The organism is Micromonospora sp. WMMD975 (genome assembly GCF_029581215.1).
Taxonomy (GTDB): Bacteria; Actinomycetota; Actinomycetes; order Mycobacteriales; family Micromonosporaceae; genus Micromonospora.
On record NZ_CP120739.1, the window covers coordinates 5,842,881 to 5,954,520 of the forward strand.

Annotated in this window: 109 protein-coding genes, 2 tRNA genes, 1 pseudogene and 1 riboswitch (2 of these 113 only partly in view); of the genes and pseudogenes, 67 read left to right on the forward strand and 45 right to left on the reverse strand. The window is 72.4% G+C overall.

Annotated elements, in window-relative coordinates:
- From O7613_RS26040 to O7613_RS26050, 3 genes are all read left to right on the forward strand, one after another.
- Positions 1–1,103, forward strand: partial view of an FAD-dependent monooxygenase gene (locus tag O7613_RS26040; RefSeq protein WP_282290505.1) — the 3' portion only. It extends 40 nt beyond the left edge of the window; only the last 1,103 of its 1,143 coding nucleotides appear in the window; its start codon lies beyond the left edge, outside the window; its stop codon occupies positions 1,101–1,103.
- A gap of 147 nt (positions 1,104–1,250) precedes the next feature.
- On the forward strand, positions 1,251–1,865 hold the full coding sequence (locus O7613_RS26045) for a TetR/AcrR family transcriptional regulator (RefSeq protein WP_281585752.1): 615 nt from the start codon (positions 1,251–1,253) through the stop codon (positions 1,863–1,865).
- Positions 1,866–1,948: 83 nt separating this feature from the next.
- Complete coding sequence (locus O7613_RS26050) at positions 1,949–3,286, forward strand: biotin carboxylase N-terminal domain-containing protein (RefSeq protein ID WP_282294617.1); 1,338 nt, start codon at positions 1,949–1,951, stop codon at positions 3,284–3,286.
- Positions 3,287–3,308: 22 nt separating this feature from the next.
- On the opposite strand, the gene O7613_RS26055 is transcribed toward O7613_RS26050, so the two are convergent.
- Both O7613_RS26055 and O7613_RS26060 read right to left on the reverse strand, forming a co-directional pair.
- A complete protein-coding gene (locus tag O7613_RS26055) occupies positions 3,309–3,668 on the reverse strand; it encodes a ribbon-helix-helix domain-containing protein (protein WP_282290508.1) in 360 nt (119 codons plus the stop codon).
- Positions 3,665–3,946: a hypothetical protein gene (locus tag O7613_RS26060; protein ID WP_282290510.1), complete on the reverse strand. Its 282-nt coding sequence runs from the start codon at positions 3,944–3,946 to the stop codon at positions 3,665–3,667. Before O7613_RS26060 ends, O7613_RS26055 begins: the two co-directional genes overlap by 4 nt.
- A gap of 198 nt (positions 3,947–4,144) precedes the next feature.
- Here O7613_RS26060 and O7613_RS26065 point away from each other — a divergent pair, with 198 nt between their 5' ends.
- The 4 genes from O7613_RS26065 to O7613_RS26080 all read left to right on the forward strand — a co-directional run bounded on the left by O7613_RS26065 (position 4,145) and on the right by O7613_RS26080 (position 10,640).
- Entirely contained in the window at positions 4,145–5,065 is a 921-nt protein-coding gene (locus O7613_RS26065; protein ID WP_282290512.1) for a hydroxymethylglutaryl-CoA lyase, read from the forward strand.
- Between the two features lie 91 nt (positions 5,066–5,156).
- Positions 5,157–6,689 carry an acyl-CoA carboxylase subunit beta gene (locus tag O7613_RS26070; RefSeq protein ID WP_282290514.1) on the forward strand — a complete coding sequence of 511 codons (1,533 nt, stop codon included), beginning with the start codon at positions 5,157–5,159 and terminating at the stop codon, positions 6,687–6,689.
- Positions 6,690–6,807: 118 nt separating this feature from the next.
- Positions 6,808–7,962, forward strand: a complete 1,155-nt coding sequence (locus O7613_RS26075; RefSeq protein WP_281585746.1) for an acyl-CoA dehydrogenase family protein — start codon at positions 6,808–6,810, stop codon at positions 7,960–7,962.
- A gap of 101 nt (positions 7,963–8,063) precedes the next feature.
- On the forward strand, positions 8,064–10,640 hold the full coding sequence (locus O7613_RS26080; protein WP_282290516.1) for a helix-turn-helix domain-containing protein: 2,577 nt from the start codon (positions 8,064–8,066) through the stop codon (positions 10,638–10,640).
- A gap of 289 nt (positions 10,641–10,929) precedes the next feature.
- Here the strand turns inward: O7613_RS26080 and O7613_RS26085 are convergent, their stop codons facing one another.
- Positions 10,930–11,424: a MarR family transcriptional regulator gene (locus O7613_RS26085; protein WP_281585744.1), complete on the reverse strand. Its 495-nt coding sequence runs from the start codon at positions 11,422–11,424 to the stop codon at positions 10,930–10,932.
- A 101-nt stretch (positions 11,425–11,525) separates the two neighbouring features.
- Between O7613_RS26085 and O7613_RS26090 the strand changes: the two genes are divergently transcribed.
- The gene (locus O7613_RS26090; RefSeq protein WP_281585743.1) at positions 11,526–12,107 is read left to right on the forward strand and encodes a YceI family protein; all 582 of its coding nucleotides are present in this window, start codon (positions 11,526–11,528) and stop codon (positions 12,105–12,107) included.
- Positions 12,108–12,402: 295 nt separating this feature from the next.
- On the forward strand, positions 12,403–13,881 hold the full coding sequence (locus tag O7613_RS26095) for a glutamate-cysteine ligase family protein (RefSeq protein ID WP_281585742.1): 1,479 nt from the start codon (positions 12,403–12,405) through the stop codon (positions 13,879–13,881).
- A gap of 902 nt (positions 13,882–14,783) precedes the next feature.
- On the opposite strand, the pseudogene O7613_RS26100 reads toward O7613_RS26095, so the two are convergent.
- Positions 14,784–15,656 (reverse strand): annotated as a pseudogene (locus tag O7613_RS26100) (hypothetical protein); the annotation flags it as partial.
- Positions 15,657–15,768: 112 nt separating this feature from the next.
- Between O7613_RS26100 and O7613_RS26105 the strand changes: the two are divergent.
- A complete protein-coding gene (locus tag O7613_RS26105; RefSeq protein WP_282290517.1) occupies positions 15,769–16,449 on the forward strand; it encodes a PASTA domain-containing protein in 681 nt (226 codons plus the stop codon).
- Positions 16,450–16,581: 132 nt separating this feature from the next.
- A complete protein-coding gene (locus tag O7613_RS26110) occupies positions 16,582–17,547 on the forward strand; it encodes a PASTA domain-containing protein (RefSeq protein WP_282290518.1) in 966 nt (321 codons plus the stop codon).
- Between the two features lie 3 nt (positions 17,548–17,550).
- Here the strand turns inward: O7613_RS26110 and O7613_RS26115 are convergent, their stop codons facing one another.
- Positions 17,551–18,018 carry a hypothetical protein gene (locus O7613_RS26115; protein WP_281585739.1) on the reverse strand — a complete coding sequence of 156 codons (468 nt, stop codon included), beginning with the start codon at positions 18,016–18,018 and terminating at the stop codon, positions 17,551–17,553.
- Between the two features lie 98 nt (positions 18,019–18,116).
- Positions 18,117–18,404 (reverse strand): hypothetical protein, encoded by a 288-nt coding sequence (locus tag O7613_RS26120; RefSeq protein WP_281585738.1) that lies wholly within the window; start codon positions 18,402–18,404, stop codon positions 18,117–18,119.
- A gap of 490 nt (positions 18,405–18,894) precedes the next feature.
- On the opposite strand from O7613_RS26120, the gene O7613_RS26125 reads away from it, so the two are divergent.
- The 3 genes from O7613_RS26125 to O7613_RS26135 all read left to right on the forward strand — a co-directional run bounded on the left by O7613_RS26125 (position 18,895) and on the right by O7613_RS26135 (position 20,523).
- Positions 18,895–19,776 carry a helix-turn-helix transcriptional regulator gene (locus O7613_RS26125; RefSeq protein ID WP_281585737.1) on the forward strand — a complete coding sequence of 294 codons (882 nt, stop codon included), beginning with the start codon at positions 18,895–18,897 and terminating at the stop codon, positions 19,774–19,776.
- Entirely contained in the window at positions 19,746–19,967 is a 222-nt protein-coding gene (locus tag O7613_RS26130) for a DUF397 domain-containing protein (RefSeq protein ID WP_107158178.1), read from the forward strand. The genes O7613_RS26125 and O7613_RS26130 overlap by 31 nt, the downstream gene beginning before the upstream one ends.
- 151 nt (positions 19,968–20,118) lie before the next feature.
- On the forward strand, positions 20,119–20,523 hold the full coding sequence (locus O7613_RS26135) for a hypothetical protein (RefSeq protein ID WP_281585736.1): 405 nt from the start codon (positions 20,119–20,121) through the stop codon (positions 20,521–20,523).
- Here the strand turns inward: O7613_RS26135 and O7613_RS26140 are convergent.
- From O7613_RS26140 to O7613_RS26155, 4 genes are all read right to left on the reverse strand, one after another.
- Positions 20,491–21,102 carry a hypothetical protein gene (locus tag O7613_RS26140; RefSeq protein ID WP_281585735.1) on the reverse strand — a complete coding sequence of 204 codons (612 nt, stop codon included), beginning with the start codon at positions 21,100–21,102 and terminating at the stop codon, positions 20,491–20,493. The two genes, O7613_RS26135 and O7613_RS26140, sit on opposite strands and share 33 nt — an antisense overlap.
- An 80-nt stretch (positions 21,103–21,182) precedes the next feature.
- Entirely contained in the window at positions 21,183–21,989 is an 807-nt protein-coding gene (locus tag O7613_RS26145) for a WecB/TagA/CpsF family glycosyltransferase (protein ID WP_281585734.1), read from the reverse strand.
- On the reverse strand, positions 21,986–23,077 hold the full coding sequence (locus O7613_RS26150; RefSeq protein ID WP_282290519.1) for an NAD-dependent epimerase/dehydratase family protein: 1,092 nt from the start codon (positions 23,075–23,077) through the stop codon (positions 21,986–21,988). Before O7613_RS26150 ends, O7613_RS26145 begins: the two co-directional genes overlap by 4 nt.
- An 89-nt stretch (positions 23,078–23,166) precedes the next feature.
- Positions 23,167–23,252: transfer RNA gene (locus O7613_RS26155), tRNA-Leu, on the reverse strand.
- Between the two features lie 209 nt (positions 23,253–23,461).
- Here O7613_RS26155 and O7613_RS26160 point away from each other — a divergent pair.
- The 7 genes from O7613_RS26160 (at position 23,462) to pknB (ending at position 32,406) form a co-directional block, all read left to right on the forward strand.
- Positions 23,462–24,268, forward strand: coding sequence for a DUF3662 and FHA domain-containing protein (locus O7613_RS26160; protein WP_281590595.1), 807 nt, complete (start codon positions 23,462–23,464; stop codon positions 24,266–24,268).
- Between the two features lie 6 nt (positions 24,269–24,274).
- Entirely contained in the window at positions 24,275–24,763 is a 489-nt protein-coding gene (locus O7613_RS26165; RefSeq protein ID WP_281585732.1) for an FHA domain-containing protein, read from the forward strand.
- On the forward strand, positions 24,760–26,211 hold the full coding sequence (locus O7613_RS26170) for a PP2C family serine/threonine-protein phosphatase (protein WP_281585731.1): 1,452 nt from the start codon (positions 24,760–24,762) through the stop codon (positions 26,209–26,211). The genes O7613_RS26165 and O7613_RS26170 overlap by 4 nt, the downstream gene beginning before the upstream one ends.
- Positions 26,212–26,350: 139 nt before the next feature.
- Positions 26,351–27,730 (forward strand): FtsW/RodA/SpoVE family cell cycle protein, encoded by a 1,380-nt coding sequence (locus O7613_RS26175; protein ID WP_281590593.1) that lies wholly within the window; start codon positions 26,351–26,353, stop codon positions 27,728–27,730.
- Positions 27,727–29,232 carry a penicillin-binding transpeptidase domain-containing protein gene (locus O7613_RS26180; protein ID WP_281585730.1) on the forward strand — a complete coding sequence of 502 codons (1,506 nt, stop codon included), beginning with the start codon at positions 27,727–27,729 and terminating at the stop codon, positions 29,230–29,232. The genes O7613_RS26175 and O7613_RS26180 overlap by 4 nt, the downstream gene beginning before the upstream one ends.
- 1 nt (position 29,233) lies before the next feature.
- Positions 29,234–30,592, forward strand: a complete 1,359-nt coding sequence (locus O7613_RS26185; RefSeq protein WP_281585729.1) for a serine/threonine-protein kinase — start codon at positions 29,234–29,236, stop codon at positions 30,590–30,592.
- Positions 30,589–32,406 carry a Stk1 family PASTA domain-containing Ser/Thr kinase gene (pknB, locus tag O7613_RS26190; protein WP_282290520.1) on the forward strand — a complete coding sequence of 606 codons (1,818 nt, stop codon included), beginning with the start codon at positions 30,589–30,591 and terminating at the stop codon, positions 32,404–32,406. Before O7613_RS26185 ends, pknB begins: the two co-directional genes overlap by 4 nt.
- Positions 32,407–32,544: 138 nt before the next feature.
- On the opposite strand, the gene O7613_RS26195 is transcribed toward pknB, so the two are convergent.
- The 3 genes from O7613_RS26195 to O7613_RS26205 are packed head-to-tail and all read right to left on the reverse strand — an operon-like array spanning position 32,545 to position 35,159.
- Positions 32,545–32,826: a hypothetical protein gene (locus tag O7613_RS26195; RefSeq protein ID WP_281585727.1), complete on the reverse strand. Its 282-nt coding sequence runs from the start codon at positions 32,824–32,826 to the stop codon at positions 32,545–32,547.
- Between the two features lie 3 nt (positions 32,827–32,829).
- Positions 32,830–34,356 (reverse strand): class E sortase, encoded by a 1,527-nt coding sequence (locus O7613_RS26200; protein WP_282290521.1) that lies wholly within the window; start codon positions 34,354–34,356, stop codon positions 32,830–32,832.
- The gene (locus tag O7613_RS26205; RefSeq protein ID WP_281585725.1) at positions 34,353–35,159 is read right to left on the reverse strand and encodes a DUF881 domain-containing protein; all 807 of its coding nucleotides are present in this window, start codon (positions 35,157–35,159) and stop codon (positions 34,353–34,355) included. Before O7613_RS26205 ends, O7613_RS26200 begins: the two co-directional genes overlap by 4 nt.
- Before the next feature lie 230 nt (positions 35,160–35,389).
- On the opposite strand from O7613_RS26205, the gene O7613_RS26210 reads away from it, so the two are divergent.
- Together O7613_RS26210 and O7613_RS26215 are read left to right on the forward strand one after the other, a co-directional pair.
- Positions 35,390–35,653 carry a cell division protein CrgA gene (locus O7613_RS26210; protein WP_281585724.1) on the forward strand — a complete coding sequence of 88 codons (264 nt, stop codon included), beginning with the start codon at positions 35,390–35,392 and terminating at the stop codon, positions 35,651–35,653.
- A gap of 177 nt (positions 35,654–35,830) precedes the next feature.
- The gene (locus tag O7613_RS26215; protein WP_282290523.1) at positions 35,831–38,074 is read left to right on the forward strand and encodes a (Fe-S)-binding protein; all 2,244 of its coding nucleotides are present in this window, start codon (positions 35,831–35,833) and stop codon (positions 38,072–38,074) included.
- A gap of 66 nt (positions 38,075–38,140) precedes the next feature.
- Here the strand turns inward: O7613_RS26215 and O7613_RS26220 are convergent, their stop codons facing one another.
- On the reverse strand, positions 38,141–38,812 hold the full coding sequence (locus tag O7613_RS26220) for a GPP34 family phosphoprotein (protein WP_281585722.1): 672 nt from the start codon (positions 38,810–38,812) through the stop codon (positions 38,141–38,143).
- A gap of 82 nt (positions 38,813–38,894) precedes the next feature.
- Between O7613_RS26220 and O7613_RS26225 the strand changes: the two genes are divergently transcribed.
- From O7613_RS26225 to O7613_RS26235, 3 genes are all read left to right on the forward strand, one after another.
- Entirely contained in the window at positions 38,895–40,202 is a 1,308-nt protein-coding gene (locus tag O7613_RS26225) for a hemolysin family protein (protein ID WP_282294618.1), read from the forward strand.
- Positions 40,195–41,199, forward strand: coding sequence for a hemolysin family protein (locus O7613_RS26230; protein ID WP_281585721.1), 1,005 nt, complete (start codon positions 40,195–40,197; stop codon positions 41,197–41,199). Before O7613_RS26225 ends, O7613_RS26230 begins: the two co-directional genes overlap by 8 nt.
- A 164-nt stretch (positions 41,200–41,363) precedes the next feature.
- Positions 41,364–42,380, forward strand: a complete 1,017-nt coding sequence (locus tag O7613_RS26235; RefSeq protein ID WP_281585720.1) for a C40 family peptidase — start codon at positions 41,364–41,366, stop codon at positions 42,378–42,380.
- Positions 42,381–42,464: 84 nt separating this feature from the next.
- Here O7613_RS26235 and O7613_RS26240 read toward each other — a convergent pair whose 3' ends face one another.
- A complete protein-coding gene (locus O7613_RS26240; RefSeq protein WP_282290525.1) occupies positions 42,465–44,501 on the reverse strand; it encodes a peptidoglycan recognition family protein in 2,037 nt (678 codons plus the stop codon).
- A gap of 233 nt (positions 44,502–44,734) precedes the next feature.
- Positions 44,735–44,870, forward strand: a riboswitch (cyclic di-AMP (ydaO/yuaA leader).
- A gap of 13 nt (positions 44,871–44,883) precedes the next feature.
- Here O7613_RS26240 and O7613_RS26245 point away from each other — a divergent pair.
- Entirely contained in the window at positions 44,884–45,918 is a 1,035-nt protein-coding gene (locus O7613_RS26245; RefSeq protein ID WP_282290526.1) for an NlpC/P60 family protein, read from the forward strand.
- A 75-nt stretch (positions 45,919–45,993) separates the two neighbouring features.
- Here the strand turns inward: O7613_RS26245 and dcd are convergent, their stop codons facing one another.
- Positions 45,994–46,572: a dCTP deaminase gene (gene dcd / locus O7613_RS26250; protein WP_281585717.1), complete on the reverse strand. Its 579-nt coding sequence runs from the start codon at positions 46,570–46,572 to the stop codon at positions 45,994–45,996.
- Between the two features lie 78 nt (positions 46,573–46,650).
- Between dcd and O7613_RS26255 the strand changes: the two genes are divergently transcribed.
- A complete protein-coding gene (locus O7613_RS26255) occupies positions 46,651–47,241 on the forward strand; it encodes a pyridoxamine 5'-phosphate oxidase family protein (protein WP_281585716.1) in 591 nt (196 codons plus the stop codon).
- Positions 47,242–47,395: 154 nt separating this feature from the next.
- Here O7613_RS26255 and O7613_RS26260 read toward each other — a convergent pair whose 3' ends face one another.
- Positions 47,396–48,376: a zinc metalloprotease gene (locus tag O7613_RS26260; RefSeq protein ID WP_282290532.1), complete on the reverse strand. Its 981-nt coding sequence runs from the start codon at positions 48,374–48,376 to the stop codon at positions 47,396–47,398.
- A gap of 234 nt (positions 48,377–48,610) precedes the next feature.
- Between O7613_RS26260 and O7613_RS26265 the strand changes: the two genes are divergently transcribed.
- A tRNA-Gly gene (locus O7613_RS26265) sits at positions 48,611–48,684 on the forward strand.
- A 153-nt stretch (positions 48,685–48,837) separates the two neighbouring features.
- Here O7613_RS26265 and O7613_RS26270 read toward each other — a convergent pair.
- Positions 48,838–49,662 (reverse strand): hypothetical protein, encoded by an 825-nt coding sequence (locus O7613_RS26270; protein ID WP_281585714.1) that lies wholly within the window; start codon positions 49,660–49,662, stop codon positions 48,838–48,840.
- Positions 49,663–49,736: 74 nt separating this feature from the next.
- Between O7613_RS26270 and O7613_RS26275 the strand changes: the two genes are divergently transcribed.
- Positions 49,737–50,387, forward strand: a complete 651-nt coding sequence (locus tag O7613_RS26275) for a 2'-5' RNA ligase family protein (RefSeq protein WP_281585713.1) — start codon at positions 49,737–49,739, stop codon at positions 50,385–50,387.
- Here the strand turns inward: O7613_RS26275 and O7613_RS26280 are convergent.
- Positions 50,372–50,863: a GNAT family N-acetyltransferase gene (locus O7613_RS26280; protein ID WP_282290533.1), complete on the reverse strand. Its 492-nt coding sequence runs from the start codon at positions 50,861–50,863 to the stop codon at positions 50,372–50,374. The two genes, O7613_RS26275 and O7613_RS26280, sit on opposite strands and share 16 nt — an antisense overlap.
- A gap of 58 nt (positions 50,864–50,921) precedes the next feature.
- Between O7613_RS26280 and O7613_RS26285 the strand changes: the two genes are divergently transcribed.
- The 3 genes from O7613_RS26285 to O7613_RS26295 all read left to right on the forward strand — a co-directional run bounded on the left by O7613_RS26285 (position 50,922) and on the right by O7613_RS26295 (position 53,526).
- Positions 50,922–51,476 carry an NUDIX domain-containing protein gene (locus O7613_RS26285; protein WP_282290554.1) on the forward strand — a complete coding sequence of 185 codons (555 nt, stop codon included), beginning with the start codon at positions 50,922–50,924 and terminating at the stop codon, positions 51,474–51,476.
- A gap of 70 nt (positions 51,477–51,546) precedes the next feature.
- Positions 51,547–52,599, forward strand: a complete 1,053-nt coding sequence (locus tag O7613_RS26290) for a MerR family transcriptional regulator (protein WP_282290556.1) — start codon at positions 51,547–51,549, stop codon at positions 52,597–52,599.
- Between the two features lie 48 nt (positions 52,600–52,647).
- On the forward strand, positions 52,648–53,526 hold the full coding sequence (locus tag O7613_RS26295) for an LLM class flavin-dependent oxidoreductase (protein ID WP_282290559.1): 879 nt from the start codon (positions 52,648–52,650) through the stop codon (positions 53,524–53,526).
- 53 nt (positions 53,527–53,579) lie between these two features.
- On the opposite strand, the gene O7613_RS26300 is transcribed toward O7613_RS26295, so the two are convergent.
- Both O7613_RS26300 and O7613_RS26305 read right to left on the reverse strand, forming a co-directional pair.
- Entirely contained in the window at positions 53,580–53,993 is a 414-nt protein-coding gene (locus tag O7613_RS26300; protein WP_282290561.1) for an ASCH domain-containing protein, read from the reverse strand.
- Positions 53,994–54,040: 47 nt separating this feature from the next.
- Positions 54,041–54,598, reverse strand: a complete 558-nt coding sequence (locus O7613_RS26305) for a phosphoribosyltransferase (RefSeq protein WP_282290563.1) — start codon at positions 54,596–54,598, stop codon at positions 54,041–54,043.
- A gap of 161 nt (positions 54,599–54,759) precedes the next feature.
- Between O7613_RS26305 and O7613_RS26310 the strand changes: the two genes are divergently transcribed.
- From O7613_RS26310 to O7613_RS26325, 4 genes are all read left to right on the forward strand, one after another.
- Positions 54,760–55,401 (forward strand): septal ring lytic transglycosylase RlpA family protein, encoded by a 642-nt coding sequence (locus tag O7613_RS26310; protein ID WP_281585706.1) that lies wholly within the window; start codon positions 54,760–54,762, stop codon positions 55,399–55,401.
- Between the two features lie 68 nt (positions 55,402–55,469).
- Positions 55,470–56,597 carry a PP2C family protein-serine/threonine phosphatase gene (locus O7613_RS26315; protein WP_281585705.1) on the forward strand — a complete coding sequence of 376 codons (1,128 nt, stop codon included), beginning with the start codon at positions 55,470–55,472 and terminating at the stop codon, positions 56,595–56,597.
- A 116-nt stretch (positions 56,598–56,713) separates the two neighbouring features.
- A complete protein-coding gene (locus tag O7613_RS26320; RefSeq protein WP_281585704.1) occupies positions 56,714–58,570 on the forward strand; it encodes an acyl-CoA dehydrogenase in 1,857 nt (618 codons plus the stop codon).
- 159 nt (positions 58,571–58,729) lie between these two features.
- The gene (locus O7613_RS26325; protein WP_281585703.1) at positions 58,730–58,999 is read left to right on the forward strand and encodes a DUF6458 family protein; all 270 of its coding nucleotides are present in this window, start codon (positions 58,730–58,732) and stop codon (positions 58,997–58,999) included.
- Between the two features lie 104 nt (positions 59,000–59,103).
- Here O7613_RS26325 and O7613_RS26330 read toward each other — a convergent pair whose 3' ends face one another.
- The gene (locus O7613_RS26330; RefSeq protein WP_282290566.1) at positions 59,104–59,637 is read right to left on the reverse strand and encodes a histidine phosphatase family protein; all 534 of its coding nucleotides are present in this window, start codon (positions 59,635–59,637) and stop codon (positions 59,104–59,106) included.
- Between the two features lie 116 nt (positions 59,638–59,753).
- On the opposite strand from O7613_RS26330, the gene O7613_RS26335 reads away from it, so the two are divergent.
- Complete coding sequence (locus O7613_RS26335; protein ID WP_281585701.1) at positions 59,754–60,044, forward strand: DUF6458 family protein; 291 nt, start codon at positions 59,754–59,756, stop codon at positions 60,042–60,044.
- A 151-nt stretch (positions 60,045–60,195) separates the two neighbouring features.
- Here O7613_RS26335 and O7613_RS26340 read toward each other — a convergent pair whose 3' ends face one another.
- The gene (locus O7613_RS26340) at positions 60,196–60,873 is read right to left on the reverse strand and encodes a hemolysin III family protein (protein WP_281585700.1); all 678 of its coding nucleotides are present in this window, start codon (positions 60,871–60,873) and stop codon (positions 60,196–60,198) included.
- Positions 60,874–60,948: 75 nt separating this feature from the next.
- On the opposite strand from O7613_RS26340, the gene O7613_RS26345 reads away from it, so the two are divergent.
- Genes O7613_RS26345 through O7613_RS26355 form a run of 3 tightly spaced genes read left to right on the forward strand, consistent with a single transcriptional unit; the run spans position 60,949 to position 63,141 of the window.
- Positions 60,949–61,563 (forward strand): allophanate hydrolase subunit 1, encoded by a 615-nt coding sequence (locus O7613_RS26345; protein ID WP_282290569.1) that lies wholly within the window; start codon positions 60,949–60,951, stop codon positions 61,561–61,563.
- Positions 61,560–62,408, forward strand: coding sequence for a biotin-dependent carboxyltransferase family protein (locus tag O7613_RS26350; RefSeq protein WP_281585698.1), 849 nt, complete (start codon positions 61,560–61,562; stop codon positions 62,406–62,408). Before O7613_RS26345 ends, O7613_RS26350 begins: the two co-directional genes overlap by 4 nt.
- A complete protein-coding gene (locus O7613_RS26355; protein WP_282290570.1) occupies positions 62,392–63,141 on the forward strand; it encodes a 5-oxoprolinase subunit PxpA in 750 nt (249 codons plus the stop codon). Before O7613_RS26350 ends, O7613_RS26355 begins: the two co-directional genes overlap by 17 nt.
- A 61-nt stretch (positions 63,142–63,202) precedes the next feature.
- Here the strand turns inward: O7613_RS26355 and O7613_RS26360 are convergent, their stop codons facing one another.
- The 3 genes from O7613_RS26360 to O7613_RS26370 form a co-directional block, all read right to left on the reverse strand.
- Entirely contained in the window at positions 63,203–65,044 is a 1,842-nt protein-coding gene (locus O7613_RS26360) for an NHL domain-containing thioredoxin family protein (protein WP_282290571.1), read from the reverse strand.
- A gap of 198 nt (positions 65,045–65,242) precedes the next feature.
- A complete protein-coding gene (locus tag O7613_RS26365) occupies positions 65,243–65,536 on the reverse strand; it encodes a PIN domain-containing protein (protein ID WP_282290572.1) in 294 nt (97 codons plus the stop codon).
- Positions 65,533–65,730, reverse strand: coding sequence for a hypothetical protein (locus tag O7613_RS26370; protein WP_281585694.1), 198 nt, complete (start codon positions 65,728–65,730; stop codon positions 65,533–65,535). Before O7613_RS26370 ends, O7613_RS26365 begins: the two co-directional genes overlap by 4 nt.
- 35 nt (positions 65,731–65,765) lie before the next feature.
- On the opposite strand from O7613_RS26370, the gene O7613_RS26375 reads away from it, so the two are divergent.
- Positions 65,766–65,981, forward strand: a complete 216-nt coding sequence (locus O7613_RS26375; protein WP_282290573.1) for a DUF397 domain-containing protein — start codon at positions 65,766–65,768, stop codon at positions 65,979–65,981.
- A gap of 64 nt (positions 65,982–66,045) precedes the next feature.
- Here O7613_RS26375 and O7613_RS26380 read toward each other — a convergent pair whose 3' ends face one another.
- The 9 genes from O7613_RS26380 to O7613_RS26420 all read right to left on the reverse strand — a co-directional run bounded on the left by O7613_RS26380 (position 66,046) and on the right by O7613_RS26420 (position 79,596).
- Positions 66,046–69,162, reverse strand: a complete 3,117-nt coding sequence (locus O7613_RS26380; RefSeq protein ID WP_282290574.1) for a hypothetical protein — start codon at positions 69,160–69,162, stop codon at positions 66,046–66,048.
- 345 nt (positions 69,163–69,507) lie between these two features.
- Entirely contained in the window at positions 69,508–69,645 is a 138-nt protein-coding gene (locus tag O7613_RS26385) for a hypothetical protein (RefSeq protein WP_176730560.1), read from the reverse strand.
- A gap of 214 nt (positions 69,646–69,859) precedes the next feature.
- Positions 69,860–71,326 carry a dihydrolipoamide acetyltransferase family protein gene (locus O7613_RS26390; protein ID WP_281590591.1) on the reverse strand — a complete coding sequence of 489 codons (1,467 nt, stop codon included), beginning with the start codon at positions 71,324–71,326 and terminating at the stop codon, positions 69,860–69,862.
- Between the two features lie 5 nt (positions 71,327–71,331).
- On the reverse strand, positions 71,332–72,321 hold the full coding sequence (locus O7613_RS26395; protein ID WP_281585692.1) for an alpha-ketoacid dehydrogenase subunit beta: 990 nt from the start codon (positions 72,319–72,321) through the stop codon (positions 71,332–71,334).
- Positions 72,321–73,499 (reverse strand): pyruvate dehydrogenase (acetyl-transferring) E1 component subunit alpha, encoded by a 1,179-nt coding sequence (pdhA, locus tag O7613_RS26400; protein ID WP_281585691.1) that lies wholly within the window; start codon positions 73,497–73,499, stop codon positions 72,321–72,323. The genes O7613_RS26395 and pdhA overlap by 1 nt, the downstream gene beginning before the upstream one ends.
- A gap of 611 nt (positions 73,500–74,110) precedes the next feature.
- A complete protein-coding gene (locus tag O7613_RS26405) occupies positions 74,111–74,788 on the reverse strand; it encodes a hypothetical protein (RefSeq protein ID WP_282290576.1) in 678 nt (225 codons plus the stop codon).
- 11 nt (positions 74,789–74,799) lie between these two features.
- Complete coding sequence (locus O7613_RS26410; RefSeq protein WP_281585689.1) at positions 74,800–76,026, reverse strand: hypothetical protein; 1,227 nt, start codon at positions 76,024–76,026, stop codon at positions 74,800–74,802.
- 52 nt (positions 76,027–76,078) lie between these two features.
- The gene (locus O7613_RS26415) at positions 76,079–77,764 is read right to left on the reverse strand and encodes a GTPase (protein ID WP_281585688.1); all 1,686 of its coding nucleotides are present in this window, start codon (positions 77,762–77,764) and stop codon (positions 76,079–76,081) included.
- A complete protein-coding gene (locus O7613_RS26420; RefSeq protein WP_281585687.1) occupies positions 77,761–79,596 on the reverse strand; it encodes a GTPase domain-containing protein in 1,836 nt (611 codons plus the stop codon). Before O7613_RS26420 ends, O7613_RS26415 begins: the two co-directional genes overlap by 4 nt.
- Positions 79,597–79,807: 211 nt before the next feature.
- On the opposite strand from O7613_RS26420, the gene dnaK reads away from it, so the two are divergent.
- The 5 genes from dnaK to O7613_RS26445 all read left to right on the forward strand — a co-directional run bounded on the left by dnaK (position 79,808) and on the right by O7613_RS26445 (position 84,691).
- Positions 79,808–81,682 (forward strand): molecular chaperone DnaK, encoded by a 1,875-nt coding sequence (gene dnaK / locus O7613_RS26425; RefSeq protein WP_282290577.1) that lies wholly within the window; start codon positions 79,808–79,810, stop codon positions 81,680–81,682.
- A gap of 48 nt (positions 81,683–81,730) precedes the next feature.
- Positions 81,731–82,486, forward strand: a complete 756-nt coding sequence (grpE, locus tag O7613_RS26430) for a nucleotide exchange factor GrpE (RefSeq protein WP_281585685.1) — start codon at positions 81,731–81,733, stop codon at positions 82,484–82,486.
- 79 nt (positions 82,487–82,565) lie between these two features.
- Entirely contained in the window at positions 82,566–83,753 is a 1,188-nt protein-coding gene (dnaJ, locus tag O7613_RS26435) for a molecular chaperone DnaJ (protein WP_281585684.1), read from the forward strand.
- A 24-nt stretch (positions 83,754–83,777) separates the two neighbouring features.
- A complete protein-coding gene (locus tag O7613_RS26440) occupies positions 83,778–84,218 on the forward strand; it encodes a MerR family transcriptional regulator (protein ID WP_282290580.1) in 441 nt (146 codons plus the stop codon).
- 266 nt (positions 84,219–84,484) lie between these two features.
- Positions 84,485–84,691: a hypothetical protein gene (locus O7613_RS26445; RefSeq protein WP_281585682.1), complete on the forward strand. Its 207-nt coding sequence runs from the start codon at positions 84,485–84,487 to the stop codon at positions 84,689–84,691.
- 186 nt (positions 84,692–84,877) lie between these two features.
- On the opposite strand, the gene O7613_RS26450 is transcribed toward O7613_RS26445, so the two are convergent.
- The 4 genes from O7613_RS26450 to O7613_RS26465 all read right to left on the reverse strand — a co-directional run bounded on the left by O7613_RS26450 (position 84,878) and on the right by O7613_RS26465 (position 87,498).
- Positions 84,878–85,306 carry a hypothetical protein gene (locus O7613_RS26450; RefSeq protein ID WP_281585681.1) on the reverse strand — a complete coding sequence of 143 codons (429 nt, stop codon included), beginning with the start codon at positions 85,304–85,306 and terminating at the stop codon, positions 84,878–84,880.
- Between the two features lie 180 nt (positions 85,307–85,486).
- The gene (locus O7613_RS26455; protein WP_281585680.1) at positions 85,487–86,698 is read right to left on the reverse strand and encodes a cation:proton antiporter; all 1,212 of its coding nucleotides are present in this window, start codon (positions 86,696–86,698) and stop codon (positions 85,487–85,489) included.
- Between the two features lie 5 nt (positions 86,699–86,703).
- Positions 86,704–87,204 carry a cation:proton antiporter regulatory subunit gene (locus O7613_RS26460; RefSeq protein WP_091062123.1) on the reverse strand — a complete coding sequence of 167 codons (501 nt, stop codon included), beginning with the start codon at positions 87,202–87,204 and terminating at the stop codon, positions 86,704–86,706.
- A 75-nt stretch (positions 87,205–87,279) separates the two neighbouring features.
- The gene (locus O7613_RS26465; protein WP_282290584.1) at positions 87,280–87,498 is read right to left on the reverse strand and encodes a winged helix-turn-helix domain-containing protein; all 219 of its coding nucleotides are present in this window, start codon (positions 87,496–87,498) and stop codon (positions 87,280–87,282) included.
- Between the two features lie 229 nt (positions 87,499–87,727).
- On the opposite strand from O7613_RS26465, the gene O7613_RS26470 reads away from it, so the two are divergent.
- On the forward strand, positions 87,728–87,991 hold the full coding sequence (locus tag O7613_RS26470; protein ID WP_282290585.1) for a hypothetical protein: 264 nt from the start codon (positions 87,728–87,730) through the stop codon (positions 87,989–87,991).
- 63 nt (positions 87,992–88,054) lie between these two features.
- Here the strand turns inward: O7613_RS26470 and O7613_RS26475 are convergent, their stop codons facing one another.
- Positions 88,055–89,191 (reverse strand): epoxide hydrolase, encoded by a 1,137-nt coding sequence (locus tag O7613_RS26475; RefSeq protein ID WP_282290586.1) that lies wholly within the window; start codon positions 89,189–89,191, stop codon positions 88,055–88,057.
- A gap of 82 nt (positions 89,192–89,273) precedes the next feature.
- On the opposite strand from O7613_RS26475, the gene O7613_RS26480 reads away from it, so the two are divergent.
- The 14 genes from O7613_RS26480 to O7613_RS26545 all read left to right on the forward strand — a co-directional run bounded on the left by O7613_RS26480 (position 89,274) and on the right by O7613_RS26545 (position 101,240).
- A complete protein-coding gene (locus O7613_RS26480) occupies positions 89,274–89,915 on the forward strand; it encodes a helix-turn-helix domain-containing protein (RefSeq protein ID WP_282290588.1) in 642 nt (213 codons plus the stop codon).
- An 89-nt stretch (positions 89,916–90,004) separates the two neighbouring features.
- Positions 90,005–92,596, forward strand: a complete 2,592-nt coding sequence (gene clpB / locus O7613_RS26485; protein ID WP_281585678.1) for an ATP-dependent chaperone ClpB — start codon at positions 90,005–90,007, stop codon at positions 92,594–92,596.
- Between the two features lie 188 nt (positions 92,597–92,784).
- Positions 92,785–93,159: a hypothetical protein gene (locus O7613_RS26490; protein WP_281585677.1), complete on the forward strand. Its 375-nt coding sequence runs from the start codon at positions 92,785–92,787 to the stop codon at positions 93,157–93,159.
- Positions 93,160–93,241: 82 nt separating this feature from the next.
- Positions 93,242–93,874 carry a DUF4178 domain-containing protein gene (locus O7613_RS26495; protein ID WP_281585676.1) on the forward strand — a complete coding sequence of 211 codons (633 nt, stop codon included), beginning with the start codon at positions 93,242–93,244 and terminating at the stop codon, positions 93,872–93,874.
- 2 nt (positions 93,875–93,876) lie between these two features.
- Positions 93,877–94,371, forward strand: coding sequence for a DUF2617 family protein (locus O7613_RS26500; protein ID WP_281585675.1), 495 nt, complete (start codon positions 93,877–93,879; stop codon positions 94,369–94,371).
- The gene (locus O7613_RS26505; protein WP_281585674.1) at positions 94,368–94,793 is read left to right on the forward strand and encodes a DUF4247 domain-containing protein; all 426 of its coding nucleotides are present in this window, start codon (positions 94,368–94,370) and stop codon (positions 94,791–94,793) included. Before O7613_RS26500 ends, O7613_RS26505 begins: the two co-directional genes overlap by 4 nt.
- A 31-nt stretch (positions 94,794–94,824) precedes the next feature.
- Positions 94,825–95,247 carry a DUF350 domain-containing protein gene (locus O7613_RS26510; RefSeq protein ID WP_281585673.1) on the forward strand — a complete coding sequence of 141 codons (423 nt, stop codon included), beginning with the start codon at positions 94,825–94,827 and terminating at the stop codon, positions 95,245–95,247.
- Positions 95,247–96,023, forward strand: coding sequence for a hypothetical protein (locus O7613_RS26515; protein WP_282290592.1), 777 nt, complete (start codon positions 95,247–95,249; stop codon positions 96,021–96,023). The genes O7613_RS26510 and O7613_RS26515 overlap by 1 nt, the downstream gene beginning before the upstream one ends.
- The gene (locus O7613_RS26520; RefSeq protein WP_281585671.1) at positions 96,020–97,588 is read left to right on the forward strand and encodes a polyamine aminopropyltransferase; all 1,569 of its coding nucleotides are present in this window, start codon (positions 96,020–96,022) and stop codon (positions 97,586–97,588) included. The genes O7613_RS26515 and O7613_RS26520 overlap by 4 nt, the downstream gene beginning before the upstream one ends.
- A gap of 121 nt (positions 97,589–97,709) precedes the next feature.
- Positions 97,710–98,522, forward strand: a complete 813-nt coding sequence (locus tag O7613_RS26525) for a hypothetical protein (protein ID WP_281585670.1) — start codon at positions 97,710–97,712, stop codon at positions 98,520–98,522.
- Between the two features lie 72 nt (positions 98,523–98,594).
- Complete coding sequence (locus O7613_RS26530; protein ID WP_282290594.1) at positions 98,595–99,311, forward strand: hypothetical protein; 717 nt, start codon at positions 98,595–98,597, stop codon at positions 99,309–99,311.
- Positions 99,308–100,108 carry an SDR family oxidoreductase gene (locus O7613_RS26535; RefSeq protein WP_282290596.1) on the forward strand — a complete coding sequence of 267 codons (801 nt, stop codon included), beginning with the start codon at positions 99,308–99,310 and terminating at the stop codon, positions 100,106–100,108. The genes O7613_RS26530 and O7613_RS26535 overlap by 4 nt, the downstream gene beginning before the upstream one ends.
- A 157-nt stretch (positions 100,109–100,265) precedes the next feature.
- Entirely contained in the window at positions 100,266–100,805 is a 540-nt protein-coding gene (pyrE, locus tag O7613_RS26540) for an orotate phosphoribosyltransferase (protein WP_281585667.1), read from the forward strand.
- Positions 100,806–100,862: 57 nt separating this feature from the next.
- Positions 100,863–101,240, forward strand: coding sequence for a metalloregulator ArsR/SmtB family transcription factor (locus O7613_RS26545; protein ID WP_007073957.1), 378 nt, complete (start codon positions 100,863–100,865; stop codon positions 101,238–101,240).
- Between the two features lie 258 nt (positions 101,241–101,498).
- Here O7613_RS26545 and O7613_RS26550 read toward each other — a convergent pair whose 3' ends face one another.
- Together O7613_RS26550 and O7613_RS26555 are read right to left on the reverse strand one after the other, a co-directional pair.
- Positions 101,499–102,281: a DedA family protein gene (locus O7613_RS26550; RefSeq protein WP_281590590.1), complete on the reverse strand. Its 783-nt coding sequence runs from the start codon at positions 102,279–102,281 to the stop codon at positions 101,499–101,501.
- A gap of 85 nt (positions 102,282–102,366) precedes the next feature.
- Positions 102,367–102,579: a hypothetical protein gene (locus tag O7613_RS26555; RefSeq protein WP_281585666.1), complete on the reverse strand. Its 213-nt coding sequence runs from the start codon at positions 102,577–102,579 to the stop codon at positions 102,367–102,369.
- A gap of 139 nt (positions 102,580–102,718) precedes the next feature.
- On the opposite strand from O7613_RS26555, the gene O7613_RS26560 reads away from it, so the two are divergent.
- Together O7613_RS26560 and fbaA are read left to right on the forward strand one after the other, a co-directional pair.
- Positions 102,719–103,102 (forward strand): phage holin family protein, encoded by a 384-nt coding sequence (locus tag O7613_RS26560; protein ID WP_281585665.1) that lies wholly within the window; start codon positions 102,719–102,721, stop codon positions 103,100–103,102.
- 132 nt (positions 103,103–103,234) lie between these two features.
- Complete coding sequence (gene fbaA, locus O7613_RS26565) at positions 103,235–104,257, forward strand: class II fructose-bisphosphate aldolase (protein WP_281585664.1); 1,023 nt, start codon at positions 103,235–103,237, stop codon at positions 104,255–104,257.
- A gap of 98 nt (positions 104,258–104,355) precedes the next feature.
- Here the strand turns inward: fbaA and O7613_RS26570 are convergent, their stop codons facing one another.
- Entirely contained in the window at positions 104,356–105,564 is a 1,209-nt protein-coding gene (locus O7613_RS26570) for a hypothetical protein (protein ID WP_282290597.1), read from the reverse strand.
- 261 nt (positions 105,565–105,825) lie between these two features.
- Between O7613_RS26570 and O7613_RS26575 the strand changes: the two genes are divergently transcribed.
- On the forward strand, positions 105,826–106,254 hold the full coding sequence (locus O7613_RS26575) for a DUF3151 domain-containing protein (protein WP_281585662.1): 429 nt from the start codon (positions 105,826–105,828) through the stop codon (positions 106,252–106,254).
- Between the two features lie 48 nt (positions 106,255–106,302).
- Here the strand turns inward: O7613_RS26575 and O7613_RS26580 are convergent, their stop codons facing one another.
- Positions 106,303–108,534 (reverse strand): chromosome partitioning protein, encoded by a 2,232-nt coding sequence (locus O7613_RS26580; protein WP_282290598.1) that lies wholly within the window; start codon positions 108,532–108,534, stop codon positions 106,303–106,305.
- A gap of 74 nt (positions 108,535–108,608) precedes the next feature.
- Positions 108,609–109,607 (reverse strand): diacylglycerol kinase family protein, encoded by a 999-nt coding sequence (locus O7613_RS26585; protein ID WP_282290600.1) that lies wholly within the window; start codon positions 109,605–109,607, stop codon positions 108,609–108,611.
- Positions 109,608–109,729: 122 nt separating this feature from the next.
- On the opposite strand from O7613_RS26585, the gene O7613_RS26590 reads away from it, so the two are divergent.
- Positions 109,730–111,019 (forward strand): adenylosuccinate synthase, encoded by a 1,290-nt coding sequence (locus tag O7613_RS26590; RefSeq protein ID WP_282290602.1) that lies wholly within the window; start codon positions 109,730–109,732, stop codon positions 111,017–111,019.
- A 225-nt stretch (positions 111,020–111,244) separates the two neighbouring features.
- Positions 111,245–111,640 carry the 5' end (the start) of a type IV toxin-antitoxin system AbiEi family antitoxin domain-containing protein gene (locus tag O7613_RS26595; RefSeq protein ID WP_282290605.1) on the forward strand. It continues 528 nt past the right edge of the window, so the window shows 396 of its 924 coding nt (coding positions 1–396); it begins with the start codon at positions 111,245–111,247; the stop codon falls past the right edge of the window.

The window sequence follows — 111,640 nt, forward strand, 5'->3', positions numbered from 1 at the left end:
GGCCGACCGGCCTCGCCGTGGCCGCGACCCTGGCCGGGCATGGCGTGGCCACCACGGTGGTCGATCGGCTCGCCGAGCCGCCGGTCACCTCCCGCGCCGCGGTCGTGCACGCCGGCACGCTCGAAGTGCTGGACCGGATCGGGGTCGCCGACCCGCTTGCCGCCCGAGGGCTGCACTCGACCCGGTTCTGCGTCCGCGACCGGGACCGGCTGCTGGTCACCGTCCCGTTCGACAGGTTGCCGTCCCGCTACCCGTACGCGCTGCTCATCTCGCAGGCCGACACCGAGGCGGCGCTCACCGACCGGCTCACCGCGCTCGGCGGGCGGGTGCTGCGGCCGTACGAGCTGACCGGCCTCGACCTCGACGGCGGCGGCGCCACCGCCCGGTTCGCCGGTGGCGACGAGGTCCGGGCCCGCTGGGTGGTCGGCGCGGACGGGATGCACAGCCGGGTCCGCGAGCTGGCCGGCATCGGTTTCGGCGGCCCGGCCGACCCGGGCGAGTCGTTCCTGCTCGCCGACGTCCGGGTGGACAGCGCGCTTCCCCGCGACCAGGTCAGCCTCTTCCTGTCCCGGAGCGGCCCGCTGATCTGGGCGCCGCTGCCCGACGGCACGGTCCGGCTGGTCGCGACCGTGGCCGACGCGCCGCGAGAGCCGCAGGCGCGGCACTTCCAGGCGTTGCTCGACGAACGCGGCCCGGCCCGGCGGCCGGACCGGGTCACCGGGATGGCGTGGGGGTCGCGGTTCCGGATCCACCACCGGATCGCGAGCAGCTACCGGTCCGGCCCGGTGCTGCTCGCCGGCGACGCGGCGCACGTGCACAGCCCGGCCGGTGGGCAGGGGATGAACCTCGGGCTGCGGGACGCGGTCGCCCTCGGCGACGCGCTCGCCGCCGGCCCGCAGGCCCTCGACGGGTACGCGGCCGACCGCCGCCCACGGGCCGAGGAGGTGCTCGGGTTCGCCGCCGGCCTCACCCGGCTCGCCGCCGCCCCGCCGGCCCTTCGCCCCGTGCGTGACCTGCTGCTCCGGACGGTCTCCGTGTTGCCCCCGGCCCGGCAGCGGCTGGCGGTCCGACTGGCCGGCTTCGAGCCCGCGTCCCCGGCCTGACACCCGGCGATCATGAGGTTGGCGGTGAGGTGCGTCCGGTTTGTCGCCGCCAAGCTCATGATCGTGCGGCACTGACCGCCCGGCCGTGACGCAACCGGCGGGTAACCTTGGCTGCCTCGCCTGGATCGCGAGGTCTAGGCTGGCCCGGTGGCGGTGGAACAGCAGGCACGGGGTGCGGCGGGCGTGGCCCGGCGCCGGTCCCGGCGGGACGAGATCCTGGAGATCGCGGTCGGCCTCTTCGCGGCGCGGGGCTACCACGGCGTGTCGATGGACGACATCGGCGCTGCCGCCGGCGTCACCGGCCCGGCGCTCTACCATCACTTCGCCGGGAAAGAGGCGATGCTCGCCGCCGCGTTGATCCCGGTCAGCGAGGGGCTGCTCGCCGGTGGCAAGGAACGCGCCGCGGGCCACCCGGACGACCCGCGCGGCGTGCTCGAGTCGCTCATCGACTTCCATGTCGAGTTCGCGCTCGCCAACCCGGCGGTGATCGCGCTGCACCTGCACGAGCTGGACCGCCTCCCGGACGAGCCGCGTCGCCGCATCCGCCGGCTCCAGCGGATGTACGTCGAGGAGTGGGTCACCGTGCTGACCGCGCTGCACCCGGGGCTGCCGGACGGCGCCGCCCGGGTGCTCGCCCACGCCGCGTTCGGCCTGATGAACTCCACCCCGTTCCTCGGCGGCGAGGTGGACCGGCGGCGTCGGGCGGAGCTGCTGCGCGGCGCGGCCCTGGCGGCCCTCCTGGCACCCACCGACCCCACCTGACACGCCGCGTCCGCCTTAACGCATGTTAAGAAGGGGCCCCGGCTATACCTCAGGCGTTAAGAAGGGGCCCTTCCTTGCCGAACATGTTTGATGCGCTGCTCGTGGCCAACCGTGGGGAGATCGCCCGACGGGTGATCCGCACCGCTCGGCGGTTGGGGGTGCGGGCGATCGCGGTGCACTCGGAGGCCGACGCCGACCTGCCGTTCGTGACCGAGGCCGACGAGGCGGTCTGCGTCGGCCCGGCCAACCCCGCCCAGAGCTACCGCAACGTCGAGGCGATCCTCGCCGCCGCCCGGAGCACCGGCGCGCAGGCGATCCACCCCGGGTACGGCTTCCTGTCGGAGAACGCCGACTTCGCCCGTACCGTCGAGGAGTCCGGCCTGATCTGGGTCGGACCCGGCGCGGACGCGATAAGCGCGATGGGCGACAAGATCAACGCCCGGAACCTGATGGCGGCGGCCGGCGTCCCGGTCGCACCCGGCACCACCGAGCCGGCGGCCGACCTGGACGCGGCGGTCACGGCCGCCGCGGAGATCGGCTACCCGGTGATGGTCAAGGCCGCGGCGGGCGGCGGCGGCATGGGGATGGGCGTGGCCACCGACGAGACCGCGCTGCGCACCGAGTACGACAAGGTCCGCGCGTTCGCGGAGCGGATGTTCGGCGACGGCTCGGTGCTGATCGAGCGTTACTTCCCCCGGGTACGCCACGTCGAGGTGCAGATCCTCGGCCTGGCCGACGGCCGGGTGGTGGCGCTCGGCGAGCGGGAGTGCTCGGTGCAGCGGCGCAACCAGAAGCTGGTCGAGGAGTCCCCGTCTCCGGCGGTCTCCCCGGCGCTGCGGGAGCGGTTCCTGGCGGCGGCGGTCCGGGCCGGCGAGGCGGTCGGCTACCGCAACGCGGGCACCGTCGAGTGTCTCCTCGATCCGGCCACGCAGGAGTTCTTCTTCCTGGAGATGAACACCCGGTTGCAGGTCGAGCACCCGGTCACCGAGTACGTCTACGGCGTCGACCTGGTCGAGGAGCAGTTGCGGGTGGCCGCCGGCCTGGCGCCCACCTTCGACCCGGACGCGCTCACCCCGCGCGGGCACGCCATCGAGCTGCGGATCAACGCCGAGGACCCGAAGCGGTTCCTGCCCGGCCCGGGCGCGATCCGGACCTGGGTGGAACCGTCCGGCGAGGGCGTCCGGGTGGATTCCGGCTACGTCGAGGGCAACACCGTCACGCCGTTCTACGACAGCCTGCTGGCCAAGCTGATCGTCAGCGGTGCCACCCGGGAGGAGGCCGTCGAGCGGGCCCGGGCGGCGGTCGCCGGGTTCGAGATCGCCGGGCCGAAGAACAACCTGCCGTTCTTCGCCGAACTGCTGGAGAATCCGGAGTTCCGCTCCGGCGACTACGACACCGGCATCGTCGGCCGGATGCGCTGAGTCGGGAGGCCGGGCGGGCGGTCTATGCCGCCTCCGCTCGGCCCTCGGTGGTGCGGATGGTGACGATGCGACGGAGAACGTCGAGGGCGTGTTCGGCTTCGTCCTGACTGACGGGTGCGGTGCGGGCGGTGATGTATCTGGTCAGGGCGTCGCGGATGATGTCGGAGCGGCGGGCTTCGGTCTGGTCGGCGAGGCGGTCGAGTTGGTCCACGAGCGGAACGGGTAGCCGGATGCTGACCAGCATCATCGGTGCTGCCCCGGGTGCGGTTGGGGATGCTGGTGCTTCGGTCATTGACCTGATGATCGGTGCCAGGCTGTCGGTGGTCCGGAACCATGCGACGACCTCATCTTTGGTCATCCGGTCGAAGTCCGGCTCGGTCACAGGATTCGCCTCCTCCACTCGTCGAGGTCTGTGCCCTTAAAGGCGCGGGCCCCGATGATCTTGTACGTTTGGGTGGCGCCGATGCGGTCGCACAGCGCGGCGATGACTCGACCGCTGTCGGCCATGCCCATGACGATGAGTAGCAGGTCCCCGAGGGCGCGCTCGTAGCGCAGGCCCTGAGGGGCGTACAACGCTTGGGTCGTCTCGTCCACGCCGACGCCGTTGCTGCGCGCGTTGTCCAGGCCCGCGTCGGTCCACACGTACTCGCGCTCCGGCACCCCACGACCGTAACACGACGTAATACACGGACGTCGCGTGATTCAGCGCAGGCACGTATGCGGGCCTGGGCCTTGTTCACGGCCTCCTGCCTTGGCGGAGGGCGCTGGCGCTTCGGCGTTCGGTTCTGATTCTCTTGGGATGAGTCGGCGGCGCGGTCTGCCCCGATCACGCACAACGTCACAGTGAGGTGACCTCTTATGACGCAACTGCCGGACGCCGTCTCCATCCGTGAGGTCGGGCCGCGCGACGGGCTCCAGAACGAGGAGCCCATCGGAACCGACGCCAAGGTGCGGCTGCTCGACGCGCTGTCCCGGACCGGGGTACGGCGGATCGAGGCGGTCTCCTTCGTCCACCCGAAGGCGATCCCGCAGATGGCCGACGCGGACGAGGTGTGGCAGCGGGCGGAGCGGGTCGACGGGGTGCGCTACTCGGCGTTGGTGCCGAACACCCGGGGCGCGCGGCGGGCGCTCGACGCCGGCTTCACCGAGATCGAGGTGGTGGTGTCGGCGAGCGACACGCACAACCGGCGCAACGTCAACCGGTCGACCGAGGAGTCGCTCGACGACATCGCCGAGCTGATCGACCTGCTGCACGGCGCGGGCGCGACCGCCGAGGTGATCGTGGCGACCAGCTTCGGCTGCCCGTACGAGGGGGATGTGGCCCCGGAGCGGGTGGCCGGCATCGTGGACCGGGTGGTCCGGGACGGCGCGGACCGGGTGGCTTTCGGCGACACCACGGGCATGGGTACGCCCCGCCGGGTCCGCGAGCTGGTGACCGCGGTACGCGACCGCAACGCGCACGTCCCGGTGCTGCTGCACTTCCACAACACCCGGGGGACCGCCCTGGCCAACATGCTGACCGCGATGGAGTTGGGGATCACCGAGTTCGACGCCAGCGTGGGTGGCCTGGGCGGCTGCCCCTACGCGCCGGGGGCCAGCGGCAACCTGGCCACCGAGGAGGCGGTGCACATGCTGCACGACATGGGCGTGGACACCGGCATCGACCTGGACGCCCTGATCGAGGCGGCGGAGTTGGCCGAGCACCTGGTCGGCAAGAAGCTCCCGTCCGGCGTTCTCCGCGCCGGCCCCCGCACCCGCCTCACCCCCCGCCCCTCCTGACCTCCCGCCCCGCTCCCTCCGGGGTCGCCGGAGAGGGCGGGGGTGGGGTAGCCTAACGATCGTTCAGGTCGGTGGGTGGTGAGGAGTCGGCGTGACGCTCGACGGTGAGGCTCTGGAGCAGCTGCGCAAGCGCGCCCGTGCCGGCGGTGCGGACAAGTACCACGCGGCCAACGCCGCCAAGGGGAAGCTCTTCGCCCGCGAGCGCGTCGCCCACCTGGTCGACGAGGGCTCCTTCGTCGAGGACGGGCTCTACGCCAACGCGATGGCCGACGGACTCCCCGCCGACGGCGTGGTGACCGGCACCGCGACCATCGACGGCCGGCCGGTCTGCCTGATGGCGAACGACTCCACGGTCAAGGCCGGCAGTTGGGGCGCGCGCACCGTCGAGAAGATCATCCGGATCATCGAGCGGGCGTACACGACCAAGGTGCCGATGGTCTACCTGGTCGACTCCGCCGGCGCCCGGATCACCGACCAGGTCGACCTCTTCCCGGGCCGGCGCGGCGCCGGGAAGATCTTCTGGAACCAGGTCCGGGCCTCCGGATCGGTCCCGCAGGTCTGCGCGCTGTTCGGGCCGAGCGCGGCCGGCGGGGCGTACATTCCGGCGTTCTGCGACGTGGTGGCAATGGTGGACGGCAACGCCAGCATGTACCTCGGCTCCGACCGGATGGTCGAGATGGTCACCGGCGAGAAGACCACCCTGGAGGCGATGGGCGGGGCCCGGGTGCACTGCGCCGAGTCCGGCGTCGGGCACTTCCTCTGCAGGACCGAGGCCGACGCGCTCGACGTGGTGCGGACCTACCTTTCCTATCTGCCGGCCAACTGGACCCAGGCGCCGCCGGCCGCCGAGGCGAAGCCGGCGCCGGCGAAGGCCGACCTGGCGGCGCTGGTCCCGGCCAGCGAGCGGCAGGCGTTCGACATGCGGCGATACGTCAAGGGCCTGCTCGACGAGGGCAGCTTCTTCGAGATCCAGGCGCTCTGGGCCAAGGAGCTGACCATCGGCTTCGGCCGGCTCAACGGCGAGGTCGTCGGCGTGATCGGCAACAACTCGATGTTCAAGGGCGGGGTGCTCTTCGTCGACTCGGCCGACAAGGCGACCCGGTTCGTGCAGCTCTGCGACGCGTTCAACGTGCCGCTGCTGTTCCTGAGCGACGTGCCCGGGTTCATGGTCGGCAGCGCGGTGGAGAAGCAGGGCATCATCCGCCACGGCGCGAAGATGATCACGGCGATCTCCGAGGCGACCGTACCCAAGATCTGCGTGGTGGTCCGCAAGGCGTACGGCGCGGGTCTCTACGCGATGGCCGGCCCCGGCTTCGAGCCCGACGCCACCATCGCGCTGCCCACCGCGAAGATCGCGGTGATGGGCGCGGAGGCCGCGGTCAACGCGGTCTACGCCAACAAGATCGCCGCGATCTCGGACGAGGCCGAGCGGGCCGCGTTCGTCGCCGCGAAGCGCGCGGAGTACGAGCGCGACATCGACGTGGTCCGGCTCGCCAGCGAGCTGGTGATCGACGCGATCGTCGAGCCGCACGAGCTACGTGCCGAACTGGTCCGCCGATTCGCCGCCGCCCGCACCAAGGAGCGGCACTTCTCCCACCGCCGCCACGGCGTAACCCCCGTCTGACCGGTAAGGAAGGGGCCCCGCTTAACGCCTGGGGTATAGGAAGGGGCCCCTCCTAACACTTCAGCCGCAGCCGGCGTCACGAGCGCCCGGCGGCCCGTCCCCTACCAGGAGGATCGAGATGGACTACCGGCTCAGCGACGAGCAGGAGGCGCTGCGGGAGAGCGTCCGGGAGTTCGCCCGCGAGATGGTCGCCCCGGTGATCGGCGAGCACTACGAGCAGCACACCTTCCCGTACGAGATCATCCGGCAGATGGGCAAGATGGGGCTGTTCGGGCTGCCGTTCGGCGAGGAGCACGGCGGCATGGGCGGCGACTACTTCGCGCTCTGCCTGGCGCTGGAAGAGCTGGCCCGGGTCGACTCCAGCGTCGCCATCACGCTGGAGGCGGCGGTGTCGCTCGGCGCGATGCCGATCTACCGCTTCGGCACCGAGGAGCAGAAGGAGCGGTGGCTGCCGAAGCTGCTCAGCGGCGAGGCGCTGGCCGGCTTCGGGCTGACCGAGCCGGGCACCGGCTCGGACGCGGGCGGCACCCGGACCCGGGCGGTGCTCGACGAGGCCACGAACGAGTGGGTGATCAACGGTTCGAAGGCGTTCATCACCAACTCCGGCACCGACATCACCACGCTTGTCACGGTCACCGCGGTCACCGGCACCAAGCCGGACGGCAGCAAGGAGCTGTCGACGATCATCGTGCCGTCCGGCACGCCCGGCTTCACTGTCGCGCCCGGCTACTCGAAGGTCGGCTGGACCGCCTCGGACACCCACGAGCTGACCTTCGACGACTGCCGGGTGCCGGCGGAGAACCTGCTCGGCGCGCGCGGTCGAGGCTTCGCCCAGTTCCTGCGCATCCTGGACGAGGGGCGGATCGCCATCGCCGCGCTCGCCGTCGGCCTGGCCCAGGGCTGCGTCGACGAGTCGGTCAAATATGCCAAGGAGCGCCAGGCGTTCGGCCAGCCGATCGGCAACTACCAGGCGATCCAGTTCAAGATCGCGGACATGGAGCTGAAGGCGCACACCGCCCGGCTGGCCTACTACGACGCCGCCGCCCGGATGCTTGCCGGCGAGCCGTTCAAGCGGCAGGCCGCGATAGCCAAGCTACACGCCAGCACGGTCGCGGTGGACAACGCCCGGGAGGCGACGCAGATCCACGGCGGCTACGGCTTCATGAACGAATACCCGGTCGCCCGCTTCTGGCGCGACTCGAAGATCCTGGAGATCGGGGAGGGCACCAGCGAGGTGCAACGCATGATCATCGCGCGGGATCTCGGCATGTGACCGACCCTCGACTCGGCCGTCTGTCGGATATCGGCGTCGGACGGTCGGGTGGTTGACGCTGGACTGTGGAGCGTCAGATCCCATCCGTACTCTTCGTGCCCATGACTCCGGACCATGATCGTTCACGGAGCCCGGGTGGCCGGACACCGCTGTCCGACCTGTTGCGCGGGCACCGGCTCGCCGCCGGCCTGACCCAGGCCGAGTTGGCAAGCCGGGCCGGCGTGGGCGTGCGGACCGTCCGCGATCTGGAGCGGGGCCGGGCGACCCGGCCCCAACGCACCACCGTCGGCCTGCTCGCCGACGCGCTCGGCCTGACCGGCGCGACCCGGCGGGAGTTCGTCAGCACGGCCCGGCCCGCGCCAACCCCCGCGCCAACCCCTGCGCCGCCCTCCCCGTCGGCCTCCGCGCCGGTCGGGGCCACCCCCGATCCGGGTACGCCGATCGCGCTCCCCCAGCCCGTGCCGCTGCTCGGCCGGGAACACGACGTGACCGAGGTGTCCGCCCTGCTCGCCGCGCATCCGGTGGTGAGCCTGGTCGGGCTGGCCGGGGTCGGGAAGAGCGCGCTCGCGCTCACCGTCGCCCACGCCGTCGCGTACCGGCATCCGGCCGGTGTGGCCGGGGTGCTGGCCGGCGAGGGCTCGGACGCCGCCGACGTGCTCGCCGCCTCGACCGCGGTGTTCGGCGTGAGCCGCCTCGCCGACCTCGCCTGTCGGCTCGGCGACCGGCCGGCGCTGCTGCTCGTCGACGCCGTCGAACGGGCACCCGGGCCGGTGGCGGAGGCGCTGCGGTCCCTCACCACCACCGCGCCGACGCTGCGGGTGCTGGTGACCGGCCGTCGACCGCTCGGGCTGGCCGGCGAGCTGGTCCGGCCCGTCGCGCCGCTTGACGTACCGCCGGCCGGGGCCGAGCCGGCGGACCGGTCCGAGCTGGCCCGTTGGCCCGCCGCGGCGCTCTTCGCGACCCGGTTCACCCAGGCCCGGCACGCGCCACCGACCCCGGCGGAGCTGCCGGCTCTCGCCGCGCTGGTCCGCCGCCTCGGCGGCCTGCCCCTGGCCATCGAGCTGATGGCCGCGCGGGGCCGCATCCTCGACGTCCCCGAACTGCTTGACCGGTACGGCGACCGGGTCCTCGACCTGGCCGGCCTACGCCCCGGCTGGGAGCCCGCCGATCCGGCCGCCGGCACGGTGACGTTGCGTGAGGCGGTGGCGACCAGTTACCACCTGCTCGCCCCCGCCGAACGCCGGGCGCTGCGCCGGCTCTCCGCGTTCCGGAACCGCTGGTCGGTCGAGCTGGCCGAGGAGTTGCTCGCCGACGGCGGTGGACGGTGGGACGCGGCCCCGCTGCTGGACCGGCTGCGCGAGTTGGGGCTGCTCAGCGTTCGAGGCACGGGTCCGTTCCGGTTCCGGCTGCTTGATGCGGTCCGTGACTTCGCCGCCGAGCAGGCCGAGGTGGAGGGCGAGACGGAGGGCATCCGGCTGCGACACGCGTCGGTGGTTGCCGGCCTGGTCCGGCGTACCGCGCCCGGCCTTGTCGGCGCGGAGCTGCCCGGCACCGTGCACCTGCTCGACGAGGCGACCGGCGACATCGGCGCCGCACTGGCGTACGCCGCGCAGGAGGCGCCGGGGACCGCGCTGCTGTTGGCCGCGGCGCTGCCCCGGTGGTGGCGGCTGCGTGGGCGGGACGTCTCCGGTCGCCGTTGGCTGCGGCGACTGCTCGCCGATCCGCGTACCGCCGACGCGCGACCGGTGTTGCGGGCCTGGGCGTTGCTCGGCGCGGCCCGGCTGGCCGCCGAGCACGGGGCGGGGCCGGAGGAACTGCCGGCAGCCCGGGCGGCACTTGCGACCTTCGCCGAGGTCGGCGATGTGACCGGGGAGCTGTCCGCCCGGTCGGTGCTCTGCGCGGTGCTGCGCGGGCTCGGCGCGCACGACGAGGCCCGCGAGCAGGCCGAGGCGGCGCTGGCGCTGGCCACCCGGCACCAGCGGGTACGCGAGGTGGCGGTCGCCCAGCACCACCTGACCTGGCACGACGTGCGGGTGGGGGAGCTGGCCGGCGCCAGACGCCGGCTGGCCACCGTCGACCGTTTGGCAGCGCAGTCCGGTGACCAGCGACTCCGTCTGCTCGCTCGGGCCGACCTGGCGGAGCTGACCAGGTTGGAGGGCCGGTACGCCGAGGCAGCCGAGCAGGGGCGGCGGGCGGCGTCCGCGCTCGTGGAGTTGGGTGATCCGGGGCGGCTGCGCCGGACGATCGGTTCGGTCGGGCTGGCACTCGCGATCGAGGGGCGCGACGACGAGGCATTGGCGGTGGTGACCGAGGTGTGGCCGTCCGGCCCGGTGCCGGGCCCGCGCCGGCCGCCGGCCGCGGAGCGGTGGGACCCGCCCGGGTGGGGCCGGAACGCGCACGGGGAGGACGCGCTCCGCGCATTGATCGAGGGTCAGGTGGCGTTGCACCGGGGAGACCGGGAGCTGGCGGCGGAGTGGTTCGCGGCGGCGGCCGAGGCCGCCGCCGACGGTGCGGATCGGCGGGACCTGGTCGAGGCGTTGGTGGGGTTGGCGGCCAGCACCGACGATCCGACGGTCTTGGACCGGTTGGACCGCGCGCGGCAGGTGACAGGCGTCAGCCTGTTGCCCCGGGAGGAGGAACTGCTCGCGCCGTTGCGGGAACGCGCTCGGTGGGCGTGAGCGATGCCGGACGTTTGGGCGATGCCGGCCGTGGGGCGGTGCCTGGACGTAAGGCGGTGCCGCGCGTGGGCGGAGTCGGTGCGGTGCAGAGGCGCGGGGGTGGCGCGAGCGAAGTAGCCCCCTGGTGCTGCCCCTCGCTCCACGCTCGCGCCAGCACCCCCCGGTGCCCCCCGCGCCTGAAAGCCTATCCAGGCGCGTCAACCGGTTGATACGTCTATATCCGCTTCTGCCCCGGTTCTCGGGTGGTTCTGCCGGTCATTCTGCCGGTGACCGGCGGGTAACAGTGGGGTCAGCAGGCGTCGGTCCCGGCCGGTTCGGTGCTGCCGGCGGTGGCGCCCGGGTGGACCGCGTCCCGCACCCGACGCAACCCGTCCAGGAGCCCGGCGAGCTGAGCCGCTTCGAGTTGGCCGGTGAACCACTGCTCGATGATCTTCAGGTGGCCGGGAAGCGTCTCGTCCAGCCGCTCCAGACCCGAGGTGGTCACCACCGCGAAGGAGCTGCGCCGGTCGGAGGGGCAGGCCCGGCGGCAGATCAGACCGTCCCGCTCCATCCGGTCGACGACACGGGTGACCCCGCTTGTCGACAGCGAGGTCTGTGCCGCCAGATCGGTCATGCGTAGCTGGTTGTTGGGCGAGCGGGCGAGCCGGGTCAGCACCTCGAACTCGACCGGCGAGAGCCCGTGCTCCTCGAACTGGGCGGCAAACCGGGCGGAGAGCCCGGCATGCGCCTCGTAGAGCAGGCCGACGGCGGTGATCCGAGGGTCGTCGAACACGTTCTGGTCCACGTCGCCATCCTAACAGCACTTGACACGGGGAATATTGCTGTGGCTATAGTTGCTTAGTCAGCCGTTGGGCTACTAAACAATCTTCTCCGGAGGAACGCATCATGACCAGCAGCACCGAGGCGACTACCCGCGACTGGGAAGGGCTCACCATCCCGGCCCCCGGCACGTACCTCCTGGACGCCGCGCACAAGCGCGTCGGCTTCGTCGCGCGGCACATGATGGTCAGCAAGGTACGCGGTGAGTTCGCCGACGCCACCGCCACCATCACCGTGACCGACGACCCGCTCCAGTCCTCGGTCACGGCCAGCATCCAGGCCGCCAGCATCAACACCGCCCAGGCGGACCGCGACGCGCACCTGCGCAGCCCGGAGTTCCTCGACGCCGAGCAGTTCCCGACGTTGGAGTTCCGCAGCACCGGCGTGAAGTCGCGCGAGGGCAACGAGTTCGTGCTCACCGGCGAGCTGACCGTGAAGGGCGTGACCCGTCCGGTGGAGCTGGAGGTCGAGTTCGAGGGCGTCGGCCGCAGCCCGTTCGGGCAGGACATCTTCGGCTTCTCGGCGCACACCGAGATCGACCGGGAGGACTTCGGCCTGACCTGGAACGTCGCCCTGGAGACCGGTGGCGTCCTGGTCGGCCGCAAGGTCAAGATCGAGATCGAGGGCGAGGCCATCCGCCAGGGCTGAGCCCACATCAGGCCCACGGGCCCGCACCGTCACCCGACGGCGCGGGCCCGTCCCGCATCCCCGCCCCGCCGGCGTGGCCCTCGGGCGATCTGCAGTGGGGAACTGCGGGTGGGTGCGGATTGTCACGTGATGTTCGTGGGTCACCCCGCGCTGTGCCGGGTGGTGGCTGGGTACAGGAGCTCCACCTGTCCGACCCGGGCTCGCCGGGCCGGACGCACTTACGCACACCACGTGAATGGTTCACAATGCGTTGCGGAACGCCAACGGTTCCGTGGCACCGGCGCCGGGAGGACAAATGGGCAAGGACGTCGAGCAGGGCGCCTTCACCCGCGAGGATCGAGTCCGCTACCGGCAGAAGGTCCGGCGGTGCCTGGACGTCTTCGCGCTGATGCTCGACGACTTCGGCTTCGACGCCGCCCGGCCGATGACCGGCCTGGAGATCGAGCTGAACCTGGTCGACGCCGCCGCCGAACCTGCCATGCGCAACGACCAGATCCTGGCCGACATCGCCGACCCGCTCTTCCAAACCGAGCTGGGCCAGTTCAACCTGGAGCTGAACGCCTCGCCCCGGCTGATCGAAAGCACCGGCTTCACCGACTACGAGCGCGACCTCCACAGCAGCCTCAGCCGCGCCGACGAGCGGGCGGCCAAGTCCGACGCCGCCATCGTCATGGTGGGCATCCTGCCCACGCTCACCGAGCGCCACCTGGTCGCCGACAACCTCTCCACCGACGCCCGCTACCGGGTGCTCAACGACCAGATCGTCGGCGCCCGGGGCGAGGACATCGAGCTGGACATCAACGGCGTCGAGCGGCTGCGTACGCACACCGACTCGATCGCGCCGGAGGCCGCCTGCACCAGTCTCCAGTTCCATCTCCAGGTCGCGCCGGACAGCTTCGCCGACCACTGGAACGCCTCCCAGGCGATCGCCGGCGTGCAGGTCGCACTCGGTGCCAACTCCCCATTCCTCTACGGCCGGCAACTCTGGGCGGAAACCCGGATCGCCCTCTTCGAACAGGCCACCGACACCCGGCCCGACGAGCTGAAGGCCCAGGGCGTACGCCCGCGGGTCTGGTTCGGCGAGCGCTGGATCACGTCGATCTTCGACCTGTTCGAGGAGAACGTCCGCTACTTCCCGCCGCTGCTGCCGATCTGCGAGGAGGAGGACCCGGTCGAAGTGCTGCATGCCGGCGGCGTGCCTCAACTCGGCGAGCTCCGGCTGCACAACGGCACCGTCTACCGCTGGAACCGCCCGGTCTACGACATCATGAACGGCCTCCCCCACCTCCGGGTGGAGAACCGCGTCCTGCCCGCCGGCCCGACCGTGGTGGACATGCTCGCCAACGCCGCGCTCTACTTCGGCCTCGCCCGCGGCCTCGCCGAGGCCGACCGCCCGATCTGGAGCCAGCTCACCTTCAGCTCCGCCGAGGAGAACTTCCACGCCGCAGCCCGACGCGGCATCGACGCGGTGCTGCACTGGCCCGGCCTCGGCGACGTGCCGGTCACCACGCTCGTGCTCGACACGTTGCTGCCGGTGGCCGCGCAGGGGCTGGACCGGTTCGGCGTGGCGCCGGCCGAACGCGACCGCCTCCTCGGCGTGATCGAGGGACGCTGCCGTACCGGCCGCAACGGCGCGGTGTGGCAGACCGAGACGGTGTGGGCCGCCCAGCGACACCGGGGCATGGACCGGAAGGCCGCGCTGCACCACATGGTCCAGCGCTACGCCGAGTTCCAACGTGCCAACGACCCCGTCCACACCTGGCCGATCGAGTAAGGAGGGGCCCCCGCTTAACGCTTCTGGTAGAGGAGGGGCCCCTTCTTAACAACCATCGGCGCGGAGCGGCGGGATCAGCGGGCGCGGCGGCGGGCCTTCGGCTCGACGGGCGGGGACGACGTTCCGATTGAGCGGCCCTCGGTGTCCGACTTGTCGGTGTCGGACTCGTCGGTGTGCGGCTTCTCGTCGCGGCGGACGGCAGGATCGTCAATCGAGGCACCCTCGGGCTGCCGCTGTCGTGGCACCGCCCGGCCACGACGATCGGTGCCGGACCGTGCGTCGCTACCCGGCTCGTCGGCCACCCCGCCGGTGGGACCTACCGTTGCGTCCGGCGTGGCCGCTGCCGTCGACCGCGGCCGTGGGCCGGCCGTCGTTCCCGGACCGGGGCCGTTCGCAGTCCGCCGACCGGGCCCGACCGTCGTCCTCGGCTCCGAGCCGACTGTCGTCTCCGGTTCGGAGCGGGCCGTCGTCGTCTGCGGCCGGGAGCCGGCTGCGTCGTCGGGCTCGCGGCCAACGGGTGTCGTGGTCGCGTCCGTCGCCCCGGTCCGGTCGCCGAAATCGGTCGAAGCGGTCGGGTGAGGCTCGCCCGCGGGCTGGTCGCCGAGGACCGCCCCGGCTGCGGCGCGGCGACGGAAGAACCGGCCGGCCGGCTTCTTCCCGCTGCTGGCCGGCTCCGCCGCTGCGCGCCCCGGTTCCGCCACTGCGCCCGCCGGCGCCGCGTCGCGCCCCGGTTCCGCCACTGCGTCCACCGGCGCCGCGTCGCGCTCCGGTTCCGCCGCTGTGCCCGCCAGTTCCGCATCTGCGTTCGCCGCCGGCTCCGCCTTCCCGCGTTGGGACGGGACCGCGGCCGGCTCGCCGGTGAGTTCCCCGGACCCGCCGGTAACCGGTGCGCCGTCGGCTGCCCGACGGTCAGCTCGCTGGGCCAGCGCGGCCACCAGGACCGAGCCGCCCACCCCGGCGATCACCGCGTACGGGGCGATCAGGTGGGCCGATAACTGCTCGGCGGCGATGCCGGCCAACCGCGGCACGGCCAGCAGGTATGCCAGTGCGACAAGCAGCGGGCCGGCCGCACCGGAGGCGGCCGCGCCGATCCGCACCCGCGGCGATCGAGCCGCGCGTCGGGCGGCCAGCACCCCGATCACCAGGGCGGAGCCCAGCGAGAGCAGCGCCCCCGGCCAGTAGAAGTAGTCGCGGATCCAGAATCGCGCGCTGTCCGCACTGATCTGCCAGATGCCGAGTTGGGCGGTGGTCAGGCCACGGCCGGAGAGGACCCCGTCCACCACCGACACCACGGCGAGCAGCCAGAGCCAGCCGGTGGTGGCGATCAGGTTGGTGGCGGCGGCACGGGTGTGCAGCGCCCAGGTAGCCAGCAGCACCCCGAGCAGCAGCCCCGCAGCCGCGTACGCGGCTGCGACGGTCTGCGGCGCCGAGGTGTCCGGCACCCGGGCGGCCCGGGCCGGCACCGCCACCAGCAGCACGGTGACCAGTGCGCCTACACCGGCGGCGAGGGCGAGCCCGAGCCGGGGCAGTGTGCCCGATGGCTCGTCGCCGCCGCGCAGCCGCTGGGCGCAGACCGCGCCGGCGATGACCGAGGTAGCGGCGATCCAGGTGGCCCAGGCGAGGCTCGCCACCCAGGCCGACTCGATCCGTACCGCGCCGGTCGGCGCCCAGTTGATGATGCCGAGCCCGTAGCCGAAGCCGAGCTGCGCGGCGCCCGCGCCGGCAGCCACGCCGAGCGCGGCGGCGGTCGATCCTCCCCAGCCCCGTCTGGCCATGCCGGGCAGCGTAACGTCCCGAGGTCGGCCCGGCGAGTCGTGGGAGCACCGACCGGCCGTGGGTGGCTTGGCGGCACCGGCTACGGTGCCGGTGACTGAGGCGGGAGACGCGATGACGGACGAGCGGCAGCCGGTACGCGACGAGAACGGTCCGAACCGTACCCGGCTCTTCGTCGGCGGCGCCGTGGCGGTGGTCCTGCTGGCGGTCATCGGCGGAAGTGCCGGCTGGATCCTGGCCGGTGGGTCGGACCAGCCGTCCGCCTCGTCCGAGTCCTCGCCGCCGACGGCGGTTTCACCGCCCCGCCCGACCGAGAGTGTGCCCGCCGAGGACCGCCCCACCGCGGACGGCCCGACGGACAACCGGTCGGCCACCCCGACTGGTCTCACGGTGCCGGAGCTGGTGGGCGCGGACTTCGAACACGCCCGACAGGAGTTGCGCGACCGGCGGCTCGGCTGGCGGCTGGTGTTCGGAAGCGGCTCGGGCCGCGCGGTGGAACGCACGTCACCGTCGCCGGGTGCCCCGGTGAAGCGCGGTGTCACCGTCACCGTCTGGGTCGCCGGTCCGGCGCCAGCGGTCACGGTGCCCGACCTCGACGGCCGGGTCTGTTCCGAGGCCGCCGACGAGCTGGTGGAAGGAGGGCTCTATCCCCGCTACCGTACCGGTCGTCAGGGCTCGGTCTCGGCGCAGGATCCGGCCGCCGGGGGCACCGCCCGTTGGAACGACCAGGTCGCGTTGACCTGCGGCGACGCGCCTCCGGGTACGCCGACGGCCAGCCCGCAGCCGACGCCCTGACGGACCCGCAACCCACGCCTCGACGGATCGGTACGGCCAGCCGGCGCGCTGATCCCGGCAGGCGTGGTGGTGGAACGCTACGGTGGACGATCGAGGGCCGTGTGCCCCGTCCCGGTGGGGAGGGCGTGTGTCATGAGCGACGACCGTCAGCAGTCACCCGCCGGCGACATGGACGCGACCCGGGCGCTGCCTCCGGACCGGAGCGGCGACGCCACCCGCGGCACGCCGCCGGGCGAGGCCGCCGCCGGCGACGATCCGGACGCCACCCGCGCGATGCCGTCGGACCGCTCCGCGGCCGACGCCGATGCCACCCGGGCGGTGCCTCGGGACGCTGCCGGTCAGGATGCGGACGCGACCCGGGCGGTGCCTCGGGACGCGGCTGGTCAGGACGCGGACGCCACCCGGGCGATGCCCCGGAACGCGGCGGGGGATGGGGAGAACGCCACGCGCCCCCTGCCCGGTGGCGCGTCCCGGCCTCTCGACGCCACCGGGCGTCAGGAGGTGGTCGGCGGTGGGGCCTGGTCCGGCCGGGCCGGGGTGCCACCGCCGCGGCCGGCCGGCTACCCGGAGCCGGGTGCCGAGTGGTACGGCGACGAGCAGGCCGGGCGTCGCTGGTGGATGCCGATCCTGCTGGGCATCCTGGCCCTGATCCTGATCGGGTTGATCGCGGCCGGAGTCTGGCTGGCGTTGCGCGCCGCCGACCGCGACTCCGGTCCGGGCACGTCTCCGTCGGCGGTGCCGAGCACTTCCGCGTCGCCGAGTGCCACGCCGACAAGCGCGTCGCCGAGCAGTTCTCCGTCGAGCACACCGCCGACCACAACGGCGGCGGAGGTGCCGATGCCGCCGTTGGTGGGGCTTCCGGAGGGTGTCGCCCGGTCGGCGCTGGACCAGCTCGGAATCGACTACCGGGTGCGGCGCCGGCCGTCGGACCGGCCGGCCGGCACCGTGATCGAAACGGATCCGGAGGCCGGTTACTCCGTGGGCGAGGGTGAGCGGGTCACTCTCGTGGTGGCCGAGGCGGCGGCTCCCACGACCGGCACGCCGACGACCGGTGGGACCAGCCCGGGTTCCGCGCCGGCCACCTCCGCCACGCCCTGACGGTCACCACTGTCGGCGTCGGGTGCCGACCAGACCGAGCCCGGCCAGCGAGATGGCGAGCCCGAGCAGCCCGGAGTAGAACAGCGACCGGCCGGGGTCGGTCGACGTGAGGGGCCGGTCGGCAAGCGTGCCCTCACCGGCACCGGCACCCGCCTGGTCGGCGTCGGCCGGCACGTCGGCTCCACCCGCTGGTGCCGGCTCGTCCTCGCCCGCCCCGGCCTGCGCGGGCTCGTCCGCCGGATCGGTGAGCGACCGGAAGTCCGCCGACGGACTGGTGGCCGAGTGGGCGTCCTCGCCGGCTACGGTGATCGCCGGGGCCGGTACGGGGTCGGCGAGTGGATCAGTGGCGGAGAAGGCCGGGTGGCGGGCCGTGAGCGCGAGCGCGATCGCGAGGAACGCGAAGAGCCCGAGGGCGTAGCCGATGCGAAACCGGTGGTGCCGCCGCGCGGCGGGCATTTTGACCATGACCATCCCTGGTTCAGGGTCCATGGCGCGCGGGGTGGAACGTGCCGGGGTGGGCGTACTGATCCTATGGCCTCGGCACGCCCACCCGGCGGGGAACCGTGAGTTCAGCCCACCCGGACCGGAGTCCGGGTCACCGGACGTCGGGCGGTGCGGACGGTGTGCTGGCGGGGGGTCGGCGCGGCCTGGATCCGCCGCAACCCCTCCTGCTGTACGAAGATCGACCGCCTGTTGACCGCGTCCCCCGCCGCGTTCAACTCGTAGCCGTCGAGCCAGATCCAACCGTCGTAGGTCGGCCAGTCGAGCACCCGGATCATGCGGAACATGATCGGTCGGAAGAACTGGACACTCGCCGCGCGTGTCACATGCAGTACGTCACCGGAGCGGGGAAGCACATGGGCTCCTGGGAGGGTTCGGCCGGCGAGCGGGGCCGGCGAGGTTGAACGGGGGTCGGATGCGGTCCGGTGACGGGGGTTCTGCCTGGTGGACCGACGGTCGGTGGGTCGGTGCTGGTCGGGCCGTACCCGCGGTGGCGGACCGCCACCCGACCATCACCCGGCTGCTCCGGTTGCCGCTCCCGCCGCCGCAGTCCAGCTGGCGTGCAGCGGCGGGGTCTTCATTCCGGTGCAGGTCGCGCGCGGCACGGGACGATCCACCCGCCACGCCCCGAGATCAAGCGAAGACGGTGAGTAACCCGCGCCATACGGACAGAGTGCATCAGCCACGTGCGACATGCAAGTTGCACGTCGACTTTTGCCGATAAGTGAGCGGGACACGTGAACGGGACGCTTGATGCGTCCGGGATCCGGGCGGCACACTGGACGCCGGTTTCGCCCGTCGCGGCCGGTCGAGGACCGGCACCCCCCTGCCGTGCTAGGAGATCTCGTGAGCGAACGGCGCAGCCCGACCATCCGCCGGCGTCGACTCGGGGCCGAACTCCGTCGGCAGCGCGAGGCGGCCGGCATCACCATAGAGGCGGTCGCCGAGCAACTCGAGTGCTCGGCGTCCAAGGTCTCCCGGATCGAGACCGGGCACACCACCGCGACGCCACGCGACGTGCGGGACATGCTCCGCATCTACGGGGTGGTCGGCGCGGAGAGCGACGAGCTGGTGCAGATCGCCCGCGAGGCCCGGCAGAAGGGCTGGTGGCACCCGTACAGCACGGTGCTGGTCGGGGCGTATGTCGGCCTGGAGGCGGCGGCCAGCACGATCCGGGCCTACGAACAGCAGGTCGTGCCGGGTCTGCTGGAGACCGAGGAGTACGCCGGCGCGATGATCCGAGCCGCCCGGCCGGACTTCACCGCCGATCAGATCGACCAACGCGTGCGTGTCCGATTGGGTCGTCAGTCGTTGTTGACCCAGGACGATCCGGTCGATCTGTGGGTGGTGCTCGATGAAGCGGTGCTGAGCCGGCCGGTTGGCGGCGACGCGGTGATGCGTGGCCAACTCAAGCGGCTGGTGGAGGTGGCCGAACTGCCGAACGTGACGGTGCAGGTCCTGCCCTTCGAGGTGGGAGCGCACGCCGGCATGGACGGGACCTTCTCGATCCTCGGCTTCCCCGAACCCAGTGATCCCGATGTCGTGTACGCGGAGAACGCCACGGGTGGGCTCTTCCTGGAGAAGAGCGACGAACTGCAGAAGTACAGCTTCATCTTCGATCACATTCGAGCAGCGGCCATTCGACCGGAGGAGTCCGTCGCACACATCGCGAGACTGGCAGAGGAGCCGCTGTGGAAATGGCGACCAAGGAGTTCCCCGTGGACCTGACGCAGGCGACGTGGTTCAAAAGCTCGAAGAGCGGGCCGAACTGCGACAACTGCGTGGAGGTCGCTTACGTGACCGGGGCGGTCGGCGTCCGGGACTCGAAGGACAAGGCCGGTCCGGCCCTGGTCTTCGCCCCGGGTGACTGGCACGCCTTCGTCGCCCGCGCCAGGGGCGGGGCCTTCGGCCAAAGCTGATCCGTACCCCCGGAAGCATGGTCCCGTCCGGCAGCGTCGCCGGGCGGGACCGTTCCCGTCGGTGTGCCGGCCGCGCCGGTGACCCGTCGCCAGTTCCGTTCCGCCTCGTTGAACCGCACGGATCGGCAACCGAACGAGGCAGGCGAGACGGATGACGACGATCGGTTCAGAGAATCTCACCAATGGCCCGGGCAAGCCCGAGCGGTTCGGTGGCAAATATCGTGGGGCCCGGCGGGACACCGTCCTGACCGAGGTGGTCTCCGGTGACGGCGACGAGCTGGCCGGCCGGGACGCCGGCACGCCGGAGCAGGCCGCCCCGGCGCTCTCCCTGCCGTCGCTCGACCCGAACCCGCTCACCGAGCCGTCCTTTCCGCCAAGCGGCTGGCCGGTGGAGCAGCCGGAGTCCCTGGTGGACCATCCGCTGCTGCGTGGCCTGCTGCTGGAGCTGCCGCCCAGGGGCAGCGTGCCCCCGCCCGGCTGGCTCGACCGCTGGTTCGAGGCGACCCGGGCGATCCTGGAACTGCTATACGTGCAGGGCGCGAGCCGATCGCGCTGAGACCGCCGACACGGCGGTCAGCGGCTGCGTGGCCCGCTCGGCGAGCCGGTTGTGCCGCAGCGCGTGGCGTACCCCGATCGCGGACACGCCGAGCACCGCGACGGTGATCGCCGGGCCGGCCACGCCCGGCGCGGCGAACAGGTCGACACCGAGGGCCGGAAGCACGGCGACGAGCATCGCGAGCGCGGTCGCCTGGAGCGGAAGCGCGATCAGTGGGTGCGCGGCGGCGGCTCGCAGCGCGTGCGGGGCCGGGGTTTCCGGGGCGGCGGCGAAGGCGCCCGCGCCGGCCCGCAGGCGCCGGACCCGGCGTACCGTCCAGACCCCGACGACCGCCGCCGGCAGCGCCGCGACGGCGAGCCCGGCGGCGGCCCGGTCGATCGCGGTGCCACCGGCGCTCTGGAGGCCCGCGGCGAGGACCGCCGCGGTGAGCGCGAGGCCGGTCAGCACCAGGGCGGACAACCATCCGGTACGCCGCCGCAGCGCCCGGGCGCGGTCCAGCCCGGGCAGGCCCTCCGCGACCAGGCCGGCGGCCAGCCACACGGCGGCGACGGGGAGCAACACGACGAGACGGTCATCCATGGCCCCAGCCTTGCCCACTTCGACGCGCACCGAATCCGGGGCGGCACCCCGCTTACCCCCGAACGTCTCCCCGTAGGGGATCAGACGTCGAAGGTGGCGGGGCGTCCGGTGGCCGGCGCCGGCGGCGTGGCCTTCCACAGGCCGGTCTTCTGCGCGGCCAGCCGGGCCAGGTAGGCCGGGTTGAGGATGACGTAGCGGCGCCACAGCCGCTTCGGTTCCAGCCCGAGCCGCCAGAACCACTCCAGCCCGGCGCGCTGCATCCACGGCGGCGGGTTGCGCAGCAGCCCGGCGTGGTAGTCGAACGCCGCGCCGACCGCCATCAGCGGCATGTCCAGCAGCGGTCGCATGGCATACGCGAAGACCTCCTGCCGGGGGCAGCCCAGCCCGACCAGGACGAGGCGGGCGCCGCTGTTCTTGATCCGGTCGGCGATCTCGGTGTCCTCGCCGGGGTTGGCCGCCCGGAACTTGGACGGCTCGACCCCGGCGATCTTCAGCGCGGGGAAGGTACGTTCCAGCGCCGGGATCAGCCGGGCCAGGGTCTCCTCGGTGGAGCCGTAGAGATAGACAGGCAGCCCTTCGTCGGCGAACCGGGCGAGCACCCGGAGGGTCAGCTCCGGGCCGTAGACACGGTCGGTGAGGCCGGCGCCGTGCAGCAGGTTGAGCGCCCAGCGCACCGGCTGCCCGTCCGGGGTGACCACGTCGAACGAGTTGAGCCGGGCGTTGTGCGCCGGATCGAGCACCCCGGTCATCACGCCGTGCACGGCGAGCGCGGTCAGGGCCAGCGGGTGGCGCTCGCGTGCGGCCGAGACCACCGCCTCGGTGGCCCGGGTGTAGTCGGTGGCGTCGACGAGCACGCCGAGCACGTTGCGCTTGGTGTCGACGGTCATGCCTTCGGCACCCACTTGTCGACGTTCGCCTCGTAGATCTCACGGAGGATCATCGGCACGTCGTAGGTGATCTTCCAGGCGGGGTAGTGCTCCTCGAACCGGGCCATGCTGCTGACGTACCACTGGTGGTCGCCGGTGCGGGCCTGCTCGACGTAGTTGATCCGCGAGTCCCGGCCGGTGATCTCCTGGGCGACCCGGAACGCCTCGATGTGCGAGGTGTTGGAGTGCCGGCCGCCGCCGAGGTTGTAGACCTGGGCGGAGCGCGGCTCGCGGAAGAACGCCTCGAACGCGGTCAGGACGTCCCGGGAGTGGATCGCGTCCCGGACCATCTTTCCCTTGTAGCCGAAGAGGTTGTACGTCCGGCCCTCCATCACGCACCGCATCAGGTACGCCAGGAAGCCGTGCAGCTCCGCCGCGGAGTGCGCCGGGCCGGTCAGCGTGCCACCGCGGAAGCAGGCGGTCTTCATGTCGAAGTACCGGCCGTACTCCTGGACCATCACGTCGGAGGCGACCTTCGAGGCGCCGAAGATCGAGTGCAGCGACTCGTCGATCGACATGTCCTCGGTGATGCCGTCGTACCAGTGGTGGTCCTCCGGCAACTCGTAGCGGGTCTCCAGCTCGATCAGCGGAAGCGTGTTCGGCCGGTCACCGTAGACCTTGTTCGTGGAACAGTGGATGAACGGCGCGTCGATCGCGTGCCGCCGGGTGTTCTCCAGCACGTTGAGCGTGCCGCCGGCGTTCACGTCGAAATCGGTGTACGGCTCCTTGGCGGCCCAGTCGTGGCTGGGCTGAGCGGCGCTGTGGATCACCACGGCGATGTCCCGGCCGTACCTGGTGAAGACGCCTTCCAGACCGTCCCGGTCGCGGATGTCCACCGCGTGGTGGGTGTACGCGGGCCCCAGGTCGGCGGCGAGGCGGTCGAGGCTCCAGGCGGTCGAGCCGTCCTCGCCGAAGAAGTATCGCCGCATGTCGTTGTCGATGCCGACCACGTCGAGGCCGAGGCCGGCGAAGTGCCGGGCCGCCTCGGAGCCGATCAGACCGCCGGAACCGGTCACCAACGCGACACTCACACGCCACTCCTGGTCCATGGGAGGCAGGGAAACCACCGGAGCATAGCGTGACGTCCGCTGCGTCCCGATATGGTGCGAGGGCCCCGCAGCCTGCGGAGCCCTCGTGATGGTGGGGATGGGGGGAGTTGAACCCCCACGTCCTTTCGGACACACGGACCTGAACCGTGCGCGTCTGCCATTCCGCCACATCCCCGTGGCGCGACCCGGGACACCGTATCCCATCCCGAACCCGCCATCTGCGCCGGGTGCCGGGACATATTACGCTGTCCACTGGTCATGCCACGGGCGATCACCGTCCGTGGCGGACGAAACTGTAGCACGCTCGCGGGCCTGGTCACGAACGGGCCGTCGGCAGCCGGCCGAGCGGCGTGTGAGCTGCGGAGGCGGTGTCCGGATACCATCATTGCCTCGGGACCCGAGGAGGAGCCGGTGAGCGTGCTGCAACGCTTCGAGAAGCGTCTGGAAGGCCTGGTCGAGGGGGCCTTCGCCAAGGTCTTCAAAGGGGTGGTCCACCCCGTGGAGATCCTCAACGCCATGCAGCGGGAGGCCGAGGCGCACAAGGCGATCCTGGCCGGTGGGCGCACGTTGGTGCCCAACCGCTACGTGATCGATCTCTCGCCGTACGACCACAGTCGGTTGGCGCCGTACGCCGCCGCGCTGGCCCAGGAGTTGGCCCAGTCGCAGGCGGAGTTCATCGGCGAGCAGGCCTGGACGGTCTACGGCGACGTGATCGTCGAGGTCGAACGTGGTGAGGGACTGGACACCGGCATGTTCCGGGTGACCGCCGAGGTATACACCGGCGGTGACGTCGCCCCGGTCTCCGCGCCGGGCGGCTACGACTCCGGCGGCGGCTACGACGCCGGCCCGGCGTACCCCGCCTACGACCAGGGCGGCGGCTACGGCCCCCCGCCCGGCCAGGGCGGCGGGCGCAACGTCCGTCTGGTCTCCGGCGACGGTCGCACCTACCCGCTCCAGATGGGCTCGACCGTGATCGGCCGTGGCGACCAGGCCAACCTGCGCCTGCCCGACGTCGGCATCTCCCGGCGGCACGCCCGGCTGGACTTCGACGGCGGCCAGGTGGTGCTGACCGACCTGGGCTCGACGAACGGCACGATGGTCAACGGCCAGCGGGTGTCGGCGGTCGCGCTCAACCCCGGCGACATGATCCAGCTCGGCACCACGACGCTGACCTTCCGCGTGGACGGCTGATCCCCGTTGCCGGAGCTCGTCATCACCGTTGCCCGGTTCGGATTCCTCATCCTGCTGTGGATCTTCGTCTTCACTGTGGTCGGCGTGATCCGCCGGGACCTCTTCGCGGGGGCCCGGTCGGGTCGGCTGGTGGCCGCGCCACGCGGGGTCGGCGCGTCGACCGGCCAGCCCGCCGGCAAGCCGGCCAAGGCGAAGCGGGGTCGCGCTGCCCACCAGATGGTGGTCACCGCCGGTCAGCTGGCCGGCACCCGGATCACCCTCGGGGAGGCCCAGATCACGATCGGACGGGCGGAGGACTCGACCCTGGTGATCACCGACGACTACGCGTCGGCGCGACACGCCCGGCTCGTACCCCGCGACGGGCAGTGGTACGTCGAGGACCTCGGATCGACTAACGGCACGTACCTCGATCGCGCTAAGGTCACCGGACCAACCCCCGTCCCCCTCGGCGTGCCGATCCGGATCGGCCGCACTTCCCTCGAATTACGGCCATGACTCTGACCCTGCGCTACGCGGCCCACAGCGACCGCGGTCTGATCCGAGACGGCAACCAGGATTCCGTCTACGCCGGACCGCGGCTGCTCGCCGTTGCCGACGGCATGGGCGGCATGGCCGCCGGTGACGTCGCCAGCAACATCGTCATCGGTGCCATGGCGCCCCTCGACGAGGACGTCCCGGGTGACGCCCTCGTCGACGCGCTCCGATCCGCCGTGGGCACCGCCAACCAGCAGCTCCGCGACACCGTGGACGCCAACCCGCAGCTGGAGGGGATGGGCACCACGCTCACCGCGACCCTCTTCTCCGGCAGCAAGCTCGGCATGGTCCACATCGGTGACTCGCGGGCCTATCTCCTGCGCAACGGCGAGTTCGCGCAGATCACCAAGGACGACACGTACGTCCAGATGCTCGTCGACGAGGGCCGGATCAGCGCCGAGGAGGCGAGCAGCCACCCCCAGCGCTCGTTGCTCACCCGCGCGCTCGACGGCCGCGACATCGACCCGGAATACAGCGTCCGCCAGGTGCTGCCCGGCGACCGCTACCTGATCTGCTCCGACGGCCTCTCCGGCGTGGTGAGCGCGGACACCATCGGCGACACCATGCGGGAATACCCCGACCCGCAGCAGTGCGTGGAGCGTCTGGTGCAGCTCGCGCTCCGTGGCGGCGGCCCGGACAACATCACCGTGATCATCGCCGACGCGACCGACCAGGACATCGTCGAGGCGTCCCCGATCGTCGGCGGCGCCGCCGCCCGGGACCGAGGCATGGCGACGTCGGCCGACGACTCCACCCCGGCGGCCCGTGCCTCGGCGTTGTCCGCCCCGCGCACGCCCGCCCCCGAGGAGCCGGCCGACAACCGCGACGACGAGCCCGAGCAGCGTCGGCGGAAGCCGCTGCGGACGGTGGCGATGGCGCTCGCGCTGGCGGTGATCGTCGGCGGTGCCGTCTTCGGCGGCTGGACCTACACCCAGCGGCAGTACTACGTCGGCGCCACCGACGACGGCCAGCTCGCGGTCTTCCGCGGGGTGCCCGGCCAGGTCGCCGGGCTCGACCTGTCGGACGTGCACGCGCGCAGCGCGTCCCGGCTCGACGACCTGACGCTTGCCGCCCAGGAGCGGGTGAAGCAGGGCATCCAGGCCAAGAGCGAGCCGGACGCCGAGCGTCGGTTGGCGGAGCTGACGAGCGACGACCCGGCCAACCCGAACCTGAAGCCGCTCTGCCCGCCCGACCCGACGCCCGGCTCGACCCCGGTGGCGACGCCGACCCCGGCGCTGAGCCCCAGCGCCGTTCCGCCGACCCCGGCACCAGGCGGGCCGACCCCGACACCCGGCTCGCCCACCCCGGTGGCCGGTACGCCGACGCCGACGCTGACCATCACGCCCGACGCCGTAGCCTCCGACACCGTTCCGCCGGCCGATCCCGCCGGTTGCCGGTCGCCGGAGTGAGCGCCGGCTCGATCCCGAGGACTCATCCGTGACCGCAGCCGCCGCACCGGCAGCCTCGCCCGCCTCGACGGGCGAGCAGTCCGGCGTACGCCTGGCCCGGTCCCGGCGTAACGCCGAGTTGTCCCTGCTCCTGCTCGCCATGGTGCTGGTGGCGGCGTACGCGGCGATGGTCGAGGCGAAGGCGCTCGACACGGTCACCCCGGACTTCTGGATCCCAGCCGCCGCGCTGGGGCTGGTGTTCCTCGGCCTGCACGTGGTGATCCGCTGGCTGGCGCCGTTCGCCGATCCGGCGTTGCTGCCGGCGGTGGCCCTGCTCAACGGCATCGGGGTGGGCTTCCTGCGGCGTTACGACCTGGCCGAGGCCGCGCCGGCGGAGCGGGAGGACCTGGCCATCTTCGCCGGCACCGGTGGCCGTCAGCTCGCCTGGACGCTCGCCGCGGTGGTGCTCGCCGCCGCGCTGCTGGCGATCCTGCGGGACCACCGCACGCTGTCGCGGTACGCGTACACCCTGGGACTTGCCGGCATCGTGCTGGTGATGATCCCGGCGGTGCTACCCGGTCGATTCTCCGAGATCAACGGCGCCAAGCTGTGGATCAAGGTGGGCGGGTTCTCGATTCAGCCGGGTGAGTTCGCCAAGCTGGCCCTGCTCACGTTCTTCGCGTACTACCTGGTGCGAAAGCGCGAGGTGCTCTCGCTGGCGAGCCGGCGGGTGCTCGGCATCGACTTCCCGCGTGGGCGCGACCTCGGCCCGGTCCTGGTGGTCTGGTTGGTCAGCCTCATGGTGCTGGTCTTCGAGAAGGACCTGGGCACCTCGCTGCTCTACTTCGGCATGTTCGTGGTGACCCTCTACATCGCCACCGAGCGGGTGAGTTGGCTGCTCATCGGTCTGATCCTGTTCTTCGGCGGCGCCTACCTGGCCTACGTGCTGGGCAGCACCGTGGGGGGCCCGTTCGCCAACTTCTACGACCGGGCGCAGATCTGGCTCGACCCGTTCGCCGAGCCGTACGACCGCGGTTACCAGTTGGTCCAGGGCCTGCTCACGCTCGGCACCGGCGGCCTGTTCGGGGCCGGGCCGGGCGGTGGCCAGCCGAACCTGCTGCCCGAGGTGCAGACCGACTTCATCTTCGCCGGCATCGGTGAGGAGATCGGCCTGTTCGGTCTCTCCGCGCTGCTCGTGGTCTATCTCCTGATCGTCGAGCGGGGCCTGCGCGCCGCGCTTGCGGTGCGGGACTCGTTCGGCAAGCTGCTCGCCGGCGGCCTGGCGTTCACGCTCGGCCTCCAGGTCTTCGTCATCGTCGGCGGGATCAGCAAGCTCATCCCGCTGACCGGGCAGACCACCCCGTTCCTCTCCGCCGGTGGCTCCTCGCTGATGGCGAACTGGCTGCTGATCGCGGTGCTGCTGCGGGTCTCCGACGGTGCCCGCCGACCGGTGACCGGGGGCGGTGGCCCGGCGGCCCGGCCCACCGGTGGCCCGCCCGAGCAACTGCACGGTGCCCCGACGGAGGTGATCCGGCCGTGAACGCGCCCCTGCGCCGCGTCGGTGTGGTCGTGATGATCCTGTTCGGGTTGCTCTTCGCGAACCTGAACTGGATCCAGGCCTACAAGGCCGACGAATACCGCACCAGCGACTACAACGGCCGGGTCCAGGTCGCCGAGTACGACCGCAAGCGCGGCAACATCGAGGTCGGCGGCACCGCGTACGCGCTGAGCAAGGAGACCGGCGGGGAGCTGAAATACCTGCGCACCTATCCCAAGGGGGAGATGTACGCGCACGTGCTCGGCTGGAAGCCGGTCAACGGCAGCGCGAGCGGCATCGAGCGGTTGGAGAACGACTTCCTCGCCGGCACCAGCGACGCGCTCATCGCCAACCGGATCAAGGACATGTTCACCGGTGACGAGACCGGTGGCGGCAACGTGCTGCTGACCCTCTCCAAGGGGGCCCAGGAGACGGCGTTCAAGCAGCTCAACAACAACGAGGTGGGGGCGAAGAAGGGCGCGGCGATCGCGATCGACCCGCGTACCGGCGCGGTGCAGGCGCTGGTGTCGATGCCGAGCTTCGACCCGAACCCGCTGGCGAGCCACTCCAGCACGGAGGCCGACCGGGCCTACAACGCGCTGGAGAAGGACAAGGACCGGCCGCTCGCCAACCGGGCGCTGTCCGAGGTGCTGCCGCCCGGCTCCACCTTCAAGATCGTCATGGCCGCGGCGGCGCTGGAGAACGGCATCGGCCAGCAGACCCAGATCCCAGCCGGTTCGAGCTACACCGCGCCGGGCGCCGGGGTGCCGATCAAGAACGCGGCCCCGTCGATCTGCCCGGAGTCGCAGGTGACCCTGCGGGAGGCGGTGACCGAGTCCTGCAACACCGGTTTCGCCCAGCTCGGCGTGCGCCTCGGCGCGGACAAGGTCAAGGAGAAGGCCCAGCAGTTCGGCTTCGAGCAGGAGGACCTCACGGTCGGCCAGCTCGGCGAGGGCGGCCTGCCGGTGGCGGCCAGCCGCACCGGCGACATGCAGAACCCGGACGGCAGCACCGACCCGGCCGCGCTGGCGCAGTCGTCGATCGGCCAGAACAACGTGCGGATGACGCCGTTGCAGGGCGCGCTGATCGCCGCCACGGTCGCCAACGGCGGCAGCCAGATGCGTCCGTACCTGGTGAAGCAGTTGCTCGGGCCGGACCGCACCACGGTCTACGACGCCGCCAAGCCGCGCGAGCTGCGCCGCCCGGTCAGCGGCCAGGTCTCCGCCGACCTGCGCGACATGATGCAGAACGTGGTGAAGGAGGGCACCGGCCGCCGGGCCGCCATCGACGGCTTCGTGGTCGGCGGCAAGACCGGCACCGCCCAGTCCGGCCCGGAGACGCCGGACCACGGTTGGTTCATCGGGTTCGCGCTGGACAAGGACGGTACGCCGCTCTCCGCGGTCTGCGTGGAGCTGGAGCAGGCCGGCAGCGGCGGCAGCTCCGAGGCGGCCCGGATCGCCGGCCGGATCATGGCGGCGGCCATCGCGGATTCCGGGAGGCGCTGACGTGCTCGGCCCGGGGGTGCAGCTCGGCAACCGCTACCGGCTCGACGAGCGGATCGCCAGCGGTGGCATGGGCGACGTCTGGCGCGGCACCGACCAGGTGCTGGGCCGGACGGTCGCGGTCAAGAGCCTGCTCCCCGCGCTGCTCGACGAGCCGGGCTTCGCCGAGCGGTTCCGCGGCGAGGCGCGGACCATGGCCACCATCAACCACCCAGGCGTGGTGGACGTCTACGACTTCGGCAGCGACCAGCAGATCGCGTTCCTGGTGATGGAATACGTGGAGGGCGACGCGCTCTCCGCCACGCTCGGCCGGGTCGGCCGGCTCACCCCGGCGCGCACCATGGCGTTGCTGGCCCAGGCCGCCGACGCGCTGCACGCGGCGCACGAGAAGGGCATCGTGCACCGCGATGTGAAGCCGGGCAATCTGCTGGTCCGGCCGAACGGCACGCTCGTGCTCACCGACTTCGGCATCGCCCGCTCGGAGCTGGTCGGCCAGCTCACCGCCGCCGGCTCGGTGCTCGGCACCGCCTCCTACATCTCGCCCGAGCAGGCCACCGGCGCGGTCGCCACGCCCGCGTCCGACGTCTACGCGCTGGGCGTGGTCGCCTACCAGTGCCTGGCGGGCCGCCGCCCCTTCGAGGGGGACAATCCGCTCGAGATCGCGATGAAGCACGTGCGGGACACTCCCCGGCCGCTGCCCGCCGACATCCCGCCGCAGGTGCGGGCCATCGTCGAGCGGGCCATGGCGAAGGAGCCGGGGGCCCGCTGGCCCAGCGCCGCCGCGTTGGCGAGCGTCGCCCGGCAGGCCAAGCTCGCGCTCTCCCAGCAGGCACGCGGCGGGCGCCCGATCTCCGGCGTACCGGCCTCGCCGGCCGCGCCGCCCGCTCGGGCGCAGGTGCCGACCGCCGCGCCCCGCCCGCAGCCCCGGCCGCCGGTGGCGCCGGCCCGGCCACCGGTGGCGCCGCGCCCGACCATGGTCGCGCATCCGCTTCCGCAGCCCCGCCCACCGGTGGGGCCGCGCGGCGCGGCGCCCGTCCCGCAGCAGCCTCGCCCTCCGCACAATCCCCTGGCGTACGCTCGCCCGTCCGCGCCGCCGCCACCAGCGCCCCGCCGCTCCCGCTCCGGGCTGTGGACGACGGCGATACTGGTGGCGGTGCTGGTCATCCTCTGTTCGGGCGTGATTTCGTTCTGGTACCGGAAATACGTGGCCGGCGCTCCCGGTCCGGCGAGTGTGAGCGTGACCTCCGGCGCGGTGCGCGCGTACGGGGACGACTATCCGGTCCGCACGTCGTACCGTCGTGAGGTACGCCTCCAGCCGGCCGGCGGCGGTACGACGACGAGCGAAGGACGAGAGACGCGATGACAGCGCAGGCCCGCCTGCTCGGTGGCAGGTACCAGGTCGGCGAGCTGCTGGGCTACGGCGGCATGGCCGAGGTGCACCGTGGCCGCGATCTGCGGCTCGGGCGGGACGTCGCGATCAAGATGCTTCGTGCCGACCTGGCCCGCGACGCCACGTTCCAGATGCGGTTCCGCCGGGAGGCGCAGAACGCCGCCTCGCTCAACCACCCGGCCATCGTCGCCGTCTACGACACCGGCGAGGAGACCGCGCCGACCGGCGAGACGCTGCCGTTCATCGTGATGGAGTTCGTCAACGGGCGGACCCTGAAGGAGGTCCTCGGCGTCGAGGGGCGGCTCCAGCCGCGCCGGGCGCTGGAGATCTGCGCCGACATGTGCGCCGCGCTGGAGTTCAGCCACCGGCACGGGATCATCCACCGGGACATCAAGCCCGGCAACGTGATGCTCACCCAGACCGGCCAGGTCAAGGTGATGGACTTCGGCATCGCCCGGGCGCTCGCCAGCGGTGCCACCACCATGACGCAGACAAGCGCGGTCATCGGCACCGCGCAATATCTTTCCCCCGAGCAGGCGCGCGGCGAGTCGGTGGACGCCCGTTCCGACGTCTACGCGGCCGGGTGCGTGCTGTTCGAGCTGCTCTGCGGGCACCCGCCGTTCGTCGGCGACAGCCCGGTCAGCGTCGCCTACCAGCATGTGCGGGAGCAGCCGCCGACGCCGAGCACGATCAACCCGGACGTGAATCCGGCGGTCGACGCCATCGTGCTGAAGGCGCTGTCGAAGAACCCGCTCAACCGCTACCAGAGCGCCGGCGAAATGCGGGCGGATCTGCTCCGCGCCGCCGCCGGCCGCCCGGTGCTCGCCACTCCGGTGATGCCGGCCGAGGAGACCATGCCGATGGGGGCCGCGGCGGGCGGCTACCAGGCGGCGCAGCAGACCCAGATGATGGGCCCGCAGACCCGCCAGCAGGCGCCGGCCCGGGTGGGTGACCCGCGCAAGCGCAAGAGTTCCTCCTGGGTCATCGCCACGTTCGCCGCGCTCGGCGTGCTCGCGGTGATCGCGCTGGGTACGGCGCTCTGGCTGAACCAGGCCGGCAACGACAAGGTGTCCGTGCCGCAGCTCGTGGACCGCACGCAGGCCGACGCGCAGGCCGAGCTCACGAAGGCCGGGCTGCGGTTCGCCGCCGGCACTCCGGTGCAGAACACCGAGTGCAAGGAGGGCACCGTGGTCGGGCAGAGCCCCGGGCCGGGCCTCCGGGTGGAGAAGAACAGCGCCGTCACGATCCAGATGTGCACCGGCCCGGGCGAGGTCACCATCCCGGAGGGGCTGAAGGGCGGCACCTTCACCAGCGTGGAGGCCCAGCTGAAGAGCCTCGGGCTCACCGTCGACCGCAAGGACGTGAGCGACGCGGCGCCGAAGGACCAGGTCATCGACGTGACGCCCAAGGAGGGCAGCACGGTGGCCCCGGGGAGCAAGGTGACCCTCGAGGTCTCCAAGGGCAACATCAACGAGGTGCCGAACGTCCGCGGCTACACGGAGGACCAGGCGAAGCAGCGGCTGGAGGACGCCGGCTACGACGTGAAGGTCCGGGACGGCGACGAGGTCGAGCCGGCGAAGGCCGGCAAGGTGAGCCGTCAGTCGCCGTCCGCGGGGACCAAACTGGCCAAGGGCTCGACCGTGACCATCGAGGTCGACGTGCCGCTTGAGGAGGAGTCCGAGAGCCCGTCGCCGAGCGCGACCCCCAGCGCGTCGCCGAGCACGCCCGGCGCCGGTGGTGGCGGCGGTTTCCCGTTCCCGTCCGTCCCGCCCACCCGCGACCGCTGATCCCGGCCGACACGACGTGGCGGTGCCCCACCCGGGGCGCCGCCACGTGGCGTACCGGAGGGCTTCAGGCGGTGGCGAACGCGGCCAGGCGTCGCGCGTCGACCTCGGGCGGCCACCACCGGGGCCCAGGTCACGGGGTCACCTGCCCGGAGTGGAGGGTGGGGCGTTGTTCGTCTCGATGTCGTAGGGGAGTTCCTCGTCCTCGTCCGGCTGCGCGGTCGGGTCGGTCAGCTCTCCGCTGCCGCCGCCGGGGACGCCGGAATCCTGGGTGACCTGCACGTCGTCGAAGGGCAGCAGCGGCTCGGCCCACGGGAAGACCACGAGCCAGAGTAGGGCGACGGTGGCGACGGCGAGCAGCATCGACCCGATCAGCTTGCCGGGCAGCCCGAACGGCAGCTTCCGCCAGATCCACGAGTACACGGGTCAGCCCTCCAGCTCGGCCGGTCGGCCCGCCGACTTGGCCTGGGCGTGGTCGAAACGGGCGTGGATGATCAGCCGCTGGTAGTTGTCGAACTTGGGGTTGCAGGTGGTGAGCGTGAGCAGCTTCTCGGTCGCCTTGCTGCCCGGTTTGCCCGGCACCGGGGCGACCACCTCGACCTGGGACGGCTTGACGATGCGCTGCTGGTAGACCTGGTAGACGAGCCACTCGGTCTTGGTCTCGACCACGATGGCGTCGTCCGGCTTCAGCTCGTCCAGCCGCCAGAACGTGGACCGGATGCGGTGGCCGGCGACGGAGAAGTTGCCCACCTCGCCGGGCATGGCGCTGTCCGGGTAGTGGCCGGGGGCGTAGCGGATGTCGTCCGGGCTGACCCCTTCGACCACCACCCAGTGCTTGTCGAGCTTCGGGATGTAGAGGCCGGCGACCGGCTTCCCCTCGGCCGGCGGCTTCGGCTTCGTGCTCGGGCCGGTGGTCGGGCCGACCGTCGGGTCGGCCGCCCACTCCTGGGCGAGCTGGCCGTTCAGGTCGTTCTGGTGGGCGTCGACGATGACCGACTTGCCCCAGATCTCGTATCCGGCGAAGAGCAGCACCACCAGCCCGAACGTGATCAGCAGCTCGCCCGCGCCGCGGACGACCGTGCGCAGGCGGGAGGCGGCGGTGGGGCGGGTCAGCTCGGAGTAGACGCTGCGATATCCCTCGCCGGTCTGCTCCGGCCGGAGTTGCACCACCCGCTCGCCGCGCCGTGGTCGCGGTGGCTCGGCCGGCGGCTCGCCACCGCCGTCGCCGGTGGCCGGTGCCGGGGGCACCGCGCCCATCAGCCCGGTGGCGTCCAGCAGCGGATCGGCCGGCCGGCGGGGGACGGTGGGCAGCACCGCGGTCGCGCCGGGGTCGGCCGGTGCGGGCACGTCCGGGCCGCGTCCGACCGGACCACCAGCCCGGGGTACGCCGGAGTGCCGCTCGGGTCCGCCGGGGTGCCGCTCGGATGCGGCGGAGTGCCGCTCGGGTCCGCCGAGGTGCCGCTCGGATGCGGCGGAGGCCCGTTCGGATCGCCCGGTCAGCGGCGGGATGAAGTCGGTGGGCCCGTCACCCGGCGCGGCCGGTCGCACGCCGGCCCCGGGCCACCCGGACGGCATGTCGGAACGGTCCGGGCCGGTGCGGCGGTCGTAGGGGCCGTCGACGGGCGGGCGGGAGTGCGTCCCCCGATCCGGTGGCGCGAACCGCCGGTCGGGGGTGGGGGCCGTGGGACCGGCGTACCGCCGGGGGTCGACCTGGGGCGTCTCCGGCGGGCGGGACTGGTTGCCCGGCCAGGCGGGCGGCGGGGGTGCGGTCGGGCGAGCGGTGGCGCCGCGCCGCGCCGGGGCGGAGTGGGACGGGCCGGCGTCGGGCCAGGGCAGGTCCAGCGGTGGCGGTGGCGTCGGGCGGTCGATCTTCGGGAGGAACGCGGTCCTGTCCTCCTGCGGTTGTCGGCCGTGACCGCGAGCGTCACGCTCGTGGGGATCGTCGCCGGTCACCGGGGCACCGTCGCCGACTGGAGCGCGGTGGAGTCCTCGAACGCGGGCACGGTGACGTCGGAGACGTGCTCGGTGTAGCCGAGCTGGTAGTGATCGGCTACTTCTTTGAACACCCGGACTCCTTCAGAGGCGGCGAGCGCCCGCTGGAACCCGGCGGGATCACCGATGGCCACGATCTTGAAAGGAGGGGAGTAAACCCGGCCGTGCAGCAGCAGGGTGTTACCGACGCAGCGTACCGCGCTGGTGCTCAGCACGCGGACGTTCATGATTGACATGGCCTCCGCGCCGCCGGCCCAGAGCGCGTTCACGACCGCCTGCACGTCGCCCTGGTGCACGACCAGGTCGTCGTTGCTGGCGCCCTTGGGCAGCGGCTGGCCGGGGCCCCAGTCGGCGTCGTTCAGCTCGATCGTGATCCCGGTGCCGGTGAGCGCGGTGAACCCGGCGGCCTGCCGGCTCGCGGCGGCCCGTTCGCGCTGCGTCTTCACCGGCCCGTCGGTGCCGGCGAGCGACTCGGTGCGTGCCTCGACCTCGTCGCGCAGCCGGGCGGCCTTGGCCTCGCTGGCCGCCACCTGCTCGCGCCGGTCCTCGATGAGCTGGGTGAGCTGGGGTCGCCGGTCCTCCCGAAGCGGGGTGCCGCCGGCGGTGGTCGCGCTCGTGGTGAAGAGCAGCCCGGCCGCGGCGGCGATCAGGGGTACGCCGATCGACCATCCCGGGCGTCGCTGGCGCGCCCGGCGGGGCAGCAGGCCGGCGACCGCGCGGCGGAGGGCCTTCTGCCAGGAGGCGGCGCCGGACGTGTACTCCACCGGGCGTTCCCTTTCCCGTCGTCTCGTTCCGGCCCGCGTCGATGCGAACCGACCTGCTCGACCCGAAAAGTCCGCTCTTTTCGGTAACTCCCCGCACCGGCCCGGCCCCATTCGTGGCTTGGACGGCCCGTCCGGACTACGCTAGCTGTCGAACATTATTGGCCATGGACCGTCGCCCCCGCGCCCGGTTGTCAGGCCGGACGAGGTCGTACCCCCCTCTGGAGAGCGTCGTGCCCAAGTCTCAGGTCCGCAAGAAGAAGGTGTACACCCCGCCGACGGACGTGCGTCCGACGGCGACGGCGTCGACGCGCAAGCCTAGCCCGATCTGGCTGCCGGTCACCGCCGTCGCGCTGATCGTGGTCGGCATCGGCTGGCTGGTCGTCTACTACCTTTCCGAGCAGGCGTACCCGGTCGCCTCCTGGGGCTACTGGAACCTCGCGGTGGGCTTCGGCGCGATGGTCTCCTCGCTGATCCTGCTCTCTCGCTGGCGCTGAGCGGCGCCTCTCCGTCCCGGCTCACGTCACGTCACGCCGCCCCTGCCCGGCACCCGGGCGTCGATCCGCCTAAGGTGGCGGCAGGGCGGCGTGGCCGATGCGAGAAGACTCACGTTACTGTCGAGTAACCTTCCGCGTAGGCTGCACTGACAAGCAGCAGACCGGGAGGCCAACTCGATGGGCAGCGTCCAGATCGTCACCACGATCCTCGCGGCCGCCATCACCGCCGTTGCGGTGTGGCTTGCGGTACGCGCGGTCATGAAGATGACGGCCGTCATCCGGCTCGGGCAGCCCGCGCCCGAACGGTTCGCCGACAAGGGCGCCCGCACGACGAAGATGCTCGTGGAGACCGCCGGCCACACCCGCATGCTGAAGTGGAGCGTGGTCGGGGCCGCCCACTGGTTCGTGATGGTCGGCTTCATCGTGCTGTCGCTGCTGGTGCTCGAGGCGTACTTCGAGGTGGTCTCGCCCGGTGGCGGGCTGCCGGTGATCGGGCACTGGACCGTGTTCGGCCTGGCGACCGAGTGGATCGGCATCCTGGGTCTGGTCGGCATCGTGGTGCTGATGGCCATACGGCTGCGCAACCGGCCGACCCGTCCCGGCGGCCTGTCCCGGTTCACCGGGTCGACCATGTGGCAGGGCTACTTCGTCGAGTGGGTCGTGCTGCTGGTCCTGATCTTCGGGTTCGTCATCCGGGGCTTCAAGGTCGCCACCGATCACTTCGAGTACCCGCTGTGGGCCACCCCGCTGAGCCACGCGGTCGGCGCCGCGCTCCCCGAGTGGTCGGCCGGCGTCAGCGTGGCCGCCCTCATCAAGATCGTGATCTCGATGACGTGGCTCATCGTGATCTCGCTGAACGTCACCATGGGCGTGGCCTGGCACCGCTTCCTGGCCTTCCCCAACATCTTCTTCAAGCGCGACCCGGCGAAGCCCGCCGGATCCGGCCTGGGCCCGCTGCGCCCGATGACGAGCGAGGGCAAGCCGCTCGACTTCGAGGAGGCCGACCCCGAGTCCGACCAGTTCGGCGTCGCCCAGGTCGAGCAGTTCACCTGGAAGGGCCTGCTCGACTTCAGCACCTGCACCGAGTGCGGCAGGTGCCAGTCGCAGTGCCCGGCCTGGAACACCGGTAAGCCGCTGTCCCCGAAGCTGCTGGTGCTCAGCCTGCGCGACCACGCGTACGCCAAGGCGCCCTACCTGCTGGCCGGCGGCGGCAAGGACGTGACCGGCGAGGAGAAGGGCACCGCGGAGCAGCTGGCCGGCGTCGACGTGCTGGCCATGGCCGAGGCCGACCGGCCGCTGATCGGCACCGCCGAGTCCGGCGGCGTCATCGACCCGGACGTGCTCTGGTCCTGCACCACCTGCGGTGCCTGCGTCGAGCAGTGCCCGGTGGACATCGAGCACGTCGACCACATCGTCGACATGCGCCGCTACCAGGTGCTGATCGAGTCGAGCTTCCCGTCCGAGGCCGGCGTCATGCTGCGCAACCTGGAGAACAAGGGCAACCCGTGGGGCGCGCCGCAGAACACCCGCGAGGACTGGACCAAGGGGCTCGGGTTCGAGGTGCCCCGGGTCGGCGAGGTCGACGACTTCGAGTACCTGTTCTGGGTCGGCTGCGCCGGCGCGTTCGAGGACCGGGCCAAGAAGACCACCCGCGCGGTCGCCACGCTGCTGAACGAGGCCGGCGTCAGCTTCGCCATCCTCGGCGAGGGCGAGACCTGCTCCGGTGACCCGGCCCGCCGGATCGGCAACGAGTTCGTCTTCCAGATGCTCGCCCAGCAGAACGTCGAGACGCTCAACGAGGCGTTCGAGGGCCGGGAGAAGAGCAAGCGGAAGATCGTGGCGACCTGCCCGCACTGCTTCAACACCCTGGGCAACGAGTACGGCCAGCTCGGCGGCGAGTTCGAGGTGGTGCACCACACCCAGTTGCTGGCCCACCTGGTCAGCGCCGGCAAGCTCACCCCGGTGCAGCCGGTCGACGGCGGCGTGACCTACCACGACCCCTGCTACCTGGGCCGGCACAACCGGATCTTCGCCGCCCCCCGTGAGGTGCTCGGCAGTGCCATCGGAGATGGCCGGGGTGGCGCAGCGTCCGATTCCGGTGCGGGCCGCGACAGCGGCCTCGTCGAGATGCCGCGCAACAGCGAGCGCTCCTTCTGCTGTGGCGCCGGCGGCGCCCGGATGTGGATGGAGGAGAAGATCGGCAAGCGGATCAACGTGGACCGGGTCGAGGAGGCCATGTCCACCGGGGCGAAGACCATCGCGGTCGGCTGCCCGTTCTGCTCGACGATGCTCAACGACGGGGTGAACGGCAAGGGCGCCGGCGAGGACGTCGAGGTGGTCGACGTGGCGAGCGTGCTGCTGCGCTCGGTCAGGCCCGAGTCGCCGTCCGGTGAGAAGGAGGCCGCGCCGGCGGCCGGTTGAGGCGTACCCCGGCGGGAAGCCGGGCCACGACGGCGGCGGCACCCGCGCGGTGCCGCCGTCGTCGTCTCAGCTTCCGGCGGAGATCGCCGCGGTGCTGGCGACGGTGGTGGCGACGATCACCGCGGCCTGCATCTCGTCGATCGCCTTCTTCACCGCGGCGGAGGCCCAGTCACCGGCGGCGATCTCGTTCAGCCGGGCCTTGACCCGCTCCTTCGGCAGCTCGCGGAAGAGCTTGCGGTCCAGGCCGACGGCCCGGGCCAGGGTGAGCAGCGCGGCGGTCCGGGCGTCCACCGGACCGTTGCCGACGAGCGCGGCCACCATCCGCTCCCGGGCCGCGGTCTCCGCTGCCGGCTCCGCGCCGGTCGGCGAGGGATAGCGGGTACGCGGGAAGACCAGCAGCACCCGGTCGGACTCCCGGCGCAGCACCCCGGCGCCGACCAGCCCGTCGAGCACCCGGTCCGGCAGGCCCTTGGACAGCTTGCCGATCCAGTCCTTGGGCTTGCGCGGCCGACCGGCTCCCACGGTGGCCAGTGCCTCGTCCAGCAGCGGCACACCGGTCGGGGTCGGGTCGGTCACCACCAGCCGTTTGTCGGCCACCTCCACCCGGCGGGCGAGTGCCAGCTCCAACAGCAGCGCCCCGGCGAGGCCGTAGTCGAGGTGCGGCCGGCCGAGTCGGTTGGCGCCCCCGTCGTCGTAGGCGAGCAGGACCAGTTCGTCGGTGAGCAGCAGACCGTCCATGCCCGCCACGCTACGGGTGACCCGCCACCGGCGCCCGCGTGCCACAATCACGCCCATCGACGGCCTGCTGGTTCTGACGCTGTTGCCCCTGGTCGGCCTCGTGCTGCTGACCGCCGGCAACGCCTTCTTCGTCGCGGCCGAGTTCGCCCTGGTCACCGTCGATCGCGCGGAGATCGACAGGCGGGCCGGCGAGGGGGACGCCCGGGCCGCCACGGTCCGCCGGGCGCTGCGGGACCTGTCCTTCCAGCTCTCCGGCGCCCAGCTCGGCATCACCATCACCGCGCTGCTCACCGGATATCTCGCCGAGCCGGCCCTGGCCCGGCTCGTGACGCCGCTGCTGCACCCGTTCGGCGGGGCGGACCGCTTCGCCGGGCTGCTTGCCCTGGCCCTGGCCACGCTCCTCTCGATGCTCTTCGGTGAGCTGGTGCCGAAGAATCTCGCGCTGGCCCGCCCGATGCCGGCCGCGCTTGTCACCGCCGCGCCGATGCGCGCCTTCTCCCGCGCCTGCGGGTGGCTGATCCGGCTGCTCAACGACTCGGCCAACCGGCTGGTCCGCCGGCTCGGCGTGGAGCCGCAGGAGGAGTTGGCGAGCGCCCGCTCCCCGGAGGAGCTGGGGTTGCTGGCGGCCATCTCGGCCCGGGCCGGCGCGCTGCCGCCGGACACCGCGATGCTGCTGCGCCGTACGATCCGCTTCGGCGACAAGCGGGCCGCCGAGGCGATGACCCCGCGGGTGGACGTGGTCGCGCTGCGCGCCACCGCCTCGGTGGCCGAGCTGCTGGAGGCGTCCCGGCGCACCGGCCGGACCCGGTTCCCGGTGTACGAGGAGACGCTCGACCTGGTCACCGGCGTCGCCGGGGTGCCCGACGCGCTCGGTGTGCCGCTGGCCCGCCGGGCCGGCACCACGGTTGCCGCGGTCGCCCGGGAACCGGTGTACGTGCCGGAGAGCCTGGACCTGGACGGGGTGCTCGCCGCCCTGAAGGACGCCGGCGCGGACCTGGCGATCGTGGTCGACGAGTACGGCGGCACCGACGGCGTGGTGACCGTGGAGGACCTGGTGGAGGAGCTGGTCGGGGAGATCGCCGACGAGTTCGACCCGGCCGCGGTGGACGACCTCGGGCCGGCGGAGCTGACCGTGCCCGGCGGGGAGCGGACGGTCCTGGTCGACGGCGTGCTGCGCGCCGACGAACTGGTTGAGCAGACCGGCTTCCGGCTGCCCGAGGGGCCGTACGAGACGCTCGGCGGCTTCCTGATGGCCCGGCTCGGGCGCATTCCGGTGCCCGGCGAGACGGTCGACGAGGCCGGTTACGAGTTCACCGTGGTGGAGGTCGACAGGCACCGGATCGAGCAGGTCCGCGTGCTGCGCCCGGAGGAGTCCGACGACGGTGCCTGAGCTGCTGGTGGCCCTGGTGTTGCTGCTCGGCAACGCCTTCTTCGTGGGCAGCGAGTTCGCGTTGATCGCCTCCCGCCGTACCGTGATCGAACCGCTCGCGGCGTCGTCGAAGCGGGCCCGGTGGGCGCTCGCCGCGATGAACCAGATCCCGCTGATGATCGCCGGCGCGCAGCTCGGCATCACGGTCTGCTCGCTCGGCCTGGGCGCGATCGCCGAGCCGGCGCTCGCCCACCTGCTGGAGCTGCCGTTCACCGCGCTGGGCCTGCCGGCCTCGGCGGTGCACCCGGTGGCCTTCGTGATCGCGTTGGCCGTGGTGGTGTTCCTGCACACGGTGGTCGGCGAGATGGTGCCGAAGAACATCACGCTCGCCGGTCCGGAGCCGTCGGCGCTCTGGCTCGGCCCGGCCATGCTCGCCTTCTGCCTCGCGACCAAGCCGCTGCTGGTGGCGATGAAGTGGGCGGCCCGGCAGGTGCTGCGCCTGTGGCGGGTGGAGGCGACGGACGCGGTCAAGACCGTGTTCACCGCCGAGGAGTTGGCCGGGCTGGTCTCCCAGGCGCGCACCGAGGGGCTGCTGGACGCCGAGGAGCACGCCCGGATCACCGGCGCGCTGGCCCTGCACAGCCGTACCGCGGCCGACGCCCTGCAACCCTGGTCGACGGTGACCACGGTGGCCGAGGACGTCTCACCGGCCTCGCTGGAGGTGCTGGCGACCCGCACCGGCCGGTCCCGCTTCCCGGTGGTGCAGCGGACCACCCGTCGGGTGCTGGGTTTCGTGCACGTGAAGGACGTGCTCGGGTACGCCGGGGCGAGCCGCCGGGCGCCGGTGCCGGCCGAGGTCTACCGGCCGCTGGCCGTGGTGCCGCCGGACCGTACGCTTGCCGATCTGCTGCTGGCGATGCGCCGCGAGCGCCGGCACATGGTGCTGGTCAGCGACGGCCGGCGGCCCCTGGGTGTGGTCACGCTCGACGATGTATTGACGGCGATCGTCGGCAAGTGAGTGAATACCCTTGGTGCGCAACCGATTGCGGAAACATGATTGAACAACGGGCCGCCTTGATTCCACCCCCGTGCCTTCCCTAATGTGATGCACCGACCGCTGTGGGTCGTCTGCCTCGATCTTCCCTCTCGCGAGGCGCCCGCCGGTCGGTTGCAAAGGAGTCCGTGCCGGTGGCAACCATGCCCCCTCATCGTCACGTCCCGAGCGCTCCATCCGGCCCGCCGGCCGGGTCGCACCGGGTGGTACGCCGTCTCCTCACCCTGGTCGCGGCCGTCGCGGTCGGCGCCGGGATGGTGGCGGCCCCGGCGTACGCGGCGCCCTCGGTGGACGAGATCGACGCGCAGATCGACAAGCAGTGGGAGAAGCTCGAACCCACCATCGAGGACTACAACAAGGTCCGCTCCCAGCTCAAGGTCAACAAGAAGAAGTCCGCGGACCTGCAGAAGAAGATGGTGCCGCTGGAGCTGGCCTCGACGCTGGCGATGAACAAGGTCGGCGACATCGCCGCCCGCTACTACATGCGCGGCCCCTCGCAGGAGATGGGCGCGCTGCTGGTGAGCACCAAGCCGGGCACCCTGGCCGAGCAGCTCGTCATGCTCGACCGGGTCGCCGACGACCAGCGGAGGCAGATCGCCAGCGTGCTCGCGGCCCGCGACAAGTACAACGCGCAGAAGCAGAAGCTCGACCGGCTGATCGCGACCGAGCAGCAGCAGGAGGCCAAGCTGGCCTCGCAGAAGAAGCAGATCGACGCCGAGATCAAGCGGCTCACCGGGATGCTGCCGGTGACCTCGATCCGCCCGGCCGGCTGCCCGAAGATCGACGGCGTGGTGAGCAGCGCCGCGCGTACCGCCATCAAGACGGCGTGCGCCCAGGTCGGCGACCCGTACGTGTGGGGCGCCACCGGCCCGAACTCGTTCGACTGCTCCGGCCTGACGCAGTACGCCTACAAGGCGGCGGGCATCTCGCTCACCCACTTTACCGGCGCCCAGTGGAACGAGGGCCGCAAGGTTTCCCGCTCCGAGGCGAGGCCGGGTGACCTGGTCTTCTTCGGCGCCGACCTGCACCACGTCGGGCTCTATCTCGGCAACGGGGTGATGGTGCACGCGCCCCGGACCGGCAAACCGGTGCAGGTGTCGAGCATCAGCACCCAACCGCTCGCCGGCTTCGTCCGGGTCGGCTGAGCCGCACCCGAGGCATCGAGAAGGCCCCCGGTCCACTGGACCGGGGGCCTTCCTCGCGTCGGGATCTTTTCGCGCCGGGTTCCCCTACCGGGGCGCGCCGACCGGCGACGGCAGGATCAGCACGTCGTCGAGGTTCACGAACATGATCCGGTGGCCGAACTGGACCTGCACGTACCGGTTCTTGCCCCGGACCACGGTGCGGTCGCCGGGGGCCGAGCCGTCGAACGAGACCGCCCGGTAGTACTCGCCCGGCAGCACGCCGCCGACGGCGTACCGCTGGCCGGCCGCGAACGTGTACTGGAGCGGGGAGATGGCCTGGTACGGGATGGTGTCCGGGTAGGCGGCCTGCTCCGGGTAGGCGCGGCCGTACACCGGGACGGTGGCACGGCCGGGCCGTGGCGTCACCACGAAGCCGGTGGACCACTTGGCCGTGGGCGCCTTGGTGGGGTTGTGGAACCACGCCTTCTGGCCGAGATACCAGATTGCCGTCCAGTCACCCTGCCGGCCGGCCACCGCGTACGTCTGTCCGGCCGAGGCGCGGGCGCCGTGGTCGGAGATGTACATCGTGTCCGGTGTGCCGTCCGGGCGCAGCCCGAGGTCGTTGACGAGCGGGGCGTCCGCGCTCGGCGCGGTCCGCAGGAGCACCGCCGAGGAGCCGTGCGACGGGCAGGGCTCGGCCGGCGGGGTGGGCGTCGGGACGCCAGGCGGCTGCTGGTTGCAGCCGACGAACGCCGGCCGGTTGGTGGTGACGTCCGGGTCGATGGTGACCAGGCCGGTACGCGCGGTGCCGAGGGTCCGGAATGGTGCCTTCATCAGGTCGAAGTAGTGCGACCAGTCCCAGTAGGGGCCCGGGTCCCAGTGCATGCCGCCGACCGCCGCGGCGGTGATGCCGGGCACGTTGTCGTGACCGATGATGTGCTGCCGGTCCAGCGGGATGCCGAACTTCTGCGCCAGGTAGCGGACCAGCTTGGCCGAGCTGCGGTACATCGCCTCGGTGTACCAGGCGCCGTTTCCGGCGAAGCCCTCGTGCTCCAGGCCGATGGACTTGGCGTTGACGTACCAGTTGCCGGCGTGCCAGCCGACGTCCTTGGCCTTGATGTGCTGGGCGACGTAGCCGTCCGCCGAGCGCAGCGTGTAGTGCCAGCCGAGGTAGTCGGCGCGCTTCACCAGGTCGACGCTGGGGTCGAAGTAGCCCTCGGTGTCGTGGATGACGATGTATTCGATCTTCTGCTGCTTCGGCCGGTTGCCCAGGTCGTGGTTGCCGTAGTCGCCCGGGTCCGCGCTGAGCTGCTCGTACGGTGCGGGGATCCACTCGCAGGCCAGCCGCACCGGGCACTCCAGCCCGTCCGGCCGCTGCGCGTGGCGCAGCCCGAGCCGGCTGAGCACCCCGCGGTCCGGCCGGGCGGCGGTGGCGGCCATGGTGACCCGCTGCCCGTCGTCGGTGGTCCGGGTCGCGCCCTGGCCGAGCTGGTCGTAGACCTCGTCGGCGAAGGCCGCCGCCGCGTCCGAGGTGTCCGCGCCGGAGTAGCGGGCCACCGCGCCGTACCAGGCCGCCGCGTCGGTGCCGGCACCGACCGGCCCACCCAGTGCCTTCTGGTACGCGGCGAGCAGCGCCGCGCCACCACGGATGTTCGCGGCCGGATCGGTGCGCAGCTTCTGCGCGTCGAGGCCGGTGAGCGTCGCGGCGGCGTCGAGCGTCTGGAGCGAGGCGGTGGGCAGCGGCTTCTCCCGGGCCGGTGCGGCGGTCGTGGCCGGGTCGAGGGTGAGCGGGCGGGAGTCGTCGCCGCGCGGGTCCTCGTCCTCGCCGACGTGCGCGCTGCGGGGCAAGGCGAGGACGTGCGCGGCGTCGGTGAGGTGCATCGGGCCGTAGCCGCCGCTGGTGCTGGGCTGCCCCGGGTGGGCGTCCCAGCGGGACTCCAGGTAGGAGACGCCGAGCAGCACGTTCTGCGGCACGCCGTATTCGGCCGCCGCGGCGGCGTACTGCTTCTGCCTGTCGTCGTTGCTGGATAGGGTGTTCGGTGGCGCGGCGGTCACCGGGCCGGTGGTCGCCAGCGCGGTGGCTGTCGCCACGGCGGCGGCGAGCAGCATCCGTCCGGCCGACGGCGGGGGCGAGAGGTGCATCGAACCTCCTGGACAGGGATGGGGGTCACTGCGTCCCCACCCTCACTCCGCGCACCCGTGACGGTCAATACCTTTCCGCCGGATAATCTGATGTGAAAAAAAGCTTCACTCATGTCCGGGGTTGCCCATTCCGTACGGAGTGTCACGGCCGTTCGGGTTGCGGATCGATAACGGGGATCCCTACTCTGGCCAATTGTCGGCCCGTACGTTCACCGTCCAACCCGGCCGGTGACGGTCCGACACCGCCGAGTCGCCTCCGGGCGAATCGGGGACCCAGGTACCTGGGGTGAATCCGCAGCCACTGCGGTAGGGCGTCCCCCTTCCCGCCCGAACCCGTCAGCTAACCCGGTAGGCGGTCAGGAAGAAGGAGTACCGACGCCCGGTGGCACACCATGCCCCGCGGCCGTCGTCGAGCCGGTCGATCGACCGGTCCGCCGTCGCGCCGCGTTCCCGCTGGTCCCGCTTCACCACCACACTCGCCGCCCTGGTCGGCGCCGCGGTCGTCCTGACCGGAGGCGCGACGGCGGCCCACGCCGAACCCTCGGTCGCCGAGATCGAAGCCCGGATCGACCGCGACTGGAACAAGCTCGAACCCGTCATCGAGCAGGTCAACGCCGTACGCGAGCAGCTCGCGCTGCGACGCAAGCAGGCCGACGCGCTCGGTCGGCGGATCGCCCCACTCCAGGCCCGCGTGGACGCCGCGCTCGGCCAGGTCGGCGGGCTCGCCGCCGACGCGTACAAGGGCGACAACCTCTCGACCGTCAACGCCCTGCTGGGCAGCCGCTCGCCGGGCGAGCTGATGAGTGGCCTGGAGCTGCTCGACCGCTTCGCGCGCCACCAGCAGGAGCAGGTGCGCACCATCGCCGATCTGCGCGACGAGCTGGCGGCGAAGAAGAAGCCGCTGGACGAGATGGTCGCCGACCTGAGCCGTACCGAGGCCCAGCTCGCGGCGAAGAAGAAGCAGATCGACGCCGAGATCGCCAAGCTCCAGAAGCTGCGGCTCAAGGTGTACGGAAACGGTGGCGGTGGCAAGCTGCGCCCGGTGCCCTGCCCGGCCGGGTACCCGGGTGGCGCGGCCGGGGTGGCGGTCAAGTTCGCCTGCGCCCAGATCGGCAAGATCTATGTCTGGGGCGCCGCCGGCCCGGACCACTTCGACTGCTCGGGCCTGACCATGGCCGCCTGGGCCAAGGCCGGTGTCTCGCTGCCGCACAACGCCCGCCAGCAGCACAACGTCACGAAGCGGGTCAGCCGCGCCGAGTTGCGCGCCGGTGACCTGGTCTTCTACTACGCCGACCTGCACCACGTGGGGATGTACGTCGGCGACGGCTGGGTGGTGCACGCCTCCCAGTCCGGCAAGCCCATCACCATGAAGCGCGTGGACGACGGCGACATCAACAGCTACGGCCGCCCCACCTGAGGTGTAAGGAGGGGCCCCCGCTTAACGCATTCGGTATAGGCGGGGGCCCCTCTTAACAACCACGATCGGCTGGCGTCAGCGCGTCGGCCAGGTGCGCCAGCTCTGCCACGACCGGCTCGGCGTCGGGCCGCGCTGACCCTGGTAACGCGACCCGTAGACGGCCGAGCCGTACGGGTGCTCGGCCGGCGAGGAGAGCCGGAAGATGCAGAGCTGGCCGATCTTCATGCCCGGCCAGAGCGTGATCGGCAGATTCGCCACGTTCGACAGCTCCAGCGTGATGTGACCGGAGAAGCCCGGGTCGATGAACCCGGCGGTGGAGTGCGTCAGCAGGCCGAGCCGGCCCAGGCTGGACTTGCCCTCCAATCGGCCGGCGAGCTGCTCGCCCAACGAGATCACCTCGAGCGTGGAGGCGAGCACGAACTCACCCGGGTGCAGCACGAACGCCTGCCCCTCCGGCACCTCCACCATCGATGTCAGGTCGTCCTGCTGCGTCGACGGGTCGATGTGCGTGTAGAGGTGGTTGTTGAATACCCGGAACAGCCGGTCGAGGCGTACGTCGATGCTGGACGGCTGCACCAGTGTGGGCTCGAAGGGCTCCAGCGCGAGCGTGCCCGCCTTGATCTCGGAGACCAGGTCGCGGTCGGAGAGCAGCATCGGAACACCATAGCGACCGATGCGGGTGACCTGCGTGTCGGACTGCGCTGTCGTACAAGTGTTCGATAGGATGTCGGCATGGCTTCCTGGTCCGAATTCGCCGCCGACGAGCCCCGACTCGCCGCCGAGATCCGCCTTCTGATCCAGCAGTACGGGCCGGGCTTCGGCTATCTCGCCACGGTCCGCGCCGACGGCGGGCCCCGCGTGCACCCGGTCTCCCCACTGATCACCGACGACGGGCTGTGGTGCTTCGTCATCGACTCGCCCAAGCGCCGCGACCTCGAACGCGACGGCCGCTACGCGCTGCACTCGTTCCCGCCGGAGGAGAGCGACGACGAGGCGTACGTCGCGGGCCGCGCCCACCCGGTGACCGATCCGGGCACGGTGGCCCGGCTGGCCCGGGTCGGCCGGGCGGCGCCGCTCGGCGACTGGAAACTGTTCGAGTTCTCCGTCGACGTGGCGATGCTGACCCGGCGCGACCCGGCTGCCCGCCCCGGCACCGGCCGGCCGGAGATGCGGCTCTGGCTCGACCCGCGCGGCTCCGCGCCGGCTCTCGGTCACGAGCCGCTCGATCCGCGGCGGGCCACGCCGGCTCTCCGTGAGGGGCCGCTCGCCCCGGAGGGCCGGCGCGGCCGGCACGGCTTCGACACCCGTCGCCCAGCCGCCTGATCTCATCCGGTCGGCTCCGGCCGGCGGTCACATCCGGCTGCGCCGACCAGATCCGCGGGCCGAGGTGCCCTTCCGGCGTCCGAGCGGTCCGCAAAACGACCGACGCCGGCCCTGTCCGAGGACGGGGCCGGCGTCGGTGCGTGGTGGGGTGAGGTCAGGCCGCGCGGTACGCGTTCCACGCGGTGAGCATGCGGCTCGCCTGGCCGGCGGTGAACTGGTACATGCAGGAGTCGTAGGTGTAGTCCATGAAGTTGGTGATCGGGTCCTTGCCGGTCGCGGAGCAGGTGTCCCGGCCGGTCGGGCACTGGTAGGCGGGGGACGCCTCGGCCGGGGTGTCGGAGACGCCGTCGCCCGAGCCGGAGCAGCCGCCCTGGAAGGTGTGGTAGAGGTTCAGCCAGTGGCCGATCTCGTGGGTGCCGGTGTCGCCCTGGTTGTAGTTGGTCGCGGTGCCGCCGGGCAGCGACTCGTTGAGCACGACGACGCCGTCCATCTTGTCGAGCGTCCGCTTCGGGAAGGTCGCCCAGCCGAGCAGGCTGTCGCTCAGCTCGCCCAGGTAGATGTTGAGCGTGTTCTTGCCGCCCTGGCGCAGCGAGGTCTTCATCGAGCGCTCGGCCGAGGAGCCCTGCACGATCGGGTACCACGACGTGTTGGTCACGCGGTTGATCTTCGTGAGTGAGAAGGAGAACGCGGTGGCCGCGCCGCCGGTCGAGCCCGCGTACGCCTGGTTGAGCACGCTGATCTGCTGGTTGATCATCGAGTCGGTGATGTTGCCGCCGGCCCGGGTGCTGTTCTCCTGGATCACGTGCACGACGACCGGGATGGTCACGGTCGCCAGCGGGGCGACGGCGCCGGTGCGGAAGTTGGCGCGTGCGCGTTGCGCGGCGGCGAGGTCGGCCTCGCGCTCGCGTACCTGCTGCGCGGTCAGCTCGTTGGGGTCGAGCTTGACGTTGCCGCCCTTGGCGACGCGGGCGTTGGCGTGGCTGTCGGCCGGCTCGGCGCAGCCGCCGGCCGGGGCGGCCGAGAAGGCCGAAGCAGCGGGGACGACGCCGACGGCCGCGGTGCTGAGCAGCAGCGCGAGGGTCGACGTCGCGACACCGGCGGTACGCCGGGTCAGCAGGTTGGGACGGAGTCCCATGGGCCCACCTCTTTCTGACGACGTGACCGGGGGTGTGTCACGTCGGGTCGGAAACGTGGGGCAGACGTTACATCCCATCGACGCATTTGAGAACGGCCATATGTTGCCGGCATGCAACATCCCCGGCCGGTCCGCACCGGGCGTTCTTGATCCACTCCAGTTCGGCGAGGTGGTGGCGACGCGGGGGTACCTGGGTGCACGGGGGCGGTGACCTCAGGTACAGTGGTGCCGCCTGCGGGTGTAGTTCAATGGCAGAACATCAGCTTCCCAAGCTGACAGTGCGGGTTCGATTCCCGTCACCCGCTCCACAAGTAGGGCCCAGGTCAGGGTTTGTTCCCGGCCTGGGCCTCACTCGTTCCGGTCACTTCTTGCGCTTGCCGTGTCCGACGTGGGCCCGGGTGGAGGCGTGGCCCTCCGGGGACGAGCGACCGAGTTGACGGCGGCAACGGCTACGGCATTGCTCATGAAGGCCTCGGCCAGCGGTCCCTGCATGCGCGGACAAACCATGAGTCAAAGACATCCCGGATGGACTCGGCCGAGGGTGATCTGTCTTCCGATGGCAAGTATTCGTAAGAATACTTGTCTCGACTGATGCGACCGTCCGGGCCCCATCCCAGTAGGGAGTAGAACAAGTCGCCATTGCCTAGCCGAAAGCCGTGCACTACCGGTACGAAGTTGTAGCCGTACGGCTCAAGCGTGATGCGGCGGCGCGCGAGAGCGGGAGATTGCTGCATGTCGTAGATCTGCGTGAGGTTGTTGCGTCCCTCATCGACCCACTCCGTCGGGAACAGGCCACCCGCGTCGCTCTCCACGACCGCCGCCATGCGTATCTTCCAATCTTGCAACTCGGTCCTGTTCAGCCAGAACCCGATGCTTGGCCACGCAGTGTAGAGCGACATGCCAAGCACATCCAGACACTTCTCCTCCGGCCGCTTGATCGACCTGATGCGATCGATAAGTATCGCGTAAACATCTAACGGGTCGGCGAGATGCTTCTGTTCGGAAGAATTGTCTTCGACGCGCTGTGCTATGGAGCGCACCTCCAGAAACACGGCGCCTAGGGTGGCAAAGATCAACGTTTGCGTCAAGCCGCTCGTATCTTTGAGGTCGACGCGGTCGAGGACAGGCTTCATCCATGGAATATTCAGAACCAGGATGATAATCAATCCACCGAACACAATGACGGGTTGCAGGAGGTCGAGGATGCGGGTTCCGAGTTGTCGCAACAGGTGCCTGAACTGCTTCCGCTGAAGCTGTCGGCCGATGTGAACCTGCTGGTCAGGCATCGTTTCCCCATTAGAGTCATGTAGTTATGGATGGATGATAGCATCGGCCGGTTTAGAGTGGTACAGTCCAGTACGTGGGACGAGTGGATGTGCGGGTGCGACAGTCGGATATCAGTCTGGAAACGACGCTGTTAAATGTGGCGATTCTGCCGCCGCAACCGATAGCGGCAGAGGTGCAGCGGCTGAGCGGTGAGCTCCAGACCCGCGGCGGTCTGATACACGTCGATGGGCAGCAGCGTCTAGCCCATATGACGCTCTACATGGCTCGCTTTTCGCGTCTCAAGATCGATGAGATCGTCCTGCGTGTGGAGGCGCTTGCGGCCAGTCGACGTTCACCGATCACCTCGGAGCACACTGGCTACTATCTGACTCCGGGGAACTACTACGAGGTCTCCTATGCAAGGAGTCCAAGTATGATGTCCCTGCACAACGAGGTTTCTGACGCTCTGCTACCGCTTCGCTTCTCGCCCGGGCAGCCGGTCGTCGAAGACTTCTTCGCTCCATATTCTGCGGCGCAGGAGGAGCAAGCCAAGCGTTCGGGGTACGACTTGAGCGGCGATCTCTACCGGCCGCACGTAACGATCACGCGCTTCGCGACCAGACCGACGGCTGACCTTCCGACGTCCCCTGTCGACCTTTCCTTCAATATCTCGCGCATCGGGTTGTTCGAGGCAGACAAGCTTGGCGCGGTAACCGAGCCGATCGCCTGCTACGACTTGGGATGAAGCTCCAGGACGTGCCGCCGGCCCGGCTGCCCGCCCAGGTCCACCTCGCCGGCCGGCACGAACCCGGTACCCCGGAGCACCGCCAGCGACGCCGGGTTCGCCAGCGCCGCGTCGGCGACCAGCCGGCGCAGCCCGTACTCGTCTCGGGCCAGTTCACAGACGCGCCGTACGCCGTGTCGGGCCAGGCCGCGCCCGGCGGCGCGCGCGGCCACCCGGTAGCCCAGCTCGGCGCTGCCGTCGGCCACGTCGACCAGGTTGAACCGCCCGAGCACCGCGCCGTCATCGTCGAGCAGCACGTGGAAGCGGCACGTGCCGCGAGCCTGTTCGTCGAGCAGGCCCGCGTGCCGGGCCGCGAAGTCGGCGAAGTAGTCGTCGCCCCGGTCGGGTACCCATCGGGCGAAGTACTCCCGGTTCTCCCGCTCGAAGCGCAGCACGGCGGGCGCGTGGTGGGCGGCGAGGCGTTCGAGTTCCGGCACCGAGCCAGGCTAAGCGGGCGCGCCCGACGGCGTCGTACCCCGCTGGCACTATCGGCGCATGCGGGACGAGATCCGGGCCCTGGTCGAAGGGCTGACGCCGGGTGACGAGCGGGAGGCGCGGCACCGGGAGGCGACGCTGGCGTGGCTGGCCAGCACGACGGACATCTTCCGGCGGGTCAAGCCGCGCACCCCGTCGCCGCACCTGGTCGCCTACTTCCTGCTGCGCGACCCGTCCGACGGCGCGGTGCTGCTCGTCGACCACCGCAACGCCGGCATGTGGCTGCCCAGCGGCGGTCATGTCGAGCCGGGCGAGCATCCGGTGCGCACGGTCCGCCGCGAGCTGCGGGAGGAGTTGGGTGTGCCGGCGGTCTTCGCGCCGCCGTTCGGGGAGCGACCGGCCTTCCTCACCGTCACCGAGACGGTCGGCCCGCCCGAGAGCCGGCACACCGACGTCAGTCTCTGGTATGTGCTGACCGCCGGCCGGGACCAGCGGCTCACCCCGGATCCGGTGGAATTCCGGGGCGTCCGCTGGTGGACGCCGGCCGAGGTGGCCGACGCGCCGGCCGGCTCCGTCGAGCCGCACCTCGGACGGATGCTGGCGAAGCTGGCTTGACCCGGCCCCTGCGGCAAGCATCAGCGTGGTCCGGGCCGGCCACCCGGGTCGGCGCGAGGAGGAGAGCGACGTGCGGCTGCTGACCATCGGCGCGTTCGCCCGCGCGGCCCGCCTGACGGCCAAGGCACTGCGGGTCTACGACGACTGCGGGCTGTTGCCGCCGGCCGCCGTGGACCCGCACTCCGGCTACCGCTACTACGCGCCGGAGCAGCTCGACCGGGCCCGGCTGATCGCCGCGCTGCGCCGGGCCGGGATGCCGCTGGCGGAGATCCGGACCGTCTGCGGCCTGCCGCCGGAGGCCGCCGTCGAGGCGCTCGACGCCTGGTGGCGGCGGGTCCGTGCGGACACCGCGGCCCGCGGCCGGGCCGTCGCGCTCCTCGTCGACCAGCTCAGCGAGAGGGGCACCACCATGTCCGAGCACACCTTCCGGTACGCGACGCGCTGCGAGACCGGCGCCGTCCGTGACTCCAACGAGGACGTCGCGTACGCCGGCGGCGCGCTGTTGGCGGTCGCCGACGGCGTACGCGGTCCCGGCGGGGCGGACGCCAGCGCCGCCGCGGTGGACGCGCTGCGGTCGCTGGAGTCGGCCGACGTGCCGGCCGCCGACCTGCTGTCCGCGCTTGCCGACGCCGTGTCCCGGGCCGACCGGGCGGTACGCGCGCGGGCCACCGACGTCGACCGGCCGGCCAGTACGCTCACCGCGATCGTGCGGCGCGGCACCCGGCTCGCCCTGGTGCACGTCGGGGACACCCGCGCGTACCTGCTGCGGGGCGGCGAGTTGTCCCGGCTCACCCAGGACCACACGTACGTGCAGACCCTTGTCGACCAGGGGCGGCTCACGCCGGCCGAGGCCGGGGTGCATCCGCAGCGGGCGCTGCTGGCCCGGGCGCTCGGTGCGGGCGCCGAGGTGGAGGCGGATCTGGCACTGCGTACCGCCTTGTCCGGCGACCGTTACCTGCTCTGCTCGGACGGGCTCTCCGCGGTGGTCGACCCCGGCGCGTTGCACGCCGCGCTGGCCGGCGCGGACGACCCGGAGACCGCCGTCGGGCGGTTGGTCGACCTGGCGTACGCGGCGGGCGCGCCGGACAACGTCGCCTGCGTGGTGGCCGACGTGACGACGTGAGCCGCCGGCCCGGGCCGGCGGGCCGGGTCGGGCCGTACCCTGGCGATCATGCGGATTGGCATCGTGATCCTGCCGGACCAGCGGTGGTCGGAGGCGCGGCGGCGGTGGGCGCAGGTGGACGAGTGGGGTTTCGACCACGCCTGGACCTACGACCACCTCGGCTGGCGTGACCTGGTCGACGGGCCCTGGTTCGATTCGTGGACGACGCTCACCGCGGCGGCGACGGTGACCTCCCGGGTCCGGCTGGGCCCGCTCGTCGCCTCGCCGAACTTCCGCCACCCGGCGGCGTTCGCCCGGCAGGTGACCGCGCTCGACGACGTCTCCGGCGGGCGGGCGCTGCTCGGGTTGGGCGCGGGCGGCATCGGCTTCGACTCGGCGGTGCTCGGTGGGGAGACGCTGCCGCCGCGGCAGCGGGTCGACCGGTTCGCCGAGTTCACCGAGCTGCTCGACCGGATCCTGCGGGAGGACGGCACGACCTGGCGCGGGGAGTGGTTCGCCGCGGTGGACGCCCGCAACAACCCCGGCTGTGTCCAGCAGCCCCGGGTGCCGTTCGTGGTGGCCGCGAACGGGCCGCGCTCGATGCGGCTGGTGGCCCGGTTCGGGCAGGGCTGGGTCACCACCGGCCTCGACGGCGACGACCTGGAGAGCTGGTGGGGCACGGTGGCGGAGCTGTCCGACCGGATGACGCGGACGCTGGAGCAGGCGGGCCGGGACCCGGCCACGCTTGATCGCTACCTCTCGCTCGACTCGGCGCCGGTGTTCTCCCTGACCAGCGCCGATCTCTTCGCGGAGCAGGTGGCCCGCGCGGCCCGCCTGGGTTTCACCGACGTGATGACGCACTGGCCCCGGGCGAGCAGTTGGTACGCCGGTGACGAGGCGGTGCTGGCCGAGGCGGCGGCGCTGCTGCCCGACCTGCGCCAGGTGTAAGGAGGGGGCCCCGCTTAACGCTTTCTGCATAAGCGGGGCCCCCTCCTAACACCTCAGGTGCCGACGCTGCCCTCCGTGGAGACCAGCCGGAAGCGGAGGCAGACGATCTCGCTGTCATCGGTGACGGGGGTGCCCTGCCGGGCCCAGTAGGCCCCGTGACCGGCCCGCCACTCCTCGATCGACCGGTCCCCCTCACCCTCGGCGCGGGCGAAGTCCCAGGGCACGTCGGCGAAGCGCACCACCTCGACGTTGGTGATCTCGACGACGCCGACGAGCGCGTCGTGGTCGTCGACCAGGGCCAGCCGTTCGCCGACGTGCTCCAGCTCCTCGTTCTCCTGCGCGTACTCGCCGGTCAGGCCGGCAGTGGCGGTCTTCTCGCCGGAGAGCACGAGCGCGTTCAGGCGGGCGCGCAGCTCGCCGGGGGTGCCGAGGGCGAGCGTGCGTAATCCATCGATGCGGGGCCACATTCCGCCGAGGCTACGGCACGCCTGAGCCCGGATCGGGTGCCCGGAGGTCACTCCTCGCCGGGGAGCTGGTCGCCGGCGAGCAGGGCGCGCAGCCGTAGGCGCTCGACCACGGCGGGTGGACAGGTCGCCACCAGCGTGGCTGCGCCGACCAGGTGGGCGCCGCTGTCCCGGACCACCCGGCGCAGCGCGTCGAGCTGTGCCCCGGTGTCGACCCAGTCGTCCGCCAGCAGCACCCGGTCGCCCGGCGCGAGCCGCCGGCGGTCCACGCCGATGCGGAGCCGCTGCCCGCGGTGGTCCGGCGGGGTCTCGGCCCACCGCATCGGCCCGATCCGGCGACGCTCACCGCCGTCCTTGTACGCGGGCAGGAACCCGGCGCCGGCAGCGACCGCGACCAGCGGGCCGAGCAGCAGCCCGGTCACCTCGGGGGCGATCACCACGGTGGGCCGCGCGTCCGGGAAGAGGCCGGCCAGTGCCGGCCCGACCTCGGCGAGTACGTCGGGGTCGCGCCACCAGCCGGAGAGGTCGCTGACCAGGTGGCTGCTCTCCGGTCCGGGGTCGGCCCACCGGAACGACTCGACCAGGCGATGCGTCAGCACGTCTCCCATCCTGCACACCGTCCACCGTTCGGCCCAATGGCGGTGGCTTGATCGGCTACACGTAACAGGGTAAATGTGGGCATAGCATCATGATCACGTTGACTTCGGAAGTACCTCTCTCGTTACGGTCCGGGCCGGTTTTTGTTCCACCGACGAAAGGACCGGGCCCGGTGGCTGCTAGGCACCTTCGTACCCGCAGATTGCTCTCCTCGCCCGCCGGCATCGCCGCCACCGCGGCCGTCGGCGTGGCGCTCGCGGTCGGCGGCACCGTCGGCGCGGTGCAGCTCACCGCCGCCGAGCCGCCCGCCCAGCCGGTCGTGGCCGAGATCCCGCCCCCCACCTCCGCCGCGCCCTCCCCGAGCGCGTCCGCCTCGCCGAGCGCGTCCGCCTCGGCGAGCCTCAGCGCATCGCCGAAGGCCAGCCCGAGCCCGAAGCCGACCCGTACGCAGCCGGCGTCCCGCGGCAAGGCCCGGACCGCGGCACCGAAGCCCACCGCGACGAAGAAGAAGACCGCCGCCCCGAAGGTCGTGGACAGCGGCTCCTGCGGCGCGTCCTTCTACGACGAGGGCCAGATGACCGCGAACGGTGAGACCTTCAACCCGGACGCGCTCACCGCCGCGCACAAGACGTTGCCGTTCAACACGAAGCTCCGGGTCACCAACCCGGCCAACGGCAAGTCCGTGGTGGTCCGGATCAACGACCGTGGTCCGTACATCGACGGTCGGTGCATCGACCTGTCCCGCGCCGCGTTCGCGGCCATCGCATCGACAGGTCTCGGTGAGGTGAACGTCCGGTACGAGGTGCTCGGCTGATCGGCCTCTCCGGCAGAACTTCCGCGCCGGACGGCCCGGGTTCATTCTCCGCTTCACGTCCATCAGGCATGCTGTCGGATGTACGTACGCGACCCTTCCAGCCGGGCCACGGCCCGCTGAGCCCCGGATCCCGCGCCGGCCTCGGCGCGGCTCTCGTGCTGCTCGCGATCGTCTCGGCCGCGGAGGCCGCCGACGGCCGTTCGGTGCACTATCTGGCGCTGATGGCCGCGGCGCCCGTGCTCGCCGGCGCGCTTGCCTCCTGGCGGGTGGTGTTGGCGGTGGGGGCGCTGGCCACGGCCGCCGCTGCCGCCTTCGCCGCGGCCGAGCCGAGATGCTCGCTGGCGACCGGGGTGAGCGGGGCGGCCGTTGTGCTGGCCACTGTCATCGCCGCTGCCACGGCGGCGATCCGGCAACGTCAGGCGGAGCGGATCGAGGAGTTGTCCCGGCTCGCCGCGGTCGCTCAACAGGCGGTGCTGCGTCCGCTCGGTCCGCAGGTCGGCACGCTTGCGGTAGCCGCGCGCTACATCTCCTCCACGGCCACCGCCGAGATCGGCGGCGACCTCTACGAGGTGATGGACACCCCGTACGGCGTCCGCATGATCATCGGCGACGTGCGGGGAAAGGGTTTGGACGCGGTCCGGCTGGCCAGCATCGTGCTCGGCTCGTACCGGCATGTGGCGTACGAGCGGGCCGACCTGCGCGCGGTGGTGACCGACCTGGACCGGGCGGTGGCCCGCAACGTCGGCGACGAGGACTTCGTCACCGCCGCGCTGGTCGAGGAGCGCGGCGGCACGCTCACCATCGTCAACTGTGGACATCCGGCGCCGCTGCTGCTGCGCCGGGGCGCGGTGATCCCGTTGGAGCCGCCGGCACCCGCGCCACCGCTCGGTTTCATGCCTGTGGTCCGGCCCCGGGTGGAGCGGCTGGAGCCGGGCGACCGGCTGTTGCTGTTCACCGACGGGCTGGGCGAGGCCCGGCGGGACGGGGAGTTCTTCCCGACCGCCGACCGGGCCTGGCGTCTGCTCGGCCACGGCACGGTCGGCGACGGGCTCGCCTCGCTGGAGACCGCCCTGGTGGAGTGGGTGCACGGCCGCCTCGACGACGACATCGCCCTGGTCCTGATGGAGTACGCCGGGCCGCGCAGCGCGGCCGGCGCGCCGGTGCCGAGCTGGGAGGTCGGCGCCGCCGACGGGTGAACCGCAGGTGTGTAATCGCTGTCACTTCCGTGATCGGCTTGTCGTTGCCTACCGGTCAGTAATACAGTCTGGAGTTACTGATCGGTAACACCTGTCCGGAAGCGGGGCCAGCGAGCATGACCCACTACAAGAGCAACCTTCGGGACCTCGAGTTCAACCTGTTCGAGGTGTTCGGGGCGGACCGGGCGTTCGGCCAGGAGCCGTACACGGATCTGGACGTCGACACCGCCCGCAGCTTCCTCTCCGAGGTCGACCGCCTGGCCCGCGAAGACCTGGCCGCCAGCTACACGGACAGCGACCGCAACCCGCCGGTTTTCGACCCGGCGACGCACACCGCGCCGCTGCCGGCGTCGTTCAAGAAGTCGTACCAGGCGTTCATGGACTCGGAGTTCTGGCGGCTCGACCTGCCCGAGGCCCTCGGCGGCACGAACGCCCCGCGTGCCCTCTGGTGGTCCCTCGCCGAGCTGGTGCTCGGCGCCAACGCCCCGGTCTGGATGTACGCCTCCGGCCCGTCCTTCGCACACGTGCTGCACGTCGAGGGCACCGAGGAGCAGAAGACGTGGGCCCGGCTGTTCATCGAGAAGCAGTGGGGCTCGACCATGGTGCTGACCGAGCCGGACGCCGGCTCGGACGTGGGCGCCGGCCGCACCCGCGCGGTCCCGCAACCGGACGGCTCGTGGCACATCGAGGGCGTCAAGCGCTTCATCACCTCGGGTGAACACGACCTGAGCGACAACATCGTCCACTACGTGCTGGCCCGCCCGGTCGGTGTGGAGGGCGTCGGCGGCCCCGGCACCAAGGGCCTGTCCCTCTTCGTGGTGCCGAAGTTCCACTTCGACGCCGAGACCGGCGAGCTGGGCGAGCGCAACGGCGTCTACGCCACGAACGTCGAGCACAAGATGGGCCTGAAGGTCTCCAACACCTGCGAGGTGACCTTCGGCGAGCACGGCGTACCCGCCAAGGGCTGGCTGTTGGGCGAGAAGCACGACGGCATCCGCCAGATGTTCATGATCATCGAGTACGCCCGGATGATGGTCGGCACCAAGGCCATCGCCACGCTCTCCACCGGCTATCTGAACGCGCTGGAATATGCCAAGAACCGGGTGCAGGGCGCCGACCTGGTCCAGCAGGCCGACAAGACCGCCCCGCGCGTGACCATCACCCACCACCCGGACGTGCGCCGCTCGCTGCTGATGCAGAAGTCGTACGCCGAGGGACTGCGGGCGCTCGTCTGCTACACCGCCGGCTGGCAGGACAAGGTCGCGATCGCCGAGGCGGCCGGTGACGAGAAGGCCACCAAGCTGGCCAAGCGGGTCAACGACCTGCTCCTGCCGCTGGTCAAGGGCGTCGGCTCGGAGCGGGCGTACGAGCTGCTCGGTCACGAGTCGCTCCAGACGTACGGCGGCTCCGGTTTCCTCCAGGACTACCCGCTGGAGCAGTACGTCCGGGATGCCAAGATCGACACGCTCTACGAGGGCACCACCGCCATCCAGAGCCTCGACCTGATCTTCCGGAAGATCGTCCGGGACAACGGCAAGGCCCTGATGGCGGTCGCCGGCGAGATCCAGGAGCACATCACCTCCGAGGCCGGCAACGGCCAGCTCAAGGAGGAGCGGCTGGCGCTCGGCAAGGCGCTCGCCGAGATCCAGACCATCGTCGGTGTGATGACCGGTTGGCTGGGCGAGGCCCAGGCCGGTGACGCCCGCGCGCTCTACAAGGTCGGCCTGGGCAGCCGCCGGTTCCTGCTGGCGATCGGCGACCTGGTGGTCGGCTGGCTGCTCCAGAAGCAGGCCGACGTGGCGTTGAAGGCGCTCGCCGGCGAGGTTTCCGCCACCGACAAGGCGTTCTACACCGGTAAGGTGGCCGCCGCCCGGTTCTTCGCCCGCGAGGTGCTGCCCCGCATCGGCGCCGACCGGCGGATCATCGAGGGCGCCGACCTGGAGATCATGGACCTCCCGGAGGAGGCGTTCTAAGCCTCATCACCCCTTTCACCGACGGCCGGCGGGCGACAGCCCGCCGGCCGTCGTCGTTGTGACACCCCGGGTGGTGAGGGCGGCCGGTGGGCGGGTAACCCGTCGCGGACCACGACCGGAGTACGCCCAAGGGCCATCGCACGGGGGAGTGCAGCGCACATGGGCATTGGCAGCGCCATCTTTCTCATCGCGCTCGGCGCGATCATGACCTTCGCCGTCCGGGCCAACGTCTGGTGGATCGACCTGCGCGCGGTCGGCTGGGTCTTCATCCTGGCCGGGCTGGGTGTCCTGCTGACCACGCTGTGGTTCTGGCAGGACCGCCGCAAGCGCGCCCGCACCCTCATCGTGGAGGAGAACCGGCTCTCGCACCCGACCGCGATGATGCCGCCGCCACCCGACCCGCCGCCGCCGACGGCCCCGCCGTCCTGACGTCGCGCGTCCACCCGGGCTGACGCCGCGCGTCCAGTCGGGCTGGTGTTAATAGGGGGCCCCGCCTATACCGCAGGCGTTAAAAGGGGCCCCCTCCTTACACCTCAACCGCGGGGGGTGTGGCGGGCGGTCAGGGGGGCGTGGGGGGAGACGTCGGGCCAGGGGGTGGCGGGGTGGTGCACCACGATGTCTGTGGTGCGCAGGCCGTCCGGATCGGCCCGTTCGGGGTCGAGCAGCGCCGAGAGCAGGGAGATGCCCGGATTGTGGGCGATCAGCAGGACCGTGCCGGCTTCCGGGTCGACCGACCGGACCAGCTCCAGCAACTCGTCCGGGTGTGCGTCGTACGCGGTCGGCTCGTACCGCACCACAGGTGTCGACCCCGCCGGACCGCCCTCCGGCGGGGAGCCCGTCATGCCGAGCGCCACGCCGTGCCAGGTCTGGCGGGTGCGTCGGGCCGGCGAGCAGAGCACCACGTCGGGCAGCAACTCGTGCCGGGCCAGCCAGGCGCCCGCCGCCGCCGCGTCGGCGTGACCCCGGGCGGTGAGCGGGCGTTCCGCGTCCGGGCCCTGGCGGGACTGCTCGGCCTTGGCGTGCCGTAACAGCACAAGCGTCCGCCGTCCGTTCCTGCCGTCCGTCATCCGCCCAGCTTGCCTGATTGGCGATCGAACCGCCTGGGTATGTCGATGTGTGCCGCTACCTCTATCCATGGCCGCGGCGGGCAGGAACGCCAGCAGGACGCCAAGGAGGCGACGTCATGGGCATCGGTGCAAGCATCTTCCTCATCGCGGTCGGCGCGATCTTCGCGTTCGCCGTCGACGCGAACCTGGGTTGGCTGAACCTCAACGTGGTGGGCTGGGTGCTCATGCTCGCCGGGCTCGTCGGGCTGATCACCACGCTCTTCTTCTGGAACAACCGTCGCCGCGTGGTCGCCGCGCCGGTGCGCGAGCAGGTCGTCGCGGAGCCGGTCGTGCCGGTGCAGGGCGACCGGGTCGTGCGCGAGGAATACCGCGAGGTGCACCGCCCGGGCTCGGGCTACCCGGTCTGACCCATCCCCCCCCAAGACCCCGAGGGCCCCGCAACGGCGCGGGGCCCTCGCGTACGTCCGGGGTCGGGCCAACGACGGGGCCCGCGTACGTCCGGGGTCGGGCCAACGGCGCGGGGCGGCTCACGTACGTCCGCGGGTCGGGCGCGGTGGGTCAGGCGAACAACGCGAAGTAGATCGCGATGTGGTGGCAGATCGCCGCGAGCAGCGTGCACGCGTGGAAGAACTCGTGGTGGCCGAAGACGGTGGGCCAGGGATTGGGCCGGCGCAGCGCGTAGAACACCGCGCCCACGCTGTAGATCGCGCCGCCCACGCTCAGCAGCACGAGCGCGGTGACGCCGCCGCCGTGCAGGATCTGCGGCAGCATGGTCACGGCCACCCAGCCGAGCGCCAGGTAGAGCGGGGCGGAGACCCAGCGCGGCGCGTGCGGCCAGATCATCTTGACCGCGACGCCGGCAAGCGCGCCGCCCCACACCAGGCTGAGCATGACCGTGGCGTGCCGGGGGTCCAGCAGCAGCACGCAGAACGGCGTGTAGGTGCCGGCGATGAACACGAAGATCATCGAATGGTCCATCCGGCGCATGATCTGGTAGCCGCGTTCGGACCAGACCCGTCTGTGGTAGAGCGCGCTGGTGCCGAACAGCCCGCACACGGTGAGGCTGTAGATCAGGCAGCTCACCAGCGGCGCCCAGCCGGGGCGGGTGGCGGCGACGGAGCACAGCACGATGCCGCAGACGAGCGCGGCGAAGAACGCGTACGCGTGGAGCCAGCCGCGCATCCGCGGCTTTCCGATGTCGACCGGCCGGAGCCGGAGCGGTGCGGAGGTGGTCACCTCAACAGGTTACGACACCGTAGGTTACTTGCAAGTAGTGTGGACCGTCACGTCCGCTGACGCGAGGATGACCGGATGCGGATCCAGCCCGTCGGGGCACACGCCCTGCTGCTCGACTGCGACGACCCCGACCAGGTCGAGGCGTGGCGCGCCGAGCTGTGGCGACGCCGGGCCGCCGGCGAACTGACCGCCGAGGACATCGTCCCGGCCGCGGTCACCGTGCTGCTCGACGGCGTGCCCGACCCCGCCGCCACCGCCGCGCGGATCGCCGGCTGGCACCCCCGAAGCACCCTGGCCGGCACCGACGCCGCCGAGGTCCGGGTGCCCACCGTGTACGACGGTGCGGACCTGCCCGCCGTCGCCGACCACTGGGGCGTCGACGTGCCGGCCGTGGTCGAGCGACTGCGGCGCACCGAGTTCCGGGTCGCGTTCTGCGGCTTCGCACCAGGCTTCGCGTACCTCACCGGGCTGCCGCCGGAGCTGGCCGTGCCACGGCTCGCCACCCCGCGTACCCGGGTGCCGGCCGGCTCGGTCGCGCTCGCCGGCCCGTACGCGGGCATCTACCCCGCCGCGTCGCCCGGCGGCTGGCTGCTGGTCGGGCGCACCGAGATGCCCCTCTTCGACGTGCGCGCCGACCCACCGGCCCGGCTCGTCCCCGGCACCCGGGTCCGGCTGGTGGAGCCGTCATGATCGAAGTGCTGCGGGCCGGCGCGCTCACCACCGTGCAGGACCAGGGCCGACCCGGCTGGGCCCACCTCGGCGTGCCCCGCTCCGGCGCGCTCGACCCGGCCGCCCTGCGCCTGGCCAACCGGCTCGTCGGCAACCCGGAACACGCCGCCGGCCTGGAGATCACCCTGACCGGCTGCGCGCTGCGCCTCACCCGGGCGGTCACCGTCGCGCTCACCGGTGCCCCGGCCGACGTGCAGGTCGGGCAACGGCCCGGGGACGTGGGGCGACCCCTGTCGCTGCCGGCCGGTGCGGTCCTGCGGGTCGGTCCGGCCCGCGCCGGGGTGCGTACCTGGCTGGCGGTCAGCGGCGGGATCGCGGTCGAACCGGTGCTCGGCAGCCGGTCCACCGACACGCTCTCCGGGCTCGGCCCGCCGCCGCTACGCGACGGGGACCGGCTGACCCTGGGCACCCCCAGCGGCCCGCCGGCGCCGGTGGACCTCACCGTCACCCGGCCCGTGCCCACCGAGCTGCGGCTGGATGTCGAACCCGGCCCCCGGCAGGACTGGTTCACCCCGGCCGCGCTCGACCTGCTGCGCCGCGCCGCGTACACCGTCGCCCCGGACAGCAACCGGGTCGGCGCGCGGCTGGCCGGCGCCGCCCTGCCCCGCGCGGTCGCCGGCGAACTCCCCAGCGAGGGCCTGGTGCTCGGCGCGGTGCAGGTCCCGCCGGACGGCCAACCACTTGTCTTCCTGGCCGACCACCCCACCACCGGCGGCTACCCGGTGATCGCGGTCGTGCGGGACGTGGCGCCGCTCGCCCAGGCCCGCCCAGGCACTACGGTGAGGTTCCATGGACCTCAACGCTGACCTCGGCGAAGGATTCGGGAGCTGGCGGCTCGGCGACGACGAGGCGCTGCTCGGGCTGATCAGCTCCGCCAACGTGGCCTGCGGCTTCCACGCCGGTGACGCGCCCACCATGCACCGGGTCTGCGCCGCCGCCGCCGAACGCGGCGTCGCGATCGGCGCCCAGGTCGGCTACCGGGACCTCGCCGGGTTCGGCCGGCGGCACATCGCCTACGACTTCGCCGAGCTGCGCGACGAGACCATCTACCAGCTCGGGGCGCTCGACGCCTTCTGCCGGCTCTACCGCACCCGGGTGCGCTACCTGAAACCGCACGGCGCGCTCTACCACGCCGCCGCCTGCGACCAGGCGCAGGCCGCCGCGCTGGTGGCGGCGATCAGTGGGTACGACCACGAGCTGCCGGTGCTCTGCCAGCCCGGCACCGTGCTCGCCCAACTCGCCGCCGGCGCCGGCCTGCGGGTGGTGGCCGAGGGCTTCGCCGACCGCAACTACCTGCCCACCGGCGCGCTGGTGCCACGCAGCGCCGCGAACGCGCTTGTCACCGACCCCGACCAGGTGGCCGCGCAGGCGGTCCGGATGGCCGTCGAACGGACCGTGGTCGCGGTCGACGGCAGCGTGGTTCCGTGCCCGGTGGATTCGATCTGCCTGCACGGGGACACGCCCGGCGCGGTGCGCAGCGCGGAGCTGGTGCGGGCGGCGCTCGTCGACGCCGGCGTCACGCTCACTCCGTTCGCGTGAAAGGAGGGGGCCCCGCTTAACGCATTCTGCATAGGCGGGGGCCCCTATTAACACCTCGCGCTCACGCCTCGTCCAGGCCGCGCAGCACCAGGGGGAGGCGGGTGGCGCCGCCGTCGACCACCCGGACGGGCACGCCCCAGTCCTGCCGGGTCAGGTGGCAGGCGGCGTGCTCGACGTCGGCGTCGCAGGTCGCCGCCTGGGCGGTCACCTGCAACACCCCCTGCGCCACGTCGCCGTCGACCACCAGCCGGCGGGACAGGTCGGTGGTCGTGCCGGCGCCCTCGACCAGCAGCTCCGCCGGGGACGCCGAGACCACCAGCCGGGTCGACGGCCCGTACGTGTCGTCGAGCTTCTGCCCCGGCGCCGGCGTGAAGATCACCTCAAGCGTCAGCTCCCCGGCGGCCACGTCGGTGGGCTTGCGCTCCAGCCGCAGCCGCGGACCCGCCACCGTGTTCGCGCCGGCCGCGGTCAGCGCCCCGGGCGCCAGCCGGGTCAACCGGTGCGCGGCCGACTCGACCACAAGCACCTCGCCCGCGGCGGTCACCACCAGGTCGCTCGGCTCGGCCAACCCGTCGGCCACGGTGCCGACCTGCCCGGTCGCCGGGTCGAAGCGGCGCACCGCGCCGTTGTACGTGTCCGCGATCAGCACCGAGCCGTCCGGCAGCGCGCACACGCCCAGCGGGTGCTGGAGCAACGCCTGGTCGGCCGGGCCGTCCACGTGCCCGAAGTCGAACAGGCCCTGACCGACGGCGGTGTGCATCACGCCGTCGGCCACCCAGCGGATCGCACTCGTCTCACTGTCGGCGACCCACAGCCGGGAACCGTCGGCCGAGACCGACAGCCCGGAGGGCTGCGCCATCCAGACGTCCGGCAGCGGGCCGTCACGCAGCGCCTCGACCGTGGTGCCGGCGTACATGCCGGCGGTCCGCCGGATCGGGTCGAACCACCAGAGCTGGTGGATGCCGGCCATCGCCACGATCACCCGGTCGTCGTACCAGGCCACGTCCCACGGGGAGGAGAGGTCGACCGCACGCGCGTCGTGCGCGTGGTCGTCGACGGTCGAGCGCCACTGCCGCCCCGTGCCGGCCACCGTGACCACCTCGCCCGAGGACAGCCGTACGCCGCGCAGCAGGTGGTTGACCGTGTCCGCGACGACCAGGTCGTAACCGGCGACCTCGGCCACGTGCGGCGGCAGCAGGCAGAGCCCCTGCGGCTCGGCGAAGGTGGCGCCGGTCGCCGGGCCGTCCGTCCGGCCCCGGCCGCCCGCACCGATCCGGCGGACCACCGTCTCCCCGTCCGGCGCCAGCTCGACCAGGGAGTGCCGGGCCGAGTCGGAGACCAGCAGGTTGCCGCCGTCGAGCGGGACGGCCTTGCCGGGAAAGCGCAGCGCCGTCTCCGGCAGGGGCGGCGGGACGTACGGGCCCTCGCCCCGGTGCAGCGTGCCCTTCGCCTCGTGCGTGGCGATCAGGTCGTCGATGAGCCGGGCCAGCCCCTCGGCGTGTCCCTCGCCGGCCATGGTGGCGACCACGTACCCCTCGGGGTCGATCACCGAGAGGGTCGGCCAGGCCTTCGCCGCGTACTGCTGCCACATGTCCATCTCGGGGTCGTCGAGCACCGGGTGGTGCACGCCGTACCGCTCGACGGCCGCGGCCAGCGCGTCCGGGTCCTTCTCGTGCTCGAACTTCGGCGAGTGCACGCCGATCACCACAAGCACGTCGCCGTACTTCTCCTCAAGCGGACGCAGCTCGTCGAGCACGTGCAGGCAGTTGATGCAGCAGAAGGTCCAGAAATCCAGGATGACGCAACGACCTCTCAGGTCCCGCAATGTCATGTTTCGTCCGCCGGTGTTCAGCCAGGCGCGGCCTCGTAGTTCGGGCGCGCGGACGCGGGATGAGGTTGCCATGAACGCCAGCCTGTCACGCCGTCGCCGAAGACGTCCGCCGGGTCGATAGGGCGGCGCTCAGCGCGGCGGGCGCGGCCGTGAGGCTACGAGACGTCGAACAGGCGCAGGCCGTCGTACTCGGCGAAGTCGGCGTAGTCCTTGCCGTTGAAGGTCGCCAGCGGTAGCCGGTCGACCAGGCAGCAGGCCGCGATCCAGGAGTCATTCGTCGGCCGGGGCCGCCCGCCCTCGGTGCTGTGCCCGCGCCTGAAGCTGACCCCAGGTCGTCGCTACCGCCTCGTCGAAGGGCAGCAGGACCACGCCGGATCGCCACTGCGCGAGGTCAGCCAGCTTGCGCGGCCCCCAGCTCCGCAGCACGGTCCACTTGGTCAGCTCGCCAAGCGTGACGAACGTGATGCACAAGGTCTTACCGGCCAGCCGGGCACGAAGCCGGTCAGGCAGACGACCACGCAGGATCGCCGACGCGACGTCGGTATCCAGGACGACCAGGCTCACGCGGCGCTGGCCCGCCGAGAGGCGTACAGGTCGGCGAGGAAGTCGTCCAACTCTTCGTCGGACTCGAACAGGCCCGGCCGGGCCAGGTCGTCAATGGAGGCGACCGGCTGCACACCCTGCCGGCGGGCCAACTCCTGCACCGGCACATGCTCAGCGGTCGGCCACTCGGGCATCCGCTCGGCGCTGCTCGACATCACGACCCACCTCCTGCACCCCACACCGCCGCCCATTGTCGCACGGTCAGCACCAGCACCACCGTCAATCAGCCGCACGGAGAGCTGACGACACGGCAAGCGGCAGCAACCAGGGGGCCTGCGTGGAGGTGGCCGACAACCTCCCCGGCGTCGTCGGCGTGCGGGACAGCAAGGACCCGTCCGGTCCGGCACTCGCCTTCGAGCCGGCGTCCTGGCGGGCGTTCGTCGCCCAGGTCGCCGAGCGCGGCTGACCAACCGCACACCGCAGCGCGAAGCGCCCGCCCCCGAACGGGGACGGGCGCTTCGCGTTGAGCGTTACTGGCCGGACGGCTTCAGGCAGAGCACCCGGTTGGTGCCGCCGCCCTGGAGGACGACTGTGGGCTGGGACAGGTCGGCGCACTTGTCCTTGTTGTCCACCTTCGACACCACGGTGAACGCGCCCGGCTGCCCGCAGTCCGTGGCGACGGCGCTCTCGCCGGACTGCTTGATGCAGGTGCCGACCGCCGGGTCGAAGCCCGACGGCTTGTCACCGCCGTCGATCTTGCCGAGCAGCATGAGCAGGCCGAGCGGCACGGCGAGGATGAGCACGGCCGCGACCAGCACGGCGGCCAGCACCCGGCCGTTGCGGACCTTCGGCGCCGGCGCCTCGGTCTGCGGCTCGGCCTCCGGCTTGAACGCGTCGAACCGGCCCTGCGCCGAGTCATCGGCCGGGTCGTCGTCGGACGACCACGCCGGTGGGGCCTGCCGGGGCGGCGGGAAGCCACCCGGCTCACCCTGACCCGGCACGGCTACCGAGGCGCGCCCACCGGCGGCCGGCGCACCGAACGGGTCCGGCTGGCCGCCGAACGGCTCGGGACGACCGCCGGGACCGGGGAACGCGTCCGGGTGGCCAGCCGGGCTGCCGTAGGTGCCCGGTTGACCGCCGGGGCCGCCGAACGCGCTCGGCTGGCCGCCGGGGCCGCCGAACGGGTCGCGCGGCCCGCCGGGCTGCTCGCCGTCGTGCGGGTGTACGCCGTTGGCGGGGCGGTTGTTGCCGGGCGGGTCCACGAACGACGGCACGCCGACCGGGAACGGCGACGGGCCGGCCGGCGAGGACGGCGCGTCGCCGTACCCGCGCGGGTCGTCCTCGCCGGACCGCGACGGCGGGTAGCCGGGTGCGTCGTCCGATCCTGACTGCGGCCCGGCGAAGGCGGACGGACTGGCCGGGCCGGGATAGCCGGGCGGGCCGTCCTGGCCGGGATAGCCGGGCGGGCCGTCGGGCCGGGACTGCGGTCCCGGGTAGCCGTGCGGGCTGTCCGGCCGGGAGTAGCCGGATGCGTCGTCCGGCCGCGACGACGGGCCTGGGTAGCCGGGTGCGTCGTCCGATCCTGACTGCGGCCCGGCGAAGGCGGACGGACCGTCCTGGCCGGGGTAGCCAGGTGCCTCGTCCGGGCCGGCCGCGTCCTCGGGCTCCGGGCGGGCCGGCCGGCCGTATACCCGGGGCTGGGGCGTCGGGGTGCCGGTGGGACGCACCGGCTGGTCGGAGGGCGGGCTGACCCGGCTGGCCACCGGCACCGACGCGCTCGCCGAGACCGCGCCGGACGCGCTCGCCTCGGGCGACGTACGCGGGCCGGGAATGGCCGGGCCGTCCGGCGAGTGCGGCTCGTCGGGCTCGGGTCGGGCGGCGCCCCAGCCGGCGTCACCGCGCTCCGGCTCGTGCTCGGCCGGCGTGAACTGCGCGGCGGCCGGGTGGTCGGCGGGCGGCGAGGCGGCCAGGGCGGCGCCCGGCACCCGCTGGCTCTGCGCGGGCAGCGGCACCACGTTGCCGGGGGAGATGCCGGGCGCGGGCTGGTAGGCCGGGCCGTCCTCGGCGGGCTGCCAGCCGCGCGACGGTGCCGGGGCGGCCTCGTCGGCGCGACCCCACGCCTCGGCGGGGGACCAGGGCTCGGCGTCCGGCAGGGCCGGACGCTCGGGTGCCCGCTCGTCGGGGTTGGCGCCCCAACCGGACGGCGCGTCCGGCGTCGGCACCGAGGCGCTGGCCCGGGCCGGTGCCTCGGGCGCGGCGGCGGAGCCCCAGCCGGGCTGCGCCGGGTCGTCCGTCGGCCGCTCGGGCTCCCGCTGCGGCGGCACGGCCGCGCCGCCGCTCCAGCCGCCGGGCTGCTCGCCGGTCCCCCGCTGCGGCAGGGCCGGGGCGTCGTTCCAGCCACCCGGCTGCGGCTGCTCCGACTGAGCCCAGCCACCCGACGGCGGCTGCTCCGACTGCGCCCAGCCGCCCGGCTGCGGCGTCTCCGCCAGGGCGGGCGCGCGCCCGCCCGCCGGCCAGCCGCCGGAGCGGTCCGGGTCGTCGTCCCGGGTGGACTCGTCCCAGCCGCCGGCCCGGTTGTCGGCCGGCGGAGCGGGCCAGTCGGCGGAGCGTGGCGGGTCGTCGTGCTGTGGTCCGCCGGCCCGGCTCCAACCGCCGGAGCGGTGCGCGTCGTCCTCGGGCCCGGCGGAGCGGGTGTCCTGGTCGGACTGCTCCGGAGTGGACCACGTCTGGTCCGGCCGGACGGCGCCGGGCACGGCGACCTTGGCGGCGGCCCGGGCGGGTGGCTCGGCCGGCGGCCACGTGGCGCCGGTCTGCTGGCCGGGCGGAGCCCAGGCCGGCTGGGTGTCGCGCGGGGTCCAGCCGCCGGAGCGGTTGGCGTCGTCCGGCTGCGCGCCGGGCTGCTCGTCGCGCGGGGTCCAGCCGCCGGAGCGGCCCGGGTCGTCCGGCTGCGCGCCGACGGTCCAGCCGCCGGAGTGGCCGGCGTCGTCGCCCTGCTGCGCGGCGGGAGCGAAACCTCCGGACCGGCCGGGGTCGTCCGGGCCGGCGGGGGTGACCCAGGACTCGTTCGGGACGGTGGCCGGCGCCGGGACGTAACCGGTGTCGCGCGCGTCGCCGGGCTGTGCCCAGGCCGGCTGCTCGCCGGACGGGCCGCCGCCCCAGGCGGGGCGGTTCGGCTCGGCTGCCCAGGCGGGGGGCGTGGGTTCGGCGGGGCTGTTCGGAGGCGTGGCGGCCCAGGCCGGCGGTGCCGGTTCGGCGGCCCGGTCCGGGCTGGTCTGTTCGGCCGGGGCCCAGGCGGGCCCGGCCTGCCCGGGGGCGGCCCAGGCCGGTGCGCCCGGCTCGGGAGCGGCCCAGGCGGGCTGTTGGGCACGACCGCCCTGGTCGGCGGGCGGCGGCACCTGTGCGGTCGCTCGACCGGTGATCTGCTGACCCGCGGGCGGCGCCCAGGCGGGTGGCTGGTCGTCGGCCCAGGCCGGCGCCGACGGGGCGGGGCGTCCGGGCGGCGGGGGCGGTGCCCAGCCGAGGTCGGGCGTGCCGTTGTACCCGTTGTCCTGCTGCGCCGGCTGATCGCCGTACGGCACCGGTCCGCCGGTGCCCGGCGACACCTCGCCCGGCTCCTGGCCGGGGCGGTGCGGAGCCTCGGACGTCATGGGTGCGCCTCCTCCATCACAGGTCGGCCGCCGATGCCGGTCGGGAGCCGTCGGCATGGCTGCCGCGTCGCCGGCGGGTACCGGCCGTGCGGGCTCCCCGCACCGTATCCGGTGGCCGCCCGGGGGCGCTTGGGGGAGCCTCTGCCGTCACCGAAAGTCACCGGGCGACGTCGATGAGTTTCACTTTCCACGTCGGTCCGAAGACAGTCGATTGGCGACCGTGCCAACCGTACCGGGCGGTGCGGCGAGGTGGAATCCCGGTGCCGGGCGGCGCGGAACGCCGAAGACCCGCCCGGCGTGCCGGACGGGTCTTCGAACTGGAGGAGGTGAGGAAGGTCGGTGGCGTCAGCTGAGGTGACGCTGGGCGATGGCGAGAAGCTCTTCCCGGACCGCGGGCGAGTTGGCGGAACGCAGGGCGTGCTCGATGGCACGGGCCCGGCGGTTGGCGTCGCGGCGGGTGCGGATTCGCTCGATCATGCTCATCTTGGGTCTCTCCTCCTGGCTATTCGGTTGTCAGCCCCTTGATGTGTCTATTGAAGCGCAGATCGCGGCCGAATGCCATCGATTATAAGGTGAGCTGAGCCACCTGCCTAAGGATCGTAGGCTGAACGGCGGGACGGCCGACGATGCAACGGCAGCGGCCGGTGTGCCGGGCGTTCACCCGTGGCACACCGGCCGTTGCCGGAGCGGTGGTACGTCAGGTCCAGGCGAGCAGCGCCGCCTCCGGGTCGGCCAGGAAGTCCCCCACGTCGCGCAGGAACTTCGAACCCAGCTCACCGTCGACGATCCGGTGGTCGAAGGAGAGCCCGAGCGTGGTGACCAGACGCGGCTTCACCTTGCCCTTGTGCACCCACGGCTGCTGGCGTACCGCGCCGAAGGCGAGGATCGCCGACTCGCCCGGGGGCAGGATCGGCGTACCGGTGTCCACGCCGAAGACGCCGACGTTGGTGATGGTGAGCGTGCCGCCGGACATGTCCGCCGGGGAGGTCTTCCCCGACTTCGCGGTCTGCACCAGGCCGGTCATCGCGTCCGCCAGCTCGCGCAACGTGAGCCGGCCGGCGTCCTTGATGTTCGGCACGATCAGGCCGCGCTCGGTGGCCGCCGCGATGCCGAGATTGACGTACTCCTTCACCACGATCTCGTCGCCGGCCCAGGTCGAGTTGACCATCGGGTGCCGCTTGACCGCCAGCAGCACCGCCTTCGCGACCAGCAGCAACGGCGAGACCCGCACGTCGCGCCACTCGCGACGGTCCCGGAGCCGGTCCAACGCCTTCATCGCCCGGGTCACGTCGACGGTCAGGAACTCCGTCACGTGCGGCGCGGTGAACGCCGAGCGGGCCATGTTCTCCGCGGTGAGTTTGCGTACCCCCTTCACCGGGATGCGCTGCTCGCGGTCCGCCCCGAAGCTCGCCGCCGACGCGGCCGGGGCCGCGACCGTCAGCGGCTCGGCCGCCGCCGGGGTCCCGCTCGCCGCCCGCTGTACGTCGTCGCGGGTGATCGAGCCCAGCGGACCGGAACCGGTGAGCGTGGCCAGGTCGACCCCGAGGTCCTTGGCGAGCTTGCGGACCGGCGGCTTGGCCAGCACCGGCCCGCCGACCCGGCCGTTGCCGTTCGCCGCCGCCGGTGCGGGCGCGGCCGGTGCGGGCGCGGCCGGTGTCGGGACCATCGGCGCGGCCTGGATCGGAGCGGCCGGGGCGGGAGAGCCGCCCTTGCGCGGCCGGCGCTTGGCCGGCGCGTTGCGCGGGCCGTAGCCGACCAGGACGGCGGTACGCCCACCCGGGGCGGCGCCGCCGATCAGGCCCGGCTCCACCATGCCCTCGGCGGGCGCTACCTCCACCGCCGCCAGCGATGCGGCCGACGGGGTCGGCAGCACCTCCGTCGGCGCACCTGTCGTCGACTGCTCCAGCGGCCCGGCGTTCGGGTCGGTGTCGATCGCGATGATCGGCACGCCGACCTCGACCGTGGCGCCCTCCGGGTGGAAGAGCGCCTGCACCCGGCCGGCCCACTTCGCCGGGATCTCGACCGCCGCCTTGGCGGTCTCCACCTCGACGATCGGCTGGTTCAGCTCGATGTCGTCGCCCACCTTGACCAGCCAGGCGAGGATTTCGCCCTCGGTCAGGCCCTCGCCCAGGTCGGGCAGGTTGAACTCCTTGACCCGTGTCATGCCGCTCACCAGCCGAAGGTGCGGTCGACAGCGTCGAGCACCCGGTCGAGGTCGGGCAGATATTCCTCCTCCACCCGGGCGGCCGGGTAGGGGATGTCGAAGCCGGTCACCCGCAGCACCGGCGACTCCAGCGAGTAGAAGCACTCCTCGGTGATCCGGGCCGCGACCTCCGAGCCGAGGCCGAGGTTGCCGGGGGCCTCGTGCACGACCACGCAGCGGCCGGTGCGCCGCACCGACTCGTACGCGGCGGTCAGGTCCAGCGGGGAGAGCGTACGCAGGTCGATGACCTCCAGCTCCCGGCCGTCCTCGGCGGCGGCGGTGGCCGCGTCCAGCGCGGTGCGCACCATCGGGCCGTACGCCAGCACGGTGGCGTCCGTGCCCGGCCGCGCGACCCGCGAGCTGTGCAGCGGGTACGCGTCGGCGAGCGGGGCGTCCACCTCGACCGGACCCTTCTCCCAGTAGCGCCGCTTCGGCTCCATGAAGACGATCGGGTCGTCCGAGGCGATCGCCTGCTGGATCATCACGTACGCGTCCTGCGGGTTTGCGCAGGTGACCACCTTGAGGCCGGCGGTGTGCGCGAAGTATGCCTCGGGCGACTCGGAGTGGTGCTCGACCGCGCCGATGCCGCCGCCGTACGGAATCCGGATGACCATCGGGATCCGCACCTTGCCCTGCGAGCGGTAGTGCATCTTCGCCACCTGCGACACGATCTGGTCGTACGCCGGGTAGACGAAGCCGTCGAACTGGATCTCGCAGACCGGGCGGAAGCCGCGGATGGCCAGGCCGACCGCGGTGCCGATGATGCCGGACTCGGCCAACGGGGTGTCGATCACCCGCTGGTCGCCGAAGTCCTTCTGGAGGCCGTCGGTGATGCGGAACACGCCGCCGAGCTTGCCGACGTCCTCGCCCATGATGACGACCTTCGGGTCGTTCTCCAGGGCCCGTCGCAGGCCGGTGTTGAGCGCCTTGCCGATGGTGAGCGTCTCCGTGGCCATCAGTGTGCGCTCCCCTCGAACGACTCCATGTACCTGGTGAACCGGGCCCGCTGCTCGTCCACCTCGGCGGAACCGTGCGGGTAGGCGTGGTCGAACATGCTGACCGGCTGCGGGTCGGGCATGTCGAGCACCCGCTCGCGCAGGTGCACCGACTCGGCGCGGGCCTGCTCGTCGACCTCGGTGAAGAACGACTCGTCGGCGATCTTCTGCCGGGTCAGGAACGCCTTCATCCGGGCGATCGGGTCCTTGGCCTGCCAGGCCTCGACCTCGCTGGCGATCCGGTAGCGCGTCGGGTCGTCGGAGGTGGTGTGCGCGCCCATCCGGTAGGTGTACGCCTCGATCAGGGACGGGCCCTGGCCGTGGCGCGCGGTGTCGAGCGCGTGCCGGGTCACCGCGTACGAGGCGAGCACGTCGTTGCCGTCCACCCGGACGCCGGGGAAGCCGAAGCCGCCGGCCCGCCGGTAGATCGGGACCCGGGTCTGCCGCTCCAGCGGCTCGGAGATGGCGTACTGGTTGTTCTGGCAGAAGAACACGAGCGGGGCGTTGAACACGCTGGCCCAGACGAACGACTCGTTGACGTCGCCCTGGCTGGTGGCGCCGTCACCGAAGTAGGCGATCACCGCCTCGCCGTCCTCGCCGCCGGTCTTGCCGTCCATGGCGACGCCCATGGCGTACCCGGTCGCGTGCAGGGCCTGCGCCCCGATCACGATCGTGTACATGTTGAACTTGAACTCGTTCGGGTCCCAGCCGCCCTGGTCGACGCCGCGGAACAGGCCGAGCGGCATGATCGGGTCGATGCCCCGGCAGTAGAGGACGCCGTGTTCCCGGTAGGTCGGGAACGCCATGTCCTGGGTGCGCAGCGCCCGGCCGGAGCCCACCTGCGCGGCCTCCTGGCCCAGCAGGCTGGCCCACAGGCCCAGCTCGCCCTGGCGTTGCAGGGCGGTCGCCTCGGCGTCGAGCTTGCGGACCAGGACGAGGTCGCGGTAGAGCCCGCGGTATTCCTCGTCGGTGAAGTCGACGCGGTACTCGGTCCCGTCCGGGCCGAGCGCGGTCTCGATCCGCTCGCCCTCCGGGGTGAGCAGCTGTACGAGTTCCGGTTCGCCGGTCGCGGCGGCGCGCCTGGTACGGGGTGCGGCCCGCTTGCTGCGGGTGGCGGCCCCGGGGTCGCCCTTTGCCATCCGTCTCTCCCTGTCTGTCTGCGCCGCGCCGGGGGTGACCCGAGCCGCGCACCTCGTGCGCCCGCCCGGCTGCTGCCGGGTCGGTCCCTGGCGACCGCGCCTAGCCCCGGTGAGGGTTGCCGCGCGGCGTGAGCCGGGGTCCGTAGGGGGACCCTGGCCCGGGAGCGCCGGCGCCGTACCGCACCAGCCGCGGGGTGCGCGGAGGTGGCGGCTGCGTTGCCGTCGTGCCTGAATGATTGCAGAGGAGGTGAGCGGGCCCACAGTATGGCCTCCCCTCCCGGTGAGGTTCCATCGGGTTCGTGACGCATCGATGCTTATGTCGGATAGGTCGCGCCTCGTGGACGGACAAGATGTGTGTCGACACGCGGTGGCGGCTGGTGAACTGACCGTCACTGCGGCAAGCTGACAACGAGCCGTTTCGGGTCATTTGTCCAAATATCCGCGCGCGATCTTCCGTCCCGCCGCCACGTACGAGGAGTGTGCCCGGTGTCCGAGCCAGAGGGTCCTCCCGGTACTCCCTTCCTCGGCCGGCACCGGGCCCTGCCCGCCGCCCGCTACCGCCGGCTGGTCGGCGCGCACCGCGCCCCCGGCGCCGGCGCCCCCAGCCGGGGCTATCTGCTGACCGTGGCACTGCTCGCCGGCACCGCGTCGATGCCGATCCTCGCCGCGATCAGCACCGGCTCGGCCACCGTGGGAAAAAGCGCGCTCCCCGACCTCGGCACCCCGTTCATCCCGACGCCCTCGGTCGGGCCGGTGGTCATCCCACTGCCGCGGACCACCCAGCCCCCGGCGATCCCCGTGCCCACACCGGCGGTCGGCCCCACCGCCACCGAGCCCCCGCGCCCGGTCCTCCCGGCCGCGCCGGCCCTGCCCGACGACAGCGACCTCGGCTCGATCCGGCGGTCCCGGCCGGCCACCGCGCCGCCACCCCCGCCCGTGCCGACCCGGCCCACCCCGGTCCGGCCACCACGGCCGTCCCCGGTGCCCTCGCCCTCACCGTCACCCTCCGGCCCGGCCACGCCCGAACCGAGTCCGGTCCCGGAACCGACCAGAAGCTCGACCGAGCCGGACCCCGAGCCGTCCAGCACGTCCGCCGAGCCCACACCGGAGCCGTCCAGGAGCTCGTCCGAGCCGGCGCCCGAACCGTCCGGCACGTCCGCCGAACCCGCGCCCGAACCTGAGCCGTCCAGAAGCTCGCCCGAACCCGCGCCCGAGCCGTCCGGCACGTCCCCCGAGCCGTCCGGCACGTCCCCCGAGCCGTCCAGCAGCTCGCCCGAGCCGTCCGGCACGCCGTACCGGGTCAGGCCGGGTCGTCGGTGAGGCGGTGCCGGTTCGCCTCGATCCAGGCGTTCAGCGCCTCCGGGTCGTCCGGGTTCACCCCGTCCGCCATGAGCTGCGCCACCGCCGCCGTGGCCGGACTGCGCCGTTCACCCGTGCTGTAGAGCCGGGCGAACTCGGGGACCATCTCGGTGATCGCCTCGTCCGTCCGGGCCGCGGCGGACTGCGACAGCCCACGTTGCCGGGCCGCGTACGCCGCCCACGCGCGCAACACCCGGGGCAGCATCGCGGCGTCGTCCATGTCGAGCACGGCACGGCGGTGCACCCAGTCGAGCAGGAACAACTCGACGACCATCGGGCTCCACCGCATCGGGTCGGCATCCGGGAAGCTCGCCGCGTGGTCCAGCAGCAGGCCCAGGCAGAAGTGCAGCGAGGCCAGCTCGCCGTCGGCCACCTCGGGCAGGCCGAACCGGACGGACTCGGGCGAGTCGAGGAACGCGCGTACCAGCCGGGTCCGTTCCTCGTCGGTGATCGGCGGCACGACGGTCGGGCCGGCCGGCGGGGTCGGCCCGGGCAGGACGGCCAGCCGGGCGCCCGCCAGGGCGCGGTCGGTGGCGAGCGAGCCCTGGGCGGGCAGCTCACCGAGGTCGTCGGTGACCGCCAGGTGGCGGCTCACCTCGGCGTGCATCCGGGCCGGGTCCTCGGTGCGGAACCAGGTCAGCTCGTCCTCGGTGCAGATCTCCCGGGCCTGCTCGACGATCCGGGTCGCCGGACCGCCGACGAACACGTCCTTGGTGATGCCGATGTTGTGGTCGACGAGGGCCACCAGGGCGTGCTCCGGCCCGCCCTGCTCCTCGTCGTCGTAGACGAACGTGGCGAGGTAGGAGGTCTGGTCGCCGTACACGTCGCCGTACGCCCAGGTGCCGGTGAGACGCACCCGGCCGAGCTGGCCGGCCCACGCCGGGGCGTGCGCGCCGGGCCGGACCCGGGCGGCGCCCTCGGCGTCCGGCACCAGGCTGGCGAAGACGGCGCGGATAGTGGTCGCGGCGGCGCTGCGCCGGCGGGACGTGGCGGCGAGGAAACCGGCCACGAAATCGCGGACGGCCTGCTCGCGGTCGTGCTCCGCGACGGCGTAGACGCTGCCCAGCAACGCGGCGCCGAGCATCTCCGCGTCCAGGGCGGAGTCGAGCCTCGTCACGTCGCGCGCGGCGTGCAGCACCGCGTCGTAGGGGGTCTGTGGCGTGGCCATGCATCGACCCTACGCCGCGCCGCCGGCCATCACATCGGCCAGCGCGCCGGGTTCAGCGCCGCGCGGCGTCCCGCAGCGCGTCCCGCGCTGCTCCGTAGCGCGCCAGCACCGCCCAGACCGGGTCCAACACGTACTTCTCGCCGACGCTGCCGACGGAGGTGAGCAGCCGTTGCTCGGCCTGGTGACGGGCCCGCCCGGCCGCCCACCCGACCACCGGCCGGGTCAGCGCCGCCACCAGGAGCCCGGCCAGCAGCCCCCCGAGCAGCAACACCGTGGGCCAGGGCACCTCGCCGAGCTTCGGATACTCAAGCGCCGGCAGGCCGAGGAAGCGCAGCGCGTACCCCAGGACCAGCCAGAGCAGCCCGGCCAGCGCGGCGAGGGTGACCAGCCACTGGACCCCGCCGACCACCCGCCACCAGGCCGGACGACCGTCCATGCCGAGGTCGGTGGCGGCGACGGCGTGGTCGAGCGCGCCCGGCAGCTCCGCCAGCCGGGACCGGGCCGCCGCGGTCACCGCGGTCGGCCAGGGCTCCGGCAGGTCGGCGCTGGAGCGGTCGGCCACCGCCCGGATGGCCAGGTTGAGCGACGAGCGCTGCGCGGCGGTCGGATCGGGTACGGAGGTGGCCGCGACCAGGCTCTCGGCCGGCGCCTCCGGATCCCGTCCGGGCAGGTGCAGCCGGCGCAGCGGATCCGGGCGCAGCTTCCGCCAACTCCGCACCAGCGGCCAGCCGGTGCTGCTCGCCGCCCGGTGCCGGTAGGCGCCTTGAACCGCGTCGGCCACGGTCGGCACACCGGCCGCCCCGGCAAGCGCCCGGGTGAGTTCCTGGGACGAGGCGTCACCCGGCCGGGTGCCAGGCGGCTCCGGCCCGACAAGCGGTTCGAGGTCGGCCACCACGGCGTCCACGTCGCCGGAGAGCCGGCGCAGGGCGGCCTGCCGTTCGGCGACCGTCTTCTCCAACTCGGCCCGTAGCCCGGACAGCCCGGCCGGGTCCACCGCCACCGTGGGCAGCAGCGGCACCCCGCCCAGTCCGTCGGCGTCGAGCAGCCGGCGCAGGTCGTCCAGGACCGTGGGCAGCTCGGTCGTGGGCAGCCGGTCAGCCTGGTTGAGCACCACCACGGTCACGTCCTTGTGCCGGTGGAACTCGCGCAGGTAGCTGGCGTGGATCACGCGGTCGGCGTACTTCTGCGGGTCGAGCACCCAGACCACGAGGTCGACCAGGCCGAGCAGCCGGTCGACCTCGAGCCGGTGGCTGTGCTGCACCGAGTCGAAGTCGGGCAGGTCCAGCAGGACCAGGCCGTGCAGGGTGGACTCGTCGTCGCCGTCCAGCGGGCTCTCCCGCACGAACCGGTGCCGGGGCAGCACCCCGACCCAGTCGAGCAGCCGGACCGCGCCGTCGAGCGGCCCCCACACGCAGGCGTGGGCCATGCCGGTGGTGGGCCGGCGGACACCGACCGGGGAGAGGTCCATCCGGGCCAGCGCGTTGAACAGGCTCGACTTGCCGCTGCCGGTCGCGCCGGCGAGGGCGACCACGGTGTGCCGGCCGGAGAGGGCGAGCCGGTCACCGGCCCGCTCGACCACCGTGTGCCCGGCCACCAGTTGCGCGTCGGGCACCTGGCCGTCGACCGCGCCGAGGAACCGCTGGACCGCCTGCAGGCGCGCGATCAGGACGTCCGGGTCGACCCGCTGGTCGGCCCGGAACGCCTCGCGCATCCGTCCCACGATGTTGCTGGCGCTCATGGGCGACCGTCCTGCTCGGTGGTGGGCAACGAGGCGCCGGCGGCGGAGGCGAGGCCGCTGTGGTGCCGGGCGCGCTCGACCGCCACGGCGGCCCGGCGCAGTGTGTCACCGCCGTCGGCGGTCGGGCGGGCCGCCTCGGTGCGGGCCAGGAAGCGGCCCGCCTCCTCGGCCATCAGCGCGCCGACCCGGTCGAGCAGGTCCGCCCGCGCCTTGCGGGACAGGTCGCGCACCGCCTGGTCACCGAAGATGGCCTGGAGCACGGTCTGGCCGGCGACCGCGGTGCCGGTGCCCGCGGCGACCTCCAGCCCGGTCGGGATGAACGCGGTGGAGGCGAAGACGCCGATCATCACGACCAGGCCGGTGGCGTTCACCGCGTACGCGGCGGTCCGGGCCACGAACCGCCGGTCGCCGCCCTCGACGCGGACCAGTTCCAACACCCCGCGCTGCCAGTCGCGGACCAGTTGCTCGCCGCGCGCGGGCAGGTCGGCCGAGGCGTGCGCCAGCTCCGGTTCGAGCAGCGCCGCGCCCGCCGGATGGGCCTTCCACCCGGTGTACGCGTTCTCCGCCGCCTCGGCGGCCACCCCGCGCAACAGCGTGACCAGTTGGGACTCGATCGCCGTACGCAGCTCCGCCGCCGGGGCGGGTCGTCCGGTGACCACCGCCACCACCCGGTCGCGCAGCCGGCCGATGCGTGCCTCCAAGCCACGGAAGAACTCGCCGGTGCCGACGAACTCCTGCCAACGGGCCAGCACCTCGCCGCGGAGCAGCCGGCCGTCCTTGAGCCCCTGGTCGACGGTGCGCTCCGCGCCGCGGTAGGCGGCCCGGACCCGCTCGTCAAGCGCCTCGGCGGCGGCCACCTGCTCGTCGGCGGCGTCGGCCATCGCCTCCACCACCGGGTGCAGGGCGGCCAGCGCGCCGTCCAGCGTCTGCCGGACCACCGCCGAGCGGGCCTCCGCGTCACCGGCGAGCCGGGCGAACCACCCGCTCAGCGGTGCGGTCATCCGGTCGGGCAGCAGCCCCTGCCCGTCCACCCAGGTTTCCGGCAGCACGAACAGCGGCGCGGCGCCCAGCTCCTGCGCGGCCAGCATCTCCGACAGGTGGGCGGCGACCTCGTCGACGGCTTCGGGCGGGACCCGGTCGAGCACCATGGCGACGGCGGTGCCCCGGGCGCGGGCGCTGCGCAGCAGCTCCCAGGGAACGGCGTCGGCGTAGCGCGCCGCGGTGGTGACGAACAACCACAGGTCGGCGGCGGCGAGCAGTTGCCCGGCGAGCGCCCGGTTGGCGTCGACCACCGAGTCGATGTCCGGTGCGTCGAGGAAGGCCAGGCCGGGCGGCAGCGCCGGGGCGGTGACCAGTTGCAGGGTGCCCGGATGCTCGCTCGGGCCGGTGGTGCGGGTCAGGCCGGGCAGCAGCTCGCCCTGGCGGAACCAGGCCGCGTCGGCCGGGTTGCAGACCAGCACCGGGGAGCGGGTGGTGGGGCGGAGCACGCCTGCCGCGCTGACCCGCGCCTGGACCAGGCTGTTGACAAGCGTCGACTTGCCGGCGCCGGTGGAGCCGCCGACCACCACGAGCAGCGGGGCGTCGAGCCGGGCCAGCCGCGGCAGCAGGTAGTCGTCGAGCTGGTCGGTGAGGCTCCGGGCCGCCTGCCGGGCCGGCTCGGCCGAGGGAAGGGCCAGCGGGAAGCGAGCCGCGTCGATCGCGGCCCGCAGGCCGGTGAGCGCGGCGGGCAGGCCGGCGGCTTCGGCGGGCTGGTCGTCGCCGGCGGTGGATCCGGTGCGGGCTGCGACGGCGGGCGCGCCGGCACGGGTGGCGGAATCGCCATGCGTCGTCACCGCTAAAGCGTGCCCGACCGACGCAAGGTAAGACAACCGGACGGTAATAACGGTCAGGTTGCGCCGAGTCGACTCAACCTCGACTTGCGGTTTGCCGGGGGCGTGGCACTATTGAGTCAAGTTCACTCAACTTATGGCGTGGCCGCCTCCGGGCGACCCAGCCGGGCAGGCCATCCGACCTGCTCACCCGTTACGAAGCGAGGAAGCGAACATGGCACGTGCGGTCGGCATCGACCTCGGCACGACGAACTCCTGCGTCAGCGTTCTCGAGGGCGGTGAGCCCACCGTCATCGCCAACGCTGAGGGCTCGCGTACGACTCCCTCGATCGTCGCGTTCGCCCGCAACGGCGAGGTGCTCGTCGGTGAGGTCGCCAAGCGCCAGGCGGTGACCAACCCCGACCGGACCATCCGCTCGGTCAAGCGGGAGATCGGCACCAACTGGACCGTCGACATCGACGGCAAGAAATACACCCCGCAGGAGATCTCCGCCCGGACGCTGATGAAGCTCAAGCGGGACGCTGAGGCGTACCTGGGCGAGCAGATCGCCGACGCGGTGATCACCGTCCCGGCGTACTTCAACGACGGGCAGCGCCAGGCCACCAAGGAGGCCGGTGAGATCGCCGGCTTCAACGTGCTGCGGATCGTGAACGAGCCGACCGCCGCGGCCCTGGCGTACGGCCTCGACAAGGGCTCCAAGGAGCAGACCGTCCTGGTCTTCGACCTCGGTGGCGGCACCTTCGACGTGTCGCTGCTGGAGCTGGCCGAGGGCGTCGTCGAGGTCAAGTCCACGAGCGGCGACAACCAGCTCGGCGGCGACGACTGGGACCAGCGGATCATCGACCACCTGGTGAAGACGTTCCGCGGCGAGCACGGCATCGACCTCTCGCAGGACAAGATGGCCATGCAGCGACTCAAGGAAGCGGCCGAGAAGGCCAAGATCGAGCTGTCCGCGGCCACCACCAGCAACATCAACCTGCCGTACATCACCGCCGGCTCGGCGGGCCCGCTGCACCTCGACGTGACGCTGAGCCGCGCCGAGTTCCAGCGGATGACGCAGGACCTGCTGGACCGCTGCAAGGGCCCGTTCGAGCAGGCCGTCAAGGACGCCGGGATCAAGGTCTCCGACGTCGACCACGTCATCCTGGTCGGCGGCTCGACCCGGATGCCGGCCGTCACCGACCTGGTCAAGCAGCTCACCGGCCGCGACCCGAACAAGGGCGTCAACCCGGACGAGGTCGTCGCCGTCGGCGCCGCCCTCCAGGCCGGCGTGCTCAAGGGCGAGGTCAAGGACGTCCTGCTGCTCGACGTGACCCCGCTGAGCCTGGGCATCGAGACCAAGGGCGGCATCTTCACCAAGCTGATCGAGCGCAACACCACCATCCCGACCAAGCGCTCCGAGGTCTTCACCACGGCTGACGACAACCAGCCGTCGGTGCTGATCCAGGTGTTCCAGGGTGAGCGGGAGATCGCGGCCTACAACAAGAAGCTCGGCACCTTCGAGCTGACCGGCCTCCCGCCGGCGCCGCGCGGCGTGCCGCAGATCGAGGTCACGTTCGACATCGACGCCAACGGCATCGTGAACGTGCACGCCAAGGACCTGGGCACCGGCAAGGAGCAGAAGATGACGATCACCGGCGGCTCCTCGCTGCCGAAGGACGACATCGAGCGGATGCGCCGGGACGCCGAGGAGCACGCCGACGAGGACAAGCGTCGCCGCGAGGAGGCGGAGACCCGCAACGTCGCCGAGGCGCTCCAGTGGCAGACCGAGAAGTTCCTCGCCGAGAGCGGCGACAAGCTGCCGGGTGAGAACCGCGACCAGCTCAACGAGGCGCTCGGCGAGCTGCGCAGCGCCCTCGGCGGGCAGGACATCGACAAGATCAAGGCCGCGCACGAGAAGCTGGCCCAGGTGTCCCAGCAGGCCGGTTCGCTGCTCTACGCCCAGCAGCAGGAGGGCGAGCCGGGTGCTCCGGGCGCGGCCGGGCCGGGAGCCGGCGCGGGCGCGGGTGCGGGTGCGACCGGTGGCCCGCAGGCCGGCGGCGCCGACGACGTGGTCGACGCGGAGATCGTGGACGAGGACAAGAAGTGACATCGGTCCCCCGACACGACTCGCACCGCACAGGGATGAGGTAACCGCATGACGGACAAGCCACGAGCGGCCGACCCGGGCTCCACCGGGTCGGCGCCGGGTGGCTCCGCGGGCGCCGGCAAGCACGCCAGCGACGAGCCGCGGGTCGTCATCCGCGACAAGCGCAAGCTCGGCAAGGTGACCGAGGAGCCGGCCGACGCCGCCTCGGCGGCCGACGCCGCCGCCGACGCGCCCGCCGAGGGCCTGGTCGAAGATGCCGAGGTCGTGGTCGACGAGATCGGCGGCGAGGACGAGGTCCCCGGGCCACCCGTGGTCGACTCGCCGGCCGAGCCGAGCGAGGAGACCGGCGGCGGCAAGGCGGAGCCGCTCGGCGCCGAACTGGAGTCGCTCCGCTCCGACCTGGAGGAACGCACCCGCGACCTCCAGCGGGTCTCGGCGGAGTACGCCAACTACCGCAAGCGCGTCGACCGGGACCGCAACCTGGTCCAGGAGCAGGCGACCGGCGGGGTGCTCACCGCGCTGCTGCCGATCCTCGACGACCTGGACCGGGCCCGCGAGCACGGCGACCTGGTGGGCCCGTTCGGCAGCGTGGCCGAGCAGCTCACCGCCGCGCTGGGCAAGTTCGGCCTGACCGCGTTCGGCGAGCAGGGCGACCCGTTCGACCCGACCCGGCACGAGGCGGTGGCGCACCAGACGTCCACCGACGTGACCGAGCCGACCTGCGTGCAGGTCATGCGCCGGGGCTACCAGCTCGGCGAGCGGCTGCTGCGGCCGGCCATGGTCGCGGTCGCGGAACCGGAGTAGTGCCGACCCGTGACGTCCCGCCCGCCCCCACCGGGCGGGCGGGACGACCGGGATTCGACCCGTGGAAGGGGGTGGACCGGTGAGTTCCAAGGACTGGATCGAGAAGGACTACTACGCCGCGTTGGGCGTGGACAAGTCCGCCTCCTCGGACGAGATCAAGAAGTCGTACCGAAAATCGGCCCGGGAGTCGCATCCGGACCACAACCCCGGTGATGTCAAGGCCGAGGAACGGTTCAAGACCGTCTCCGAGGCGTACGCCGTGCTCGGCGACGAGAAGAAGCGACGCGAGTACGACGAGATGCGGTCGCTGTTCGGTTCGGGCGCCTTCCGGCGCGGTGCCCGGGGCGCCGGCCAACCGGGCGGCGCGCCGTTCGACGTCTCCGACCTGTTCGGAGGTGGCGGCCCCGGCGCCGGCGACAGCCGGTTCGGCGGAGGCGGCTTCACCGACCTGTTCAGCACGATCTTCTCCGGCGGCGGTGCCGGCGGCGGGACCCGGGCCCGCGGCCCGTCCCGCGGCCGGGACGTCGAGACCGAGGTGGCGCTCGACTTCGGCGACGCGGTCCGCGGCGTCACGCTGCCGCTGACGCTGCGCGCTCCCGGCGTCTGCGACACCTGCCACGGCAACGGTGCGAAGCCGGGCACCCAGCCGGTGGCGTGCCCGGTCTGCCACGGCGCCGGGGTGACCACCCGCAACCAGGGGTCGTTCAGCTTCTCCGAGCCGTGCCGCAACTGTCAGGGCGTCGGCACGGTCGTCGAGGAGAAGTGCCCGGAGTGCCATGGCACCGGCGGCGTCACCAAGACCCGCACGCTCAACGTCCGCTTCCCCGCCGGGGTGGCCGACGGGCAGCGGATCCGGCTGGCCGGCCGGGGCGAGCCCGGCGAGCGGGGCGGTGCCGCTGGCGATCTGTTCGTGCAGGTGAAGGTCCGCCCGGACGACCTGTTCGGGCGCACCGGGGACGATCTCACCCTGAGCGTCCCGATCACGTACGCCGAGGCCGTGCTCGGCACGGACCTGCGGGTCCCGACGCTTGACGGCGCGGTGACCCTGCGGGTGCCGCCGGGTACTCCGGCCGGGCGGGTGCTGCGCGCCCGCGGCAAGGGCGTCGTACGCAAGGACGGCCGCGCCGGTGACCTGCTGGTCACGCTCGACGTGGTGATCCCGGCGAAGGTCTCGGACGAGGCGCGGGCGGCGCTGGAGACCTTCGCGGAGCAGACCCCGCCCGCCGCGCGGGAACATCTCGAAGCGCGGGTACGTCGATTCAGTTGACGTCGGCAGCGGAGGTGAGCGGGCATGTCGGAGGAGTACGTCGGTTCGGGTGACCCGGCCTATGAGGCCAAGATCTTGATGATCTCGGTGGCCGCGCGAATGGCAGGCATGCACCCTCAGACACTGCGCCAGTACGACCGGCTGGGCCTGGTGCAGGCGGGCCGGGCCACCGGTGGTGGTCGCCGGTACAGCGTCCGGGACGTGGTGCTGCTCCGCGAGGTGCAGCGGCTCAGCCAGGACGACGGGATCAACCTGGCCGGGGTCAAGCGGATCATCGGGCTGGAGCGGCTGCTGGAGGAGGCGCACCAGCGGGTGGCCCGGCTGGAGGCGGAGCTGGACGCCGCGTACCGGCGGATCGCCGAGCTGGAGTCGCTGGGCGGCTTCCCCCGCGGTGACCTGGTGCCCACCAACCGCACCTCCACCGCGCTCGTCGTGTGGCGTCCCCGCCGCACTCCCGACCGCTGACGAGCGCCGTTCGCCATTCGCCGCCCCTGCTCGCTGTTCGCCGCCCGCGCTCGTGGCTCGTGGCTCGTTGCTCGTGCTCGTTGCTCCTGCTCGGCAGAAGGCCGGCACGCCCCGCTGTTCCCGGGGCGTTGCCGGCCTTCTGCCGTTTCCACCCGTCCCGGCCAGCGCGGAGGTTGCGGAAAGTGGGGTGAAGCCGGCTGAGTTCCACTACGCTTCTACTCAGGGACAAAAGCCATGAAACGGAATCCGGGCTGGCGGGGGGAGCCATGACGGAACCGGCGAAGAAGGTGGCCGAGCGCGCGGAGGAACGCCTGGAGAAGGTGGCCGAGAACGTCCGGGAGCGGTTCGACCGGGTCACCGAGGGCCGCTTCAGCGACAAGGTCAAGGAAGGGCGTTTCGCCGACCAGACCGACCACGGCGTGGACCGGGCCAGGGACGACGAACGGCGCAGGAAGCAGGACGGATCGACCTGACTGATCCGTCGGCGTGCGGGCCGGGACCCACGGGGGGTCCCGGCCCGCACGCCGCACACAGACGGCCCGGAACGCTGGGTGCCCGCGCCCTGCCCTCGATGCCGTGATCATGAGGTTGGCGGCGGTGTTGATCTCCGTTGATGCCGCTAACTTCATGATCACCCGCTTGCCTTCCCTGGTGATGGGTCAGAGGCGGCGGTTCTCGCGGACCAGGCCGCCCTCGCACCAGTCCCGGTAGACGAAGAGATCCGGGCGGGCGAGCAGCACCCGGCTGTTGTGCGCCCAGTTGCGCATCAGGTCGTCACCGGACCGCTCGGACTGCTCGACCAGCTTCCGGAAGCGACGCTTCGGGTGGGCGCGGAAGTTCGTCCGGATGCCGTCGGCGGCGTAGATGTAGAGGCAGTGGAGCGCGAACCGGCGGGCCGGACAGTTCTGATCCATGGCCAGCTCGAACAGCGTCTGCACCAGGTGGTCACCGGCGACCAGCAGGTCCCAGTCCGGCGGCATCGAGGTCAGCGGCACCGAGTCGGGCTGGTAGGCCCAGGCCCGCAGCTCGGCGGACGAGGGGTCGACCGGGTTGGCGAAGCCGTGAAACGTCTCTTCCCGCACGCTCACCGGCCGACCTTCCGCATTCCCCGGCGGGTGCGCCGCTGGCCACCCGCAGATCCTGGCTGCTGGGGCGACACGTTAACGCGGTTCGGTGGAGCAGTGGTAGACCTTCCCGGGATCAATTTGACAACCTTCGGCCGGACCGCCGGGCCGGACCGGCTGAGTCGCCGATCCGGCCGGCCGGGGTTAGTCGCTCGCCCGTACCGCGGTGGCGGCCCGGGTGGCGGCGGCGCGCTGGCGTAGCCACTGCTTGAACCACGGCGTGTCCGGCAACCGGGCGAGCAGCGGACCCGTCACCACCGTGATCAGCACGTACGCGGTGGCGAGCGCGGCCAGCTTCGGCTCCACCGGGTAGACGGCGGAGACGGCCAGCCCGGCGATGACGATGGAGAACTCGCCGCGCGGGGTGAGCGCCAGCCCGGCCCGCCAGCGACCGGGTTCGGCGATCCCGGCCCGGCGGGCGGCCAGGTAGCCGGTGGCCACCTTCGTCGCCATGGTCACCACGGCCAGCAGCAGCGCGGGCAGCAGCACCGGCGGCATGTCCAGCGGGTTGGTGACCAGCCCGAAGAACACGAAGAAGACCGCGGCGAAGAGGTCCCGCAGCGGCGAGAGCAGCTCGGTGGCGTGGTGCGCGACCGGCCCGGACAGCGCGATGCCGACCAGGAACGCGCCGACCGCGGCGGAGACCTGGAGTTTCGCCGCGAGGCCGGCGACCAGCAGGGTCAGGCCGAGCACCCCGAGCAGGAGCGCCTCCGGATCCTTCGCGGAGAGCGCGGTGGAGATCAGGTGCCCGTACCGGATCGCCACGGCCAGCACGACGACCACGGTGAGCACCGCGACGGCGAGCGCGATGCCGCCCTTCATCAGGCCGACCCCGGCGAGCAGCGCGGTGACCAGCGGCAGGTAGAGGGCCATCGCCAGGTCCTCGATCACCAGGACGGAGAGGATCACCGGGGTCTCCCGGTTACCGACCCGGCCCAGGTCGCCGAGCACCTTGGCGATCACGCCGGAGGAGGACACCCAGGTCACGCCGGCGAGCACCACGGCGGCCACCCAGCCCCAGCCGAGCAGCAGCGCGAAGGCGAAACCGGGCAGCGCGTTGAACACCGCGTCGATCAGGCCGGCGGGCGCCGCCGAGCGGAGGTTGCCCACCAGCTCGTTGGCGCTGTATTCCAGGCCGAGCATGACCAGCAGCAGGATCACGCCGATCTCGGCGCCGACGGCGAAGAACTCCTCGCTGGCGTTGAGCGGCAGCAGGCCACCGTGCCCGAAGGCGAGGCCGGCGAGCAGGTAGAGCGGGATGGGCGAGACACCGACGCGGCGGCTCAGCCGGCCGAGCAGGCCCAGCAGGAGCAACAGTGCCCCGACCTCGATGAGCAGGACGGTGGTTTCGTGCATACGCGTCAGCCGTCCGGATCGGTCTCGGCGAGGATCGCGGTGACGCCGTCGAGACCCTGACGGGTGCCGACCACGACGACCACATCGCCGGATTCGAACCGGAAGGTGGGGTCGGGCGAGACGTTCACCTCGCCCTGACGCAGCACCGCCACGATGGAGGCGCTGGTCCGGGTGCGGGCCTTGGTGTCGCCGAGCCGCCGGCCGACGTACTTCGAGCCGGCCGGGATCACGATCTGCTCGGTCAGCAGCCCGGCGGCCTGCTCGCGCAGCCCGGAGAGCTGACCCAGCATCAGCGACGCGCCGAGGATGTCGGCGAGCGCCTCCGCCTCGTCGTCGGTAAGCGGTATGTCGTGCTGACAGGAGTCGGGATCGTCCGGGTCGTAGAGGACCAGGTCGCGGCGGCCATTGCGGTGGGAGACCACGCCGAGCCGGCGGCCGGACTCCGTCATGAGGTCATGACGTACGCCGATTCCCGGTAAGGCGGTCTGTTCGACACGTACTCGCACGCCGGTGAGGCTACCTCTGCCGGGCACGTGGTGGGTCGTGGGCCGAGTCACTGCCTGACCCGTGCACCCATTTCGCTAATTCGGCTCGGCGACGAACACGCCGACTCCTTCGAGCGTCTCGGTCAGTCCGGTCGCGCGCAGGATCATCATCGCCTTGCCGACCACCGTGTCGGAGACGCCGTACTCCTTGCAGAGTTGGGCGCGGCTCGGCAGTTTGGTGCCGGGCGGCCACTCTCCCGAATCGATCTTGCTCTTCAGCTCGTCTGCGAGCACCTGATATTGCTGCTTGGGCATACACACTCCCCGGATGGCACGCCCATTCGATCACGCATAGACCTCCAACCTCAAGCAATCGTGGGTTGGTCGTTGACCTACAACCGGTACCGATTGTAGGTTGCTGATGGACGCTCCCGGATGGCACCTGGAGCGCTTCTCCCGGGTCGGGGCGGGCACCCCCGTGGTCCGTCCCGACCCCCGTTCGGCGAGAGGGGATCAACGTGATTCGTAACCCGGACAGTCGTCGATGACCGGGCGGTATGTGATCCACCTGCCGGTGCGGGCGCCCGACCTGGCTCGGGCCAAGATGCTCGGGCGTACGGCCGGTCGGTCGCTCGGTTTCCTCGCCGTGGTCGAGCTGGGCGGGATCACCGTGTCGGCCGAGGACGACCAGTGCGTACGCCACTGGGTCTTCTGCGACCGCAAGCTCGACGACGGCCGGCGCTGTGTGCTGCGCGCCGACCACCTGACGCCGTGCACCGCACGCCTCCCCGAACGCCGCAGTCGCTGATGTTTGGGTGCATCTGTTGTCGCCCCAGCGACAACAGATGCACCCAAAGATGACGCCACCCGCTCAACGGAGCCCGGCGAAGAACTGCCGGATATCACCGACCAGCACGTCGGTCGCCTCGTGCGCGGCGTAGTGCCCGCCGACGCTCCCACGCTGCTCGGGCCCGGCCTCGAAGGCGTGCCAGCTGACGATGTTGGCGTGGTCGCGGTCGGCGAACCGGCGGATCGACCGGAAGTCGCCGGGGAACATCGCCAGCCCGGTCGGTGCCGTCGTCGGCCCGGCCGGCTGCTCGGTGGCGTGCGCGTCCTCCCAGTAGAACCGCATCGCCGAGGCCGCGGTGCCGGTGAACCAGTAGATCGCGACGTTGGCCAGGACGAAGTCCGGGTCGAGGCTCTCGTCGAGGAGCTGCCCGTTCCAGGCGAGCAGGCCGACCGGCGAGTCGGCCAGCGCGAAGGCGAGGGTCTGCGGCTGCTGGCTCTGCACCTGGTTGAAGGAGAACTTGTTCTCGTAGAACCACTGGAGGTGCTGCAACGCGGCCTGGTCGGCCTCGGTCAGCCCGTCGAATTCCGCCGGGTCGCCGGAGGGGAACGAGAAGAGCTGGGTGACGTGTACGCCGAGCACGTGGTCGGGGTCGAGTCGGCCCAGCTCGGGCGCGACCATCGAGCCGGCGTCGTTGCCGATCGCGCCGTACCTGTCGTAGCCGAGGCGGGCCATCAGCTCGGCCCAGGCCCGGGCGGTGCGGAAGCGGTTCCAGCCGGCGCTGCGGGTCGGGCCGGAGAAGCCGAAGCCGGGCAGCGAGGGGATCACCAGGTGGAACGCGGGCGCGTCCGGGTCGGTCGGCTCGGTGAGCGGGGTGAGCACGTCCAGGTATTCGACCACGGAGCCGGGCCAGCCGTGGGTGAGCACCAGCGGGGTGGCGTCCGCCCGGGACGACCGGACGTGCAGGAAGTGGATCTCCTCGCCGTCGATCTCGGTGATGAACTGCGGGTGTGCGTTCAGCCGGGCCTCGACCGCCCGCCAGTCGAATTTCTCCAGCCAGTGGGTGGCCAGGGCGCGGACCCGCTCGGTCGGCATACCGTAGGCGGCGCCGACGCCCGGCAGCTCACCCGGCCAGATGGTCCGGCGCAGCCGGTCGGCGAGGTCGTCGAGGGCGTGCTGGGGGACCTCGACGCGGAACGGGCGGAGAGTGACGTCCGACATGACAGCTCCTTCAGAGCGGAATGCTTCGTTCCGTTTAACCGTAGCAGAGCGGAACGATCCGTTCCACTGTTATCCTCGACGCATGCCGAACCCGACCGACAACCCGCCGCTGGCCGGCCGGCGCGCGCAGGCGGCCCGCAACGACGCCACGATCCTGGCGGCCGCCCGCGCCGTCTTCCTGGACGACCCGAAGGCGCCCATCGCCGCCGTCGCCGAGCGGGCCGGCGTCGGCATCAGCGCCCTCTACCGGCGGTACGCCGGCAAGGAGGACCTGCTGCGCAAGCTCTGCCACGAGGGGCTGCTCCGGTTCGTCGCGGCAGCCGAGGAGGCCGCCGCCGAGCCGGAAGACTGGGCCGCGTTCGCCGGCTTCCTGGAGCGTGTCGTCGACGCCGACGTGCACTCCCTCACCGTGCACCTGGCCGGCACCTTCACCCCGACCGAAGAGATGGGCCAAGCCGCGGTGCGCGCGAACGCGCTCGTCGACGGGCTGGTCGGGCGGGCGCGGGACGCCGGGCGACTCCGACCGGACGTGGTGACGCAGGACGTCGGGCTGCTGCTGGAGGGGTGCGCGGCGATTCGCGTACCCGATCCGGACCGGACCCGGCAGCTGCGCCGCCGTCATCTCGCGGTGCTGTTGGCCGGCCTGGCCGCCCCGGGTCCGCCGCTGCCCGGCCCGCCGCCGGCCGCCGGAGAGCTCGACTGGCGCTGGCGGTCCGCCGGGTAGTGACTCGGGTCACGCCGGTAGAGTTGAGCGGAATAGACTCAACTCTGGTTGTGTCGTTTCCAGTGGACACGCCGATCCCGGGGGAGCCCATGAACACGGAACGCCTCACCACCAAGAGCCGCGAGACCATCACCGGTGCCGTCGCGCAGGCCAACCAGCGCGGCCACGCCACCGTGGAGCCCTGGCACCTGCTGCTCGCGCTGCTGGACACCGACGGCTCGACCGCCGCGGGCCTGCTGCGCGCCGTCGGGGCCGACCCCGCCGAGCTGCGCCGGGTCGCGCTGCGTTCGGTCGACGCGCTGCCCGCCGCGCGCGGGTCCAGTCTCGCCGAGCCGACGCTGGCCCGCGAGTTCGTCAACGCCATCGGCGCCGCCGAGCAGATCGCCCGGCCGCTTGGTGACGAATACACCTCCACCGAGCATCTGCTGGCCGGGCTGGCCCGGGTCGGCGGCGCGGTCTCGGTCGCGCTGAAGGACGCCGGCGCCACCGAGGAGAACCTGGTCGCCGCGTTCCCGACCGTCCGGGGCGGGGACCGGCGGGTCACCACGGCCGACCCGGAGCAGACCTACCAGGCGCTGGCCAAGTACGGCGTCGACCTGACCGACAGCGCCCGCGAGGGCAAGATCGACCCGGTGATCGGCCGGGACTCGGAGATCCGCCGGGTGATCCAGGTGCTGTCCCGGCGCACCAAGAACAACCCGGTGCTGATCGGTGAGCCGGGCGTCGGCAAGACCGCCATCGTCGAGGGCCTGGCGCAGCGGATCGTGGCCGGTGACGTGCCCGAGTCGCTGCGGGACAAGAAGCTGGTCTCGCTCGACCTCGGCGCGATGGTGGCCGGCGCGCAATATCGCGGCCAGTTCGAGGAGCGGCTCAAGTCCGTGCTGGAGGAGATCAAGAACTCCGACGGGCAGGTCATCACGTTCCTGGACGAGCTGCACACCGTGGTCGGCGCCGGCAAGGGCGAGGGCTCGATGGACGCCGGCAACATGCTCAAGCCGATGCTGGCCCGGGGCGAGCTGCGGATGGTCGGCGCGACCACGCTCGACGAATACCGCGAGCACATCGAGAAGGACCCGGCGCTGGAGCGTCGCTTCCAGCCGGTGCTTGTCGGCGAGCCGACCACCGAGGACACCATCGGCATCCTGCGCGGGCTCAAGGAGCGCTACGAGGTGCACCACGGCGTACGGATCACCGACGCCGCGCTGGTGGCCGCCGCCACGCTCTCCGACCGCTACATCACCGACCGCTTCCTGCCGGACAAGGCGATCGACCTGGTCGACGAGTCCGCGTCCCGGCTGCGCATGGAGATCGACTCCCGCCCGGTCGAGGTGGACGAGATCGAGCGGGCGGTGCGCCGGCTGGAGATCGAGGAGATGGCGCTGGCCAAGGAGCCCGACGCCGCCTCCGCCGAGCGCCTGGAGCGGCTGCGCAAGGAGTTGGCCGACAAGCGCGAGCAGCTCACCGCGCTCTCCGAGCGCTGGCAGACCGAGAAGAGTCACATCACCAAGCTCTCCACCGCCAAGGAGGAGCTGGAGCGGCTGGGCGGCGAGGCCGAGCGGGCCGAGCGGGACGGCGAGCTGGAACGCGCCGCCGAGTTGCGGTACGGCCGGATCCCCGCGCTCCAGGGCGAGTTGAGGCAGGCCGAGGAGGAGCTGGCCCGGCTCCAGGCCGAGGGCGCGATGCTCAAGGAGGAGGTCGGCGCGGACGACATCGCCGCCGTGGTCGCCTCCTGGACCGGCATCCCGGCCGGGCGGTTGCTGGAGGGTGAGACCGCGAAGCTGCTGCGGATGGAGGAGTCGCTGGGCTCCCGGGTGGTCGGCCAGGCCGAGGCGGTCGGTGCGGTCTCCGACGCGGTCCGCCGCGCCCGGGCCGGCGTCGCCGACCCGGATCGCCCGACCGGCAGTTTCCTCTTCCTGGGTCCGACCGGCGTCGGCAAGACCGAACTGGCCAAGGCGTTGGCCGAGTTCCTCTTCGACGACGAGCGGGCCATGGTCCGCATCGACATGAGCGAGTACGGCGAGAAGCACTCCGTCGCCCGCCTGGTCGGCGCCCCGCCCGGTTACGTCGGCTACTCCGAGGGTGGCCAGCTCACCGAGGCGGTGCGCCGCCGGCCGTACTCGGTGATCCTGCTGGACGAGGTGGAGAAGGCCCACCCGGACGTCTTCGACGTGCTGCTCCAGGTGCTCGACGACGGCCGGCTCACCGACGGCCAGGGCCGCACGGTGGACTTCCGCAACGCCATCCTGATCCTCACCTCGAACCTGGGCTCGTCGGTGATCAGCGACCTGACGCTCACCGAGGACGAGCGTCGGGAGGGTGTGCTCGCGACGGTCCGGACGCACTTCAAGCCGGAGTTCCTCAACCGTCTCGACGACATCGTGGTGTTCGCCGCGCTCCAGGGCGCCGACCTGCGGGCGATCGTGGACATCCAGCTCGACCGGCTGCGGCGCCGGCTGGCCGACCGCCGGCTGGGCCTGGACACCACCGAGGCCGCCCGGACCTGGCTGGCCGAGCACGGGTACGACCCGATCTACGGCGCCCGCCCGCTGCGCCGCCTGGTGCAGTCGGCCATCGGCGACCGCCTGGCCAAGGCGCTCCTGGCCGGCGAGATCCGCGACGGCGACACCGTCCGGGTGGACCTGGCGGACACCAAGGACGCCCTGACGGTCACCCGCGCCTGACCCGCGGCACCCCGACGAAGGCCCGGCCCTCCGGCCGGGCCTTCGCGCTGCCCCCGTCCCGCCCTCGGCCCCGGTGATCAAGGACTTCGCGTCAGCGAGGACGCGGCAGGTGACACAACCTCCTTGATCACCGAGGTGGGAGCGGGCAGGGCGGGTGAGAGATGGGTGGGGTGGGCACATAGTGGGGCATGAGCGGGAAGCGGGAACTGGACCAGGCCGTGCGGGAGCTTGACGACGCGGACACCCTGGCCTTCGGTGGGGTCGGGTTCGCGGGGCAGATCCTGCCCGCCACCGAGGCGTACCGGCGGTTGGAGCAGGAGCTGCGCGAGCACCCGGAGACGGCCCGGAAGCGGGTGGAGCGGTTGCTCCGGAAGGGCTCGCCGGCCGGCCGGGCGTACGCGGCGACGCTGCTCGAAGCGGTCGATCCGACCGCCGGGCGGGACGCCTGGGAGCGGCTGCGCGGCGACGACGGCGAGTTCACCACGTTCAGCGGTTGCGTGATGGGTCGGACGACGCTGCGTGAGTACGCCGCCGCACGGCTGTCCGGCGCTGACGGTAGCTGATCCCACACTCAGCGAACGGCAGTTCAGGTGAGGTGCGCGGGGTTGTTACCGTCTCCGCCAATGCACGTTGGGGGAGGCGCTCATGAACGGTTCGGTGGCGTACGTGGTGGCCACGCTGGGGTGCCTGCTCGGGGTGGCCGGTGTGGTGATCGCCGTGGTCGCGCTGCGCAGGTCCCGCTCGACGCCGCGCCCGAAGGCGGCACCCGGTGACCCGTTCCGGGACCGGGACACGGACGTGCTGCGCGGCGACCCGCGCGCGCTCAAGCCCGGCGACATCGTCGAGATCCGCCAGGTGCCGTACACCGTGCGTGGCTCGGTGCACCTGGTCGAGGGCGGCTGGAGCTGGGCGGAGCATCTGCTCGACGACGCCGGTGGGGTGAAGCGCTGGCTCTCCGTCGAGGCGGATCCGGACCTGGAGCTGGTGCTCTGGGCCAGCGAGCCGGGGGCCACCGTCACGCCCGGCGCCCCGACGCTGGAGATCGCCGGTCGCCGCTACAACTGGGACGAGTCCGGCCAGGCCCGTTACACCGCGACCGAGGGCACCGGTCTCGACCCGCACGGCACCATGCGTTACCACGACTACCAGGCGCCCGGCGGGGCCCGACTGTCGTTCGAGGCGTACGGCGAGGCCGGCTGGGAGGTGAACCTCGGCGAGGAACTGCGCCGCGCCGAGGTGATGATCTACCCCCAGGGCGGCGCGGACCAGGTGAACTGAGCGTGCTCATCGCCCTCGCGGCCCCGTACGTCGACAGCCGCGCCGCCGACCTCAGCCTGTCCCTCGGCGGCCCGGAGCTGCCGGCGCTCGCCGTCCGCGACCTCGACCTGCCCGGCGGTCGACCACTGCGGTTGCGCCTGCTCGGCGCCTCCCACCAGGTCGTCGCCGGCGCGCTCACCGAGACGGTCGCCTGCCTGCCCGGCCGCCGGCCGCACCTGCCGGACGCGCTGCACGACGCGACCACCGGCTACCGGTTCACCGCCACGGTGCTCCGGCCGACCGGCGACGGACTGCGCGCCCGGGTTGCGGCGCTCCGCGCCGAGCTGGCCGACGACCCGCACGCGCTCGTCGGTGTGTTTCCCGGCGACGAGGACGCGGTCACCGCGCTCGCCGTCCGGCCCGACCCACCCGACGGCGCGGTCGCCTGGCGCACCTGGCACGCCTACCCGCAGACAAACGAGCTGGTCCTGACCGAGACGGTGGTGGAAGAGCTGTGACGTACCGACGGTGGTTCGTGGTGGGCGTGGCGGTCGCCGTCGTCGGCGTTCTCGTCGCCGCCTTCTCGATCTTCTACGGCAACTTCTCGCCCCGCGGCTATGTGAAGGACCACTACTCCCGGGCGTCCGGGCGGGACATCGGCTCGCAGGCGGTCGCCTACACCTCGAACAAGTCGCCCAGCCAGGTGTCGAAGCAGATCACCGACGCCTGGCAGCCGGCCGACCAGTACGTCGACGGCAGCGGCGTCTACCTGCGCTACGACGACGACTCGGTGGTGATCCTCCCGCTCGCCGTCGGCTCGGTGATCCTGCTGGAGCGGATGACCACGGCGTACCCCCGCTATCACGGCATCGTCGGCAACAGCTGGGGCTGGGGCCGAGGCAGCACCGTCCGGGGCGGCGGCCCCGGCGCCGGCAAGTAGCCCGTCCGACCCCCTCACCCTGGAGTCCCCTGTGCAGCATCTCGTCACCGATCTGCTGGTCACCCTCGCCTACGGCGTGGTCGGCGTGGTCCTGATGGCCGTCGGCTACCTGCTTGTCGACCTGGCCACCCCCGGCAAGCTCCACGAACTGATCTGGGCCGAGCGCAACCGCAACGCGACGCTGCTGCTCGCCTCCAACCTGCTCGGCGTCGGCACCGTCGTGGTCGCCGCGATCGTGTCCAGCGCCGACGACTTCGTGCTCGGTCTGGTCGGCTCCGCCGCGTACGGATTCCTCGGCCTGGTGATCATGGCGGCGGCCTTCGTGCTGCTCGACGTGGCCACCCCCGGCAAGCTCGGTGAGCTGCTGGTCGACCCGGAACCGCACCCGGCGGTCTGGATCTCCGCCACCGTGCACGTCGCCACCGGCGCGATCATCGCCGCCGCGATCAGCTGATGACCGCCAAGGGCGCCGCCGCGAAGGCGAAGAACAAGCGGGGCACGACGGTGCTGGTCTGGGTCATCGTCTCGCTTGCCATCGGCGTGCCCTGCGTCATCGGGATCATCAACGGCGGCGAGAGCACCGACGTTCCCACACCGACGACCGAGCAGCGGACCGCCACCGTGCCGCTCCTGGCGGCGGCGACCGCCGGCCAGGGCATCTGCTACGGCTGGGTGCTGCACGACTACAGCACCGAGATCAGTGTCGGCTCCAACCTGGGTGAGCAGGTGCCGGTGCGGGACGACCCACGGTGCCCCCGCTGGATCGAGGTCTCCGCCGTCGTGCGCTACACCTCCTCCAGCAGCGAGTCGCGGGACTCGGCGAGCATCGGCGTCGACGGCTCCACCGACGTCGAGCCGGCCGACCTCTATCCGATCGCCTCGGGGCTGAGCCGCTTCGGGCTGAACGAGGACGCCTTCGTCGACGAGCCCGGCTGGGCGATCACCCGCGCGGCGACCGTGCTGCCGCTGCTCGCCGCCGAGGCCGGGCTGGCCGATCCCGTCCCCACCGGCACCGCGACGCCGACCGGCACCGCGGCCCCGCTGCCGGACGCCGGCAACGACCTGCTGCGGGACCGTTGGGGCTGGCTGGTCGCCGCCGCCGTCCTCCTGCTGGTCGCCGCGCTGTTCATCGCGGTGGGCGTGCGACAGAGAAACCGGCAGCTCCGGGGCGGCGGACCCGCGAAGCGCGCCGGGGCGGGCGCCGCCGGGCGTACCCGGGAGAAAGCATGACCACCGACGCGCCCGCGCGGCCACGGTGGCGGGCGGCCCGCGCGGCGGTCCTGCTCGCGGTCTTCGTCTGCGCGGCCTGCGGCCTGGTGTACGAGCTGGCGCTGGTCGCGCTCGGCAGCTACCTGATCGGCGACGCGGTCGGCCAGGCGTCGATCGTGCTCGGCGTGATGGTCTTCGCGATGGGCGTCGGCGCGCTCGTGGCGAAGCCGTTGCAGTCCCGCGCGGCGCCCGCGTTCGCCGCGATCGAGCTGACCCTGGCACTGCTCGGCGGCCTCTCCGTGCTCGGCCTCTACGCCGCGTTCGCCTGGCTCGACCTCTACGGCCCGGCGCTCGTCGGCACCGCGTTCGTGCTCGGCCTGCTGATCGGCGCGGAGATCCCGCTGCTCATGGTGATGCTGCAACGCATCCGGGAGCAGTCCGCGGGCAGCGCGGTGGCCGACCTGTTCGCCGCCGACTACGTCGGCGCGCTGCTCGGCGGGCTGGCCTTCCCGTTCCTGCTGATGCCGGTCTTCGGCCAGCTCAAGGGCGCGCTCGTGGTCGGCGCGGTGAACGCGGTCGCCGGCGTGGCGCTCGTCCTCACCGTGTTCCGCGACGACCTCGGCCGCCGGGCGCGGGTCGGCCTGGGCGCCGGCTCCGTCGTGGTCGGTCTGCTTCTCGGGTACGCGTGGGTCACCGCACACGACTTCGAGGTGACCGCCCGCCAGCAGCTCTACCGGGACCCGGTGGTGCACGCCGAACGCAGCCGCTACCAGGAGATCGTGCTGACCCGGTCGGTGCGGGAGGTCGGCCACACCGACACCGACCTGCGGCTGTTCCTCAACGGTGACCTCCAGTTCAGTTCCGTCGACGAATACCGCTACCACGAGGCGCTCGTGCACCCGGCCATGCGCGGGCCGCACGGCGACGTGCTGGTGCTCGGCGCCGGCGACGGGCTGGCCGCGCGGGAGATCCTCAAATATCCGGACGTGCGCTCGGTGACGCTCGTCGACCTCGACCCGGCCGTGGTGGCGCTGGCCCGCAGCGAACCGCAACTGCGCGACCTCAACCACCGGTCCCTCGCCGACCCCCGGCTGCGGGTGCTCAACCTGGACGCGTTCGGCTGGCTGCGGACCGCCACGCAACGCTTCGACGTGGTGATCGCCGACCTGCCCGACCCGGACGAGACGGCCACCGCGAAGCTCTACACGGTCGAGTTCTACACGCTGATCCGCCCGGTGCTCGCCCCCGGCGGGCGGCTTGTCGTGCAGTCCGGCTCGCCCTACTTCGCGCCCCGGTCGTACTGGTCCATCGAACGGTCGGTGCGGGAGGCGGGCTTCGCCACCGTGCCCTACCACGTCGACGTGCCGAGCTTCGGTGACTGGGGATTCGTGCTCGCCGCACCGGGCGGCACCGCCCCCGAACTGGGCCTGCCGGCCGACGCGCCGCCGCTGCGCTTCCTCACCCCGGAGGTGCTCGCCGCCGCCGCCACGTTCCCCGCCGACCGCGGCCGGATCGACGTGCCCGCCTCCACGCTGCTGCGACCCAGGGTGCTGGAGTACGCCCGCGAGGAGTGGCGGGGCTACTAGGTTTCGGAACGTGCGCCGGCCGCCGGCGGCTGCGCCGCGCCGCCGACCACTGAGCCCTTCCTACCGTGCCCACCTGGCCAGAGATCGCTACGGTGGTCATCTGATCCAGGGAGGGAGAATCATGGTCGATGCTCCGGGCACCACGCCCCGCGCGCGTCCCAGTGTGGTGACGCTTTCCAGTTGGCTGCTCATTCTCGTCGCCGTCATCCAGGTGCTGAACCTGATCGTGACGCTCGCCGTCATCGGCAAGATCCGCGACGTGATGGCGGACGCCTACGCCGGCACCTCGGCCGAGTCGGCAGGCGACATCGCGTACGCCTTCACCATCGGCTCGTCCGTGCTGACGCTGCTGCTCGCGATCGGGCTGGTCGTCCTCGCGATGCTCAACAACCGGGGGAAGAACGCCTCCCGGATCACCACCTGGGTGGTGGGCGGCATCCTGCTCTGCTGCACCGGCGGCGGACTGCTCAGCGGTGCCTCCGGCGGCATGATGGGCAGCGGCGGCAACACCAGCGGCGACCTGCCGAGCACGCAGGAGGTCCAGCGCCGGGTGGAGGACGCGCTGCCGTCCTGGCACACGCCGGTCAGCACGCTGCTCGGCCTGATCGCGCTGCTCGCCCTGCTGGGCGCGCTGATCCTGCTGGCGCTGCCGAAGGCGAACGAGTTCTTCCGCAAGCCGAAGGCCGGCTGGGAGCCGCCGGTCCCGGGCGGCGCGTACCCGGCGTACCCGCCGGCCCCGGGCCAGTCGGGCGACCCGGGGTATCCGTCGACGCCGGGGCAGTCGGGCGATCCGGCGTACCCGTCGACCCCCGGCCAGCCGGCTGGTGGTCCGCCGGCTGGTGGTCCGCCGCCCGCGCCGGGTGGGCAGCCGCCGGCCGGGCCGACCGGTCAGCCGGGCGAGCGCCGCGACCCGGAGCCGCCCGCCGGAAGTTGACGACCGGATAACAGCGACGCCGACGGTCCCTCCGAGTAGGTTGCAAGCCGACGCCTACCGGAGGGACTCGTCGTGTCGTACCCCGATCGGGCCGCGCCCCGCCGGCCGGCCACGGTCGTCGCGGCGGTGGCGGTGCTGCTGCTGATGGCGGTCGGCGCCGTGGCCTACGCGGTGACGAACCTGGTGGTCGCCGGCGGCACCGTGGACCGGTTCCGGGCCGCCGCGCAGGGCACCGGCGCGGGCGGCGGCGACATCGACCGGGTGGCCGGTCTGCTGCGCGGCTCGACCGTGCTTGCCGCCGTACTCGGCGTGCTGGCCGCGCTGCTGCTGGTCGGGCTCGCCCTCGGCCTGCTCGCCGGTCGCCCGGGCGCGCGGATGGCCACCTGGGTGGTCGCCGGGCTGGGGTTGCTCTGCGGCTGCTGCGGGCTCGCGGCCCTCGTGGGGCAGCGGGCCGCTCCGCTCCGGCTCGGTGCCGACGACCGGGTCACCGCCGACCTGCTGGGCCTGGTCGGTGACGCGTACCCGGCCTGGTGGATCCCGGTGAACGCGGCGCTGTCGGTGGCGCAGGTCCTCGGCTACCTGGTGGTCGCAGCGCTGCTCACGCTGCCGTCCGCCGGCGGCTTCCTGCACCGCCGTACGACCGTGCCGGGTCCGTCGTCCGGCCCGGTGACCGGCTTCGGCGGTTCGGTGTCCGGCGCTCCCGTCTCCGGGCCGACGCCGTGGGGACCGCCGGCGGGCCTGGCCCCGCCGCCGGCCGGGCCCCCGCCACGACCTGAGGGCATGCCATGACCGGCCCCACCCGACGCCGTGCCCTGGTGACCGGCGCCAGCCTGGGCATCGGTGCGGCGTTCGCCCACCGGCTCGCCGCCGACGGCTGGGATGTGGTCCTGGTGGCCCGGGACACGGCCCGGCTCGACGAGATGGCGGCCGAGCTGACCGGCCGGCACGGCGGGGAGGTGACGCCGGTCCCGGCCGATCTGTCCACCGACGACGGCTGCGCGACCGTGGAACGCCTGCTGACCGCCGGCCCGCCGGTGGACCTGCTGGTGAACAATGCCGGGGTCAGCCTGAACACCCCGTTCGTCAGGTCGGCGACCTCGGACGAGGCCCGATTGATCCGGCTCAACGTGCTGGCGGTGCTCCGGTTGACGCACGCGGCCCTCGCCCCGATGATCGAACGGGGCGAAGGGGCAGTGATAAATGTCTCTTCGGTCGCGGGTTTTGGCGTTCCCATGCCGGGATCCACCTATTCGGCCAGCAAGGCGTGGGTGACGAATTTCAGTGAGTCGATCGGCCAATCGGTGGCTCCGCTCGGTGTGCGCGTGATGGCGTTGTGCCCCGGCTACACGCGCACCGGCAACCATGAGCGCGCCGGCATCGACATGTCGCGACTGCCCGCGTGGGCCTGGCTGCGGGCCGACGAGGTGGTCGACGAAGGGCTGCGTGACCTGCGAAAAGGCAAGCTCGTGAGCGTTCCGGACTGGAAATACAAGCTGGCCGTGGCCGGGCTGCGGCACGCGCCGAAGCGGCTGCTGCGCGGCTTCACCCGGGACACCCGGGGCAAGGTCGACCGGGCCCGCGGCTGACCCGGCGGCCGTGTCGCCGACCGGCCCGGACTCACCGGCAGACCGGGATGGACGGTCGCGCAGCGTAGCCGAGCATTGCCACACATCGGTCGCCCCGAGGGCTGATCCGGGTGGACCCCACAGACGGCGCACAGACTTGCGAAGTACGCTCATCGCCATGGGGGACCACGACGACCTGCGTAAATTCATCACTGACCTGGCTGTGGTCCACGGTCGGGTGGTGCTCTCGTCCGGCCGTGAGGCGGACTGGTACGTCGATTTGCGTCGCGTCACGCTCCATCACCAGGCCGCCCCCCTGATCGGCCGGGTGATGCGCGACCTCACCGCGGACTGGGCGTACGACGCGGTCGGCGGACTGACCCTGGGCGCCGATCCGGTGGCCGTCGCGATGCTGCACGCCTCAAGCGGCAGCGACCGACCGCTGGATGCGTTCGTGGTCCGTAAGGCGGGCAAGGCGCACGGCCTCCAACGGCGGATCGAAGGTCCGGACGTGGCCGGACGTCGGGTCCTGGCGGTGGAGGACACCTCGACGACGGGTGGAAGTGTGTTGACCGCCATCGAGGCATTGCGTGAGGCCGGAGCCGAGGTGGTGGGTGTGGCGGTTATTGTTGATCGAGGCGCCGGCGACGCGGTGCGAGCCGCCGGATTGCCCTATCGGGCGGCCTATACGTTGGCTGACCTCGGCCTTGTGGCGTAAAAGTTTGTCGATTCGGTCCTGCTGATATGCAGGCGGATCGATGCTGCTGGTGGAAGGATGGAATACGTGGGAACTGCGTTGGCTGAAATGACCATGCCTCAGATCTCGCCGCTTGCCGGCGAGCCGATCGAACGCGCCGATGCCGAGCGGCTTGCGGGGGTCCTCAAGGCCCTCGCCGACCCCGCCCGGCTGCGGCTGCTCAGCCTGATCCAGTCGGCTCCCGAGGGGGAGGCGTGCGTGTGTGACCTCACCGCGCCGCTCGGCCTCTCGCAGCCGACGGTCAGCCACCACCTGCGAATCCTCACCGAGGCCGGCTTGCTGGAGCGGGAGAAGCGCGGGGTCTGGGCGTACTACCGGCTGGTGCCGACCGCGATCGCCACGATCGCGGATCTGCTCACCCCGCCGCGGAAGCGGGCCACCAAGAAGGCTCGCTGAGTCCGGGCCCGTCCTCCGGGGACGGGCTTGCCGGGGACGGCGCGCTGACACGCGCGCCGTGACCGGCGGCTCGTGTCGACCGGGTGTGGGTGACCGGTGGCGTGTCAGGGGTGGCGCCACCACCGCGCGATGACGGCTGCCGTCGTCCGTGTCACCCGCGGCCCGACAGGTCGTGAGCGAAGGCCGGCCCCCACCCGGGGGTCGGCCTTCGGCGTCGGCCGGCTCTTGGCGTCTGCTGGCTGTCGGCCTCGGTGCGGGTCAGCGGCGGGGCTGACCGCCGTGCCCGTGCGGGTGGTCGTCGCCGTCGATGGCGTCCCGGGCGGCGTCCACGGCGCCGGCGGCGGTCGCCGCGGCGATCACCGCGACCGCTTCGCCGCGCTTGCGTGCCTTCCGGTCGCGGAGGAACTCGAAGAAGATCGGCAGCACCGAGATCAGGATGATCAACGCGACCACCGGCAGGATGTAGCGGTCGATCTTGTCGCCGATGGCGTCGTAGATCTGGCGGGCCAGCAGATAGCCGATCAGCAGGATGCCGTCCACCCAGAGGACCGCGCCGACCACGTTCCACACGAAGAACTGCCGGGCCGGCATGCCCAGCACCCCGGCCACCGGGTTGAGGAAGGTCCGCACGATCGGGATGAACCGGGCCAGCACCACGGCCTTCGCCGGACCGAACTTCTGGAAGTAGTATTCCGCCTTCTCCACGTACTCCCGCTTGAACAGCCGGGAGTTGGGCTTGTCGAACATGCGCCGGCCGTAACGCGCGCCGAGCCAGTGCCCGAGCTGGGCGCCGGCGATGGCGCAGATCGGACCGCCGATCATCAACCCGGCCAGCGAGAGCCGGGTGCCGTCGCCGAAGATGGCGTCCGCCACCGGGGAGGCGGCCACCCCGGCCAGGAAGAGCAGCGAGTCACCCGGGAAGAAGAAGCCGATCAGCAGGCCCGTCTCGGCGAACAGGATGGCCCAGACGCCGATCATCCCGAAGGTGTGGATGAGGTCCTTCGGGTCGAGCGGATTCAACGCCACGTTCTCGGAGATCATCCGGGTCTTCTCAGCTGTGTCCACGGCCACAAAGGGTACCCGGCCGTCCTCCACCCCCGGCGGGGGTGCGCGGTGGGCGTCCCGGTCAGCGGTAGTCGTCCTCGTCGGCGGTGACCACCCGGGCCTGCTCCATGGCATCCCAGTCGCCGACCTCCAGGCCCCGGTGCGGCTCGCCGTCGGCGTCGTCCGGCGCGACCGTGGCGGCCTGCTCGACCGCGTCGGCCGGCTCCGCCTCGGGGTCCCGCTCCTCCGGAGCGAGGTGGTCGCTCGGGGCGAAGTCCTCGTCGGGCTGTCCCATCGTCCCTCCCTGCGTCTGGGGTGCGGATCGTGTCACCACCACCGTACGGGCTGGTCCGGGCCACCGCTCGGCGCCGGGCGGAACGAGGCGAGTCGGCGATTGCCCCTCCCGGGCGCGCGGCTGGTGCCAGGATGGTGCCGTGGGCTTCCTCATCCGGTTGGCGATCACCGCGGTGGCGTTGTGGATCGCGACGCTGATCGTGCCCGGGGTGAACGTGACCGGCCGCAACGGCGGCAACACCGTGTTCACCCTGATCGTGGTGGCGCTCGTCTTCGGCGTGGTCAACGCCGTGCTGAAGCCGCTCATCAAGGTGTTCGGCTGCGTGTTCTACCTGCTCACGCTCGGCCTGTTCGCGCTCGTGGTGAACGCCCTGCTGTTCCTGCTGACCGACTGGATCGCCCGCCAGTTGCGCCTGCCGTTCCACGTCGACGGCTTCTGGGCCGCCTTCTGGGGCGCCATCGTGGTGTCGGTGGTGAGCTGGCTGATCAGCGTCGTCGTGCCGGACCGGCTGGAGGAACGGTGAGCGGTGCCCGGGTCGGTTGTACCAGGCGTTCGCCCCTACGGGATACTTCCCGCGGTGGACAGCGCGGTCCGGCGCACCCGAGGAAAGACGGCGGCCTGCACGGCCGAGAGCGGTAAGTAAGGAGCGTTCGACATGCCCATCGCTTCCCCCGAGGCTTACGCGGAGATGCTGGACCGGGCCAAGGCCGGCCGGTACGCGTACCCCGCGATCAACGTGACCTCTTCCCAGACGCTGAACGCGGCGCTCAAGGGCTTCGCCGACGCGGAGAGCGACGGCATCATCCAGGTCTCCACCGGTGGCGCGGAATACCTGTCCGGCCCGTCGATCAAGGACATGGTGACCGGTGCGACCGCGTTCGCGGCGTACGCGCACGAGGTGGCCAAGAAGTACCCGGTGACCGTCGCCCTGCACACCGACCACTGCCCGAAGGACAAGCTGGACAAGTTCGTCCGGCCGTTGATGGCCATCTCCCAGGAGCGCGTCAAGAACGGCCAGGAGCCGCTGTTCCAGTCGCACATGTGGGACGGTTCGGCCGTGCCGGTGGCGGAGAACCTGGAGATCGCCGAGCAGCTCCTCGCCGAGGCCGCCAAGGGCAAGATCGTCCTGGAGATCGAGGTCGGCGTCGTCGGCGGCGAGGAAGACGGCGTGGAGAACGCCATCAACGACAAGCTCTACACCACCGTCGACGACGGCCTGGCCATGGTCGAGGCGCTCGGCCTGGGCGAGAAGGGCCGCTACATGGCGGCGCTGACCTTCGGCAACGTGCACGGCGTCTACAAGCCGGGCAACGTCAAGCTCCGCCCCGAGGTGCTCAAGCAGATCCAGGACGCGGTCGGCGCCAAGTACGGCAAGGAGAAGCCGCTCAGCCTGGTCTTCCACGGCGGCTCCGGCTCGCTGCTGGAGGAGATCCGGGAGGCGCTCGACTACGGCGTGGTGAAGATGAACATCGACACCGACACCCAGTACGCCTTCACCCGCCCGGTCGCCGACCACATGCTGCGCAACTACGACGGCGTGCTGAAGATCGACGGCGAGGTCGGCAACAAGAAGCAGTACGACCCGCGAGCCTGGGGCAAGCTGGCCGAGGCCGGCCTGGCCGCCCGCGTGGTGGAGGCGTGCGAGCACCTGCGTTCCACCGGCACCCGGATGAAGTGACACCCCGGATGTAAGGAAGGGCCCCTTCTTAACAACTCGTTGTTAAGAAGGGGCCCTTCCTATACCGGAAGCGTTAAGAAGGGCCCCCGCCTTTCACTTCACCGCACCAGGAGGGCGACGGCCTCGCGGACGTCGTCGGTGAGGTGAATCGTGCGGGACAGGTCGCCGAACGGGGACCCGGCGAAGAGTGGCCGCAGCAGCGCCTCCACCGGCAGCTCGGTGGTCCAGAACGCCCGGTCCAGGAAGACGTACGCGCCGCTCGCTCCGTCGGTGCCGTAGAACGTCTTCGTCGCCGCCTGGAACACCTCCTGCACCGTGCCGGCCCGGCCGGGCGCGAACACGATCCCGCCCCGGGCCATCCGCAGGATCGTGTCCTCCCGGATGGCGTTGGAGAAATACTTCGCGATCCGGCCGGCGAACAGGTTCGCCGGCTCGTGGCCGTACAGCCAGGTGGGGACGGCCAGCCCGCCGGACCGGGCCCACCCGGTGTCGAGCGCCGCCGGCCGGGGCGTGGGCAGCGACGGGCCGTCCGCGTACCGCTTGCGCACCGCCAGGGCCGCCGCCGTGTAGCGGTCGTGGTCGGTGAAGTCCGGCGCGGCGGCCAGCACGTCGATCGCCGCCGACAGTTCGTCGGCCGGCCAGGCCGCGAGGAACGCGCCCAGGTTGGCCGCCTCCATCACGCCCGGCCCGCCGCCGGTGACCACCAGGCGGTCGGCCCGCGCCAGCTCCCAGCCCAGCACCGCGGCCATCCGGTACGCGGAGCTGCCGCGCGGCACCGCGTGCCCGCCCATCACACCGACCACGGACTGCGGCCCGTGCACGGCCAGCCACGCCCGGGTGGCGTCGGCGAGCGCGTTGTCCACGCCGTGGTCGTGCAGCCGCTGGCCGAGCGCCTCGCGTACGTCCGGCAGCGCGCCGCCGTGCGCCCGGAAGTGCGCGTACACCCGGGTGTCGTACATCTCGGCGAACCCGCCCTCGTCGAAGCCGGCGGCCAGGTCGTCGGCGGTGTAGAGGTGGGACGGCTGGGTCGGGTAGGGCAGCTCGGAGAAGGGCGGGACGACGTCGGCGCCCCGGCGGACCAGATCCGCGCCCACCTCACGGTCGGCGAAACGGCAGCCCACGAAGAGGGCGCCGGCGACGTCGACGTCGCGCAGGTCGGGGACCGGGTGGTCGAGGCGGAGACCCTGCACGGTCAGGCCGGCGAGTGTTCCCCCGGCCAGCCGCCGGTCGAACTCGACCCGGGTCTGTACTTCGTTGAGGTGGGGGGCGTGCGGCTCGATGACGTCCGCGGGTGGTGGGGTCGGCACCAGGCCATCCTGCCCCGCCCCGGCAACCCCGCAAACCCGGACGGTACGGGCAGGAGCCCGGCGGGCACGCCGCCGGGCTCCTGCGTAACCGGTTCCTGGGGAGGCTCCGGATCTGTAGTTGTAGTGCAATATGCACGCGCGCGGCATGGGCCGCGGGTACGTGTGGTGCCGCCGCAGGCGTGACGAAACCCTCAGCCGTTCAGCCGACCGGCTGGCCAGCCCCCCTCGCGCACCCGAGGGCGAAGCGGGTTGAATGGGGCGATGCAGAACCTGTTGCCTGAGCCACCGGCCACCCTGCTCCCCGTCTCCGAAGAGGCCGACGCCGCGCTCGCCGCCGCGGTCGAGCAGGGCACCGACGAGGCGTACGCCGAGGTCGCGGCCCGCTTCCCGACCTACAGCGCGGCCTGGGCGGCGCTGGCCGGCCGCGCGCTCTCCGCGGGCCAGGTCGTTCCGGCGTACGCCTACGCCCGCACCGGATACCACCGGGGCCTGGACCAGCTGCGCCGCAGCGGCTGGAAGGGACACGGCCCGGTGCCCTGGTCACACGTGCCCAACCAGGGCTTCCTCCGCTGCCTGTACGTGCTCTCCCGGGCCGCGGGCGAGATCGGCGAGGCGGACGAGGCGGCCCGCTGCGCCCAGTTCCTCCGCGACTGTGACCCGGCCGCCGGGGACGCGCTGGCGAGCGACTGATCCCACAGGCGACGGCCGGCCCCGCCGCGGGCCGGCCGTCGCGCCGTCCTACAGACCTTCCGCCACCGACGCGGCGATCTTCAGCCAGGCGTCCCGGGTGGCGGCGGAAAGCTGCCCGTACCGCAGCGGCTCGCCGGTGTCGATGAGCCGCTCGTACGGCGCCAGCAGCACCGCCCGGGTGCGGGCGGCGAAGTGCGCCTGGATGGCCGGCAGGTCGATCTCCTTGCGGGACGGCGGCATCGAGACGACCGTCACCGCCTGCCGGACCAGCCGTTGCCGGCCGCTCTGCTCCAGATGGTCGAGCATCCGGGCGGCGGTCTCGGCCGAGTCGTTCCGCGCCGACATGGTCACCACCAACTGGTCGGTGGCGTCCATGGCGGCCTGCCAGTTCTGCGCCCGGACGTTGTTCCCGGTGTCCACGAAGATCAGCTTGTAGAAGCGACTGACCACCTCGCGGATCTCGGCGAACGCGGCGGCGGTGAGCATCTCGCCGCCGGTCGCCGACTCGTCCGAGGCGAGCACGTCGAACATCCCCTCGCCCTGCGAGCGGACATACTGCGACAGGTCCCCGACCCGGCCGTGCGGGCCCTGGAACTGGGCCAGGTCGCGCAGCATGTCCCGCACCGTGCGGGCGTGGAAGTCCTGCTGCGCCCGCATCCCGAGGGTGCCCTGGGTCTCGTTGTTGTCCCAGGCCAGCACGTACCCGCCGCGTTTCTGGCCGAATGTCATGGCGAGCAGCAGGATGGCCACCGTCTTGCCGGCGCCGCCCTTGGGGTTGACCACCGTCACCTGGCGCAGCCCGCCGAAGTTGCGGCGGACCATCTCGATGTCGCGCTTCATCTCCTGCTCGTGCCGGCCGGGCGCGAGCCGGACCAGCCCCATCCGGTTGACCACCGCGCGGACGCCCATGGTGGCCACCGGGTCGACCGGCCGGACCTGACGTCGCCGGGCGAAGTCCTCAGCCGTCGGGGGCACCGCCTGCTGCGGGGTCCAGCCGGGCTCCGGGTACACCCCGGGTGGCAGGGCGGGCTGTTGCGGCGGTCCGGCCTGCGGGGCCGGTCCGGCTTGCGGCGCGATCCCGGCCTGCTGCGGCATCCCGGCTTGTGGCGCCGGTCCGGCCTGTGGCGGCATCCCGGCATGCGGGGGTACGCCGGGCTGTGGGGGCATCCCGGCTTGTGGGGGCACGCCGGGCTGTGGGGGCACCCCGGGCTGTGGGGGCATGCCGGCCTGTGGCACCCCGGGCTGCGGTGGCCAGCCGGGCGGATACCAGCCCGGCTGGCCGGGCTGCGGCGGGTAGGCGGGCGGGGGGTAGGCCGCGTCACCGCTGTACGCCGGCTGTTGCATCGGCACGCCGGGTGACGGCGGGAACGGGCCGAGTCGGTGCGGGTTCTCCGTGGACGGCGCGCCCGGCCCCGCCGAATGTGGCCCGTCCAACGGCACGGCCGTGACCGACCCGGAGCCGACGATCGGTCCCGCGCTGATCGGTCCCGCGCTGACCGGTCCCGCGCTCACCGGGCGGGTGGTGGATGGGCCGTTCGCGGTCTGGCTGCCGGCGGGGGAGCCGGTGTCCGTCATTCCGAGCGCGGCCGATCCGTGCCCGGTGGAGCCGCCGGTGGCCGGGGCCGGCGCGGTCGGCCCGGCCCATGTGGCGTCGTGGAGCGGCGGGTATGCGGCCGGGACGGCGCCGCCGGGGCCGGTCGGCTGGCTCGGGACGCCGGGACGGGCCGGTGCCCCGACCCCGTCGGTCGGCTCCGCCGCACCCGTGGCCTCGGCTGTGGGGCGCTGCGGCGGCTGTGCCCACGGCGACGCGGCCCGCCCGTTCGCCGGAACCTCGCCACCGACGCCAACCGCCCGGGCCGCGGTCCCGTCGGGGTCGGCCGTCGGGCCGCCCGAACGACCCGCGGCCGGCGTGGCCCCCGGGACCGGGCCGGGTGCCGTGACGGCCGGAAGCTGATCGGTCGCGCGTGGCGGGGGCGCGTCGGGCATGAACGGCAGGTTGACCTCGACCGCCTGCTGCGGTGACCCACCGTTGCTCGTGCGGCCCCCCTCGGGCACGGGGGTGATCTGCGACGGCGGCACGGGGGTGACCTGCGGCGACGGTGCGGGGGCGTCGGCCGGTGGAAGGGGCCACGGTGGCACAGCCGGCTGGGCCGGTGCCGCCCACGGCGGGGCGGTGACCACCCCGTCGATCTCCTCGGGCGGCCAGAGCGGCTCGACGTCCCGCTCCGGCACCTGCGGCCCGCCCGGCACGTGGGCCCGGTCGTCGTTCTCGTGCGCCACGATTCCTCCCCATCCCTCCCGCCGAGAATAGGCGGTCCGGCCAGCCGGGCGATCCGGGTGCGGATCGATAGCGGTCAGCCCGTCCAGACCGCCCAGGCCCCCGGCTCGGTCCACCAGGACCGCTTCCGGCTCAACTCGCCCTCGACGCCGTCGTCGAGGAAGGGCACCTTCCCGTCGCGGGGCACCACCGCCACCGCCCGGCCCCGGGCCCGGCGTACCTCAAGCCGGACCTTCTTCCGGCCCAACGCGGATCGGGTCACCACGGGCACGGCCACGCCCACCGCCAACCGGCCGTCGGCCGGGTCCGGGTCGGCGAGCAGGGCCACCTCACCGAGGCGCGCGTACCCACCGGCGTTGCCGATCGCGCAGGCCGAGATCGGCTCGGTGCCGTCGCTCAGCACCGCGCCGTCCACCTCGACGCGGGCCCGCCAGTGCAGCGGGCGGCCGGCGTCGTCGGCCGCGCCGAGCAGCGCGCCGTCGAGCGTCACCGAGCCGCCGTCGTTGCGCAGCAGGTCCAGCCGGCGCGGCGTACCGTCGAGCACCGCCGCGGCCACCGCCGCCGGCTCGCGCGGCAGCCCGAGCTGCGCGGCCAGGTCCCGCGCCGACCCGGTCCGGGCCGGATCCAACGGGAGTACGCCGACCGGCGGCAGATCGGGCAGTGTCCGGTTCTCCGGCAGGTCGGGCGGTCGGCGGCTGGGCGGCGGAGCGTACCGGCGCACCAGCCGGCGCAGCACGGCGCGCAACTGACCGTCACTGGCCGTGGCGACGATCAGTCGGGTCTTGCCGTCGGAGTCCGGCCAGGCGAGGCCGTCTTCGCGGGGCGGACCGTCGAGGCGGGCCAGCACCTCGTCGATCTCCGCGTCCGACCGGGCGGTCACCGTGGTCACCCGGGCACCGCGCGTGGTCAGCCCGTCCGCGCAGGCCAGCACCGGTACGCGCGGTGTCTCGCAGCGTTCGGCGTCGGGCGTGGCGGCGGTGTCGTCCGCGCCGCTGCAGCAGGCTCCGCCGCTGCCGCAGCCCCCACCGGGAGCGTCCCGCTCCGAGCCGAGCGTGAGCAGCACCACGTCGTACACGAAGGAGCCTCCTGCTTCTCGACGAACCCCTGCCGGTCCGGTCGTCACTACTTGTTAGCCTGACACCCCGGGCTCGCCGACCGGTCGCCACCTGGCACCCGAGCCTTCTGGAGGCGGAAAAGATGCCAGCGATCGTGCTCCTCGGCGCCCAGTGGGGCGACGAGGGCAAGGGCAAGGTTACCGACCTGCTGGGTGAGCGGGTCGACTACGTCGTGCGCTACTCCGGCGGCAACAACGCCGGCCACACGGTGATCACCCCGGACGGCCAGAAGTACGCGCTGCACCTGATGCCGTCCGGCGCGCTCTCCCCGAGCGCGATGATCGTCATCGGCAACGGCGTGGTGGTCGATCCGAAGGTGCTGTTGCAGGAGATCGACGGGCTCGCCGAGCGGGGCGTGGACGTCTCCCGGCTGCGCATCTCCGGCGACGCGCACCTGATCATGCCGCACCACCGGGGGATCGACCGGGTGGTCGAGCGCTACCTGGGCAGCTCCCGCATCGGCACCACCGGCCGGGGCATCGGCCCGGCATACGGCGACAAGGTCGCCCGGATGGGCATCCGGCTTCAGGACCTGCTCGACCCGGGCATCCTGCGGAAGAAGCTGGAACTGGCGCTCCGGGAGAAGAACCAGCTCCTGTTCAAGATCTACAACCGCAAGGCGATCGACGTCGACGAGACCGTCGAGGAATACCTCCAGTACGCCGAGCGGCTGCGGCCGTACATCGCCGAGACCCGGGTGATGCTCTGGGACGCCCTGGACCGCGGCGAGACCGTGCTGCTGGAGGGTGCCCAGGCCACCATGCTGGACATGGACCACGGCACGTATCCGTTCGTCACCTCGTCGAACCCCACCGCCGGTGGGGCGTGCGTGGGCGCGGGCATCCCGCCGACCGCCATCACCAAGGTGATCGCGGTGAGCAAGGCGTACACCACCCGGGTGGGCGCGGGCCCGTTCCCCACCGAGTTGTTCGACGACAACGGCCGCCACCTGGTCAAGATCGGCCACGAGTACGGCACCACCACCGGCCGGGAACGCCGGGCCGGCTGGTTCGACGCCGTGGTGGCCCGGTACGCGTGCCGCCTGAACGGCGTGACCGACCTGGTCGTCACGAAGCTGGACGTGCTCACCGGCCTGCCCAAGGTGCCGATCTGCGTCGGTTACGAGATCAACGGCGAGCGTTTCGACGACATGCCGATGACGCAGACCGACTTTCACCACGCCACGCCGATCTACGAAGAGCTGGACGGCTGGTGGGAGGACATCACCAAGGCCAGAACCGACGATGAGCTCCCGGAGAACGCGAGGCGCTACATCGCAAGAATCGAGGAGCTGACCAGAACGCGCGTAAGCGTGGTCGGCGTAGGCCCAGGCCGAGAAGAAAACGTCCAACGCCACCCCCTCCTCCCCTGACACCCGCCGCCTCACCCGGCCACACCCGGCCACACCCCGCCTCACCTCGTTGATCATGAAGTTAGCGGCAGTTGCGTAGATCGACATCGCCGCTAACTTCATGATCAGCCGGGCTGGGGTGGGTGGGTGGGTGGGGTGGGTTGTCCACAGGGTGGGGCCGGTTATCCACAGGGGGTTGGTTCGGGCTGGGCATGCCGGGAGGCTCGGTGGGTGGAGCGCGTTTGGGTGGTCAAGCAGATCGCCAGGGAACAGGGTGGGGTTGTCACCCGTGACCAGGCGTTGCGGGCCGGCTTCAGTCGATTTGAGATCGACAACCTGCTCAGGGCCGGTCGATGGCGGCGGCTTGCTCGGGCGACGTACGTCGTCGAGCCGTCGGCCGGGTCCGACCTGGCCGAACGACGTCGCCGGATTCGAGCTGCGCTGCTTTCGCTCGGGCCGGAGGCGCACGCCGTTCTGGGGACCGCCGCCGAGCTGCACGGAATCGCCGGCCTTCCGAGGATGGCGGCGATCCATGTCGCGTTGCCGGGCCGCTCGGCCCGACCGGCCCGGGTCGGGGATCCCGCCGTGGTCCCGCATCAGTTCGACCATCCTGACGGCGAGCTGACGACGGTCGACGGCATT

What these genes read in the sequence shown, in the direction of transcription:
- O7613_RS26335 (WP_281585701.1), top strand. Translation starts at nt 59,754, where the DNA reads ATGGGCATCGGTGCAAGCATCTTCCTCATCGCGGTCGGCGCGATCTTC.
- O7613_RS26390 (WP_281590591.1), bottom strand. Translation starts at nt 71,326, where the DNA reads ATGACACGGGTCAAGGAGTTCAACCTGCCCGACCTGGGCGAGGGCCTG.
- O7613_RS26455 (WP_281585680.1), bottom strand. Translation starts at nt 86,698, where the DNA reads ATGCACGAAACCACCGTCCTGCTCATCGAGGTCGGGGCACTGTTGCTC.
- O7613_RS26260 (WP_282290532.1), bottom strand. Translation starts at nt 48,376, where the DNA reads ATGGGACTCCGTCCCAACCTGCTGACCCGGCGTACCGCCGGTGTCGCG.
- O7613_RS26080 (WP_282290516.1), top strand. Translation starts at nt 8,064, where the DNA reads ATGACTCCGGACCATGATCGTTCACGGAGCCCGGGTGGCCGGACACCG.
- O7613_RS26300 (WP_282290561.1), bottom strand. Translation starts at nt 53,993, where the DNA reads ATGTGGCCCCGCATCGATGGATTACGCACGCTCGCCCTCGGCACCCCC.
- O7613_RS26140 (WP_281585735.1), bottom strand. Translation starts at nt 21,102, where the DNA reads ATGGATGACCGTCTCGTCGTGTTGCTCCCCGTCGCCGCCGTGTGGCTG.
- O7613_RS26325 (WP_281585703.1), top strand. Translation starts at nt 58,730, where the DNA reads ATGGGCATTGGCAGCGCCATCTTTCTCATCGCGCTCGGCGCGATCATG.
- O7613_RS26075 (WP_281585746.1), top strand. Translation starts at nt 6,808, where the DNA reads ATGGACTACCGGCTCAGCGACGAGCAGGAGGCGCTGCGGGAGAGCGTC.
- O7613_RS26535 (WP_282290596.1), top strand. Translation starts at nt 99,308, where the DNA reads ATGACCGGCCCCACCCGACGCCGTGCCCTGGTGACCGGCGCCAGCCTG.
- O7613_RS26240 (WP_282290525.1), bottom strand. Translation starts at nt 44,501, where the DNA reads ATGCACCTCTCGCCCCCGCCGTCGGCCGGACGGATGCTGCTCGCCGCC.
- O7613_RS26445 (WP_281585682.1), top strand. Translation starts at nt 84,485, where the DNA reads ATGACGGAACCGGCGAAGAAGGTGGCCGAGCGCGCGGAGGAACGCCTG.
- O7613_RS26315 (WP_281585705.1), top strand. Translation starts at nt 55,470, where the DNA reads ATGCTGTCGGATGTACGTACGCGACCCTTCCAGCCGGGCCACGGCCCG.
- O7613_RS26095 (WP_281585742.1), top strand. Translation starts at nt 12,403, where the DNA reads ATGGGCAAGGACGTCGAGCAGGGCGCCTTCACCCGCGAGGATCGAGTC.
- O7613_RS26475 (WP_282290586.1), bottom strand. Translation starts at nt 89,191, where the DNA reads ATGTCGGACGTCACTCTCCGCCCGTTCCGCGTCGAGGTCCCCCAGCAC.
- O7613_RS26145 (WP_281585734.1), bottom strand. Translation starts at nt 21,989, where the DNA reads ATGACCGTCGACACCAAGCGCAACGTGCTCGGCGTGCTCGTCGACGCC.
- O7613_RS26515 (WP_282290592.1), top strand. Translation starts at nt 95,247, where the DNA reads ATGACCGCCAAGGGCGCCGCCGCGAAGGCGAAGAACAAGCGGGGCACG.
- O7613_RS26050 (WP_282294617.1), top strand. Translation starts at nt 1,949, where the DNA reads ATGTTTGATGCGCTGCTCGTGGCCAACCGTGGGGAGATCGCCCGACGG.
- O7613_RS26065 (WP_282290512.1), top strand. Translation starts at nt 4,145, where the DNA reads ATGACGCAACTGCCGGACGCCGTCTCCATCCGTGAGGTCGGGCCGCGC.
- O7613_RS26115 (WP_281585739.1), bottom strand. Translation starts at nt 18,018, where the DNA reads ATGGTCATGGTCAAAATGCCCGCCGCGCGGCGGCACCACCGGTTTCGC.
- O7613_RS26320 (WP_281585704.1), top strand. Translation starts at nt 56,714, where the DNA reads ATGACCCACTACAAGAGCAACCTTCGGGACCTCGAGTTCAACCTGTTC.
- O7613_RS26495 (WP_281585676.1), top strand. Translation starts at nt 93,242, where the DNA reads ATGAACGGTTCGGTGGCGTACGTGGTGGCCACGCTGGGGTGCCTGCTC.
- dcd (WP_281585717.1), bottom strand. Translation starts at nt 46,572, where the DNA reads ATGCTGCTCTCCGACCGCGACCTGGTCTCCGAGATCAAGGCGGGCACG.
- O7613_RS26360 (WP_282290571.1), bottom strand. Translation starts at nt 65,044, where the DNA reads ATGGCAACCTCATCCCGCGTCCGCGCGCCCGAACTACGAGGCCGCGCC.
- clpB (WP_281585678.1), top strand. Translation starts at nt 90,005, where the DNA reads ATGAACACGGAACGCCTCACCACCAAGAGCCGCGAGACCATCACCGGT.
- grpE (WP_281585685.1), top strand. Translation starts at nt 81,731, where the DNA reads ATGACGGACAAGCCACGAGCGGCCGACCCGGGCTCCACCGGGTCGGCG.
- O7613_RS26355 (WP_282290570.1), top strand. Translation starts at nt 62,392, where the DNA reads ATGGACCTCAACGCTGACCTCGGCGAAGGATTCGGGAGCTGGCGGCTC.
- O7613_RS26305 (WP_282290563.1), bottom strand. Translation starts at nt 54,598, where the DNA reads ATGGGAGACGTGCTGACGCATCGCCTGGTCGAGTCGTTCCGGTGGGCC.
- fbaA (WP_281585664.1), top strand. Translation starts at nt 103,235, where the DNA reads ATGCCCATCGCTTCCCCCGAGGCTTACGCGGAGATGCTGGACCGGGCC.
- O7613_RS26480 (WP_282290588.1), top strand. Translation starts at nt 89,274, where the DNA reads ATGCCGAACCCGACCGACAACCCGCCGCTGGCCGGCCGGCGCGCGCAG.
- O7613_RS26170 (WP_281585731.1), top strand. Translation starts at nt 24,760, where the DNA reads ATGACTCTGACCCTGCGCTACGCGGCCCACAGCGACCGCGGTCTGATC.
- O7613_RS26350 (WP_281585698.1), top strand. Translation starts at nt 61,560, where the DNA reads ATGATCGAAGTGCTGCGGGCCGGCGCGCTCACCACCGTGCAGGACCAG.
- O7613_RS26465 (WP_282290584.1), bottom strand. Translation starts at nt 87,498, where the DNA reads ATGCCCAAGCAGCAATATCAGGTGCTCGCAGACGAGCTGAAGAGCAAG.
- O7613_RS26135 (WP_281585736.1), top strand. Translation starts at nt 20,119, where the DNA reads ATGACGACGATCGGTTCAGAGAATCTCACCAATGGCCCGGGCAAGCCC.
- O7613_RS26295 (WP_282290559.1), top strand. Translation starts at nt 52,648, where the DNA reads ATGCGGATTGGCATCGTGATCCTGCCGGACCAGCGGTGGTCGGAGGCG.
- O7613_RS26470 (WP_282290585.1), top strand. Translation starts at nt 87,728, where the DNA reads ATGACCGGGCGGTATGTGATCCACCTGCCGGTGCGGGCGCCCGACCTG.
- O7613_RS26415 (WP_281585688.1), bottom strand. Translation starts at nt 77,764, where the DNA reads ATGAGCGCCAGCAACATCGTGGGACGGATGCGCGAGGCGTTCCGGGCC.
- O7613_RS26255 (WP_281585716.1), top strand. Translation starts at nt 46,651, where the DNA reads ATGGCTTCCTGGTCCGAATTCGCCGCCGACGAGCCCCGACTCGCCGCC.
- O7613_RS26590 (WP_282290602.1), top strand. Translation starts at nt 109,730, where the DNA reads ATGCCAGCGATCGTGCTCCTCGGCGCCCAGTGGGGCGACGAGGGCAAG.
- O7613_RS26395 (WP_281585692.1), bottom strand. Translation starts at nt 72,321, where the DNA reads ATGGCCACGGAGACGCTCACCATCGGCAAGGCGCTCAACACCGGCCTG.
- O7613_RS26575 (WP_281585662.1), top strand. Translation starts at nt 105,826, where the DNA reads ATGCAGAACCTGTTGCCTGAGCCACCGGCCACCCTGCTCCCCGTCTCC.
- pyrE (WP_281585667.1), top strand. Translation starts at nt 100,266, where the DNA reads ATGGGGGACCACGACGACCTGCGTAAATTCATCACTGACCTGGCTGTG.
- O7613_RS26330 (WP_282290566.1), bottom strand. Translation starts at nt 59,637, where the DNA reads ATGACGGACGGCAGGAACGGACGGCGGACGCTTGTGCTGTTACGGCAC.
- O7613_RS26130 (WP_107158178.1), top strand. Translation starts at nt 19,746, where the DNA reads ATGGCGACCAAGGAGTTCCCCGTGGACCTGACGCAGGCGACGTGGTTC.
- O7613_RS26385 (WP_176730560.1), bottom strand. Translation starts at nt 69,645, where the DNA reads ATGAGCATGATCGAGCGAATCCGCACCCGCCGCGACGCCAACCGCCGG.
- O7613_RS26090 (WP_281585743.1), top strand. Translation starts at nt 11,526, where the DNA reads ATGACCAGCAGCACCGAGGCGACTACCCGCGACTGGGAAGGGCTCACC.
- O7613_RS26110 (WP_282290518.1), top strand. Translation starts at nt 16,582, where the DNA reads ATGAGCGACGACCGTCAGCAGTCACCCGCCGGCGACATGGACGCGACC.
- O7613_RS26490 (WP_281585677.1), top strand. Translation starts at nt 92,785, where the DNA reads ATGAGCGGGAAGCGGGAACTGGACCAGGCCGTGCGGGAGCTTGACGAC.
- O7613_RS26285 (WP_282290554.1), top strand. Translation starts at nt 50,922, where the DNA reads ATGCGGGACGAGATCCGGGCCCTGGTCGAAGGGCTGACGCCGGGTGAC.
- O7613_RS26525 (WP_281585670.1), top strand. Translation starts at nt 97,710, where the DNA reads ATGGTCGATGCTCCGGGCACCACGCCCCGCGCGCGTCCCAGTGTGGTG.
- O7613_RS26380 (WP_282290574.1), bottom strand. Translation starts at nt 69,162, where the DNA reads ATGACGTCCGAGGCTCCGCACCGCCCCGGCCAGGAGCCGGGCGAGGTG.
- O7613_RS26370 (WP_281585694.1), bottom strand. Translation starts at nt 65,730, where the DNA reads ATGTCGAGCAGCGCCGAGCGGATGCCCGAGTGGCCGACCGCTGAGCAT.
- O7613_RS26545 (WP_007073957.1), top strand. Translation starts at nt 100,863, where the DNA reads ATGGAATACGTGGGAACTGCGTTGGCTGAAATGACCATGCCTCAGATC.
- O7613_RS26550 (WP_281590590.1), bottom strand. Translation starts at nt 102,281, where the DNA reads ATGATCTCCGAGAACGTGGCGTTGAATCCGCTCGACCCGAAGGACCTC.
- O7613_RS26345 (WP_282290569.1), top strand. Translation starts at nt 60,949, where the DNA reads ATGCGGATCCAGCCCGTCGGGGCACACGCCCTGCTGCTCGACTGCGAC.
- O7613_RS26105 (WP_282290517.1), top strand. Translation starts at nt 15,769, where the DNA reads ATGACGGACGAGCGGCAGCCGGTACGCGACGAGAACGGTCCGAACCGT.
- O7613_RS26520 (WP_281585671.1), top strand. Translation starts at nt 96,020, where the DNA reads ATGACCACCGACGCGCCCGCGCGGCCACGGTGGCGGGCGGCCCGCGCG.
- dnaK (WP_282290577.1), top strand. Translation starts at nt 79,808, where the DNA reads ATGGCACGTGCGGTCGGCATCGACCTCGGCACGACGAACTCCTGCGTC.
- O7613_RS26220 (WP_281585722.1), bottom strand. Translation starts at nt 38,812, where the DNA reads ATGGACGGTCTGCTGCTCACCGACGAACTGGTCCTGCTCGCCTACGAC.
- O7613_RS26270 (WP_281585714.1), bottom strand. Translation starts at nt 49,662, where the DNA reads ATGCCTGACCAGCAGGTTCACATCGGCCGACAGCTTCAGCGGAAGCAG.
- O7613_RS26440 (WP_282290580.1), top strand. Translation starts at nt 83,778, where the DNA reads ATGTCGGAGGAGTACGTCGGTTCGGGTGACCCGGCCTATGAGGCCAAG.
- O7613_RS26175 (WP_281590593.1), top strand. Translation starts at nt 26,351, where the DNA reads ATGGTGCTGGTGGCGGCGTACGCGGCGATGGTCGAGGCGAAGGCGCTC.
- O7613_RS26410 (WP_281585689.1), bottom strand. Translation starts at nt 76,026, where the DNA reads ATGGCCACGCCACAGACCCCCTACGACGCGGTGCTGCACGCCGCGCGC.
- O7613_RS26555 (WP_281585666.1), bottom strand. Translation starts at nt 102,579, where the DNA reads ATGGGACAGCCCGACGAGGACTTCGCCCCGAGCGACCACCTCGCTCCG.
- O7613_RS26150 (WP_282290519.1), bottom strand. Translation starts at nt 23,077, where the DNA reads ATGGACCAGGAGTGGCGTGTGAGTGTCGCGTTGGTGACCGGTTCCGGC.
- pknB (WP_282290520.1), top strand. Translation starts at nt 30,589, where the DNA reads ATGACAGCGCAGGCCCGCCTGCTCGGTGGCAGGTACCAGGTCGGCGAG.
- O7613_RS26215 (WP_282290523.1), top strand. Translation starts at nt 35,831, where the DNA reads ATGGGCAGCGTCCAGATCGTCACCACGATCCTCGCGGCCGCCATCACC.
- pdhA (WP_281585691.1), bottom strand. Translation starts at nt 73,499, where the DNA reads ATGGCAAAGGGCGACCCCGGGGCCGCCACCCGCAGCAAGCGGGCCGCA.